The 110,763-nt window shown below is 66.9% G+C and carries 113 protein-coding genes and 1 tRNA gene (2 of these 114 running past the window's edge); 72 read left to right on the top strand and 42 right to left on the bottom strand.

Annotated elements, in window-relative coordinates:
- The 3 genes in view from OU682_RS02845 to OU682_RS02835 are tightly spaced (at most 59 nt apart) and all read right to left on the bottom strand, a layout consistent with a single transcriptional unit that may run on beyond the window.
- On the bottom strand, nucleotides 1-289 hold the 5' portion of the coding sequence (locus OU682_RS02845; protein WP_268940550.1) for an NUDIX hydrolase. The gene continues 194 nt to the left of window position 1, outside the view; only the first 289 of its 483 coding nucleotides appear in the window; its start codon is at nucleotides 287-289; its stop codon lies beyond the left edge, outside the window.
- Nucleotides 286-546 (bottom strand): NfeD family protein, encoded by a 261-nt coding sequence (locus OU682_RS02840; RefSeq protein WP_268940549.1) that lies wholly within the window; start codon nucleotides 544-546, stop codon nucleotides 286-288. The genes OU682_RS02845 and OU682_RS02840 overlap by 4 nt, the downstream gene beginning before the upstream one ends.
- 59 nt (nucleotides 547-605) lie before the next feature.
- Nucleotides 606-1,472: an N-formylglutamate amidohydrolase gene (locus OU682_RS02835; RefSeq protein ID WP_268940548.1), complete on the bottom strand. Its 867-nt coding sequence runs from the start codon at nucleotides 1,470-1,472 to the stop codon at nucleotides 606-608.
- A 155-nt stretch (nucleotides 1,473-1,627) separates the two neighbouring features.
- Between OU682_RS02835 and OU682_RS02830 the strand changes: the two genes are divergently transcribed.
- From OU682_RS02830 to OU682_RS02790, 9 genes are all read left to right on the top strand, one after another.
- Nucleotides 1,628-1,702, top strand: a tRNA-Val gene (locus OU682_RS02830).
- Nucleotides 1,703-1,781: 79 nt separating this feature from the next.
- Nucleotides 1,782-1,907, top strand: a complete 126-nt coding sequence (ykgO, locus tag OU682_RS02825; RefSeq protein WP_028725484.1) for a type B 50S ribosomal protein L36 — start codon at nucleotides 1,782-1,784, stop codon at nucleotides 1,905-1,907.
- 164 nt (nucleotides 1,908-2,071) lie between these two features.
- Nucleotides 2,072-2,989: a calcium-binding protein gene (locus tag OU682_RS02820; protein ID WP_268940547.1), complete on the top strand. Its 918-nt coding sequence runs from the start codon at nucleotides 2,072-2,074 to the stop codon at nucleotides 2,987-2,989.
- A gap of 134 nt (nucleotides 2,990-3,123) precedes the next feature.
- Nucleotides 3,124-3,393 (top strand): 30S ribosomal protein S15, encoded by a 270-nt coding sequence (rpsO, locus tag OU682_RS02815; protein WP_268940546.1) that lies wholly within the window; start codon nucleotides 3,124-3,126, stop codon nucleotides 3,391-3,393.
- Nucleotides 3,394-3,536: 143 nt separating this feature from the next.
- The gene (locus OU682_RS02810; RefSeq protein ID WP_268940545.1) at nucleotides 3,537-4,187 is read left to right on the top strand and encodes a hypothetical protein; all 651 of its coding nucleotides are present in this window, start codon (nucleotides 3,537-3,539) and stop codon (nucleotides 4,185-4,187) included.
- A gap of 287 nt (nucleotides 4,188-4,474) precedes the next feature.
- Nucleotides 4,475-6,619 (top strand): polyribonucleotide nucleotidyltransferase, encoded by a 2,145-nt coding sequence (gene pnp, locus OU682_RS02805; RefSeq protein WP_268940544.1) that lies wholly within the window; start codon nucleotides 4,475-4,477, stop codon nucleotides 6,617-6,619.
- Between the two features lie 87 nt (nucleotides 6,620-6,706).
- Nucleotides 6,707-7,858 (top strand): rhamnan synthesis F family protein, encoded by a 1,152-nt coding sequence (locus OU682_RS02800; protein WP_268940543.1) that lies wholly within the window; start codon nucleotides 6,707-6,709, stop codon nucleotides 7,856-7,858.
- A complete protein-coding gene (locus tag OU682_RS02795; protein WP_268940542.1) occupies nucleotides 7,855-8,634 on the top strand; it encodes a hypothetical protein in 780 nt (259 codons plus the stop codon). The genes OU682_RS02800 and OU682_RS02795 overlap by 4 nt, the downstream gene beginning before the upstream one ends.
- Complete coding sequence (locus OU682_RS02790) at nucleotides 8,631-9,452, top strand: glycosyltransferase family 2 protein (RefSeq protein WP_268940541.1); 822 nt, start codon at nucleotides 8,631-8,633, stop codon at nucleotides 9,450-9,452. The genes OU682_RS02795 and OU682_RS02790 overlap by 4 nt, the downstream gene beginning before the upstream one ends.
- A 36-nt stretch (nucleotides 9,453-9,488) precedes the next feature.
- Here the strand turns inward: OU682_RS02790 and OU682_RS02785 are convergent, their stop codons facing one another.
- Nucleotides 9,489-10,145, bottom strand: coding sequence for a peroxiredoxin (locus OU682_RS02785; protein ID WP_268940540.1), 657 nt, complete (start codon nucleotides 10,143-10,145; stop codon nucleotides 9,489-9,491).
- Nucleotides 10,146-10,299: 154 nt separating this feature from the next.
- On the opposite strand from OU682_RS02785, the gene OU682_RS02780 reads away from it, so the two are divergent.
- The 10 genes from OU682_RS02780 to rfbA all read left to right on the top strand — a co-directional run bounded on the left by OU682_RS02780 (nucleotide 10,300) and on the right by rfbA (nucleotide 20,966).
- Nucleotides 10,300-11,748 (top strand): aldehyde dehydrogenase family protein, encoded by a 1,449-nt coding sequence (locus OU682_RS02780; RefSeq protein ID WP_371832194.1) that lies wholly within the window; start codon nucleotides 10,300-10,302, stop codon nucleotides 11,746-11,748.
- A 102-nt stretch (nucleotides 11,749-11,850) separates the two neighbouring features.
- Nucleotides 11,851-12,588 carry a flagellar motor protein MotB gene (locus tag OU682_RS02775; protein WP_371832193.1) on the top strand — a complete coding sequence of 246 codons (738 nt, stop codon included), beginning with the start codon at nucleotides 11,851-11,853 and terminating at the stop codon, nucleotides 12,586-12,588.
- Nucleotides 12,589-12,658: 70 nt separating this feature from the next.
- A complete protein-coding gene (locus OU682_RS02770) occupies nucleotides 12,659-13,975 on the top strand; it encodes a flagellar hook protein FlgE (RefSeq protein WP_268940538.1) in 1,317 nt (438 codons plus the stop codon).
- 13 nt (nucleotides 13,976-13,988) lie between these two features.
- Nucleotides 13,989-15,443 carry a flagellar hook-associated protein FlgK gene (gene flgK / locus OU682_RS02765; protein WP_268940537.1) on the top strand — a complete coding sequence of 485 codons (1,455 nt, stop codon included), beginning with the start codon at nucleotides 13,989-13,991 and terminating at the stop codon, nucleotides 15,441-15,443.
- A 2-nt stretch (nucleotides 15,444-15,445) separates the two neighbouring features.
- Nucleotides 15,446-16,450: a flagellin family protein gene (locus OU682_RS02760; RefSeq protein WP_268940536.1), complete on the top strand. Its 1,005-nt coding sequence runs from the start codon at nucleotides 15,446-15,448 to the stop codon at nucleotides 16,448-16,450.
- 17 nt (nucleotides 16,451-16,467) lie between these two features.
- Complete coding sequence (locus OU682_RS02755; protein ID WP_268940665.1) at nucleotides 16,468-17,550, top strand: flagellar basal body P-ring protein FlgI; 1,083 nt, start codon at nucleotides 16,468-16,470, stop codon at nucleotides 17,548-17,550.
- 89 nt (nucleotides 17,551-17,639) lie between these two features.
- Nucleotides 17,640-18,200, top strand: a complete 561-nt coding sequence (gene rfbC / locus OU682_RS02750) for a dTDP-4-dehydrorhamnose 3,5-epimerase (protein ID WP_268940535.1) — start codon at nucleotides 17,640-17,642, stop codon at nucleotides 18,198-18,200.
- Nucleotides 18,197-19,237, top strand: coding sequence for a dTDP-glucose 4,6-dehydratase (gene rfbB, locus OU682_RS02745; RefSeq protein WP_268940534.1), 1,041 nt, complete (start codon nucleotides 18,197-18,199; stop codon nucleotides 19,235-19,237). The genes rfbC and rfbB overlap by 4 nt, the downstream gene beginning before the upstream one ends.
- Nucleotides 19,234-20,091 (top strand): dTDP-4-dehydrorhamnose reductase, encoded by an 858-nt coding sequence (gene rfbD / locus OU682_RS02740; protein ID WP_268940533.1) that lies wholly within the window; start codon nucleotides 19,234-19,236, stop codon nucleotides 20,089-20,091. The genes rfbB and rfbD overlap by 4 nt, the downstream gene beginning before the upstream one ends.
- Nucleotides 20,088-20,966 (top strand): glucose-1-phosphate thymidylyltransferase RfbA, encoded by an 879-nt coding sequence (gene rfbA, locus OU682_RS02735; protein WP_268940532.1) that lies wholly within the window; start codon nucleotides 20,088-20,090, stop codon nucleotides 20,964-20,966. Before rfbD ends, rfbA begins: the two co-directional genes overlap by 4 nt.
- On the opposite strand, the gene OU682_RS02730 is transcribed toward rfbA, so the two are convergent.
- Genes OU682_RS02730 through OU682_RS02685 form a run of 10 tightly spaced genes read right to left on the bottom strand, consistent with a single transcriptional unit; the run spans nucleotide 20,936 to nucleotide 26,559 of the window.
- The gene (locus OU682_RS02730) at nucleotides 20,936-21,910 is read right to left on the bottom strand and encodes a glycosyltransferase family 2 protein (protein ID WP_268940531.1); all 975 of its coding nucleotides are present in this window, start codon (nucleotides 21,908-21,910) and stop codon (nucleotides 20,936-20,938) included. The two genes, rfbA and OU682_RS02730, sit on opposite strands and share 31 nt — an antisense overlap.
- A 60-nt stretch (nucleotides 21,911-21,970) precedes the next feature.
- Complete coding sequence (locus OU682_RS02725) at nucleotides 21,971-22,537, bottom strand: hypothetical protein (protein ID WP_268940530.1); 567 nt, start codon at nucleotides 22,535-22,537, stop codon at nucleotides 21,971-21,973.
- Nucleotides 22,538-22,545: 8 nt separating this feature from the next.
- Nucleotides 22,546-23,271, bottom strand: a complete 726-nt coding sequence (gene flgH, locus OU682_RS02720) for a flagellar basal body L-ring protein FlgH (RefSeq protein WP_268940529.1) — start codon at nucleotides 23,269-23,271, stop codon at nucleotides 22,546-22,548.
- 15 nt (nucleotides 23,272-23,286) lie between these two features.
- Nucleotides 23,287-23,700, bottom strand: a complete 414-nt coding sequence (gene flgA, locus OU682_RS02715; RefSeq protein WP_268940528.1) for a flagellar basal body P-ring formation chaperone FlgA — start codon at nucleotides 23,698-23,700, stop codon at nucleotides 23,287-23,289.
- Entirely contained in the window at nucleotides 23,700-24,485 is a 786-nt protein-coding gene (flgG, locus tag OU682_RS02710; RefSeq protein ID WP_268940527.1) for a flagellar basal-body rod protein FlgG, read from the bottom strand. The genes flgA and flgG overlap by 1 nt, the downstream gene beginning before the upstream one ends.
- An 11-nt stretch (nucleotides 24,486-24,496) precedes the next feature.
- A complete protein-coding gene (locus OU682_RS02705; RefSeq protein WP_268940526.1) occupies nucleotides 24,497-25,213 on the bottom strand; it encodes a flagellar hook-basal body complex protein in 717 nt (238 codons plus the stop codon).
- A 4-nt stretch (nucleotides 25,214-25,217) separates the two neighbouring features.
- The gene (locus OU682_RS02700) at nucleotides 25,218-25,484 is read right to left on the bottom strand and encodes a flagellar biosynthetic protein FliQ (RefSeq protein WP_268940525.1); all 267 of its coding nucleotides are present in this window, start codon (nucleotides 25,482-25,484) and stop codon (nucleotides 25,218-25,220) included.
- 2 nt (nucleotides 25,485-25,486) lie between these two features.
- Nucleotides 25,487-25,771, bottom strand: coding sequence for a flagellar hook-basal body complex protein FliE (gene fliE / locus OU682_RS02695; protein WP_268940524.1), 285 nt, complete (start codon nucleotides 25,769-25,771; stop codon nucleotides 25,487-25,489).
- A 12-nt stretch (nucleotides 25,772-25,783) separates the two neighbouring features.
- Nucleotides 25,784-26,176 carry a flagellar basal body rod protein FlgC gene (gene flgC / locus OU682_RS02690; protein ID WP_268940523.1) on the bottom strand — a complete coding sequence of 131 codons (393 nt, stop codon included), beginning with the start codon at nucleotides 26,174-26,176 and terminating at the stop codon, nucleotides 25,784-25,786.
- The gene (locus OU682_RS02685) at nucleotides 26,176-26,559 is read right to left on the bottom strand and encodes a FlgB family protein (RefSeq protein ID WP_268940522.1); all 384 of its coding nucleotides are present in this window, start codon (nucleotides 26,557-26,559) and stop codon (nucleotides 26,176-26,178) included. Before OU682_RS02685 ends, flgC begins: the two co-directional genes overlap by 1 nt.
- An 85-nt stretch (nucleotides 26,560-26,644) precedes the next feature.
- Between OU682_RS02685 and OU682_RS02680 the strand changes: the two genes are divergently transcribed.
- Nucleotides 26,645-27,979 carry a FliI/YscN family ATPase gene (locus OU682_RS02680; RefSeq protein ID WP_268940521.1) on the top strand — a complete coding sequence of 445 codons (1,335 nt, stop codon included), beginning with the start codon at nucleotides 26,645-26,647 and terminating at the stop codon, nucleotides 27,977-27,979.
- Nucleotides 27,980-28,090: 111 nt separating this feature from the next.
- Nucleotides 28,091-28,822, top strand: coding sequence for a Crp/Fnr family transcriptional regulator (locus OU682_RS02675; RefSeq protein WP_268940520.1), 732 nt, complete (start codon nucleotides 28,091-28,093; stop codon nucleotides 28,820-28,822).
- A 12-nt stretch (nucleotides 28,823-28,834) separates the two neighbouring features.
- On the opposite strand, the gene OU682_RS02670 is transcribed toward OU682_RS02675, so the two are convergent.
- Both OU682_RS02670 and OU682_RS02665 read right to left on the bottom strand, forming a co-directional pair.
- Complete coding sequence (locus OU682_RS02670; RefSeq protein WP_268940519.1) at nucleotides 28,835-29,590, bottom strand: extensin-like domain-containing protein; 756 nt, start codon at nucleotides 29,588-29,590, stop codon at nucleotides 28,835-28,837.
- Entirely contained in the window at nucleotides 29,587-30,876 is a 1,290-nt protein-coding gene (locus OU682_RS02665) for a L,D-transpeptidase family protein (RefSeq protein ID WP_268940518.1), read from the bottom strand. Before OU682_RS02665 ends, OU682_RS02670 begins: the two co-directional genes overlap by 4 nt.
- 167 nt (nucleotides 30,877-31,043) lie before the next feature.
- Between OU682_RS02665 and OU682_RS02660 the strand changes: the two genes are divergently transcribed.
- Complete coding sequence (locus OU682_RS02660) at nucleotides 31,044-32,300, top strand: TRAP transporter large permease subunit (protein WP_268940517.1); 1,257 nt, start codon at nucleotides 31,044-31,046, stop codon at nucleotides 32,298-32,300.
- Here OU682_RS02660 and hutC read toward each other — a convergent pair.
- A complete protein-coding gene (gene hutC, locus OU682_RS02655) occupies nucleotides 32,297-32,983 on the bottom strand; it encodes a histidine utilization transcriptional repressor HutC (protein ID WP_268940516.1) in 687 nt (228 codons plus the stop codon). The genes OU682_RS02660 and hutC overlap by 4 nt on opposite strands.
- Before the next feature lie 258 nt (nucleotides 32,984-33,241).
- Between hutC and OU682_RS02650 the strand changes: the two genes are divergently transcribed.
- From OU682_RS02650 to OU682_RS02630, 5 genes are all read left to right on the top strand, one after another.
- Entirely contained in the window at nucleotides 33,242-34,444 is a 1,203-nt protein-coding gene (locus OU682_RS02650) for an MFS transporter (RefSeq protein ID WP_268940515.1), read from the top strand.
- Complete coding sequence (locus OU682_RS02645; protein ID WP_268940514.1) at nucleotides 34,441-36,147, top strand: glycosyl transferase family 90; 1,707 nt, start codon at nucleotides 34,441-34,443, stop codon at nucleotides 36,145-36,147. Before OU682_RS02650 ends, OU682_RS02645 begins: the two co-directional genes overlap by 4 nt.
- 20 nt (nucleotides 36,148-36,167) lie before the next feature.
- Nucleotides 36,168-36,647 carry an ureidoglycolate lyase gene (locus tag OU682_RS02640; RefSeq protein WP_268940513.1) on the top strand — a complete coding sequence of 160 codons (480 nt, stop codon included), beginning with the start codon at nucleotides 36,168-36,170 and terminating at the stop codon, nucleotides 36,645-36,647.
- Complete coding sequence (rnhB, locus tag OU682_RS02635) at nucleotides 36,644-37,276, top strand: ribonuclease HII (protein WP_268940512.1); 633 nt, start codon at nucleotides 36,644-36,646, stop codon at nucleotides 37,274-37,276. Before OU682_RS02640 ends, rnhB begins: the two co-directional genes overlap by 4 nt.
- Nucleotides 37,277-37,366: 90 nt before the next feature.
- The gene (locus OU682_RS02630; RefSeq protein ID WP_268940511.1) at nucleotides 37,367-38,497 is read left to right on the top strand and encodes a site-specific DNA-methyltransferase; all 1,131 of its coding nucleotides are present in this window, start codon (nucleotides 37,367-37,369) and stop codon (nucleotides 38,495-38,497) included.
- Nucleotides 38,498-38,582: 85 nt separating this feature from the next.
- Here OU682_RS02630 and OU682_RS02625 read toward each other — a convergent pair whose 3' ends face one another.
- The 4 genes from OU682_RS02625 to leuC all read right to left on the bottom strand — a co-directional run bounded on the left by OU682_RS02625 (nucleotide 38,583) and on the right by leuC (nucleotide 45,541).
- Nucleotides 38,583-41,867: an error-prone DNA polymerase gene (locus tag OU682_RS02625; protein WP_371832197.1), complete on the bottom strand. Its 3,285-nt coding sequence runs from the start codon at nucleotides 41,865-41,867 to the stop codon at nucleotides 38,583-38,585.
- 44 nt (nucleotides 41,868-41,911) lie between these two features.
- Complete coding sequence (locus tag OU682_RS02620) at nucleotides 41,912-43,360, bottom strand: Y-family DNA polymerase (RefSeq protein WP_268940509.1); 1,449 nt, start codon at nucleotides 43,358-43,360, stop codon at nucleotides 41,912-41,914.
- Nucleotides 43,361-43,486: 126 nt separating this feature from the next.
- Nucleotides 43,487-44,092, bottom strand: coding sequence for a 3-isopropylmalate dehydratase small subunit (leuD, locus tag OU682_RS02615; protein ID WP_268940508.1), 606 nt, complete (start codon nucleotides 44,090-44,092; stop codon nucleotides 43,487-43,489).
- 12 nt (nucleotides 44,093-44,104) lie between these two features.
- Nucleotides 44,105-45,541 carry a 3-isopropylmalate dehydratase large subunit gene (gene leuC / locus OU682_RS02610; protein WP_268940507.1) on the bottom strand — a complete coding sequence of 479 codons (1,437 nt, stop codon included), beginning with the start codon at nucleotides 45,539-45,541 and terminating at the stop codon, nucleotides 44,105-44,107.
- 178 nt (nucleotides 45,542-45,719) lie between these two features.
- Here leuC and OU682_RS02605 point away from each other — a divergent pair, with 178 nt between their 5' ends.
- From OU682_RS02605 to OU682_RS02575, 7 genes are all read left to right on the top strand, one after another.
- Complete coding sequence (locus OU682_RS02605) at nucleotides 45,720-47,141, top strand: mechanosensitive ion channel family protein (RefSeq protein WP_268940506.1); 1,422 nt, start codon at nucleotides 45,720-45,722, stop codon at nucleotides 47,139-47,141.
- Between the two features lie 101 nt (nucleotides 47,142-47,242).
- Nucleotides 47,243-47,641: a ribosome silencing factor gene (gene rsfS / locus OU682_RS02600; RefSeq protein ID WP_268940505.1), complete on the top strand. Its 399-nt coding sequence runs from the start codon at nucleotides 47,243-47,245 to the stop codon at nucleotides 47,639-47,641.
- A gap of 15 nt (nucleotides 47,642-47,656) precedes the next feature.
- A complete protein-coding gene (rlmH, locus tag OU682_RS02595; RefSeq protein ID WP_268940504.1) occupies nucleotides 47,657-48,124 on the top strand; it encodes a 23S rRNA (pseudouridine(1915)-N(3))-methyltransferase RlmH in 468 nt (155 codons plus the stop codon).
- A 105-nt stretch (nucleotides 48,125-48,229) separates the two neighbouring features.
- Nucleotides 48,230-49,747 (top strand): 2,3-bisphosphoglycerate-independent phosphoglycerate mutase, encoded by a 1,518-nt coding sequence (gene gpmI / locus OU682_RS02590; RefSeq protein ID WP_268940503.1) that lies wholly within the window; start codon nucleotides 48,230-48,232, stop codon nucleotides 49,745-49,747.
- A complete protein-coding gene (locus tag OU682_RS02585) occupies nucleotides 49,744-50,922 on the top strand; it encodes a murein hydrolase activator EnvC family protein (protein ID WP_268940502.1) in 1,179 nt (392 codons plus the stop codon). Before gpmI ends, OU682_RS02585 begins: the two co-directional genes overlap by 4 nt.
- Before the next feature lie 17 nt (nucleotides 50,923-50,939).
- Nucleotides 50,940-52,370 carry a S41 family peptidase gene (locus OU682_RS02580; RefSeq protein ID WP_268940501.1) on the top strand — a complete coding sequence of 477 codons (1,431 nt, stop codon included), beginning with the start codon at nucleotides 50,940-50,942 and terminating at the stop codon, nucleotides 52,368-52,370.
- Nucleotides 52,363-52,854, top strand: a complete 492-nt coding sequence (locus tag OU682_RS02575) for an RNA pyrophosphohydrolase (RefSeq protein WP_268940500.1) — start codon at nucleotides 52,363-52,365, stop codon at nucleotides 52,852-52,854. The genes OU682_RS02580 and OU682_RS02575 overlap by 8 nt, the downstream gene beginning before the upstream one ends.
- A 63-nt stretch (nucleotides 52,855-52,917) precedes the next feature.
- Here the strand turns inward: OU682_RS02575 and OU682_RS02570 are convergent, their stop codons facing one another.
- The 3 genes from OU682_RS02570 to OU682_RS02560 form a co-directional block, all read right to left on the bottom strand.
- A complete protein-coding gene (locus OU682_RS02570) occupies nucleotides 52,918-53,235 on the bottom strand; it encodes a DnaJ family domain-containing protein (protein ID WP_268940499.1) in 318 nt (105 codons plus the stop codon).
- 142 nt (nucleotides 53,236-53,377) lie between these two features.
- Nucleotides 53,378-54,634 carry a lytic murein transglycosylase gene (locus OU682_RS02565; protein ID WP_268940498.1) on the bottom strand — a complete coding sequence of 419 codons (1,257 nt, stop codon included), beginning with the start codon at nucleotides 54,632-54,634 and terminating at the stop codon, nucleotides 53,378-53,380.
- A gap of 85 nt (nucleotides 54,635-54,719) precedes the next feature.
- Entirely contained in the window at nucleotides 54,720-55,061 is a 342-nt protein-coding gene (locus OU682_RS02560) for a DUF8846 family protein (RefSeq protein ID WP_268940497.1), read from the bottom strand.
- A gap of 88 nt (nucleotides 55,062-55,149) precedes the next feature.
- Here OU682_RS02560 and OU682_RS02555 point away from each other — a divergent pair, with 88 nt between their 5' ends.
- Nucleotides 55,150-55,317: a YbaK/EbsC family protein gene (locus OU682_RS02555; RefSeq protein WP_371832192.1), complete on the top strand. Its 168-nt coding sequence runs from the start codon at nucleotides 55,150-55,152 to the stop codon at nucleotides 55,315-55,317.
- Here the strand turns inward: OU682_RS02555 and OU682_RS02550 are convergent.
- Nucleotides 55,307-56,098, bottom strand: coding sequence for a hormone-sensitive lipase (locus tag OU682_RS02550; RefSeq protein ID WP_268940496.1), 792 nt, complete (start codon nucleotides 56,096-56,098; stop codon nucleotides 55,307-55,309). The two genes, OU682_RS02555 and OU682_RS02550, sit on opposite strands and share 11 nt — an antisense overlap.
- A gap of 62 nt (nucleotides 56,099-56,160) precedes the next feature.
- Here OU682_RS02550 and kynU point away from each other — a divergent pair, with 62 nt between their 5' ends.
- The 4 genes from kynU (at nucleotide 56,161) to OU682_RS02530 (ending at nucleotide 62,657) form a co-directional block, all read left to right on the top strand.
- Nucleotides 56,161-57,348 (top strand): kynureninase, encoded by a 1,188-nt coding sequence (gene kynU, locus OU682_RS02545; protein ID WP_268940495.1) that lies wholly within the window; start codon nucleotides 56,161-56,163, stop codon nucleotides 57,346-57,348.
- A 64-nt stretch (nucleotides 57,349-57,412) separates the two neighbouring features.
- A complete protein-coding gene (locus tag OU682_RS02540; RefSeq protein ID WP_268940494.1) occupies nucleotides 57,413-58,477 on the top strand; it encodes an efflux RND transporter periplasmic adaptor subunit in 1,065 nt (354 codons plus the stop codon).
- Entirely contained in the window at nucleotides 58,474-59,571 is a 1,098-nt protein-coding gene (locus OU682_RS02535) for an efflux RND transporter periplasmic adaptor subunit (protein WP_268940493.1), read from the top strand. Before OU682_RS02540 ends, OU682_RS02535 begins: the two co-directional genes overlap by 4 nt.
- Nucleotides 59,568-62,657, top strand: a complete 3,090-nt coding sequence (locus OU682_RS02530; RefSeq protein WP_268940492.1) for an efflux RND transporter permease subunit — start codon at nucleotides 59,568-59,570, stop codon at nucleotides 62,655-62,657. Before OU682_RS02535 ends, OU682_RS02530 begins: the two co-directional genes overlap by 4 nt.
- Nucleotides 62,658-62,719: 62 nt before the next feature.
- On the opposite strand, the gene map is transcribed toward OU682_RS02530, so the two are convergent.
- Nucleotides 62,720-63,517 carry a type I methionyl aminopeptidase gene (gene map / locus OU682_RS02525; RefSeq protein WP_268940491.1) on the bottom strand — a complete coding sequence of 266 codons (798 nt, stop codon included), beginning with the start codon at nucleotides 63,515-63,517 and terminating at the stop codon, nucleotides 62,720-62,722.
- A gap of 106 nt (nucleotides 63,518-63,623) precedes the next feature.
- Between map and OU682_RS02520 the strand changes: the two genes are divergently transcribed.
- Nucleotides 63,624-64,364, top strand: a complete 741-nt coding sequence (locus tag OU682_RS02520) for a competence/damage-inducible protein A (protein WP_268940490.1) — start codon at nucleotides 63,624-63,626, stop codon at nucleotides 64,362-64,364.
- Entirely contained in the window at nucleotides 64,364-65,077 is a 714-nt protein-coding gene (locus OU682_RS02515; protein ID WP_268940489.1) for a GNAT family N-acetyltransferase, read from the top strand. Before OU682_RS02520 ends, OU682_RS02515 begins: the two co-directional genes overlap by 1 nt.
- Here OU682_RS02515 and OU682_RS02510 read toward each other — a convergent pair.
- Nucleotides 65,072-65,755, bottom strand: coding sequence for a CbiX/SirB N-terminal domain-containing protein (locus OU682_RS02510; RefSeq protein WP_268940488.1), 684 nt, complete (start codon nucleotides 65,753-65,755; stop codon nucleotides 65,072-65,074). The two genes, OU682_RS02515 and OU682_RS02510, sit on opposite strands and share 6 nt — an antisense overlap.
- An 8-nt stretch (nucleotides 65,756-65,763) precedes the next feature.
- A complete protein-coding gene (locus OU682_RS02505) occupies nucleotides 65,764-66,327 on the bottom strand; it encodes a DUF4202 domain-containing protein (protein ID WP_268940487.1) in 564 nt (187 codons plus the stop codon).
- 57 nt (nucleotides 66,328-66,384) lie between these two features.
- Between OU682_RS02505 and OU682_RS02500 the strand changes: the two genes are divergently transcribed.
- Nucleotides 66,385-66,915 (top strand): NnrU family protein, encoded by a 531-nt coding sequence (locus OU682_RS02500; RefSeq protein WP_329609768.1) that lies wholly within the window; start codon nucleotides 66,385-66,387, stop codon nucleotides 66,913-66,915.
- 67 nt (nucleotides 66,916-66,982) lie between these two features.
- On the opposite strand, the gene OU682_RS02495 is transcribed toward OU682_RS02500, so the two are convergent.
- Complete coding sequence (locus tag OU682_RS02495; protein WP_268940486.1) at nucleotides 66,983-68,038, bottom strand: NAD(P)/FAD-dependent oxidoreductase; 1,056 nt, start codon at nucleotides 68,036-68,038, stop codon at nucleotides 66,983-66,985.
- Between OU682_RS02495 and mnmC2 the strand changes: the two genes are divergently transcribed.
- Nucleotides 68,037-68,708 (top strand): tRNA (5-methylaminomethyl-2-thiouridine)(34)-methyltransferase MnmC2, encoded by a 672-nt coding sequence (gene mnmC2, locus OU682_RS02490; protein WP_268940485.1) that lies wholly within the window; start codon nucleotides 68,037-68,039, stop codon nucleotides 68,706-68,708. The two genes, OU682_RS02495 and mnmC2, sit on opposite strands and share 2 nt — an antisense overlap.
- On the opposite strand, the gene OU682_RS02485 is transcribed toward mnmC2, so the two are convergent.
- Nucleotides 68,705-69,430, bottom strand: coding sequence for a rhomboid family intramembrane serine protease (locus tag OU682_RS02485; RefSeq protein WP_268940484.1), 726 nt, complete (start codon nucleotides 69,428-69,430; stop codon nucleotides 68,705-68,707). The two genes, mnmC2 and OU682_RS02485, sit on opposite strands and share 4 nt — an antisense overlap.
- A gap of 4 nt (nucleotides 69,431-69,434) precedes the next feature.
- Nucleotides 69,435-69,854: an META domain-containing protein gene (locus tag OU682_RS02480; RefSeq protein ID WP_268940483.1), complete on the bottom strand. Its 420-nt coding sequence runs from the start codon at nucleotides 69,852-69,854 to the stop codon at nucleotides 69,435-69,437.
- 117 nt (nucleotides 69,855-69,971) lie between these two features.
- Here OU682_RS02480 and OU682_RS02475 point away from each other — a divergent pair, with 117 nt between their 5' ends.
- The 4 genes from OU682_RS02475 to OU682_RS02460 all read left to right on the top strand — a co-directional run bounded on the left by OU682_RS02475 (nucleotide 69,972) and on the right by OU682_RS02460 (nucleotide 73,699).
- Nucleotides 69,972-71,240 (top strand): 4-aminobutyrate--2-oxoglutarate transaminase, encoded by a 1,269-nt coding sequence (locus OU682_RS02475; RefSeq protein ID WP_268940482.1) that lies wholly within the window; start codon nucleotides 69,972-69,974, stop codon nucleotides 71,238-71,240.
- 156 nt (nucleotides 71,241-71,396) lie between these two features.
- The gene (locus OU682_RS02470; protein ID WP_268940481.1) at nucleotides 71,397-71,978 is read left to right on the top strand and encodes an NADPH-dependent FMN reductase; all 582 of its coding nucleotides are present in this window, start codon (nucleotides 71,397-71,399) and stop codon (nucleotides 71,976-71,978) included.
- A gap of 12 nt (nucleotides 71,979-71,990) precedes the next feature.
- Nucleotides 71,991-72,932: an ABC transporter ATP-binding protein gene (locus OU682_RS02465; RefSeq protein ID WP_268940480.1), complete on the top strand. Its 942-nt coding sequence runs from the start codon at nucleotides 71,991-71,993 to the stop codon at nucleotides 72,930-72,932.
- A 5-nt stretch (nucleotides 72,933-72,937) separates the two neighbouring features.
- On the top strand, nucleotides 72,938-73,699 hold the full coding sequence (locus OU682_RS02460) for an ABC transporter permease (RefSeq protein ID WP_371832196.1): 762 nt from the start codon (nucleotides 72,938-72,940) through the stop codon (nucleotides 73,697-73,699).
- Here OU682_RS02460 and OU682_RS02455 read toward each other — a convergent pair.
- Entirely contained in the window at nucleotides 73,589-74,158 is a 570-nt protein-coding gene (locus OU682_RS02455) for a hypothetical protein (protein WP_268940478.1), read from the bottom strand. The genes OU682_RS02460 and OU682_RS02455 overlap by 111 nt on opposite strands.
- A 105-nt stretch (nucleotides 74,159-74,263) precedes the next feature.
- Here OU682_RS02455 and rimO point away from each other — a divergent pair, with 105 nt between their 5' ends.
- From rimO to ettA, 4 genes are all read left to right on the top strand, one after another.
- The gene (rimO, locus tag OU682_RS02450; protein WP_268940663.1) at nucleotides 74,264-75,640 is read left to right on the top strand and encodes a 30S ribosomal protein S12 methylthiotransferase RimO; all 1,377 of its coding nucleotides are present in this window, start codon (nucleotides 74,264-74,266) and stop codon (nucleotides 75,638-75,640) included.
- Nucleotides 75,641-75,737: 97 nt separating this feature from the next.
- The gene (locus tag OU682_RS02445; RefSeq protein WP_268940477.1) at nucleotides 75,738-76,373 is read left to right on the top strand and encodes an MT-A70 family methyltransferase; all 636 of its coding nucleotides are present in this window, start codon (nucleotides 75,738-75,740) and stop codon (nucleotides 76,371-76,373) included.
- Nucleotides 76,370-77,236 carry a sulfotransferase family protein gene (locus OU682_RS02440; RefSeq protein ID WP_268940476.1) on the top strand — a complete coding sequence of 289 codons (867 nt, stop codon included), beginning with the start codon at nucleotides 76,370-76,372 and terminating at the stop codon, nucleotides 77,234-77,236. Before OU682_RS02445 ends, OU682_RS02440 begins: the two co-directional genes overlap by 4 nt.
- Before the next feature lie 58 nt (nucleotides 77,237-77,294).
- Complete coding sequence (gene ettA / locus OU682_RS02435; protein WP_268940475.1) at nucleotides 77,295-78,950, top strand: energy-dependent translational throttle protein EttA; 1,656 nt, start codon at nucleotides 77,295-77,297, stop codon at nucleotides 78,948-78,950.
- A gap of 75 nt (nucleotides 78,951-79,025) precedes the next feature.
- Here ettA and OU682_RS02430 read toward each other — a convergent pair whose 3' ends face one another.
- The 5 genes from OU682_RS02430 to lysM form a co-directional block, all read right to left on the bottom strand.
- Nucleotides 79,026-79,178, bottom strand: a complete 153-nt coding sequence (locus OU682_RS02430; RefSeq protein WP_268940474.1) for a hypothetical protein — start codon at nucleotides 79,176-79,178, stop codon at nucleotides 79,026-79,028.
- Nucleotides 79,179-79,350: 172 nt separating this feature from the next.
- Nucleotides 79,351-80,172 (bottom strand): glycosyltransferase, encoded by an 822-nt coding sequence (locus OU682_RS02425; protein ID WP_268940473.1) that lies wholly within the window; start codon nucleotides 80,170-80,172, stop codon nucleotides 79,351-79,353.
- Complete coding sequence (locus OU682_RS02420) at nucleotides 80,169-81,218, bottom strand: glycosyltransferase family 61 protein (protein ID WP_268940472.1); 1,050 nt, start codon at nucleotides 81,216-81,218, stop codon at nucleotides 80,169-80,171. Before OU682_RS02420 ends, OU682_RS02425 begins: the two co-directional genes overlap by 4 nt.
- A 134-nt stretch (nucleotides 81,219-81,352) precedes the next feature.
- Complete coding sequence (locus tag OU682_RS02415) at nucleotides 81,353-83,236, bottom strand: acyl-CoA synthetase (protein ID WP_268940471.1); 1,884 nt, start codon at nucleotides 83,234-83,236, stop codon at nucleotides 81,353-81,355.
- Between the two features lie 137 nt (nucleotides 83,237-83,373).
- The gene (gene lysM / locus OU682_RS02410) at nucleotides 83,374-83,883 is read right to left on the bottom strand and encodes a peptidoglycan-binding protein LysM (RefSeq protein WP_268940470.1); all 510 of its coding nucleotides are present in this window, start codon (nucleotides 83,881-83,883) and stop codon (nucleotides 83,374-83,376) included.
- Nucleotides 83,884-84,052: 169 nt separating this feature from the next.
- On the opposite strand from lysM, the gene OU682_RS02405 reads away from it, so the two are divergent.
- Entirely contained in the window at nucleotides 84,053-84,595 is a 543-nt protein-coding gene (locus OU682_RS02405; RefSeq protein ID WP_268940469.1) for a CAP domain-containing protein, read from the top strand.
- Between the two features lie 13 nt (nucleotides 84,596-84,608).
- Here OU682_RS02405 and OU682_RS02400 read toward each other — a convergent pair whose 3' ends face one another.
- Both OU682_RS02400 and OU682_RS02395 read right to left on the bottom strand, forming a co-directional pair.
- Nucleotides 84,609-86,405 (bottom strand): ABC transporter transmembrane domain-containing protein, encoded by a 1,797-nt coding sequence (locus tag OU682_RS02400; protein ID WP_268940468.1) that lies wholly within the window; start codon nucleotides 86,403-86,405, stop codon nucleotides 84,609-84,611.
- A gap of 50 nt (nucleotides 86,406-86,455) precedes the next feature.
- Nucleotides 86,456-87,106 carry a 5'-methylthioadenosine/S-adenosylhomocysteine nucleosidase gene (locus OU682_RS02395; protein ID WP_268940467.1) on the bottom strand — a complete coding sequence of 217 codons (651 nt, stop codon included), beginning with the start codon at nucleotides 87,104-87,106 and terminating at the stop codon, nucleotides 86,456-86,458.
- Nucleotides 87,107-87,206: 100 nt separating this feature from the next.
- Between OU682_RS02395 and zapE the strand changes: the two genes are divergently transcribed.
- Nucleotides 87,207-88,310: a cell division protein ZapE gene (gene zapE / locus OU682_RS02390; protein ID WP_268940662.1), complete on the top strand. Its 1,104-nt coding sequence runs from the start codon at nucleotides 87,207-87,209 to the stop codon at nucleotides 88,308-88,310.
- A gap of 93 nt (nucleotides 88,311-88,403) precedes the next feature.
- Here the strand turns inward: zapE and OU682_RS02385 are convergent, their stop codons facing one another.
- Both OU682_RS02385 and accD read right to left on the bottom strand, forming a co-directional pair.
- Nucleotides 88,404-89,675: a bifunctional folylpolyglutamate synthase/dihydrofolate synthase gene (locus OU682_RS02385; RefSeq protein WP_268940466.1), complete on the bottom strand. Its 1,272-nt coding sequence runs from the start codon at nucleotides 89,673-89,675 to the stop codon at nucleotides 88,404-88,406.
- A 58-nt stretch (nucleotides 89,676-89,733) separates the two neighbouring features.
- Complete coding sequence (accD, locus tag OU682_RS02380; protein WP_268940465.1) at nucleotides 89,734-90,654, bottom strand: acetyl-CoA carboxylase, carboxyltransferase subunit beta; 921 nt, start codon at nucleotides 90,652-90,654, stop codon at nucleotides 89,734-89,736.
- Between the two features lie 91 nt (nucleotides 90,655-90,745).
- Between accD and cls the strand changes: the two genes are divergently transcribed.
- The 8 genes from cls to OU682_RS02340 all read left to right on the top strand — a co-directional run bounded on the left by cls (nucleotide 90,746) and on the right by OU682_RS02340 (nucleotide 99,748).
- Entirely contained in the window at nucleotides 90,746-92,173 is a 1,428-nt protein-coding gene (gene cls, locus OU682_RS02375; protein ID WP_268940464.1) for a cardiolipin synthase, read from the top strand.
- Between the two features lie 14 nt (nucleotides 92,174-92,187).
- Complete coding sequence (locus OU682_RS02370) at nucleotides 92,188-92,466, top strand: 4a-hydroxytetrahydrobiopterin dehydratase (RefSeq protein WP_268940463.1); 279 nt, start codon at nucleotides 92,188-92,190, stop codon at nucleotides 92,464-92,466.
- Nucleotides 92,467-92,525: 59 nt separating this feature from the next.
- The gene (locus tag OU682_RS02365) at nucleotides 92,526-93,299 is read left to right on the top strand and encodes a DUF6478 family protein (protein ID WP_268940462.1); all 774 of its coding nucleotides are present in this window, start codon (nucleotides 92,526-92,528) and stop codon (nucleotides 93,297-93,299) included.
- Nucleotides 93,300-93,308: 9 nt separating this feature from the next.
- Nucleotides 93,309-93,674, top strand: coding sequence for a hypothetical protein (locus OU682_RS02360; RefSeq protein ID WP_268940461.1), 366 nt, complete (start codon nucleotides 93,309-93,311; stop codon nucleotides 93,672-93,674).
- Between the two features lie 91 nt (nucleotides 93,675-93,765).
- Complete coding sequence (nspC, locus tag OU682_RS02355; protein ID WP_268940460.1) at nucleotides 93,766-94,866, top strand: carboxynorspermidine decarboxylase; 1,101 nt, start codon at nucleotides 93,766-93,768, stop codon at nucleotides 94,864-94,866.
- 35 nt (nucleotides 94,867-94,901) lie between these two features.
- Entirely contained in the window at nucleotides 94,902-96,128 is a 1,227-nt protein-coding gene (locus tag OU682_RS02350; RefSeq protein WP_268940459.1) for a saccharopine dehydrogenase family protein, read from the top strand.
- Between the two features lie 97 nt (nucleotides 96,129-96,225).
- Entirely contained in the window at nucleotides 96,226-97,464 is a 1,239-nt protein-coding gene (locus tag OU682_RS02345; RefSeq protein WP_268940458.1) for an AI-2E family transporter, read from the top strand.
- A 121-nt stretch (nucleotides 97,465-97,585) separates the two neighbouring features.
- Nucleotides 97,586-99,748, top strand: coding sequence for a malate synthase G (locus tag OU682_RS02340; RefSeq protein WP_268940457.1), 2,163 nt, complete (start codon nucleotides 97,586-97,588; stop codon nucleotides 99,746-99,748).
- 67 nt (nucleotides 99,749-99,815) lie between these two features.
- Here the strand turns inward: OU682_RS02340 and OU682_RS02335 are convergent, their stop codons facing one another.
- Nucleotides 99,816-101,135, bottom strand: a complete 1,320-nt coding sequence (locus tag OU682_RS02335; RefSeq protein WP_268940456.1) for an MFS transporter — start codon at nucleotides 101,133-101,135, stop codon at nucleotides 99,816-99,818.
- A 225-nt stretch (nucleotides 101,136-101,360) separates the two neighbouring features.
- On the opposite strand from OU682_RS02335, the gene cyoA reads away from it, so the two are divergent.
- From cyoA to OU682_RS02280, 11 genes are all read left to right on the top strand, one after another.
- Entirely contained in the window at nucleotides 101,361-102,554 is a 1,194-nt protein-coding gene (gene cyoA, locus OU682_RS02330; protein WP_268940455.1) for a ubiquinol oxidase subunit II, read from the top strand.
- A gap of 12 nt (nucleotides 102,555-102,566) precedes the next feature.
- Entirely contained in the window at nucleotides 102,567-104,573 is a 2,007-nt protein-coding gene (gene cyoB / locus OU682_RS02325) for a cytochrome o ubiquinol oxidase subunit I (protein ID WP_268940454.1), read from the top strand.
- Nucleotides 104,574-104,576: 3 nt separating this feature from the next.
- A complete protein-coding gene (gene cyoC, locus OU682_RS02320; RefSeq protein WP_268940453.1) occupies nucleotides 104,577-105,194 on the top strand; it encodes a cytochrome o ubiquinol oxidase subunit III in 618 nt (205 codons plus the stop codon).
- On the top strand, nucleotides 105,194-105,610 hold the full coding sequence (locus tag OU682_RS02315; protein WP_268940452.1) for a cytochrome o ubiquinol oxidase subunit IV: 417 nt from the start codon (nucleotides 105,194-105,196) through the stop codon (nucleotides 105,608-105,610). Before cyoC ends, OU682_RS02315 begins: the two co-directional genes overlap by 1 nt.
- Nucleotides 105,607-106,290: an SURF1 family protein gene (locus OU682_RS02310; protein ID WP_268940451.1), complete on the top strand. Its 684-nt coding sequence runs from the start codon at nucleotides 105,607-105,609 to the stop codon at nucleotides 106,288-106,290. The genes OU682_RS02315 and OU682_RS02310 overlap by 4 nt, the downstream gene beginning before the upstream one ends.
- A gap of 123 nt (nucleotides 106,291-106,413) precedes the next feature.
- Complete coding sequence (locus OU682_RS02305) at nucleotides 106,414-107,373, top strand: AAA family ATPase (RefSeq protein WP_268940450.1); 960 nt, start codon at nucleotides 106,414-106,416, stop codon at nucleotides 107,371-107,373.
- Nucleotides 107,367-108,200 (top strand): DUF58 domain-containing protein, encoded by an 834-nt coding sequence (locus OU682_RS02300; protein ID WP_268940449.1) that lies wholly within the window; start codon nucleotides 107,367-107,369, stop codon nucleotides 108,198-108,200. The genes OU682_RS02305 and OU682_RS02300 overlap by 7 nt, the downstream gene beginning before the upstream one ends.
- Nucleotides 108,197-108,535: a hypothetical protein gene (locus OU682_RS02295; protein WP_268940448.1), complete on the top strand. Its 339-nt coding sequence runs from the start codon at nucleotides 108,197-108,199 to the stop codon at nucleotides 108,533-108,535. The genes OU682_RS02300 and OU682_RS02295 overlap by 4 nt, the downstream gene beginning before the upstream one ends.
- A complete protein-coding gene (locus OU682_RS02290; protein WP_268940447.1) occupies nucleotides 108,532-109,479 on the top strand; it encodes a VWA domain-containing protein in 948 nt (315 codons plus the stop codon). The genes OU682_RS02295 and OU682_RS02290 overlap by 4 nt, the downstream gene beginning before the upstream one ends.
- Nucleotides 109,467-110,366, top strand: coding sequence for a VWA domain-containing protein (locus tag OU682_RS02285; protein WP_268940446.1), 900 nt, complete (start codon nucleotides 109,467-109,469; stop codon nucleotides 110,364-110,366). Before OU682_RS02290 ends, OU682_RS02285 begins: the two co-directional genes overlap by 13 nt.
- Nucleotides 110,363-110,763 carry the 5' portion of a hypothetical protein gene (locus OU682_RS02280; RefSeq protein ID WP_268940445.1) on the top strand. The gene runs 214 nt beyond the window's last position, so the window shows 401 of its 615 coding nt (coding positions 1-401); its start codon is at nucleotides 110,363-110,365; its stop codon lies beyond the right edge, outside the window. Before OU682_RS02285 ends, OU682_RS02280 begins: the two co-directional genes overlap by 4 nt.

The raw sequence follows: 110,763 nt of genomic DNA, 5'->3' as shown, positions 1-110,763 counted from the left end.
GCCATGACCTCCAGCCCGGATACTGGCGCGAGGCAAAGGACCGCCCGGTCAGCCGGTCCGGCGGCAGCACCAGCGCGAACTCCTCGCGCAACTCGCGCAGGGCGCATTCCATGGGGGATTCGCCTCCCTCGCGCCCGCCGCCGGGCAGATCCCAATGCGCGGGAAAGGGCAGGCCGGGTTTGTCGTCGCGTAGATAGGTCAGCAGCCGTCCCCCATGGATCAGGACCAGCTTGGCGCCGTGAAACGCGGCATCTTCGTTGTCCGGCCAGCCATTTTCCGGCGCAGTCATTCGTCGATGTCCCGGTCCGACATGGGCTTCTCGTCCTGGCTGGTGGGCCACAGGCGGCGGAAGATCAGCCGGGCGACAGCGGACAGCAGCGCGGTGACCCCCAGCGTGACCGGCAGCCCCGCCGTCCACAGGCCCGTCAGCATCAGCACGCCCATCAGCCCCACCGAGGCCGCAAGCCCCATGAAGACCCATCCCGGCACCAGCAACTCCAACCCCGCCAGCACGAAGGCGGCGCTGAGCCACAACCAGCCGTTCATGATGACAGCTGCCGCGTCACTTCGGTCCCCCGGTCATGAACGACATCGGCAAGATCCCCTTACTGGGCGGCGATCCCGGCCTCGGTCGGGCCTTCGGCGTCCAGCCCGGCCAGCCTGCGAATCACCGCGCCAAACCGGAACGCGAAATCGTCGAAGCCCGCATGGGGGGCGATGGCCTTTTCGTCCATGTACAGCGACCTGTCGATTTCCAGTTGCACGACATGGACGTTCTGGCAGGGCTTGCCATAGGTGGAACAGATATAGGCCCCCGCAAAGGGCGAATTGCGCCGGATGCGCCAGCCCCCGGCCTCGACGGCGGCGACAATGGCGTCGGAAACACGGGCGGCGGCCGACAGCCCGTGGCGGTTGCCCAGCACCATGTCGGGGCGCGGCCCGTGCAGATGGGCCAGCGCGTCATGGGGCATGGAATGCATGTCGATCAGGATCGCCTGGCCGAATCGCGACCGCGCCTCGGCGATCAGGCCGGTCAGCGCCTGGTGATAGGGACGCCAATAGGCGTTGATGCGGCGCTCGGCCTCGGCCCGCTCGATCGGGCGTTCCAGGATGGCCCGGCCTTGCGAGACGACACGCGGGATCACCCCGAGACCGGCCAGGGTCCGCTGGTTCAGCGGATGGCGCGGGACGCCGCGCACGACCAGGGGGTCGATCTCGTCCGGGGCGCGGTTCAAATCCACGATGGCGCGCGGCACCTGCGCGCGAATCGTCACCGCGCCATGGCCGGGGGCGCCCGCGATCAGGCGGTCCACGAAGGCATCCTCGGACGACCGCAGCGTTTCGGATGGCAGCTTCGTGCCCTTCAGGAACCACTCGGGATAGGTGCAGCCCGAATGCGGTGATCCGAAAATGACGCCGCTGAGCCAGCGATCGGGCCTTTCGATCAGGACAGGAAGGTCGGATTCGGTCAAGTCAGACCCCGGCAGGCGGTTTCTTCGGGATCCATATAAGACTGAATTTTCCTGATGCGATAGGGCTTGAAACCCCCGAGGCCCCCCTATATAGACACCCCGACCAAAGGCGGTTCGGGACACATCGCAAGCTGTGGACGGGATCACCCGAGGAGGGGCGGTTAGCTCAGCGGTAGAGCACTACGTTGACATCGTAGTGGCCACTGGTTCGATCCCAGTACCGCCCACCATTCTATTCGCCGCCCCCGGCTAAGGCGTCGGGGGCATTTCGTTTTCCTGCGGCTGCGAGCCGCGTTTTGGAGAAGACCGATGAAGGTTCGCAACTCGCTCCGCTCGCTCAAGAGCCGGCACCGCGACTGCCAGATCGTGCGCCGCAAAGGCCGCATCTATGTGATCAACAAGACCAACCGCCGCTTCAAGGCCCGCCAGGGCTGATCGGCGCGATCACCGCGAAAAACGAAACGACCCGCCGGACCGGCGGGTTTTTTCATGACTGGCCCGGTGTGTTAACCTTATCTTAACAAAGCGATTGGTTAACAAATCCTTGCGGTTGTATCGTGCCGTCAGGCGGGTTTGCGAACCTTGTGCGGGGTCATGTCATGTTTGTGCTTGCAAGTCTGATGGCGCTTGCCGCGGCGGGGGCCGCGCTGGACCTGACCGGCGCTGCCGGCCGCGGCGACGAGGATGACGAGGATCCGGGCGATCTGCCCCCGGCCGTGGGCGAGGCCGACAGGGGCGAGGTCGGCGACATCAGCGCCGGCGACCAGGAGCAGGGCGAGTCCGGTCCCGTGACCGAACTGCCGGGATCCGGAGAGGTCACCGGCGACGAGGTGATCGCGGGCGGGACGGATGCCGACGATCTGTTCGGCGGCGCGGGCGATGACACCATCGACGCCGGCGCCGGCGACGATTGGGTGCAGGGTGACGGCAGCTATGACGCTGCCGGCGCGGACGAGATTCGCGGCGGCGACGGGGCGGATTCACTGGCGGGGCAGGGTGGCGACGACATCATCTGGGGGGATGACGACGACGACACGATCCAGGGCGGCGAAGGCCATGACACGCTGTTCGGCGGGACAGGCAATGACTGGCTCTCGGGCCATGACGGCGACGACCTGCTGGTGGCGGGCGGGGGCGGGGACGACCTGGACGGCGGGCGTGGCAACGATCACCTTGTCGGTGACGGCGATCCGCAGACGGTCTGGATGCATGGGGGCGAGGGGGATGACACCCTGGCGCCCGGGGCGGGCGATTTCGCCGAAGGCCAGGACGGCGCCGACGATTTCGTGCTGCAGCAGGCCCCCGGCGAGTTGCCGGTGATCGCCGATTTCGATGCGAAGGAAGATCACCTGGTGCTGCACCTGCCCGAGAGCCTTGCCCGGGATGCCAGGGTCGGCCTGGACGAGGACAAGGACGGCACCGTGCTGATCACCGTCAATGGCGAGGCCATCGGCCGGATGCTGCAATCGGGCGGGCTGGTGGCCCGGGACATCATGATCGTCCGGCTGCCGGGATAACGAGCCCTTTCCTTCCCGGCGCTTTTCCCTTATACGCGCGCATCCCTCCGCATCTGCGGCGGGGCACTCCACGGGCCAGTGCTGGACGACATCCCGGCCTGCGCCATAACCCTCTTTTTTGAAAGGAGATCCCGATGTCGATCACCGTTGAAGAAAAAGCCCGCGTCATCAAGGAATTCGGCACCAAGTCCGGCGACACCGGTTCGGCCGAGGTGCAGGTGGCGATCCTGTCCTCGCGCATCGCCACCCTGACCGAGCATTTCAAGACCCACAAGAAGGACAACCACTCGCGTCGTGGCCTTCTGAAGCTGGTCGCTCAGCGCCGCAAGCTGCTGGACTATCTGAAGAAGAAGGACGAAGCCCGCTATACCGACCTGATCGGCAAGCTGGGCCTGCGCCGCTGATCGCAGCCTCTTGATGCCTGGAACGCCCGTGGCCCCGCCGCGGGCGTTTTGCTGTGCGGATGGCTAAAATCTTCGGCACTGTTTTCTGGATCGTTAGGGGAAAATTAACGACTGTTTGCGTGTCACCACAAGGAGATGCGCGAATGCTGTTTGATACCCTCAACAACCTCTTGTCGGCCCCGCTGCGGGGCAAAAGCCTGCCGACCACGGCGGCAGCGCCGGCGCAGGCCAATGCTGCCGCCCGCGCCGCGCAGGAGGCTGAAGCGCAAGCCAGCCAGACGGCCCCCGCGGGGTCCAGTGCCAGCACCACACCGGGCGTGATCTTCGACCTGTCCGAGGCTGCATTGCAGGCGGTGGCGGGGTCTTCGGCCTCGAACGGCCAGGCCAGCACGATAGCAGCAACGGCGGCGGTGCCGCAGGTTCCGCCCTCTTTCCCGCCTGCTGGCGTGACCATCGCCGCTGAAATCGCTGCCGTGACCGCGCCCAGGGATGTATCCCCGCAAGCCGCCGCAGTTCCGACCTCGACCAGCCCGGCCTTGTCCACAGCCGGAACTGCGGCAAGCGCAGGAGTTCAGGAGGCCGGTACCGCCACCTCCTCGGACAAGGCCCGGGAAGCGGCCGACCCCGACGAGGAGGCGCGCGCCCGTGCCCATGCCATCCAGGCGCAGGAACGCAATCAGGTGCTGAGCCTTGTCGAGCAACTGTCCGAAGCCAAGGCCGAACCCCTGGCGGCGCTGACCGCCCCCGCCGAGGAGGCGGCGTCCGACAACACCTCGACGCACCAGGCCGCCTGAAGCCACAAGTCCTTGCATGGCCCGGCGGCGGAGCGTCGGTTCCGCCGCCGTGTCCTTGGCAGGCCCTGCGTCACCGCCGCGCGGCCCGGTCTTGCCGGGACAAGGAAACGCCCGCCCTGCCGCTTCGCCTTGCCGCTTCCCAAACCCCTTGTTTTCCTGTAATGGCCCGCCATCTGTGACGTGACGCCCAGGCCCCGGGGCACATGCAAAGGATTGGGGCGGCGGCAATGGGGCCGCCATAGGACACGGCTGCTGCCAGAGGGCTGGCGCGGCCCAGAGGAAACCAGATGTTTGACGAAGTGAAGAAATCCATCCAGTGGGGCCAGGAAACGCTCACGCTGGAAACGGGCAAGGTTGCCCGTCAGGCCGACGGCACGGTCATCGCCACCCTGGGCGAGACCAGCGTCATGGCCAACGTGACCTTCGCGAAAGAACCGAAGCCCGGGCAGGATTTCTTCCCGCTGACGGTTCACTATCAGGAAAAATACTATGCCGCCGGCAAGATCCCCGGCGGTTTCTTCAAGCGCGAGGCGCGCCCGACCGAGAAGGAGACGCTGACCGCGCGCCTGATCGACCGTCCCTGCCGCCCGCTGTTCGCCCCCGGTTTCAAGAACGAAACCCTGGTGATGTGCACCGTGCTGTCCCATGACCTGGTGAACGATCCCGACATCGTGGCGATGATCGCGGCATCCGCCGCGCTGACCATTTCGGGCGTCCCCTTCATGGGCCCGATCGGCGCGGCCCGCGTCGGCTTCTCGAACGGCCAGTATGTCCTGAACCCCGAGGTGGCGGACATGGACAACCTGCGCGGCAACCCCGAGCAGCGTCTGGACCTGGTCGTCGCCGGCACCAAGGACGCCGTGATGATGGTCGAATCGGAAGCCTATGAGCTGACCGAGGAAGAGATGCTGGGCGCCGTCAAGTTCGGCCACGAGCAGATGCAGCCGGTCATCGACCTGATCATCGACCTGGCCGAAGCCGCCGCGAAAGAGCCCTTCGACTTCCAGTCGCCGGACTACAGCGCGCTTTATGCCCGCGTGAAGGATCTGGGCGAGACCGAGATGCGCGCGGCCTACGCGATCATCGACAAGGCCGACCGCCGCGACGCCATCCAGGCCGTTCGCGAGAAGGTCGTGGCGAACCTGTCGGAGGAAGAGCTGGCCGATGCGAACCTGGGCTCGGCGCTGAAGAAGCTGGAATCGGGCATCCTGCGCGGTGACGTCATCAACGGCGGCGCCCGCATCGACGGCCGCGACACCCGCACCGTCCGGGCCATCGACAGCGAAGTGGGCATTCTGCCGCGCACGCACGGCTCGGCCCTGTTCACGCGGGGTGAGACGCAGGCGCTGGTCGTGACCACGCTGGGCACCGGCGACGACGAACAGATCATCGACGCGCTGCACGGCAACTTCCGCTCGAACTTCCTGCTGCACTACAACTTCCCGCCCTATTCGGTGGGCGAGGTTGGCCGCGTCGGCTCGCCCGGCCGTCGCGAGATCGGCCACGGCAAGCTGGCCTGGCGCGCGCTGCAGGCGGTGCTGCCCGCCCCGACCGACTTCCCCTATACCATCCGCGTCGTGTCCGAGATCACCGAATCGAACGGCTCGTCCTCGATGGCCTCGGTTTGCGGCGGTTCGCTGGCGATGATGGATGCGGGCGTTCCCCTGAAGGCGCCGGTTGCAGGCGTCGCCATGGGCCTGATCCTGGAAGACGACGGTAAGTATGCGGTCCTGACCGACATCCTGGGTGACGAGGATCACCTGGGCGACATGGACTTCAAGGTCGCTGGCACGTCCGAGGGCATCACGTCCCTGCAGATGGACATCAAGGTCCAGGGCATCACCCCCGAGATCATGGAGCAGGCCCTGGCGCAAGCCAAGGAAGGCCGCCTGCATATCCTGGGCGAGATGTCGAAGGCCCTGACCGAGGGGCGTCGCGAGTTCAGCGCCCATGCGCCGCGCATCGAGACGATGCAGATCCCGACCGACAAGATCCGCGAAGTGATCGGCTCGGGCGGCAAGGTCATCCGCGAGATCGTGGAAACCTCGGGCGCCAAGGTCGACATCAACGACGACGGCACCATCAAGATCGCCTCGGCCAATGCCGATTCGATCAAGAAGGCCTATGACATGATCTACTCGATCGTGGCCGAGCCGGAGGAAGGCAAGGTCTATACCGGCAAGGTCGTCAAGCTGGTTGATTTCGGCGCCTTCGTGAACTTCTTCGGCAAGCGCGACGGCCTGGTCCACGTGTCCCAGATCGCCAACAAGCGCCTGAACCATCCGAACGAGATCCTCAAGGAAGGCCAGGAGGTCAAGGTCAAGCTGCTGGGCTTCGACGACCGCGGCAAGGTCCGTCTGGGCATGAAGATGGTCGACCAGCAGACCGGTGCCGAGATCACCGAAACAAAAGAAGAAGCCGCAGAAGGCTGAGGCGGGCTGAAGGAGAAGGGCAGGCATCTGCCCTCTCCAACGTCTGTATAATCGGCCGCCTCGTCGTGCCCACTGCAAGGCCGTGTCATGATGCAAAAACCCCTCATGCCCCCGGAAAGGACGATCTTCGAAAAGCTTGTGCGCGAGACCAAGCGACTCGGTCGCCAGTTTGGCTCACTGGTTTTGCCCTACTGGGGGCATATAGTGCGTCTATCCTATGATTGTCGGCGCAAATCCCTGGTACGGGTGACTGCAGGCCAACAGAGCCTGCAAGACGAGTTGTCGATTCTATTAATCTACCAGCCTGGGGGCTTGCTGGACTCGACACTGTGGCAGATCCGTTGGATGGCTGCGCAGGGCGTGTCGACAGTGGTCGTCTCGAATGTCGAGTTGAGTGCTGCGGATCGCGGCCGGCTAGCCACGATCACGTATCTGGTCGTCGAGCGTCCCAACGTAGGCTACGATTTTGGCGGCTACCGTGAAGGGGTCCTGCAGGTTCTGGATCGGGGCATACGCCCGCGCGCACTATATCTGATGAACGACAGCGTGTGGTTTCCCCTTTCCGAGGATTCTGACGTATTGGAGCGCAGTCGCGCCGCGCCGGAAGATCTGTGGGGCCTATTTGTCGATCTGGATCAGAAGAAAAGAGCAACCGGGACCCGGATGGGCTCACATGTCCAGTCGTATTTCTTTCGCTTTTCGGAGCGGCTTGTCCGAGACCCTGCCTTTGCACAGTATTGGCAAAAGATGTCGCTAGTCAGTTCGCGAAGGGTCGTCATCCAATTGCGCGAGTTGAGGTTGACACGCCACTTCGCAAATTTTGGATATCAGGTTGGCAGTCTGCATTGCTGGAAGCAAGTGGTTGAATTCTTATTGTCTTTGGACAACGAAGACACGATGAACGAAATTCTTCTCCATCAATGTCAAGTCAGCCGTAAAGATGCTTTGTTGATTGAGCCACTGATGAGAGACGGTAGCAAAACTGCTCTGCAGGTGAGAGACGCCCTGCGCGATAAAATCGCAAGAGCTCACGTTCTCGGGCAATCGCTAGCCCTTCATCCGATAGTCATGGCTGCACTTGGCTTTCCATTCTTAAAAAAACAGCGAACCCCCATTATGGTCGGCACGCGCGCCAAGATGGTCAAATTGGGCCTGCATGCCGACTACCCCGAACCGATCCGGCGCGAGATTGAGACTTGGGACAACCATGAGGTTTGTCGCAAGCAGGCTCGCCGATGACTGATCCCGTCAACATCCTGACCATGAAATGGGGCACGCTCTACAGTGCCGAGGACGTGAACCGGTTGCACCGGCAAGTCCGCCGCCACCTGGCCCGTCCGCACCGCTTCATCTGCTTCACCGACGATGCAGAGGGGCTGGATCCGGGAATCGAGGCGATGCCCTTGCCTGAACTTGGCTTGCCCAAGGGCCATGGGGATACCCGCTGGCGCAAGCTGGCAGTCTTCCGGCGCGATCTGGCGGGTCTTTTGGGAACGGCGCTTTTCCTGGATATCGACCTGGTGGTGGTGGACGACCTGCAGCCCTTCTTCGACCTGCCGGGCGCCTTCTACATCATCCGCGACGACGACCTGTTCCGCTCCAAGCCCCTGCGCAAGGTGAACCCCGCCCGCGACCGCTTCCTGCACAGCGTCGGCAACTCCAGCGTCTTCCGGTTCGAGATCGGCCAGCACGCCTATATCCTGGACGCCTATCTCGCCGACCCGGCGGGGGCGACCGCCCGTTACGAGATAAGCCAGCAGTTCCAGTCGGCGCAACTGGCCGCCCACGGGAACCTGAACTATTGGCCCAAGGGCTGGTGCGTCAGCTTCAAGAACGACTGCGTGCCGCGTCATCTGTCCAGCTATCTGCGCGACCCCGCCTTGCCCCGGGGCGCGAAGATCGTCCTGTTTGCGGGCGCGCCGAAGATGGAGGATGTTTTCGCCGGGCGCGGCCACAAGTGGTATCGCCGCATCGGCAGGATCGACTGGTTGCGCCAGGCTTGGGACCGGCCGTGATCTCCGGCGCCTTCCGGGCCTTCAAGCATCGCCGCAGGCAGGCCCGCGCCAAGGCCGAGCTTGCCGCCCGGCCTGATGCGCCGGGCCGTCCGCATGGCTTGCCCGGGCTGCTTGTCGTGTCGCTGACCAGCTATCCGGCGCGTTTCGGCACGCTTGCCCTGACGCTGCAGGGGGTCCTGCGCCAGTCGGTTCAGCCCGACCGGGTGATCCTGTGGATTGCCAAAGGCGACGAAGCCGAACTGCCCCCGGATTGCCTGGGCTTGGCCGGGCTGGAGATCAGGTCATGCCCGGACTGGAGATCCTACAAGAAGATCGTGCCCACGCTGCTGGCGCATCCCGACGCCTTCGTGGTGACGGCCGACGACGATGTGTATTATCCCGTCGACTGGCTGGAGAAGCTGGTTGGCGCCGCCAAGGCGGGCGCGCGGGTGGCCTGCCACCGCGCGCACCGGATCGCGCTGCAGCCGGATGGCCGGCCAGCGCCCTATTCCGAATGGCGCCACAATGTCGATGCGCCCGAACGCTCGCCGCTGGTCTTCCTGACCGGGGTCAGCGGGGTGATCTATGCGCCCGGCGTCTTTCATCCCGATGTCACGCGCGATGACCTGTTCACCCGCCTGGCCCCGCGTTCGGACGATGTGTGGCTGTACTGGATGCACCGCCTGAACGGGGCCGAGGCGCAGAAGATCGGCAATCGCGCCCGTATCCTGGAATGGGAAGGCAGCCAGGCGCAAAGTCTGCGGGCCGCCAACCTGCATGGGACGGGCAATGACCAGGCCATTGCCGCGATGATCGGTCACTACGGCTGGCCCGGCTAGGCCGGCGCGCCCCGCAGGGGCAGGGCGCGCGCAGGATCAGGCCGGATCCTTGGCAAAGCGCAGATAGGGCAGCTTGATGTCTAGCGGGCCATAGCGTTCCTCGGCCGCCTTGTCGTCCAGCGCCAGGGCCACGATCACGTCCTGGCCAGGCACCCAGTTGGCGGGCGTGGCGATCGGCACGCCGTCGGTCTTGCGCACCGCATCCAGCGCGCGCAGGATTTCGGCGAAGTTGCGGCCGATGGACATCGGATAGGTCATGGTCAGCCGGACCTTCTTGTCCGGGCCGATGATGAAGACGCTGCGCACGGTCGCCGAATGGGCCGGGGTGCGCCCCTCGGCCGGCAGGTAATAGTCGGCGGGCAGCATGTCGTATGCCTTGGCGACGGTCAGGTCGCGGTCGTCGATCATCGCGAAATTGGCGGGGACGCCCGCCACCGTCTCGATGTCGCGCTTCCATTTGCCGTGATCCTCGACGGAATCGACCGATACGCCGAGCACCTTGGTGCCCCGCTTCTCGAATTCCGGGATCAGCTGCGCCACGGCGCCGAATTCGGTCGTGCAAACCGGCGTGAAGTCGCGCGGATGGCTGAAGATGATGGCATAGCTGTCGCCCAGCCAGTCGTGAAACCGGATCTCGCCCTCGGTCGAGGGGGCGGTGAAATCGGGGGCGATATCATTGATGCGCAGGGACATGGTCGTGTCCTTTCAAGTGGTTGCCGCGGCAGAATAGGCCAAACGACCGGGAATGCCAGAGGTTTATCTATATGGACGGTCGAGATTTAAGAAGGCTTGCGCCCGTGCCGCCGCCGCTTCACCTTGTGGGCAAATCTTCGATGGAGGGATCGCGATGACCGGGCTGTTGGACAAGCGCAAGTTCTATATCGACGGGGCATGGGTGGATCCCGCGCGGGCCAACGACCTCGAGGTGATCGACCCCTCCACCGAGGAAGCGGTGGCGGTCATCAGCCTGGGGGACCAGGCGGACACCGACCGCGCGGTGGCGGCGGCCAAGGCGGCCTTCCCGGCATGGTCGCGGACGGAACCGGCCGAGCGGCTGGCCCATGTGCAGAAGATCCTCGACATCTACCAGCGCCGGGCCGAGGAGATGGCCTGGGCGATCAGCCATGAAATGGGCGCGCCACAGGACATGTCGCTGGACGACCAGGTCGCGGCCGGCAGCTATCACATCCAGAACTTCATCACGGCCTTCAAGGATTTCCAGTTCATTCGCCCGCTTGGCTCCCATGCCCCGGCATCCATGATCGCCTGGGAACCCGTGGGCGTCGTGGGCCTGATCACGCCCTGGAACTGGCCGATGAACCAGGTGACGCTGAAGGTCATCCCCGCGCTTCTGGCCGGCGATACCTGCGTGCTGAAGCCTTCCGAGATCGCGCCCCTGTCCTCGATGCTCTTTGCCGAGATCCTGGACGAGGCCGGGCTGCCCAAGGGCGTCTTCAACCTGGTGAACGGCGACGGGCCGGGGGTGGGCACGCAGCTGTCCACCCATCGCGACGTGGACATGATCAGCTTCACAGGCTCGACCCGCGCGGGCATCGCGATCACCAAGGCCGCGGCGGACACGCTGAAGAAGGTGGTGCTGGAACTTGGCGGCAAGGGGGCCAACATCGTCTTCGCCGATGCCGACGACAAGGCGGTGGTGCGCGGGGCGCGGCATTGCTTCTATAACAGCGGGCAGTCCTGCAACGCGCCGACCCGGATGCTGGTCGAACGGTCGGTCTATGACCGCGCGGTCGAAACCGCCGCCAGGGTGGCCCAGGAAACACAGGTGGCCAGCGCACATCAGCCGGGCCGCCATATCGGCCCCGTGGTCAGCCGCCAGCAGTGGGAAAAGATCCAGGACCTGATCCAGCAGGGCATCGACGAAGGCGCCCGGCTGGTCGCGGGCGGCCCCGGCCTGCCGGAAGGTGTCAACCGCGGCTATTTCGTCCGCCCCACGGTCTTTGCCGATGTCAGCACCGACATGACCATCGCGCAGCAGGAAATCTTCGGACCCGTCCTGTCGATCATCCCCTTCGACACCGAGGAGCAGGCGATCGGTATTGCCAATGACACGCCTTATGGCCTGACCAACTATGTCCAGTCGCAGGACGGCGCGAAGCGTAACCGCGTGGCCCGCCGCCTGCGCTCCGGCATGGTGGAGATGAACGGCGCCCCGCGCGGCGCGGGCTCTGCCTTCGGCGGGGTTGGCATGTCGGGCCGCGCCCGCGAAGGCGGCGTGATGGGCCTGGAGGAGTTCATGGACTCCAAGGCCATCAGCGGCTGGGGCATCGACTGAACCCCTGCCATGATCCCGATAATGCCTTGCATTTGAGGGGTTAACTTGTTCTTTGCCGCTCTTGCCGCGACATTCCAGGCGAATGTTCACGGCGGTGCGGCGATGGCAAGGCAGAAGGGATCCACAGGATCCACGATCATGATCAAGCGGGTGATCGCCCCGGAAGGGGGCGGGCACCATGGCGGGGCATGGAAGGTTGCCTATGCGGATTTCGTGACCGCGATGATGGCGTTCTTCCTGCTGATGTGGCTGCTGAACGCCACGACCGAACAGCAGCGGCAGGGGCTGGCCGATTACTTCAACCCGACCATCGTGCGCACGCCCGGGGCCTCGGGCGAGGGGGTGGAAAAGCAGGGCAAGGACCCCTCGGACACCACGCTGGAGGAGGTGGCAGAGGAAATCGAGCGGCAGCTTCGCGCCAGCGGGGGCGAATCGCAGCAACTGACCAACCTTTTGCGCCATGTGGTCACCCGCATGACGGATGAAGGGCTGGTGATCGAACTGGGCGACCTGACCCAAGCGCCGCTGTTTGTCGAGGATACCGGCCAGCCCCAGCCCGTGCTGCGGGACCTGACCCGGATCATCGCCCGCGTCATCGCCAGGACCCGCAACCAGATCGCCATCGCGGGCCATGTCCGGGCCTATCCCGAAACGCTTGTGACCTCGCCCGTCTGGGCGCTGTCCGATGCCCGTGCCCATGCCGTGCGCAACCTGCTGGAGGAAGCCCGCCTGGACGGGCAGCGGATCCAGCGGGTGACCGGCTATGCCGACCGCAAGGGCAAGACGGGGAACCCGATGGATCCCGCCAACAACCGGATCGAGGTGATTTTACTCAGATGACCGGGCGCGGTTAGGCGAATCTTAAGCCCTGACAGGGATGATCCGGATCGAACCACAAGAAGGTGATGCCATGTCAATGTCTTCCGCAATGAGCGCCGGTGTCTCGGGGCTGGCGGCGAATTCCACCCGGCTTGCGACGATCTCCGACAACATCGCGAACTCGGGCACCTATGGCTACAAGCGGATGGAAACCGACTTCAACGCCTTCGTGCTGAACCAGCATCGCGTCGCGGGGATGTACTCGGCGGGGGGCGTCAGCGCCTCGACCTATCGCGTGATCGAGGATGACGGGGCGCTTTCGACCACGACGCATCCGCTGGACATCGCCATATCCGGGCGCGGAATGCTGCCGGTGACCTCGGCGGTGGATCTCGACAACGGCTTCACGGACCTCCCGTTCATGATGACCCGCACGGGATCGTTCCGGACCGATGCCGACGGGATCCTGAAGACCGGGTCGGGGCTGGTCCTGATGGGCTGGCCCGCGCAGGCGGACGGAACCGTCCCCCTGATGTCGCGCGACACGATGGGCGGGCTGGTGCCCGTTCAGATCAGCGCCAACCAGACGGCGGGCGATCCCACGACCCAGGTGTCGCTGGGCGTGAACCTGCCCGCGACCGAGACGATGCCTGGCGCATCCGGCGATCCGCTGGCGTTGAAGGTCGAATATTATGGCAACCTTGGCACGTCCGAATCGCTGAACATCACCTTTGTTCCCGACACGTCGGATGCGACCGGCATGTCCAACACCTGGGTGATGGAGGTTCGCGATTCTGCCTCGGACCCGGCGTCGAACCTGGTCGGATCATACCGGATCACCTTCGACGACAGCCAGGCGAACGGGGGCAGCATTGCCAGCGTGACGGCGATCAGCGGCGGCGCCTATGACCCCGATACCGGGACGATCGGGCTGAATGTCGCGGGTGGCCCGATGGATCTGGTCATCGGCACGCCGGGCGGCACGACCGGGCTGCGCCAGCTCTCGGCTAGCTTCTCGCCCACGAACATAACCAAGAACGGCTCTCCGGTCGGAAACCTGACCACGGTCGAGGTTGACGCCGACGGCTTCCTGAAGGCCAGCTACGACACCGGCTTCGTCAAGACGCTGTACCAGATCCCGCTGGTGGACGTGCCCAACCCGAACGGCCTGACCTCGGTGGATTCGCAGGCTTTCACGATCTCGCCCACCTCGGGGGGCTTCTTCCTGTGGGATGCGGGCGATGGGCCGACGGGCTCGGTCCAGGGCTATGCGCTGGAGGAATCGACCACCGACGTGGCCGAGGAACTGACCCACCTGATCCAGACGCAGCGGGCCTATTCGTCGAACGCGAAAATCATCCAGACGGTGGATGAGATGCTGCAGGAAACCACAAGCATCAAGCGCTGAAAGGACCGACGCCATGAGCATTGCGCGCGCCTTGGGAAATGCCTTGTCCGGCCTGACCGCCACCGCGCGGGGAACCGAAACCGTTGCGGCCAATATCGCGAACGCCTCGACCCCGGGCTATGCCCGGCGGGACCTGGCAGTCAGCGCCCAGACGGCGGGCGGCAATGCCGGGGGCGTGCGGGTCGACGGAGTGACGCGCGCGGTCAATGCAAGTGTCCTGTCCGAATCGCGCCTGGCCGAGGCCGCGCGCGCCAATGCCGCCACGCGCCTGGACTTCGCGACCCGGATCGAGGAGGCGGTCGGCATTGCCGGCAACACCGGCAGCCTGGGCTCGGCGCTCAGTGATTTCCGGACGGCCCTCTCCTCGGCGGCCAGCCGGCCTGACGACGACATCCGCTTGACGCAGGTGGTCGACAAGGCCACCGCGCTGGCCGACAGGCTGAACGCCGCCTCGGACGAGGTTCAGGCCGCGCGCAGCGCGGCCGACCAGGCCATCGCTTCGGATATCGCCACCCTGAACAAGTCGCTGGCCCAGGTGGCGGATTTGAATCGCAAGATCGCCGTGCTGGAAGCCGACGGTTCGGACCCGTCGTCGCTTTACGACCAGCGGCAAGGCATTATCGGCGAGATCGCCAAGATCGTCCCGGTGCAAGAGGTGACGCGGACGGCCGGCGCGGTCGCGCTGTTCACGGCAGAGGGCGCGGTCCTGCTGGACGGCACCATGCCAACCGAACTGTCCTTCACGGCGGCGGGGCAGGTGACGGCCGACAGGACCGCCGGGTCGGGGCTGTCCATGCTGGTCCAGAACGGGGCGGAGCTGACGCAGTCGCAGATGAAGCTCTATGCAGGGGGCTCGCTGGCCGCGAATTTCGCGATCCGTGACGAACTGGCTCCTGCGGCGCAAGACCTGCTGGACGACATTGCCCTTGATCTGCACGGCCGTCTGGCGAATCCGGCGGTCGATCCCACGCTGACGGCGAGTTCGGCGGGGCTTTTCACCGACGGCGACGCGCGGGCCAGCGCGGCAGACAAGACCGGGCTTGCGGGGCGGATCAGCGTCAACGATGCCGTCGTGGAAAGCGCGGGTGGCGAGGCATGGCGCATTCGCGCGGGCCTGGGGGCCGCGACCCCCGGGGCCGTGGGGGATGCCTCGCTGCTGGTCGCCATGTCGGATGCCTTGGACGCCGCGACGACTGCCACGGCGGGAACGGGTTTCAGCGGCAAGGCCTCGCTTGCCGACCGCCTCGGGGCGGTGGAATCCCGGATCGCGACCACGCGCGTGAACGCCCAATCCGAGGCGGCGGTCATCAACAGCCAGGCCGATACGATCACCAGTCGCCTGGCGGCGGATGGCGTGGACAGCGACGCCGAGATGCAGAAGCTGCTGCAATACGAACAGGCCTATGCCGCCAATGCGCGGGTCATTCAGGCCATCCAGACCATGATGGACCAGATACTGGAGATTTGACGATGACGGTGCAATCCATCGGGGACCAGGCGCGCGCCTTCGCCATGCAATCCGCGTCCAGCCGGATCAAGACCACGCTGGCGACCCTCACTGCCGAGCTTTCCAGCGGCGAGGTTTCCGACTTGGGCGCAAGGCTGGGTGGCAACACCCAGAACCTGGCCGGGATCGAGGCGCGGCTGGCCATTCTGTCGCAGTTCCAAAGCAATGCGGCCGAAGCAGCGGCCCACACCAAGGGCATGCAGGACGCCCTGAGCGCGATCCAATCGGCGACCGCGCAGCTGGGCCAGAATCTGTATGCCGCCCCTGCCGCGTCCACCGAAGGCCTGGCTGCCGCCCGGTCGGCCGAAGCGGCGTCGCTCTTGCAGACCGCGATCGGGCAGTTGAACGGCGCAGTCGGGCAGCGGTTCCTGTTCTCGGGGACCGCCAGCGATACGCTCCCGCTGGCCTCGGCCGAGGTGATCCTGTCGGAACTGACAACGCTGGTATCGGGCCTGACCACGGCCGAGGATGTCGCGCAGGCCGTGTCGGGCTGGTTCGACGCGCCTTCGGGCGGTTTCGCCGATGTCGCCTATCGCGGGGGCGCAGGGGGGCAATTGATGCCGATCGGCGAAGATACCACCCTCAGCCTGACAACGACCGCTTTGTCGCCCTCGATCCGCGACAGCCTGAAGGGCCTTGCGACCGCCGCGCTGCTCGATCGCGGTGCCTTGGCCGCCAACCTGCAGGAAGGGCAGGAACTGCTGGCAAGTGCTGGCAAGGCCCTGATGGACAACTCATCCGCCCTGATCGCCGAAATGTCGCGCGTCGGTTATGCCCAGCAGGTCATCGCCAGCGCCCGGACCCAGGGAGATGCGGCCACGGCCACGCTGCAAACCGCGCGCAACACCCTGCGCGAGGCGGATCCCTTCGCGACATCCACCGCGATCAGCGATGCCGAAACGAAGCTGCAGATGCTCTACTCCGTGATCGGGCGCCTGTCGCAGCTCAAGCTGGCGGATTACATCTGATGCGGCGCCTGTTTGCGATGATTGTCGTGGCGCTGCTGCCGGTCATTGCCGCGGCGGCGCCGGTCCGGGTCAAGGATCTGGCCGATTTCGATGGGGTGCGGGGCAACGATCTGGTCGGTTATGGCCTGGTGGTGGGCCTGGATGGTACCGGCGACGGCTTCCGCAACGCGCCTTTTACCGAGGAACTGCTGGCCGGTCTGCTGGAACGGCTTGGCGTCAACGTCACGGACGAGGCATTGCGGTCCCGCAACGTCGCCGCCGTCGTGGTTACCGCCACGCTGCCGCCCTTTGCACGGTCGGGCAGCCGCATCGACGTCGGTGTGTCAACCATCGGCGACGCGAAAAGCCTGTTGGGCGGGACGCTGGTGATGACGCCGCTGAAGGCCGCCGACGGCAACATCTATGCCGTGGCCCAAGGCTCGATCATTGCAAGCGGCGCAGCGGTCGAGGGGGAAGCCGCTCGCGTGGTCGAGGGGGTGCCGACCTCGGGCAAGATCCCGGTCGGGGCGCGGGTCGAGCGGGAGGTGGAGTTCGATTTCGCCGGCATCGAGAATATCCGCGTCGCCCTGCGCAATGCCGATTTCACCACCGCGACCCGGATCGAGGACGCCATCAACCGTGACTTCGATCGGCGCGTCGCCGTCACGCAGGACAGCGGCACGGTCCTGGTCGAGTTCCGCCAACTGGGCGATGTCAATCCCGCCCGCGTGCTTGGCCGGATCGAAAACCTGATGGTCGAGCCCGAGGACCGCGCCAAGGTGGTCATCGACCACAAGTCCGGCACCATTGTCATCGGCGAGCGTGTGCGCATCTCTCGGGTCGCCGTTTCGCAGGGCGCCCTGACCTTGCAGGTCAGCGAGGCGCCGATGGTGGCCCAGCCCAACCCCTTCGCGCGGGGCGAGACCGTCACCGTGCCGCGAACAGTGGCCGAACTGCGTAACGAGCCAGGCATCGGATTTGCCGAGGTCGCGGGGGAAACCTCGCTCAGCGATCTGGTCGAAGGGCTGAATGCGCTTGGGGTCCGCCCGAGAGAGATGATCGACATCCTGAAATCGATCCATGCGGCGGGGGCCTTGCATGCCGATCTGATCATCGAATGAGGCCGTCCGGAATTCTTGCATAAGGCGAGTGACAGTGCCGGCGCCATCGCATAGACGATACGCGGTGTTTCCAGCCCTGGATTGATCTCATGAAGATAGAAGCCACCGCCTTGCCGGATGTTCTTGTCATCACACCTGCGCGCTTTGGCGATGAGCGGGGCTTTTTCTCGGAAAGCTGGAACCGGAAGACCCTGTCCGAGGCTGGCGTGACCCTGCCGGATTTCGTCCAGGACAACCATTCGATGTCGCGCCGTGTGGGGACCGTTCGCGGGCTTCACTATCAGGCCCCGCCCTTTGCGCAGGGCAAGCTGGTGCGCTGCGGGCGCGGGGCATTGCTGGATATTGCGGTCGATGGACGCCGCGGCAGCCCGGCCTATGGCCAATGGGTGGGGGTCGAGCTGTCCTACGAGAATGGCCGGCAGCTATGGGTCCCGCCCGGCTTCCTGCATGGCTTCGTCACGCGCGAAGCAGATACCGAGATCGTCTACAAATGCACGGCCCATTACGACAAGGCCAGCGACGGGGCGGTCCGATGGGACAGTCTTGGCATCGACTGGGGGGTTGACGACCCCGTGCTTTCCGACAAGGACCGGGATGCCCCTGCTTTTGCCGACTGGCACTCTCCCTTCGAATACAAAGGTGCTGCATGAAGATTCTCGTTACCGGCGGCGCCGGGTTCATCGGATCGGCCGTGGTCCGGCTTGCGGTCCGGCGCGGGCACGAGGTCGTCAATGTCGATGCCCTGACCTATGCCGCCAATCCCGCGAATGTGGCCGAGTCGGCTGAAAGCCCCCTTTATCACTTCGAGCATGTCGACATCCGCGACCGGGCCGCGCTGGACCGGGTCTTTGCCGCGCACCAACCCGATGCCGTCATGCACCTGGCCGCCGAAAGCCATGTCGACCGGTCGATCGACGGCCCTGCCGCCTTTATCGAGACCAACGTGATCGGCACCTTCAACATGCTGGAGGCCGCGCGCACCTACTGGATCGAACGCGGCCGCCCCGAAGGCTTCCGCTTCCACCACATCTCGACCGACGAGGTCTTCGGCTCGCTTGGCGAAACCGGGCAGTTCACCGAAGCCACGCCCTACGACCCGCGCAGTCCCTATTCCGCCAGCAAGGCGGGCTCGGACCATCTGGTGCGTGCCTGGCACGAGACCTATGGCCTGCCGGTCGTGCTGACCAACTGTTCCAACAACTATGGCCCCTACCATTTCCCCGAAAAGCTGGTTCCGGTCGTCATCCTGAAGGCCCTCGCGGGCGAGCCGATCCCGGTCTATGGCGATGGTGGCAATGTGCGCGACTGGCTTTATGTCGAGGATCATGCCGATGCTCTGCTGCTGGTCGTCGAGAAGGGGCAACTTGGCCGCAGCTACAACATCGGCGGCGAGAACGAGGCCAAGAACATCGACCTGGTGCGCACCATCTGCGCCCATATGGACGAGATGCATCCCGAAGGCGCGCCCCATGCCGACCTGATCACCTTTGTCACCGACCGGCCCGGCCATGACCGCCGCTATGCCATCGACCCGGCCCGGATCCGCACGGAACTGGGCTGGCGCCCTTCGGTCACGGTCGAGGAGGGGCTGCGGCGGACCGTCGAATGGTATCTGCAGAACCGCGACTGGTGGCAGCCGCTTTTGGCCCGAGACGGGGTCGGCCAGCGTCTCGGGCAGACCCAATGAACGGCTTGCTTGTTCTGGGGAAATCCGGGCAGCTTGCACAGGCGCTGGTGCGGCAGGCGCCGGAAGCGACCTTCTGGGGTCGGGCCGATGCCGACCTGTCCGATCCTCAGTCCGTGGTGGCAAGGATCCGCGACCTGCGGCCGGCCACGATCATCAATGCCTCGGCCTATACGGCCGTCGACAAGGCGGAAACGGATGTCGCGGCAGCCCAGATGCTGAATGCGACCGCGCCTGGCGTGGTGGCTCAGGCCGCCGCCGACCTGGGCATTCCCTTCCTGCATGTCTCGACGGACTATGTCTTCGACGGCTCGGGCGACACGGCGCGGAACGAGGATGCCGCGACGGCGCCCTTGGGGGTCTATGGCCGGAGCAAGCTTGAGGGCGAGCGCCGGGTGGCGGAGGCAGGCGGGCAATGGGTCGTGCTCCGCACCTCCTGGGTGTTTTCCCCCGACGGGGCGAATTTCGTCAAGACGATGCTGCGCCTTGGGACCGAGCGGGATCAGCTCAATGTCGTGGCCGATCAGATCGGCGGCCCGACCGAGGCCGGCCGGATCGCGGCCGCCCTGCTGGAAATGACGCGCCAGATGCTGGCCGATCGGCAAAAGGGCGGGCTTTACCACTTTGCCGGGGCACCCGACATCAGTTGGGCCGGCTTCGCGCGCGAGATATTCGCGCGGGCGGGCCTTGCCTGCGAGGTGCGCGACATTCCGGCCAGCGACTATCCGACCCCGGCGCGGCGACCGGCCAATTCGCGTCTGGATTGCGCGCGCATCGCGCAGGATTTCGGCATCGATCGACCTGACTGGCGGGCCGATCTCGACACTGTTCTGAAGCACTTGGGATACATGACATGACCGCACGCAAGGGTATCATTCTGGCGGGAGGGTCCGGGACGCGCCTTTATCCGATCACGATGGGGGTCTCGAAGCAGCTTCTGCCGCTTTATGACAAGCCGATGATCTATTACCCGATCAGCGTGCTGATGCTGGCCGGCATCCGGGAGATCGCGATCATCACCACCACCGAGGATCAGGCGCAGTTCCAGCGGTTGCTGGGCGATGGCGGGCAATGGGGGCTGCGCTTCGAATGGATCGTCCAGCCTTCGCCCGACGGGCTGGCGCAGGCCTATCTGCTGGCCGAGGAGTTCCTGGCGGGGGCGCCATCCGCCATGGTGCTGGGCGACAACATCTTCTTCGGCCACGGCCTGCCCGAGCTTTTGCAGGCAGCCGACGGGCGCGACAGCGGCGGCACCGTCTTCGGCTATCGCGTGTCCGACCCCGAGCGCTACGGCGTCGTGGACTTCCAGTCGGACGGCCGTGTGCGGGCGATCATCGAAAAGCCGGAACTGCCGCCCTCGAACTTCGCCGTGACCGGACTTTATTTCCTGGACGGCACCGCGTCCGAGCGCGCCAGGCAGGTCAAGCCGTCCGAGCGGGGCGAGCTTGAAATCACCACGCTTCTGGAAAGCTATCTGCACGATGGCAGCCTGACGGTCGAAAAGATGGGCCGGGGCTTTGCCTGGCTGGATACCGGCACCCATGGCAGCCTGCTGGATGCGGGCAATTTCGTGCGCACGCTGGAAAAGCGCCAGGGCATGCAGACCGGCTGCCCCGAGGAGATCGCCTTCGAGGCCGGCTGGATCAACGAGGATGCCTTGCGCGTACAGGCGCAGAAGTTCTCGAAGAACGCCTACGGCCGCTATCTCATGAGCCTCCTGGGGCCGCACTGACGCAGGCGGCCCATCAGGGCCGCCCCATAGAACGCAGCCGTTCCGGCCCGCGTCTGGCGGTAAAGGCCGATGCGGGCCAGGGTCAGGGCTGCGACCGGCCCCGCCTGGTGCAGCGCCGCGCCGAAGCTGTCGAGGATGCGGCGATTTTCGGGCAGAAGCTCTGACCGGACCGCATCCAGCGCGGCGTGGTTGGCGGCCAGCCAGCCGCCATAGTTGCCCGCCAGCAGCATCGCGATCCGCTGCGACATGGCCCGAACCGTGTCGTTCCGGCCCATCTCGCTTCGGCCGTGCTGGCGATAGAACAGCGCGGGCCTTTTGTCGTGGAGCAGCACGGCCCCTGCGCCTGCAGTGACCTGATAGGCCCACCAGTCATGCGACTGGACGTCATGATCCTGCGCCGGCCCGACGCAGCACCGCAGGATCGCCGCGGCTTCCGCGTTGAAGACCGAGGTATTGCCCGCCATGATGGCCTGGACCAGCGCATTGCGAAAGCCCAAGGGCCGGGGAAAGTGGCGCGACTCGGCCACCGGGGTAAGGCCATCATCCGTGATGATCGTCCGGGCGGCGTAATGGACGGGGCCGTCATGGGGTGCCAGTGCGCGGCAGGCGCGGGCCAGCTTGTCGGGGAACCAGACATCGTCCTGGTCGCAGAAGGCAATTATCCCATCCGGCGCAACAGACAGCAGGTGCAGGAAGTTCTGGGTAGCGCCCCGTCGGGGTCCGTCGATCAACTGGACTTGCCCCGCGGGGCGCGAGGCCGCGAAGCCGGCAACGATGTCGCGCGTCCCGTCCTTCGATCCGTCATCCGACACGATCAGCCGCCAGTTCCCATGGGTCTGGTCGGCGATGCTTTGCAACTGTGCCCCGATAAAGGCCGCGCCTTGATGGCTGGCCAGCAGGATCGTCACGGTATCGTCGCGGGCTGAGGAGGTCGGGCGGTCCACCGGCAGGTCCTTGATGGGGCAGGGCCGGTTTCTGCCCTGCCGGCCGATCCGATGCAACCGTCAGCCTGCCTGGCGCGCGATATCCTCGATCAGCACCGCCTTGACGGTCAGATCCGTGCTGGCCTGGGCGGCTTTTTGCAGGCGCTCACGCAAGGGGGCCAGCCGTGCTTCCGACGTGAAGTTGCCGTCGAAGCCGCCGGTATTGGCATGGATCAGCAGTTCCCGCAGCAGGGCGTCGCGCAGGCGATGTTCCTGCTGCTTCATCGCGGGCAGGTCGGCGCCGCCCGTCTCGATCGACAGGGTCAGGATCATCACCGCCCCCATGTCGCCATTGCGCATCAGCGGGACGAAGAACTGGGTCGGGAAGGTGAACCATCCCTCGGCCGCCGCAGTCCCATGCCCTCCGCTGTCATGGCCGCCCCCCTGATCGCCGGAGCCTGCATGGCTGCCGCCATGGTCCGCGGCCGGCGGGGCCTCCGTGGTGTCGTGACCGTCGGCGTCCGCGCTGCCATGCGCCTCGGCAGAGGCATGCGTGGCGCCGTCGGCGCCCGGACGCAGCATCTCGCCCGCCGCAACGCCTCCGACAAGGGCCAGGACCGGGACCAGCAGGGTCAGGATCTTCTTCATGGGCGGCCTCAGTAGGGCAGGATCACGTCGGCAAGCTGCTGGCCGAAGCGGGGTTGCTGCACATCGTTGATCTGCCCGCGCCCGCCATAGGAGATGCGCGCCCCCGCGATGCGGTCATAGGCGATCTCGTTGCTGCGGTCGATATCTGCGGGGCGCACGAAGCCGCTGACGGTCAGCTCGCGCAGTTCATAGTTCACGCGCACTTCCTGCGTGCCCTCGATCTGCAGGGTGCCGTTGGGCAGCTGGTCGATCACGGTGGCGGCCACGCGCAGGGTCAGCTTGTCGCGACGCGTGATGTTGCCGCTGCCCTTGTAGGTCGAGGAGGCTTCGGCCTCGGCCAGATTGTCGAAGCTGGCGCCCTCGGGCAGCCTTTCGTTCAGCCGCTGCGGGATGCCGATCATCTGCGGAATGCTGACGCTTTCGCCCGACTGGCGGCTGCGCCCCGAGGTGTTGGTCATCTGCGCCTCGTCGTCGATTTCGATCACCACGGTCAGGATGTCGCCGCGATTGGCCGCGCGCCGGTCGCTGATCAGCGAGGACGTGGTCCCCGCCCAGAGCGAGGCCGCAGCCTCGGGCCGGCCGGAATCCACCGGGATCTCCAGCGGAGGGTTGGTCATGGCGATGAACTCCTCGCTGTTGCGCGGAGAGGTCAGGGTGGGCGGCCTGCCCATGTGGTCGGCGCGCGCGCAGGCGCTCACGGCAAGGGCCAGGCAGATCAGGACGGTCGGTTTCATCGGGGTGTCCTTGGGTTATTTTACGGCCATCAGGCTGCCGTCCGGCTGGACGGTGGCGCTGAGGGTGGCGCGCGATTCGAGGTTCATGACGCGGATCACATCGCCTGCGGCGCCGTCGGACAGGGTCCGCGCTTCGGTCACGATGCGGAGCGCGCCGCGCTGGAAGACCAGCCGGTGAATCTGGTTGCGAGAGATCAGCTTCGGCGCCTGCAGCAGGGATGCCTGCAGCGGGCGGCCTTCCTGGATGGTGATTCGGGTTTGCAGCCCGATCGCCTGGGAAGGGTCCGACAGGCCGGGCCGGTCGCCATCGACGGCGCGCAGGTCGGCCGCGGTGATGACCGTGCCCGCGGGCAGCGTGCGCGCGGCGGCCAGCACGGCGGCCTGGGCGGGCAGGGCCGACAGGGCCAGCAAAAGCACCAGCCAGCGCATCAGCGCACCTGCGTGGTGGCCGCCAGCATCTGGTCGGCGGCGGTGATGACCTTGGCGTTCAGCTCGTATCCGCGCTGCGCCTTGATCAGCTCGGTGATCTCGCGCACGGAATCGACCGAGCTGTCCTCCAGATAGCCTTGCCGCAGCGTGCCGAGCCCGTCCTGGCCCGGCGTCGTCACCTGGGGCGTGCCCGATGCGGCGGTTTCCAGGAACAGGTTCGAGCCGATGGCCTCCAAGCCCTTTTCGTTGGAAAAGCCCGCCAGCGTCAGCTGTCCCAGCATCTCGGGTTCGACCTGGTCGCTGAAATAGGCGTAAACCTCGCCCGCGGCATTGATCGAGATGGTGCCGGCGTCGTCCGGGATGGTGACGCCAGGCACGACCGGGTAGCCGTCCGAGGTCACGATCAGCCCGTCCGGGGACCGCTTCAGCCCGCCGTCGCGCGTATAGGCCGAAAGGCCCGAAGGCAGCGTCACCTCGATATAGCCGTCGCCGTCGATGGCGAGGTCCAGGTCGCCGCCCGTCTGGGTCAGCGCGCCCTGCTGCAGGTTGATGCTGACCGCCGTGGGGCGCACGCCAAGGCCCAGCTGCACGCCCGCCGGGATGACGGTGCCATCCGCCGCCGTCACCGTGCCGGGGCGGGTCGCCTGCTGGTAATGCAGGTCCGCGAATTCGGCGCGCCGGGCGTTGTAGCCGGTGGTGGACATGTTGGCGAGGTTGTTCGAGATGACCTCGACACGGGTCTGCTGCGCGCTCATGCCGGTCGCAGCGATCTGCAGGGCTCTCATCGGGGGTCCTTTCAGCGGGTCATGACCGTGATCGTGGTGCGGATGCGCTGATCTTCGCGGTCAAGGAAGGATTGGCCCAGCTCGTAGGCGCGCTGGACCTCGATCATGCGGGTGATCTCGAAGACGGAATCGACGTTGGATTCCTCGAGAAAGCCCTGGCGGATGCGGGGGTCCTCGACCGGCTCGGGCAGGTCGTCGGTCGTGAACGAGGTGCCGCCCTGATGGGTCAGTTGCGCATCCTCGGGCGCGGTGAAGACGCCGATCCTGCTGAAGGCGACGCCATTGGCGGACAGGGTTCCGTCCGCGCCGACCGCCACGCCGCTGGCGCCTGCTGGCACGATGATCGGCGCCATGCCTTCGTCCAGCAGGCGGAAGCCGTCCGCCGTCATCAGCTCGCCCTCGGCCGAAGGAAGGAAAGCCCCCGCGCGGGTCAGGCGGTTGCCGTCCGGCGTCTCGACCAGGAAAAAGCCCTCGCCCTCGATCGCCAGGTCGTAATTGCCGCCCGTCTGGGTCAGCACGCCTTGGCCCAGGTCCAGCGTCCGGCCGCGGGCATGGGCCATGGACAGCGTGTCGCCGCTGCGGTCCAGGGCCGAGAGATGCTCGGCGAAGATCACGCCCTCGCGCCGGAAGCCGGTGGTGTTGGCGTTGGCGATGTTGTTGGCCACCACGCGCATCTCGGCCATCAGGCCCGACTGACGGGTCAGCGTCGCATAGGTCGCGTTGTCCATGGCGTCAGCTTCCCGCGATCAGGGGGATGATCTGGCCGATGTAGAAATCGGACAGGGCAGTGGTCATGAAGCTCATCGAGACCCAGAAGACGCCCAGCATCAGCCCGACCTTGGGCACGAAGGTCAGCGTCATCTCCTGGACCGAGGTCAGGGCCTGGAAAAGCCCGATCACGACGCCCGCGATCAGGGCCACGGCCAGCATCGGAGCCGAAATCCGGACCGAGATCAGCAGCGCCTGGCGCAGCATGTCGAACAGCAGCGTCTCGTCCATGCCTACACCGGCATCCGCAGGATTTCCTGGTAGGCCTCGACCACCTTGTCGCGGATGGCGACCACGGTCTCCATCGCCATCTCGGCCTCGGCGATGGTCTGGACCAGGCGGTGGGTTTCCACCTGGCCGGTCATGGCCCCGGTCGCGACCTGGTCGACCTTGCCCATCTGGGCCGCGAAATCCTCGGCGGCGTTCGACAGCGCCTGCACGGCGGGGGCGGGCTGGCCCGGCGCCACGGCGGTGCGGGCGGCGGAATAGGCAGTGGCTGCATTCAGACTGGTGAACATGGGCGACCCTTTCTAGCGACGCAGAAGTTCCAGAAGCGACGCGCCCATCTGGCGCGTCTGCTCGAACATTTTCAGGTTGGCCTCGTAGCTGCGGCCTGCCTCGCGGGAATCCGCGATCTCGATCACCAGATCGACGTTCGAGCCGAGGTAGTAGCCATCCTCGTCCGCCAGCGGATGCGAGGGATCGTAGAGGCGCGGCAGCTCGCCCTGGTCCAGCCGCGGCTTCGATGCCTCGACCTCTCCGGTCGGGCGGCCGAAGCGCACCGCTTCCTCGAAGGTGACCAGCTTGCGGCGATAGCCGGGCGTGTCGGCATTGGCGATGTTCTCGGCCGTGTGGCGCATGCGTTCGCCCTGGGCGCGCATGCCCGATGCAGACAGGTGCAGGGCGGATACGGACCGGTCCATCACGCCCTCCGCCCGATGCTGGTGCGCATCAGATCCAAGGCCGAGCTGTAGATGCCAAGCGACAGGTCGTGGCTGCGCTTGACCTCGGCCCCCTTCAGCATCTCCTCCTCCAGCGAAACGGAGTTGCCGTTGGGCGACACGCCGGTTTCGGCCAGCGTGCGGCGGTCGGCGGGAGACCAGTCGGGGGCGGCCAGGTGGCGCGGATCGGTGGTGCGCAGCGGTTCGGACGCCGCGCGGTAGCTGTCGGTGAAGGAGGCCACGTCCTCGGCCTTGAAGCCGGGGGTGTCGGCATTGGCGATATTGCGGGCGACGGCGATCTGCCGCTGGCTCGCATGATGGCCCAGGGCACGGGCCATGCGCATCATTTCGATCTTTTCAAACATGAGGCTTCTCCTCATTGGCGATAACTCGGTCTTAACCGCGATTCGTTTAGAAACCGTTTGCGGCTTGAAAAAACGGAGGGCAGGGATGGACCAGTTGACCTCGATCGCGGCGCGGATCGCCGATCTGCGCATTGCCCGGCATTTCGGCCGGGTGCATTCGATGCAGGCCGGCCTGATCCGGGTCGAGGGGCTGAACAGCCATGCGTCGGTCGGTGACAGGGTGCTGATTTCCCTGCAGAAAGGAAAGGTGACGGGCGAAGTGGTGGGGCTTGCGCCGCGCCATGCCGATGTGCTGCCCGAGGGCGACACCGAAGGGCTGTCGGTCGGGGCCGAGGTCGAGCTGCTGTTCGCCCCGACCATCGCCCCCTGCAATGCCTGGGTCGGGCGAATCATCGACCCCCTGGGCCAGCCGCTGGACGGCCGCCCCCTGCCCATGGGCCGCGAGCCGCGCCCTTATCGCAGCGAGGCCCCGCCCGCAGTTTGCCGCAAAAGGTTGGGCGCGCGCCTTTCAACAAGCTTCGCCGTCTTCGACACGCTGCTGCCGCTGGTCACGGGCCAGCGGATCGGGCTGTTCGCCGGATCGGGCGTCGGCAAGTCAACGCTGCTGTCAGGCTTGGCCAGGGGCGTGCAGGCCGATGTCGTGGTCATTGCCATGATCGGCGAACGGGGACGCGAGCTGCGCGAATTCGTCGAAAAGACCCTGGGACCCGAGGGGATGGCGCGGGCGGTGATCGTGGCCGCGACCTCGGACCGTTCGCCCCTGATCCGGCGGCGCTGTGCCTGGGCCGCGATGGCGGTGGCCGAGCATTTCCGCGATCAGGGCCGCCACGTGCTGTTCCTGGCCGATTCGATCACCCGCTTTGCCGAGGCGCACCGCGAGATCGCCCTGGCCGCGGGGGAACCTCCCAGCTACCGGGGCTTTCCGCCCTCGGTCTCGAACCTGATCATGGCCCTGGCCGAGCGGTCGGGGCCGGGTGTCGAAGGGACGGGCGACATCACCGGCATCTTCAGCGTGCTGGTCGCGGGGTCGGATATGGAGGAGCCGGTGGCCGACATCCTGCGCGGCACCCTTGACGGCCACGTGGTGCTGGATCGCACGATTGCTGAGCGCGGACGCTTTCCGGCGATCGACGTGGTCAGATCCGTGTCACGGTCCCTGCCCGATGCCGCCACCGCCGACGAGAACAGGATGATCGGCAAGGCCAGGGCTGCCCTTGGCGCCTATGCCGAGTCCGAACTGATGATTCGGGCAGGCCTTTACGCGCCCGGCTCGGATCCCCGCCTGGACGAGGCCGTAAGGCTTTTTCCACAACTCGACGATTTCGTGACGCGGAAGGCGGCAGGGGTCCCGGAAAGTTTTGTGGAACTTGCCGCGGCATTGCGGGTTCAAGGCAATCTGCGTCAGCCCGCGCGAAGTTGAGCAGGGCGGCAAGCGGTTGAGTTCGCTTAATGAATGTTAGGTTGAAGAACCCGCCCATTGCGCCGTGCAACGCGATTTGCAACTGTCTTCTGCCAAAACAAGGGGACGGAATTGGCAATCACCGAATATTTTGTCCGTTATCTTCAGTTGCGTGACAATCTGTCCCCCCAGGATCTGGAACGCCTCCGGTCGATCAAGACGGAGCATGCCAGCTTTGCCGCGGGTGAGGTGATGGTTCCGGCCGGCAGCAGCCCGACCGGCTGCTGCATGATGCTGCGTGGAATATCCGCGCGGTCGAATCGACTGGTTGGCCGGCCCGACGACCGCGTGATCACGGCGCTGCACGTGCCGGGCGACTTTGTCGATCTTCATTCCTTCGTCCTGTCCAGGCTGGACCATTCCATCATTGCCGTCGGGCCTGTCGAGGCGGAATTCATCGACCATTCCGAACTGGCCGAGATTTCCAGGAATTTTCCCCATCTGACCCGGCTTCTGTGGATGGCGACGCTGATCGATGCGGCGATCCACCGGCAATGGCTGGTCGCCGCGGCATCGCTGCGGTCCAGCGCGCATCTGGCCCATCTTCTGTGCGAGGTTTACACGCGCCTGAACGCCGTGGGCGTTGCCGCGGACGGGCAGTTCCAACTGCCGCTGCTGCAGCGCGAACTGGCGGATATCCTTGGCTATTCGCCGATCCATGTGAACCGCGCGGTTCGCGACCTGCGGGATCGCGGCCTGATCCGCTGGTCGGGATCCGACATCACCATCGTGGACTGGAAAGGGCTGGTGCTGCTGGCGCGCTTCGATCCGTCCTATCTGGATCTGGAGCGGGTCAGCCGCTGACGCCGATACGCTTCATTGGCACAGCCGCCAGCCACCGCGCCGGGCAGCGACGTCCAGATGCAGGTGGTCGTCATGCGCCTCGTTCGAGCCGGGGCCAAGCACCGTGGTGAAGAACAGGCAGCCGGCTGCGCGGATGGTGCGCTGGAACGCCTCGGGCAGGTCGCCCGTATCGGCGCGCGGCTGGATCAGCAGCGGCTCGGCCCCGTCGAACTGGATGGCGGCGATGTCGATGGCGTTGCCAAGCGCGTGCTCGGACAGTTTCGGGCGTTCCTCTCCGGTGCCGATGCGCGGGCGGCAGTCATAGGTCGTGCCCAGTTGCAGTCCGGTGACGCGCGGCGCCCCCGGCAGCATGGCCGCCGCCGGGCGCAGGAAGTCGCGCGCCCAGAAGCCAAGCCCCCGGGCCGTGTCGCAGCGCATCACGGCGCCGCCTTCCAGAACCAGGTCGGGCAGGATCCGGTCCACCCTGATCGGCCGGGCGATGCCGCAGTCGGGGTCCTCGGGGTCGGTGATGGGCGGCTGGTCGGCATGGACCGCGCCCAGATAGGACAGCGCCAGCTTGCAGGCGGCAAGCTCCTGATCGGTTTCGCGCAGCATCCACCAGGCAGGGGGCGGGGGTGGGCCGAACATCTCAGCCGCCGGGGGTGTGGCTTCGGCCGCTGCCTCGGGCGGGGGCGCGGCCTCCTCGGGCCGTTCGGGCGGGCGGTCCTGCGCGGTGGCGGGGGACAGCGTCACGGCCAGCGCCAGCAGGATCGCGCCCGCCCGGATCATGGCTGTTCCGCGACGGGCGGAACGACAAAGCCGTCGGGCAGGGCGCCGGTCAGCGCCTCGGACAGCGGATCGGCCGGCAGGGCCTCTGCGTCCTCCTCGGTCGTGTTCTCGTAGACCGGCTCGGGCCGGGCGCGCTTGGCGGCCAGCGGATCCGGGTAATCAAGCTGCTCTTCCGGCGCGGCGGTCGCGGCGGGCTCTGCCGCGGTCGCGGCGGGTGTCACGACCTCGGGGGTTTCCAGCGGCTCGGCCGGCGGGGTCTCGGCCGCTGCGGCTCCGGTGGCGTCGGCGATGGTGACGCCTGCGGGCAGGAACTCGACCTTGGTGGTGTTGGCCTTGACCATATGCGCCAGTTCCTCGGCGTCCCAGTTGGTCAGCCGCACGCAACCCATGGACTGGTTGCGGAACAGTTGCGAGGGCGTGGGCGTGCCGTGGATGCCATAGGTCGGCTTGGACAGCCCGATCCAGACGGTGCCCACCGGCGCGTTCGGTCCCGGCGGCACCACCAGCACCTTGTCGTTGTCGCCCTGCTGGAAGTTCTTCTTCGGGTCATAGGTATAGTTCGGGTTCAGCGCGACCGTCGCCACATGGTGGTTGCCCGAGGGCGAAGGCGTGGCCGACGACCCGATCGTCGCCGGAAAGTCCACCAGCAGCCTGCCATTGGCGTCAAAGCCCGCCACCCGGCGCGTGTTCACGTCCACCAGGATGCGCGCAACGGTGCCGCGCATCCGGGATCCCGGATTGATGACCTTGATCGTGGCGCCCGGAACCAGGTCGATGCCGGGATTCAGGAGGGCGATGAACTTCTCGTCCATGTGGAAGCGCTCGCCCAGGCGTTCGGCGACGCTGGTATGGGCCATGGCAGGCATCTTCGCCTTTTCGGCATAATCGGTCGGAATCGACTCGGCCAGACCCTCGGCATCCTCGGCCGTGATCGTATAGTCCTGGGTGGCGGGCTGCGCGGCAAAGGATTGCAGCAGGTTCCAGACATGCGGATCCATCACCCCGTCGATGGGCAGGCCGGACCGCCGCTCGAAGGCCATGATCGCGCTCTGGCTCATGCCGCCCTTGAAGCCGTCGATCACGCCGGGCGAGATCCCGGACCTGTCCAGCAGCACCTGCACCTTGGTCGTCAGGGCCGAGCGGCCCGGGGGAAGATCGCCGCCGTTGTAGCTTGCGGCCTCCACATCGGCCGCCAGGAAGGGCTTGTCGGTCCGGGCTTGCACAGGCACGGCACAAAGCGACGCAAGCACCAGGGCAAGCGGGAATCGGGGCAAAAGGCGCGGCATGGGAGTCTCCGTCGGCATGGGCGCAGCATTGGGGGTCTTGCGCGAAATCGCCAGATAGACCGGCGGTCACATTTCGGTCAATTCCCGTTTGAGTTCGCCGCCCCCGCGGCATAGCCTGCCGCCAGCGAAGCATATCCGGGGACAGGGTGACGGGCGAGGGAATGGGGATGGCCGGCCTGGCCGCGATGGCGGCGGCGGTCCTGCTGACGGCCCTGCGCATGCCGGTCGCCCTGGCGCTGATGCTGGCGGCCGGCGCCGGGCTGGCCTGGTCGGGAAGCCTGGATCGGGCCTGGCCGCCGGTGGCGGCGCTGTTGTCGGCGCCCGACCTTTTGCTGGTCCCGCTGGTCCTGATGCTGGGAAACACCGCCTTTTACGCGGGCTTTGCCACGCGCGTGCATGACGCGGCAGCGGTGATCCTGCAAGAGCGGCGCGGCGGTCTTGCCCTGGCGGCGATCGGGGGCTGCGCGGGCTTTGCCGCGACATCGGGATCATCCCTGGGCTGCGCCGCCACCATGTCGCGCATCGCCATTCCCCCGATGCTGCGCGCGGGTCATGATCCGGGTCTGGCCGGGGCCTCGGTCGCCATGGGCAGCACGCTTGGCGCGCTGCTGCCACCGTCGATGCTGCTGATCGTCTGGGGGCTGCTGTCGGGCACGCCGGTGGGCGCGATGTTCCTGGCGGGGCTGCTGCCTGCGCTTCTGTCGTTAGCGGGGATGGTCGCGGTTGTCCTGTGGTGGGTTTGGCGCGATCCGCAAGCCGCGCCCCTGCCGCAGCCCCTGGCCATCACGCCGACCGCTGCGCTGCGCGCGGTCTGGCCGGCGCCGGTTCTTTTCGCGATCCTGGTCGGAGGTATCCATTACGGTTCGTTGACCCCGGTGGCCGCTGTGGCGATCTGCCTGGCCTTGACGCTGGCCTTTGGCCTGGTCCAGCACCGCCTGACGCCCGAGGCGCTGTGGCTGGCCCTGCGCGAGACCCTGGAGCAGACCGCCAGGATCGTGCTGCTGCTGATCGCCGCGCGGCTGTTCCTGTCCTTTCTGGATACCACCGGCATTCCCGCCTCGCTGGCGGACTGGGCGGCCGAAAGCCTGCCTCGCTTGGCGGTCCTTGCCCTGCTTGGCCTGACATGCATGGCCCTGGGGCTGGTGGCCGAGCCCGTGGCGATGCTGGTCCTGCTCATGCCCTTCGTGCTGGCGCTGGCGGAATCATGGGGCCTTGACGCCGTCTGGGCCGGGATCGTCCTGGTCAAGCTGGTGGAAATCGCGCTGATCCTGCCGCCCTACGGGCTGATCGTCACCGTTGTCGCCACGGCCATCAGGACCATCCCGTCCGGCACGATCCTTGCGGGGGTCGCGCGGTTCCTGTTCGCGGACCTTCTGGTCCTGGCCGCGCTGGCGCTGTTCCCGGCCTTGGCCAGCTGGCCCTAATCCTCGGACACCAGCCGGTGCTGCGGCGGATAGGACTGGCGGGCGAAGGACACGGGGGTCGTATCGCTCCAGTTCGTGCGCTCGATCGTCAGGACGGGGGTGCCTTCGTCGATCCCCAGATGGCGCGCGCAATCGCCGCTGGCCGCATCCGCCAGAATCGAGAACCGGCCATGGGTCAGCGCCACCTGGCTTGCCAGCCATTCATGGGCAGACTGGTGTTCCACGTCCTGTCGGGTCAGCGGCGGCAAGATCCGCGGATTGAGCCAGATCGCCTCGCAGCAATGGGGCTGGCCGTCGGCGGTATAGGTCGCCTTGACCCGCACCAGCTCCTCGCCCGGAGAAACCTGCAAGGCGTGCGCGGCAGCCTCGGTCGGCAGGCAGGTCGTGAAGCCGGACAGGCGATAGTCATAGACGGCGCCCATGGCCTCGATCTCGGTGCGGATCGCAGGCATGTCCAGCACCGTGCGCCGGGCCGAGGTCGCGGCCACGCGCGTGCCGACCTTGCGCCGCCGTTCGATGATGCCGCTGTCGGCCAATTCGCGCAGCGCCCGGTTCACGGTGGCGCGCGCGCAGCCTAGGCTGACCGCCAGTTGCTGTTCGGTGGGGATCAGTTCGCCGGGTGGCCATTCCCGGCTCCGGATCCGTTCCAGAACATCCGCGCGGACCGATTGCCACGTGTTCATGCGCCTGCCGCTGCCAGACGCGCCTGATGCGCGCAGCGACCGGACAAGGTTTCCGGGTATCTTTGCCATTTTTAAACTATGAAACTCGAAACATATAACCCGCCTAATGTCGTAAACAGTTGACGCAAAAGGAAGCTGTCCAAATCGACAGTGACGGGTTCAGGGATCGCGCATCGCTGTGGCGGCAGGCGACAGTCCGCTTGCACCCTGCGATGCGGCTGCTATTGCATGATCTGCAGGTTTATCGCAGGGGGAACGATGCGCGCCGACGCCACCACCGCCGATCCCGGGGCAGCCGCTGGCACAGCCTGGGGCATCCTGACCGCGATCAGCCTGTGCCACATGATCAACGACGTGATGCAGTCGATGCTGGCGGCCATCTATCCGCTGCTGCGGGTCGAATTCTCGCTGACCTATGCGCAGATCGGGGTGATGACCTTCGCCTTCCAGGTCACGGCATCGCTGCTGCAGCCGCTGATCGGCATGGCGACCGATCGGCATCCGCAGCCCCGCTCGCTGCCCTTCGGCATGGCCTCGACCTTCTGCGGGGTGCTGATGCTGGCCTTTGCGCATCATTACGCAATGCTGCTGGCGGGGGCGATGCTGATCGGGGTCGGGTCGGCGGTGTTTCATCCCGAAAGCTCGCGCGTGGCGCGTCTGGCGTCTGGCGGGCGGTTCGGGACGGCACAGTCGCTGTTCCAGATGGGCGGCAACTTCGGCCAGTCGCTGGGACCGCTGCTGGCGGCCTTCATCGTGGTGCCGCTGGGACGCCCGGCGGTGGCGTGGTTCGCCGTGGCCGCAGCCCTTGGCGGCGCGCTTCTGTGGCATGTGGGCCACTGGGCCGAGGGGCGCCGCCGCGCCGCCACCGCGCGCGCCGACACCACGCTGCGCTATCGGCGCGACATCGTGATCCGGTCCATCGCCGTGCTGGCGATCCTGACCTTCACGAAGAACATCTATACCGCCTCGATGAGCAGCTATTTCACCTTCTTCACCATCGAGAAGTTCGGGCTGGGCGCGCAGGGCGCGCAGATCATGCTGTTCCTGTTCCTGGGCGGCATGGCCGCGGGCGTGATCCTGGGCGGCATCATCGGCGACCGGATCGGGCCGCTGCGGGTGATCTGGTTCTCGATCCTGGGGGTGCTGCCCTTCACGCTGCTGCTGCCTCATGTCGGGCTGGTGGCGACGGGGGTGCTGGCCATCATCATCGGGCTGATCCTGGCATCGGCCTTTCCGGCCATCGTGGTCTTCGCGCAGGAACTGGTGCCGGGCCGGACCGGCACCATCGCCGGGCTGTTCTTCGGCTTTTCCTTCGGCATGGGCGGCATCGCGGCCGCCGCCTTGGGCGTGCTGGCCGACGCGCAGGGGATCGAGCGCGTGTTCCTTGTCTGCTCGTTCCTGCCGATCCTGGGGATCCTGACGATCTTCTTGCCGCGGCGGGGGCGTCTGATCGGCGGATGACGGCTGCGCCGCTGTTCTTCCACATCAGCCCTGATGGGTGCGGCGAGGCGCGGCTGGCCCGGCTGTTCCGCCGCAACGGCCATGCCGCGATCTGCCACGACAACGGGCGGCTGGCCGAGGATATCCTGTTCTCCAGGGCCGGCGGCGGCGATGCGCTGCGCCACTGGCCGGGAACCGTGCTGTTCTCGGGCCTTTACCGCCACGCCCCGCATTGGCGCCCGCCGCTGGAGGCGTGGCTGCATTTCCCCTGGCTGGCCGCCCGCTTTCCACAGGCCCGCTTCATCCTGGCCCTGCGGCGCCCCGAGGACTGGATCCTCGCCCGCCTGACCCGCGACGGCGGCGCCGTCGCGGGCTGCCATGCCCATCACCGCGGCTGCGACACGGCCGACCTGCCCGACCTGTGGGAGGCTGACTGGCACGCCCATCTGACCGCCGTCGATGCCTTCTTTGGCGGCGATCCCCGCCTGATCCGCGTCGATCTGGACCGCGAAACGCCCGCCGATCTGGCTGCACGGCTGGATCCGCTGCTGCCGATGCCAAATCCCGGCCTGCAGCAGGGCTGGTTCCCCGCCCCAAAGGGACCCCCCGCCGATCTTGTCGGGCTTCTGGCCAAGCCTGCCGCCGAACAGGTCGATCCCGCCTATGTCGAAGACGTGGCCGCCTTCTGCCTGCGCGGCCTTGAACCGGCTGCGGGCGAGGAGGGCGGACTGTCGGAATATTTTTCCACATGGGACGGGCGAGGCGTCGTAAGCAACCGCCACGGCGCCCCCCGCCGCATTGCGGTGCAGGACCGGCTTGCGGTCTCGGCCCCGGACCGGCCTTTCAAGATCATCCGGGCCGAAGGGGTCATCAACGACGCCCTGCGCCTTGGCCGCCCCATGGCCCTGCGCATCGACATGGAGGATTCGCGCTGGTTCGGCTCGCCCCAAGGCGATCCGCTGGCTGCCCCGGTCTTGTGCCACAACCGTCGCGCAGGCGCGCGGAATGCGGTGCTGTGGCCCTTGCCCGACCAGCACAGCATCGGCCTGCCGGGCTTCGATCCCAAAGCCGTGCCTGACCCGATCCCGTGGGAAGACAAGCTGGACCAGGTCGTCTGGCGGGGCATGATCTCGGGCAGCGAAATGACGGGGGGCGTCAGGCCCGGCCCGGCCTCGCATGCCATCCTGCGGGATCTGGCCGAGGCGGGGGATGATCCTGCCCGGCGGCAGGCGGCCTGGGGCCGCCTGTGCAACACCAACCGCCTGGCCTTCCTGCGGCGCTGGTGGGGGCACCCCGACTTCGACCTGGGCGTGGTGATGGCCTGGGGCTGGCGCGATTTCGCCCGCGACCCGCTGCTGGCGCCTTATTGCACACCACGCCAGGACCGGGCCTTCTTCCGGCGCTTTCGCTATCAGCTGTGCCTGACGGGCTATGACCACGGCTCGAACTTCATTGGCGCCATCGACGGCCAGTCGGTGCTGCTGGCCGAGGAGGACGGGTGGGAGGTCTTCTATTCAGGCCGCTTCCAGCCGTGGAAACACTATATCCCGCTGGAACGCTATTGCGTCGACATCGCCGAAAAGCTGGCCTGGGCGCGCGAAAATCCCGGTGAATGCAAGGCCATGGCTGCTGCCGCACGGGCCGAGGCCGCGTTGCTGCGCCGCCCCGCCACGCGCCGGGCGATCATGGCGCGCATCCTCGACGGGCTGGCGGCGGCGGGCTAGAACACGGGTCGGAGGACCCCATGACCACGATCCGCATCGAACCCGTCACGCCCGAGGCCTTCGCCCCCTTCGGCGAATTGCTGACCCCGCGGCCCACGCCCGACCGCATGATCAACGCCGGCCGCTGCGAACGCCACCACGCCCTTGCCACCGTGGAACGCGCAGGGGGCGAGGCGATCATCTCGATCTTCCGCAGCGAAGCCGTCAGCCTGCCCCATGACTGCACGCTGCTGGAACGCCATCCGCTGGGCAGCCAGGCCTTCATGCCGCTGGGGCAGGACCCCTGGATGTCGGTCGTGGCGCCGGACGATGGCGGCAAGCCCGGCCAGCCGCGCGCTTTCCTGGTGCCTGCGGGCATGGGCGTGAACCTGCGCGCTGGCGTCTGGCACGGCGTGCTGACCCCCCTGGACCGGCCCGCGGATTTCCTGGTCGTGGACCGGGAAGGCGAGGGCGTGAACCTTGAAGAGGTCACCATCGCCCCTGTAACCATCACCGCATGATTCTGCCCGATTTCAGCTTCGAACTGGCCGCCCTGGCCCGTGGCGCCCGCCGCATCGCGGGCGTGGACGAGGTCGGGCGCGGACCCCTTGCCGGACCCGTCACCGCCGCAGCCGTGGTGCTGGACCCCGACAACATCCCCGAGGGGCTGAACGATTCAAAGAAGCTGACGGCAAAACGGCGCGAAGCCCTGGCCGAATGGCTGGCCGCCAATTGCGACCATTGCATCATCCATGTCGGCGTCGAGGAGATCGACCGCCTGAACATCTATCACGCCGCGCATCTGGCGATGTGCATGGCGATCGCAGGGTTGCGGACACGGCCCTGCCATGTGCTGGTCGATGGCAACCGCGTGCCCCGCGACCTGTCCTGCCCGGGCGAGGCCATCGTGAAGGGCGATGCGCGCTGCGTGACCATCGCCGCGGCCTCCATTCTGGCCAAGGTGGCGCGCGACCGGCTGATGGTGGATTTGGCGCAACAACATCCCGGATACGGCTGGGAGGCCAATGCAGGTTACGCCACGCCCGCCCACAAGCAGGCGCTGCTAGATTTGGGCGTCACCCCCTATCATAGGCGTTCGTTCGAGCCGGTCCACAACATCTTGTGTAAAGCCCTAGAGGCAAGCTCTTGATTCAAAAAAGAAATTGACGCCGATTCGGGTCTGAATCATTTTAACGGGATACCAGACCGGCCCAAGCCGGCATTTTCCCCTGAGGCAAAGATGATCAAGACCAAGGATCAGCGCATGGCAGCCGCGCGACCGTTACCCCTGAACCAGATTCTGGCAGGCGATTGCATCGAGATGATGAACGCGCTTCCAGAAGCCAGCGTGGACCTGATCTTTGCCGATCCCCCCTATAACCTGCAATTGCGCGGCGACCTGCACCGGCCCGACAATTCCAAGGTCGATGCGGTCGATGACCATTGGGACCAGTTCTCGAACTTTGCCTCCTACGACGCCTTTACCCGCGACTGGCTGGCCGCCGCGCGACGCCTGCTGAAGCCCCACGGGGCGATCTGGGTCATCGGCAGCTATCACAACATCTTCCGCGTGGGGGCCGAGCTTCAGAACCAGGGCTTCTGGATCATGAACGACGTGATCTGGCGCAAGTCGAACCCGATGCCGAACTTCCGCGGCAAGCGGCTGACCAACGCCCATGAAACCCTGATCTGGGCCTCGAAATCCGAATCCTCGAAATACACCTTCAACTACGAGGCGCTGAAATCGCTGAACGAAGGCACGCAGATGCGGTCGGACTGGGTGATCCCGATCTGCAACGGCGGCGAAAGGCTGAAGGACGCGGCGGGCGACAAGGCCCATCCGACCCAGAAGCCCGAGGCGCTGCTGCACCGCGTCATCATCGGCACCACCAATCCGGGTGACGTGGTGCTGGACCCCTTCTTCGGCACCGGCACCACCGGCGCGGTGGCCAAGATGCTGGGCCGCGACTTCATCGGGATCGAGCGCGAGGAAGCCTATCGCACGGTTGCGGAAAAGCGCATCGGCCGCATCCGCCGCCTGGATGCCGAGGCCCTGGCCACCACCCGCGCCAAGCGGGCCGAGCCGCGCATCCCCTTCGGCCAGGTGATCGAGCGGGGCATGCTGCGCCCGGGCGAAGAGCTTTACTCCATGAACAACCGCCACAAGGCCAAGGTCCGCGCCGATGGCAGCCTGATCGGCAATGACGTCAAGGGCTCGATCCACCAGGTCGGCGCCGCGCTGGAAGGCGCGCCAAGCTGCAACGGCTGGACCTATTGGCATTACCGGCGCGAAGGCAAGATGATCCCGATCGACATCCTGCGCCAGCAGATCCGGGCCGAGATGGAAGGCGAGGTATCCCGCCCCAATTGAATTCACGGCGTTCGCCAAGTTCCCCCGGCTGCCGCCATAGGGGAACTGACTTGCCCCGCCATCCTGAATGGCGGGGTTTTTTCCGTCAGTGGAAGTCCCGGCTGGGGAAAAGCCGCCTGGCCTGGTCGCGCGGATGCTGCGCGCCCGCCGCGCCAGGGTCCAGGCGCGGCGCATCGTCGGCGGGGGCGTGCCTTGCTCCGATCATCCCGTCCAGCGGATGGCCCAGTTGGGCCAGCCTGTGGGACAGATCCTCGACCTGTTCGGCGATCAGGTGGACAACGAGGCCTTCGCGCTGCAGGGGCCCGGTGACGCGCAGAAGTCGGCCCCCCATGACGGCGCGGCGGAACTGCTGGAAGACCCGGTCCCAGACCACGACGTTGGACACGCCGGTTTCATCCTCCAGCGTCAGGAAGATGACGCCCGATGCCGTGCCGGGACACTGCCGGGTGATCACCAGCCCGCAAACCGTTGTCCGCCGCAGGGGCGCGCGGATCAGGTCGGCATGGGGGGTCAGGCCGGGGATCGCCGGGCGCAGCAGCTCCATCGGATGGGCGCGCAGCGTCATGCGGGTCGAGACGTAATCCTCGACCACCTCCTCGCCCAGATGCATGACGGGCAGGTCCACGGGCGTTTCGCGCAGGCCCTCGCCATCCAGCGGATCGGAAAACAGCGGCAGCGGCGCGGGCGCGCGGATCGCACGGATCGCCCACAGCGCGTCGCGCCGGGTCAGGCCCATGCCGGCAAAGGCATCCGCCTCGGCCAGGCGTTCCAGGGTGGCGGCGGCCAAGCCGGTGCGCAGCCACAGGTTCTCGGGGTCGGGATAGCCGTTGCCGCGGTCGCGCGCGATAGCCAGGGCATCCGACTGGCGCAGGCCCTTGATCTGGCGGAATCCAAGCCGCAGCGCCAGCACTCCGTCCGGGCGTCGTTCCAGCGTGTTGTCCCAGATGCTGCGGTTGACGCAGATGGGGCGCACCTCGATCCCGTGGTCGCGAAGGTCGCGGACGATTTGCGCTGGGGCATAGAACCCCATCGGCTGGCTGTTCAGGAGCGCACAGCCAAAGACCGCCGGGTGATGGCATTTGAGCCAGGACGACACATAGGTCAGCATCGCGAAGGCGGCGGCGTGGCTTTCGGGGAAGCCATATTCGGCGAAGCCCTCGATCTGGGAAAAGCATCGTTCGGCAACCTCGCGGCTGTAATTGTTGTTCATCATCCCGCCGATGAAGGTTTCGCGATGCTGGTCGATCGTGCCCATGCGGCGGAAGGACGCCAGCGACCGGCGCAGCTTGTCGGCCTCCTCGGCCGAATAGCCCGCGCCCATCTGGGCGATCTGCAGCGCCTGCTCCTGGAAAAGCGGCACGCCGAGGGTGCGGCTGGTGATGGCCTCCAGTTCGGGGCCGAAGGGTTCCGGTTTCTCCAATCCCATGCGGCGCCGGATATAGGGGCGGACCATGCCGCCCTGGATGGGGCCGGGGCGGACAATGGCGACCTCGATCACCAGGTCATAGAAAACGCGCGGCTTCATCCGGGGCAGGAAGTTCATCTGCGCGCGGCTTTCGACCTGAAAGACCCCGATGGCATCGGCGCGGCACAGCATGTCGAAGGTGGCGGGATCCTCCTCGGGGACGGTGGCCAGGGTGTAATCCTCGTCCTCGTGCTGACGCAGCAGGTCGAAGGCCTTGCGGATGCAGGTCAGCATCCCCAGGCTCAGCACATCGACCTTGAGGATCCGCAGCGCATCGATGTCGTCCTTGTCCCACTCGATGCAGGTCCGATCGGCCATCGCGGCATTCTCGATGGGACAAAGCTCGTCCAGCCGCCCCTGGGTGATGACGAAGCCGCCGACATGCTGGGACAGGTGGCGGGGAAAGCCGATGATTTCGCGGATCAGCGCAATGGTCCGGGCAAGCCGATCCTCATCAAGGTCAAGGCCCACCTGGCGCAGGTCCTCCTCCTTTATCCCCTTGCTGGAAATGCCCCAGACCATGCCCGACAATGTGGCGATCATGTCCTGCGACAGGCCCATGACCTTGCCGACCTCCCGGATCGCGTTGCGGGTGCGGAAGTGGATCACCGTGGCGCAAAGCCCCGCCCGGTCGCGGGTATATCTGTCGTAAATCCACTGGATCACCTCCTCGCGCCGTTCGTGTTCGAAATCCACGTCGATATCGGGCGGCTCGCCTCGGTGGCGGGAAATGAAGCGCTCGAACACCATGCCGATCCTGTCGGGATGGACATCGGTGATGCCAAGCGCCCAGCAGATGATCGAATTGGCGGCGGACCCGCGTCCCTGGCACAGGATGTTCCCGGACCGCGCCTCGGTCACGATGTCATGGACGGTCAGGAAATAGGGGGCGTAGCCAAGTTCGGCCACGACACCCAGTTCCTTTTCCAGAAGGTCGGAATGGCGCCGGGAAATGCTGCCCTTGTTGCGCCGCGCCAAACCCTCGCGCGTCAGCCGTTCCAGGCGTTGCTGAGGCGGCTCGCCATCCGCGATCTCGTGCGGATAGTCGAAGGACAGCTGCCCCAGGTCGAACCCGCAGCGGGCCGCGATCTCGACCGTCCGCCTGACCGCGGCGGGGTGGCGGTGGAACAGGCGGGCCATGTCGGCGGCGCCCTTCAGGCGGCGTTCGGCATTGGGCAGGGCGCGGGTGCCGATGGCGTCGATGGTGATCCCTTCGCGCAGGCAGGTCAGCACGTCGGCCAGCGGGCGGCGGGCGGCGCGGTGCATCAGCACGTCGCCCACGGCCACCATGGGGGCCGAAACGCGCTGCGCCAGCCCCGCGCAGGCGTCGAACCAGTCCTGGTCCGTGCCGTCATAGCGGGGCACCGCGCCCAGGAAGACATCGCCCGGAAAGCGCCGCCGCAGCGCCTGGACCGGCGCTAGGGCTTGGCCCAGATCGGCGGGGGGCAGGGCGATCAGGATCATGCCCCGGCAGCCATCGGCCAGATCGGCCAGGGACAGGTCGCATTTCCCCTTGGCCGCGCGGCGCTTGCCCAGCGTCAGCAGGCGCGACAGGCGCTGATACGCGGGCTTGTCGGTGGGCAGGGCCAGCCAGTCCACGGGGCAGTCCCGCAGCACCAGCCGCGCACCCACGATCAGCTTGGGAAGCCTTGGCATCGGCTGACAGGGCAGGTCCTGCGGCTGGCCGATTTCCTGCCGCGAACAGGGGTCGATCTGCGTGGTGGAGCGGATGCGCAGGCTTTTTTCCGCCTCGGCGGCCAGATCGCGCAGCGCCGACCAGGCCCGGACCACGCCGGCCAGGGAATTGCGGTCGGTGATGGCGATGGCCTCCAGCCCCAGTTCGGCGGCGCGCAGCACCAGTTCCTCGGGGTGCGAGGCGCCGGTCAGGAAGGTGAAGTTGGTCATCACCCCCAGTTCGGCATAGCGGGGCAGGGGGGCCACGGGGTCGGTCACGCGAATTCCCCCTGCACGAACCAGCCGGGGTTCTGCGGCGTGTGGAACATCCACAACCGGGGGCCTTGCCGGGTCTCGACGCGCCAGTAATCGCGGATGCCATGGGGTCCGTCCCGGTCCGGGCGCCACCATTCCGGGCAAATCCGCTCCGGCCCCGACACCTCGGCGCTGGTCAGGCGCATCCGCCGCCAGTTGAACTGCTGGGGCGGTTTTGGTCCGCGCGCGGTGACGGGTTCGGGCGGGAAAAGCCAGTGCGGGCGCAGGCGCGGGGAGGCCGGAGGCGTTTCGCCGCCATCGGGGGCAAGCGCCATGCTGAGTTCGGGGATATGGCTGTCGTTGGGCGACAGGCGGCGGATGTTGTCCAGCCCCACGCGCGTGCCAAGCCGGGTGATCAGGTCGGCCACGGCCTCGGACCCCGCGCCGCCGGTTGCGATCTGCTGCTGCGGCATGGGCGCGACCCGTGTCGCCTCGAGCCGCAACTGGTCGATGCCGAAGCCCGCATCCACGCCCTCGATGGCAGGGGCAAACAGGGGCAGGATGCGGGCCGGATCGCGCATGGTGGTGGCCAGGCGCAGATCCACCCGGCGGCTTTCCCCATCCGCCCGGCGCAGGGTCAGGCGCAGGGCCAGCGCGCCCGCCCCGTGCTGGTCCAGGGTGTTGCACAGCCGCCCCAGCAGCCGCGCGATGCCCGCCATCACGTCCGCCGTCAGGCCGATGGGTTCAGGCAGGGTCAGGCGCACGGCGTAATGCGGCGGGTCGGCAAGGGGAATGATGGATTCGGCGCGCAGGCCCATCACCTGGTCCAGCCGGTCCAGCAGCCCCTGCCCGAAGCGCCGGGCCAGAGGAGCGCGGGCGGTGGCCTTGACGTCGCCGATGGTGCGCAGGCCCAGCCGTTGCAAGGCGGTCACGGTATCGGGGTCGATGCGCAGCGCAGCGACCGGCAGGTCGGCAAGGTCGCTGCCCCCACCCCCGTGATGGGACAGCGCCCATGCCGCGCCGGGGGTATCGCCCAAGCCGATCCGCGCCGTCAGCCCGGCACGGGTCAGGCGGTGCCGCATGTCCCCGATCATCGCATCGGTGCCGCCGAACAGGTGGTCCACCCCGGCGATGTCCAGGGCCAGCCCGTCGCATCCGTCCAGCCCCACCAGCGGGGAATAGCGCCCGGCCCATCGGCGCAGCCCCTGCAGGAAGCGCATGTCCTGGACGGGGTCGGCGGGACGGCTTTGCAGATCCGGGCAGAAGGCGCGGGCCTGCGACAGGGTCATGCCGAGATGAAGGCCCGCGCCTTCCGCCGCCGGGTTCAGGCAATGGATGCGGTCGCTGTTCTGCGTCCGGAGCGACAGGGCGAAGGGCCCTTCCACCGGCTGCAGGCGCAGCGCCCGGTCGCTGGGCAACCGGGGAAACCAGACCGAGACGATGTGCCGCCGCCGCGTCGCACCGAACATGCTGAACCCCTTGATGTTTCCGTTTTGTTCTTGCTAACCCGAACAGCGCCGCATGTCGAGTTCGGGTTCCCGGAAATCAAGAAAGCCGGGCAGGTGCCCGGCTTTCATCATCTGTCCTGCCTTGGCTCAGACCCAGGGGCGGGCCTGCGCCATCCGTGTCTCGTAGCTTTCGATGACGGGGGCCTTTTCCATCGTCAGCCCGATGTCGTCCAGCCCGTTCAGCAGGCAATGCTTGCGGAAGGGATCGACCTCGAAGGCAAAGGACACCCCGTCCGATGAGGTGACCGTCTGGCTTTCCAGGTCCACCGTCATGCGGGCATTGGCGCCCTTGCGGGCATCCTCCATCAGCACATCGACCGCTTCCTGCGGCAGAACGACCGGCAGAATGCCGTTCTTGAAGCAGTTGTTGAAGAAGATGTCGGCAAAGCTGGTCGAGATGACGCAGCGGATGCCGAAATCCAGCAGCGCCCAGGGCGCATGTTCGCGCGAGGATCCGCAACCGAAATTGTCGCCGGCCACGATGATCTCGGCCTGCCTGTAGGCCGGCTGGTTCAGCACGAAATCCGGCAGCTCGTTCCCGTCGCGGTCATAGCGCAGCTCGTCGAACAGGTTGATCCCAAGGCCCGACCGCTGGATCGTCTTCAGGAACTGCTTGGGGATGATCATGTCGGTGTCGATATTGACCAGCGGCATGGGCGCCGCGATCCCGGTCAGGGTGGTGAACTTGTCCATGATCGGCTCTCCTCAGACCGTTTCCGCGGCGAATTCTCGCACATCGACCAGATGCCCGGCCACGCCCGCCGCCGCCGCCATGGCGGGCGACATCAGGTGGGTGCGGCCCTTGTAGCCCTGGCGACCTTCAAAGTTGCGGTTGCTGGTGGCGGCGCAGCGTTCGCCGGGGGCCAGCTGGTCGGGGTTCATTCCCAGGCACATGGAGCAGCCCGCCAGGCGCCATTCGAAGCCCGCGTCCTTGAAGACCTGGTCCAGCCCTTCCTCCTCGGCCTGGGCGCGCACAAGGCCCGATCCGGGCACGACCATGCCGCGCACGCCCGCGGCCAGCCTGCGGCCGCGCAGGATCTGGGCGGCGGCGCGCAGATCCTCGATCCGGCCATTGGTGCAGGAGCCGATGAAGACCGCGTCGATGGCGATGTCGGTCAGGGGGGTGCCGGGCGTCAGGCCCATGTAGTCCAAGCTGCGCCGCGCGGCCTCGACCTTGCCGCCGGTGAAATCCTCGGGGGCGGGGACAGCCGCGGTGATCGGCAGCGCATCCTCGGGCGAGGTGCCCCAGGTGATGGTGGGGGCGATATCCTCGCCGCGCAGGGTCACGACCTTGTCCCAATGGGCGTCGTCGTCGCTGAAAAGCGTCTTCCACCAGTTGACCGCCGCTTCCCATTGCGCCCCTTTCGGCGCATGGGGTCGGCCCTTCACATAGTCGAAGGTCGTCTGGTCCGGCGCGATCAGGCCCGCGCGGGCGCCGCCCTCGATCGCCATGTTGCAGATGGTCATGCGGCCTTCCATCGACAGGTTGCGGATCGCCTCGCCGCAATATTCGATGACATGGCCGGTGCCGCCGCCGGTGCCGGTCTTGCCGATGATCGCCAGCACCACGTCCTTGGCGGTGACGCCAGGGGCAAGGCGGCCGGTCACCTCGACCTTCATGTTCTTCGATTTCTTCTGGATCAGCGTCTGCGTGGCCAGCACATGCTCGACCTCGGACGTGCCGATGCCGTGGGCCAGCGCGCCAAACGCCCCGTGGGTCGAGGTGTGGCTGTCGCCGCAGACCACCGTCATGCCGGGCAGGGTCCAGCCCTGTTCGGGGCCGATGATATGAACGATGCCCTGGCGGATGTCGGTCACGGGGTAATAGACCACGCCGAATTCGCGGGCGTTTCGGTCAAGCGCCTCGACCTGGATGCGCGATTCCTCGTTGTCGATGCCCTGTTCGCGGTCCCAGGTGGTGGGCACGTTGTGGTCGGGCACGGCGATGGTGCGTTCGGGGGCGCGGACCTTGCGGCCGGTCATGCGCAGGCCTTCGAAAGCCTGGGGGCTGGTCACCTCGTGGACCAGGTGGCGGTCGATATACAGAAGGCAGGTGCCGTCTTCCTGGCGGTCCACCACATGGGCGTCCCAGATCTTGTCGTAAAGCGTCCGCGCCGCGGCGGATTGGGGTTCGGTTGTCATGGCTTTTGGCTTTCGGCTGTGATGCGTCGGATCATGGCGTGCGGTCATGGCTGCGGCCCCGGTCCCCGAAGGGACGGCCGCAGCCCGTCACAGTCGAGCCGTCACGCCGCGCGTTTCGCCGAAAAACCGCGAAGGCAGGCGCGCGCGGTCATGGATGTCGAAATAAATGAACCCGGACATGAGCGAAGCTTTTATTCGCCTTTTGGCGTTGACGCAATATTGGCGCGACGGGAAGAATGAAGGGATGGAAGGCGTTCACCCGGACATGATCGATGCGGCCCAGGGTCTGTGGTCCCGCATCTCTTTGTTCTTCGAACTCATGCTGGTGCCGACAAGGACCAATCAGCTTCTGGCGATCCTGGGCCTGCTGCTTCTGTCCTGGCTGATGGGCCGCCTTGCATCGCGCTGGCTGACGGGATGGCTGCATCGTCGCGACAGCTGGCCCAAATGGCGCCTGCGGCTGGGGCTGCTGGTGAACCGCAGGATCAGCCTGATCATCTTCGCGCTGCTGGCCTGGGCGGTGGTGCTTGTCATGCGAGAGGTGACCTGGCCTTCGCGCAGCGCGCTGATCGCGCTGGCGGCCTCCATCGCCACGGCCTGGATCGCGATCTTCTTTCTGGCACGGATCATCGCCAACCGCTTCCTGCGCCGGATGGCCAGCTGGGTCGCCTGGATCTGGGTCACGCTGTATCTGCTGGGCCTGACCGATCCCGTGGCCGATTTCCTGGACAGCATTGCCGTGACCCTCGGGCAGTTGCGGCTGTCGGCGCTGACCGTGCTGAAGGCGCTGGTGGTGACGGGGCTGCTGATCGGAGGCGCGCGGCTCTTGTCGCGGCTGATCTCGGGGCGGCTGGCGCGGAACGAGGACATCTCGCCCACGATGCGGGTGCTGACCACGAAGCTCTTGCAGATCGTGCTGTTCAGCCTGGCGCTGATCGTCGGCCTGAAGGCGGCGGGGTTCGACTTGACCGGCCTTGCGGTCTTTTCCGGCGCTGTCGGCGTGGGCCTGGGCTTCGGGCTGCAGAAGGTCGTCTCGAACCTGGTGTCCGGCGTCATCATCCTGCTGGACAAGTCGGTGAAGCCCGGCGACGTCATCAGCCTGGGCGACACCTTCGGCTGGATCGAGGAGCTGGGCGCCCGCTATGTCAGCGTGGTGACGCGCGACGGCAAGGAATACCTGATCCCGAACGAGGATCTGGTGACGGGCCAGGTCGTGAACTGGTCCCATACCAACAGCTTCGTACGGCTGGACCTGAAATTCCACAGCTCCTATGACGACGATCCCCACAAGGTCACCGCGGTCGCGATTGCCGCGGTCAAGACGGTCAAGCGCGTCCTGACCCACCGGCAGGCGGTCTGCTGGGTCACGGGCTTCGGCGACAGTTCGATCGATTATGTGCTGCGCTTCTGGATCGACGACGCGGCGGGCGGGCTGACCAACGTGCGCGGGCAGGTTTATCTGGCGCTGTGGGATGCCTTCAAGGAACACGGCATCACCATCCCCTTCCCGCAGCGCGAGGTGCGGGTTGTGAATGCCTCGCTGCCGATCCATATGGGCGATCCCCGGCCGGACAGCACGGAATCTGACCGGGAACATTGAGATGGTGCGAAAAGTTGCTATCTTTGATCTATCCCCTGCGCCGGGGGCGATCGGCGCGCTGACCGGAGGATTGAACCCTGTCACAAGACGTCTCGCCGGCCGTGGGGCCGGCTGCGACCCCCGCGGCGCATGATCTGACCAGCGACCAGATCCTTGCCCGCATCCTGTCCTCGCTTGACGACGACAAGGCCGAGGACATCGTCACGATCGACCTGCGCGGACGGTCGGCCATGGCGGATCACATGGTGATCGCATCGGGCCGCAGCGCGCGCCAGGTGGGCGCCATCGCCGAAAAGCTGGCCGAGCGGATGAAGCTGATCACCGGCCGCACCCCCCGCATCGAAGGCAAGGAAACCGGCGACTGGGTCCTGATCGACACGGATGATGTCATCGTCCATGTCTTCCGCCCCGAGGTGCGCGAGTTCTATCAGCTTGAAAAGATGTGGATGCCCGCCGACGCGCTGAGCCGCGTCCGCGACGGGACCCGCCCGGCGGTCTGAGGTCGGTCGGGCTTCATGCGGATCGACATCGCCGCGGTCGGGCGGCTGCGCAAGGGCCCCGAGGCGGCGATGGTATCGGACTACCTCGACCGCTTCGCCAAGGTCGGGCGCAGCCTTGGCCTGCCGCCCATCACCCTCTCCGAGGTCGAGGACAAGCGCGGCGGCGGCATGGCCGCCGAGGCCGAGCTGCTGGAACGCGCCATCCCGCCCGGCGCAGCCCTTGTGGTGATGGATGAGCGCGGCGACCAGCCAACCTCGCCCGAATTCGCAAGGCGGCTCGCGGACCATCGGGACCGGGCGCGCGATCTGTGCTTCGTGATCGGCGGCGCCAACGGGCTGGATCCGGGGCTGCGGGCGCGGGCCGACTGGCAGATAAGCCTGGGCCGCATGGTCTGGCCGCACATGCTGGTCCGCGTGATGCTGGCCGAACAGCTGTATCGCGCCGCGACGATCCTGGCAGGGTCCCCCTATCATCGCGACTGAACGCGTCCGCGCGGCGGCGGGTCCGGCAAGCGAAGCGCCCGCGGCTTCGCCGGTTGCCGCAACCGTTGCATAAGCGTAACAAGGCGCAAAACATCCGAGGGCGATATGACGAAACCTGTGGTCCTGTGCATTCTCGACGGCTGGGGCATCTCGGACCGCCCCGAGCAAAGCGCGCCGGATCAGGCGAAGACGCCGAACTTCGACCGGCTGATGCGCGACTGCCCCCATGCGACGCTGACGACCTTTGGTCCCGACGTGGGCCTGCCGCGCGGGCAGATGGGCAATTCCGAAGTCGGCCACACCAATATCGGCGCGGGCCGCGTGGTCGCGATGGATCTGGGCCAGATCGACCTTGCCATCGAGGATGGCAGCTTCCACGGCAACGAAGGGCTGGTCCGCTTCGTGGAACGGCTGCGGGCCACGGGCGGGACGGCGCATCTGATGGGCGTCGTGTCCGACGGGGGCGTGCACGGCCATGTCGTCCATGTCCAGGCGGCCATCCGCGCCATTGCCGGGGCGGGCGTTCCGGTCGTGCTGCACGCCATCACCGACGGGCGCGACGTGCCGCCGCAATCGGCCATGGGCTTTGTCACCGAAGTGCAGGGTAGCCTGCCCGAGGGCGCGCGGATCGGCACGGTGATCGGCCGCTATTACGCGATGGACCGCGACAACCGCTGGGAACGCGTCGAACGCGCCTATCGCGCCATCGTCGCGGGGCAGGGGGAACCCGCCCTGTCCGGCGACCTGGCCGTCACCACCGCCTATGCGCGCGGCGAGACCGACGAATTCATCCAGCCATTCATCATCGACGGCTATAACGGCGCGATGGACGGGGACGGGTTCTTCTGCCTCAACTTCCGGGCCGACCGGGCGCGGGAAATCCTGACAGCGCTGGCCGACCCGACCTTTACGCAGTTCGACACAAGCGACCGCCCCGAATGGGCGGCGCTGCTGGGGATGGTCGACTACAGCACCCGGCACGACGAATACATGACCACGGCCTATCCCAAGCGGCAGGTGCTCAACACGCTGGGGGCCTGGGTGGCGTCCAGGGGCCTGCGCCAGTTCCGCCTGGCCGAGACCGAGAAATACCCCCATGTCACCTTCTTCCTGAACGGCGGGAAAGAGGCGCCGGAACCGGGCGAGGACCGCTTCATGCCGTCCAGCCCCAAGGTCGCCACCTATGACCTTGCCCCCGAGATGGCCGCCGATGAGGTCGCGGCGAAGCTGGTCGAGGTGATCGGCGCGGGCTATGACCTGATCGTGGTGAACTTCGCCAATCCCGACATGGTGGGCCACACCGGCAGCCTGCCTGCCGCCGTTCTGGCCTGCGAGGCCGTGGATCGCGGCTTGGGCCGGATGCTGGAGGCCCTGGACGCTGCCGGCGGGGCCGCCGTCATCTGCGCCGACCACGGCAATTGCGAGACGATGATCGACCCGGAAACCGGCGGCCCGCATACCGCCCACACCACCAACCCGGTGCCGGTGATCGTCTATGGCGGGCCGGCGGGTGCGCGGCTGCGCAACGGCCGCCTGGCCGACCTGGCGCCGACCGTCCTGCAGCTGATGGGCCTCGACAAGCCCGCCGAGATGACGGGCGAAAGCCTGATCGTGACCGCATGAAGTTCCTTCTTCCCCTGGCGCTCTGCGCTCTGATCGCCGCCGCGCCTGCCGTCGCGCAGGATGCCGAACCCTCGGTCAGCGCCGCCGTGGACGAGGCGCAGGACGCCGCCGCCCAGTTGCGCGCGGCTGTCGCCAAGCTGGCCGATGCCGTATCCGCCGATGACCAGGTGGTGGCCCTGACCGAGGTGATCCGGGGCTATGAACAGGGCCTTGCCGCCCTGCGTGAGGGCCTGCGCCAAGCCAGCGCGCGCGAGGCGGAGCTGCGCGCCCGCTTCGAATCGCAGCGCGTGCAGCTGGCCTCGGTCCTGGGGGCGATGACGGCGCTGCAGCAGTCGCCCGAAACCACCATGCTGCTGCATCCCGCGGGCGCGCTGGCCAATGCGCGATCCGGCATGGTGCTGGCCGATGTCACCCCCGGCCTGCGATCCGAGGCCGAGCGGCTGCAGGACGACCTGCACGAGATCGCCACCGTGCGGGAATTGCAGGCGGGCGCCGCGCAGATGCTGGGGGCGGGGCTGGCTTCGGTGCAGGAAGCGCGCAGGCTTCTGGCCAGCGCCGTGACCGACCGGTCCAGCCTGCCCGTGCGCTATGCCGATGCGCCCGCGGAAATGCAGAAGCTGCGCGATGCGGCGCAAAGCCTGGACGAATTCGCGGCGGGCGTGGCCAAGGTGCAGATGGATGTCGGCCCTCCCATGGAGGATTTCGAGGGCGCCAGGGGCAGCCTGCCCCTGCCGGTGGTGGGCACCATCCTGCGCCTTTACGATCAGCCCGACGCGGCGGGCGTCAAGCGCCCCGGCTTTGTGATTGCCACGCCACCCGCCGCCCTGGTGACCACGCCCTGGCCCGCGACGATCCGCTATCGCGGTCCGCTTCTGGATTACGGCAATGTGATGATCATCGAGCCCGCGCGCGGTTATCTTCTGGTCTTCGCGGGCATGTCGCAGGTGTTTGGTGAGGTGGGCGATGTGCTGCAGGCGGGCAATCCGATCGGCCTGATGGGCGGGACCGAGGCGCCGGCGCAGGAATTCGGTGCGCAATTCGTGACCGACGCCGCCATCGGCGGAAATGCAGGGCAGACCGAATCCCTGTATCTTGAATTGCGCAAGGGACAGGAAACTCTGGACCCGGCGGAATGGTTCGTGCTGAATCCCGTCGTGGAGCCTGAACAGGATTGAAGGCAGGAAAGGCCGTCATGAAACATTATCTGATCGCAGGCGTGGGCGGAGTTCTTGCCGGTGCGCTGCTGACCACCCAGATCGCCGGGCCGCTGGTCGCGCAGGAAACCGGCAGCAACGCCTCGATCTACGAGCAGCTGGAACTGTTCGGCAACGTCTTCGAACGCGTCCGCGCCGACTATGTCGAGGCGCCCGACGACAAGGAGCTGATCGAGGCCGCGATCAACGGGATGCTGACCTCGCTCGACCCGCATTCCAGCTTCCTGTCGGCCAGCGACTACGAGGACATGCAGACCCAGACCCGCGGCAGCTTCGGCGGCCTGGGGATCGAGGTCAGCCAGGAGGAAGGCCTCGTCAAGGTCGTCTCGCCCATCGACGACACGCCCGCCGCCAAGGCCGGGGTGAAGTCGGGCGACTTCATCACCCATGTGAACGGCGAATCGCTGATGGGCCTGACGCTGGACCAGGCGGTGGACATGATGCGCGGCCCCATTGGGTCCGAGATCACCGTCACCATCCTGCGCGAGGGCGAGACCGAACCCTTCGACCTGACCATGACGCGCGACACGATCAAGCTGACCGTGGTCAAGACGCGGGTGGAAGGCCATTCGGTCGTCCTCCGCGTGTCCACCTTCAACGACGAAACCTATGACACGTTGAAGGCGGAACTGGAAAAGGCCGTGAAGGATGCGGGCGGGATCGAGAAGGTCACGGGCTTCGTCCTGGACCTGCGCAACAACCCCGGCGGGCTGCTGAACCAGGCGATCAGCGTCTCGGACGCCTTCCTGGAGGCGGGCGAGATCGTCAGCACCCGCGGCCGCAACCCCGAGGAAAGCGAACGCTGGAACGCGGAAGCAGGCGACCTGGCCCAGGGCAAGCCGATGGTCGTGCTGACCAATGGCGGCTCGGCCAGTGCCTCGGAAATCGTCGCGGGCGCGCTGCAGGATCACCGCCGCGCCATCGTCGTGGGCGAAAAGACCTTCGGCAAGGGATCGGTCCAGACGGTCATGCCGGTGACGGCCGAAAGCGCCATCCGGCTGACCACGGCGCGCTATTACACGCCGTCCGGTCGCTCGATCCAGTCGCTGGGCATCCAGCCCGACATCCTGGTGGCCCAGCCGACCCCGCCCGCCAGCCCGGAGGACGAGGAGGAGGGCCCCCGCACGCAGTCGAACTTCGGCCGCTCCGAGGCTGATCTGCGCGGCGCGCTGAACAACGATTCGGTCAGCGACGACGAGAAGAAGCAGATCGAGGACGAGGCCGCCGAGGTCGAGGCGACCGCCAAGCTGCGCGACGAGGATTACCAGCTGGCCTATGCCGTCGATATCCTGAAGGGCCTGGCGGCGGTCGACTTCCGCGCGGGCCAGGTGCCGTCCGCCGCCACCCCCGCCGTGACCGGCGAGGGATCGGGAACCGAAGGAACCGGGGCGGCCAAGACGAATGGCTGATGGGAAACGGACCGGGCCGGGGGGGCTTCCCTACCGGCCCTGCGCGGGCGTCGTGCTGATCAACGCGGAGGGGCTGGTCTTCGCAGGCCAGCGCATCGACATGCCCGGCGCCTGGCAGATGCCACAGGGCGGCATAGACAAGGGCGAGGATCCCCGCGGGGCCGCCCTGCGCGAACTGGTCGAGGAAACCGGCGTCTCGCCCGAGAAGGTCGAGGTCCTGGGGGAAACCCCAAGCTGGGTTTACTATGACTTGCCGCCCGAGCTTCTGGGCAAGGTCTGGAAGGGCAGGTATGGCGGGCAGCGCCAGAAATGGGTCCTGATGCGGTTCCTGGGGGACGACGCCGACATCCGCATCGACACCGACCACCCTGAATTCGAGGAATGGCGCTGGATGCCTGCGGCGGCGCTGCTGGAGAACATCGTGCCGTTCAAGCGCGCGGTTTACGAGGAGGTGCTGGCGGCGTTTCGGGACAGGTTGGCTTAGGTTATTGTCGCCGGAACTTCGGTAATCGGCCATGCGTCGCCTAGTGCGGCATGGTTCTGGCCTTCAGCCACCATGGAAGCGGCGGCGGGCTTCCTGTTCGATGTCCAACCGCAGTTGAAGCTCGGCCAGCTTTGCCCTTTCGCGGACAAGCACCCTTTCGTCCGTCGTCTGGCGCAGGATCAGGGTCTGTTTCTCGATCGCCTTGCGCAACTGGATCTCGTGCGGCAGTGCGCCTGCCTCGGCCATGATGCGGAAGCCGATGGCATCCGCGCTTCCGTCGCCCTCCCGGCTCAGTGGCTTGCCCGCGCCTTTCAGGTTGTCGAATTGACCTTCGGCCTGAGCCTTCAGGATCTGCCGCTCGGAAAGGTGGGAAAACTTCATGCGTTCCACCCTGCGTCATGCGGCCCCAGGATGGCCGCCACCATCATGGTTAGCAAGGTCGCCCAGAAAGAGCCAGCCTGCCAGGCTGGTCCCAAAAGAAAAGGGCGGCCGGTTGGCCGCCCTTCGGATCCGTTGGCCAGGTTCAGCGCCGCAACTGCCCCAGCAGGATCGAGGTCGGATAGCCGTCCGGGGTCACGCCGATCGACCGCTGGTAGGCCGCGACCGATTCCATCGTGGCCGAGCCGAACAGGCCGTCGATCTCTCCGTCATAGAAGCCCTTGGCGCGCAGGCGCTGCTGGATTTCCTGCCGCTCCGCAGTGGTGAGGGTCCGGTCGTTGCGCGGCCATGACCCCTGCACCCCCGCGCGGCCCGCGATGCGCTCGCCCAGGAAGGCCACGCCAAGCGCGTAGTTGTCCGAGTTGTTGTAGCGCAGGATCGAGCGGAAGTTGTCGAGGATCAGGAAGGCCGGGCCATTCGCGCCCGCCGGCATGATGATCGAGCCGTTGCCCGAGGGCAGGGCCCCGCCGCCGATGCGGCGCACGCCCTGCGCGGCCCAGTCCGACCGGCGGGTGCCCTTGCCGACCAGGCCCATATTGAAGCCCGACGGAAGCTGCACCTCGGCGCCCCAGGCCTGGCCGGGGACCCAGCCGTTGCGGCGCAGGTAGTTCGCGGTCGAGGCAAGCGAATCGGTCGGGTCGTCCGACCAGATGTCGCGCCGCCCGTCGCCGGTGAAATCGACCGCATAGTCCAGGTAGGACGTCGGCATGAACTGCGTGTGGCCCATGGCCCCGGCCCAGCTTCCCAGCATGTGTTCGGGATCGGTGTCGCCCGCCTGCAGGATGCGCAGCGAGGCGATCAGCTGGTTCTGGAACATCTCGCCCCGGCGGCCGTCATAGGCCAGCGTCGCCAGCGACGGGATGATCTGCATCTTGCCGCGGTTGGCGCCGAAATTCGATTCCATGCCCCAGACGGCCAGCACGATCTCGCGCGGGACGCCATAGCGCGCCTCGATCTGCGACAGGGCGCCCGACAGTTGCGCGGCCTTCTGGCGTCCGGTGGTGACGCGCACGTCCGACACCGCGCTGTCCAGATACAGCCAGACGGGGCGGCTGAACTCGGCCTGCTTGCGGTCCAGGCGGATCACCTCGGGGTTGTAGCGCGCGATCCGCATGGCGCGGTCATAGGTGGCGGGCGACACGCCCGAGGCGATGGCGCGCGGGCGGAAGGACTGGACGAAGTTCTGCAAGCCCGCCTCGTCCCCGGCCGAGGCCGCGGGAATCGGCGCGGGCGTGACCGGGCTGTTGCCGGACATCGCGCCGGGCGTGCGGTTCATCGGGCCCGCGCATGATGCCAGGGCACCCACCAGGGCGGTGGTCAGGAAGATGCGGGAAAGTATCATGGGATCGCCTGTCCGTGACTGCTGCTGTTCTTGTTGGCAGGCAGTCTAGCGAAGACACTTTCGGTTGAATAGGCCGCTTCGCCCCTCAGTGCAGCGTCGCGTCATCGTCCGACGCGCCCGCGCAGCCTTTGAAGAAGGGCTGCATCTGCGCGATGATGACCGAGTTCTCGTCCAGCGCACGCTGCATCAGGGCGCGTTCCTCGTCGTCGATCTCGTGCCCCTCGGCCAGGCGTTCGTCCAGGCTGCCGTATCCGGTCACGTCCAGCGGTGCGAGATCCGCCTGCTTCAGGATGGCCACTGTTTCCCGCACGGCCTCGGCCTCGTCCTTGCCGGCGGCATAGCAGATCAGCGCGGCGCCGGTGGCACCATCCGGAAGCCCGTCGTTCTTGGCCCGGCCCACCTCGACCAGAAGGGTATAGACGTTCATGGCAAGGCCTCCTTGGGTAGATCGTTCTTCTGCAACAGCACGACCGGGGCTGCGGTGCAAGGGAAACCGGCGCGGGGCTTTTCGCGGCGTGGCCCCGGTCGGCCACCTGAAACCCGTGACGGCGTTCTTCGACCCGCGCCTGCTGGATTTCGACCGGGTCTGGGCGGCGGCCGGAACGCCGCGCCATATCTTCACGATTGCGCCGCGGGTCCTGCTGGTTGTGGCGGGCGTGCGTCAGGCGGAATTCACGGTCTGAGCAGCCGTGCCAGCAGCGGGCTGTCGGGGCTTTTCAAGCGCTCGATCACGTCGAAATGGTGGCGTCCGGGATCGATCACGCAATCGGTCGCGGCGCCCAGCCCGGCCCAGATATTCGCCAGCAGGCGGGCCTGGCGGACGAATTCGGGCCGTTCCATTCCGCCGACCCAGGTTGTGACGGGAATGCCGGGGCGCGGGGCCAGAAGGGCGGGGCTTTCCGATGCTGCCTCGGCCGCGTCAAGCCGCAGGGTGTCGTTCATCTCGGTGCGCAGAAGCGGGCGCAGGTCCGCCAGCGGAGAGATCGGCACGCAAGCCGCCACGCGCGCGGCCACCGCGTCGGGCAGGGTGCAATCATCGCAGACCATCCGCGCCGCCAGATGCCCGCCCGCGGAATGGCCCGTCAGCGCGATTGGCCCGTCAAGGCGGCCCGCAGACTCGGTGATCGCGGCGGCGACCTCTGGCACCATCTGCGAAATGTGGGCCTTGGGCGCCAGGGTATAGGCGGGCATGGCGACCGCCCAGCCATGCGCCAGCGCCCCTGCCGCCAGATGCGACCAGGTGCCCGGGCCGAAGGCCATCCAGTAGCCGCCGTGGATGAAGACCATCAGGCCCTTGGCCGTCCGGGAGGGGCGGAACAGGTGTCCACGGCCCAGGGGCTCGGGCGGGTGCGCCTCGCGGAACCGGGCCGAGGCATCCTGCCAGAGGGGCACGAAGTCTTCGGCTTGCGGGATATGGGCGCCGTTGGCATAGGCGTCGTCCCAGTCGGTAACCTGATACAGCATCCTGTCCCTCTCTTTCCGGCAGAAAAGGCTGCTGATAGCCTGGGGTCAAGATGGAGACCGCAATGACCGACTTCGCCGCCACCCGCCGCGCCTTTCACCTTCCCAAGGGGGTGACCTATCTGGATGGAAATTCGCTGGGGCCGATGCCCGTTGCCGCCCGGGACCGCGTGGCGCGGATGATGGGGGACGAATGGTCCGAGATGCTGATCACCGGCTGGAACAAGGCGGGCTGGTATGTGCAGCCCCGCAAGGTCGGCGACCGCATCGCCCGGCTGATCGGCGCGGGCGCGGGCGAGGTCGTGATGGGCGACACGCTGTCGATCAAGGTGTTCCAGGCGCTCAGCGCCGCGCTGGCCCTGCGTCCCGGCCGCCGGGTGATCCTGTCGGACAGCGGCAATTTCCCGTCCGACCTGTATGTGGCGGAAGGGCTGGCCCGCGCCGTTGGTGCCGAACTGCGCGTGGTCGCCCCCGAGGAGGTCGAGGCCGCCATCGCCGACGATCTGGCCGTCCTGATGCTGACCGAGGTCGATTACCGCACCGGACGCCGCCACGACATGGCCGCTCTGACGGCGAAGGCGCATGGGGCAGGCGCGCTGGCGCTGTGGGATCTGGCCCATTCGGCGGGCGCGGTGGATGTCGATCTGACGGGGGCGGATGCCGATTTCGCGGTCGGCTGCACCTACAAGTATCTCAACGGCGGGCCCGGCGCGCCTGCCTTCATCTGGACCCATCCCCGCCATGCCGACGCCGCGCAACCGATCCTGCAGGGCTGGATGGGCCATGACGCGCCCTTTGCCTTCGACCTGGGCTATCGTCCCGCGGCGGGGGTGGAGCGGATGCGGGTCGGCACGCCCCCGGTGATCGCCCTGACCGCGCTGGATGCCGCGCTGGATGTCTGGGATGGCGTCAGCCTGTCCGACCTGCGCGCCCGGTCGATCGAATTGTCCGAGGCCTTCATCGCGGGGGTCGAGGCGCAGTGCCCGGATGTCGCGCTGAACTCTCCCCGTGATCCGGGGCGGCGGGGCTCGCAGGTCAGCTTCCGCCATCCGCAGGGCTATGCGGTGATGCAGGCGCTGATCGCGGCCGGCGTGATCGGCGATTTCCGTGCGCCGGACGTGTTGCGCTTCGGCTTTGCGCCGCTGTACAATGATCTTGGCGATGTGGACCGCGCGGTCGAGACGCTTGCCCGGATCCTGCGCGACGAAACCTGGAATGATGAGAAGTTTCATCAGAAGGCTGCTGTGACGTAAAGGTAGGGGGCTTCCCGAAAACCGGATTATGTCGCACAAATGCGACATATGATGGGACGTATTCATGCGCGCGCTTTGGTTTGCCTGGGTCATTGCTGCTGTTGATGCGTTCGCATCCCCTGCACTCGCGCAGGGCGAGCCGTTGCGTGTAGAACTGGTCGCGGCCCAGGAAAAGGCGATCCAGCTTGACCTGCAGCTTTCGGGCAGCATCACCGCCACCGACAGCGTCGAGATGAGCTTCCGGCAGGCCGGGCGCGTGACGGGCGTCCTGGTGGACGAAGGCGATCGCGTGAAGCAGGGGCAGGAACTGGCGCGGCTGGATTCGGTTCAGCAGGACCAGGCCCTGCGCGTGGCCGAGGCAGGCCTTGCCGCCGCTCGTGCCGCCCTGGCCCAGGCCCGCCAGGCCAGCGACCGGGCCGAAGGGCTGCTGGCGCGCGGCGTCGGTACCCGCGCGGCCCGCGACGAGGCCCTGCAGGCCCTGTCGGAAGCTCAGGGCAGCGCCAAGAGCGCCGAAAGCACGCTGGAGCAGGCCCGGCGCGCCGTCCAGGACACGGTTCTGCGCGCCCCCACCGATGCCGTCGTGACTGCCCGCGACATGGCGCCCGGCCAGATCGTCGGCGCGGCCCAGGTGGTTCTGACAATCGCCACGCTGGACGGGCTCGAGGCCGAGTTCAATGCCCCCGATCATCCGGGGCTGGACGGCGCCCTGGGTGCCTCGGTGCGGCTGGATACTATCGACATCGACCGGCCCGAGATGCGCGGCACGGTGACGGAGATATCGCCCCTGGTCGATCCCGGCACGGGGACCGTGACCATGCGTGTCAGCATCCACGATGTCGACGGGGATACCGGGCTGCTGGGCGCGGCCGTGCGCGGCCATGTGGACATTGCCGCCGATGGGGGCATCGTCGTGCCCTGGACGGCCCTGATGCGCGAAGGGGACCAGCCCGCCGTCTGGCGCGTCGGGGACGACAACCGGGTCAGCCTGGTGCCGGTGACCATCGACTATTTCGCCAATGACGTGGTCTATCTGTCGGACGGCATCAGCGCCGGCGATATCGTGGTCGGGGCGGGGTCCCAGCTTCTTTATCCGGGCCGGCAGGTGCAGATGGCCGAGGTGCTGCGATGAAGCCGGTGCTTGCGCTGCTGGCTGCCCTGGCCGTTGCAGCACCCGCCCGCGCCCTTGATCTGCCCGCCTGGCTGGACTTCAGTTCCCATGCCGAAGATGCCGTCCCCATCCGCCCCGTCGTGTCCGAGATCGTCGAGGACCGGGGCGAGGATGCGCGCTGGATCCCTGGCGTTGTCGCCTCGCGCACGCAGGTGACGATGGCCTTCCAGACCCTGGGGCGGATGACCTCGCGCAATGTCGATCTGGGCGACCGGGTCAGGCAGGGCGACGTGCTGGCCAATCTGGCGGCCGAGGATCTGGCGGCGACCACCCGCGCCGCCGAAGCGGCCCTGGCCGCGGCCGAGGTTCAGCGCGACACCGCCCGCCTGACGCTGGAGCGGACCGAGGCCCTGGCCGCGCGCAATGTCGCGACCGACGCGCAGCTGGAAGAAGCGCAGCGCGCCGCCGCCGCGGCCGAGGCCGGGGCGGAACAGGCGCGCTCGGCGCTGGTGCAGGCTCAGGATGCCCAGGGCTTTGCGCGCATGATCGCGCCGTTTTCAGGGGTGGTCAGCGCCGTTTACGAAGCCCCCGGCAGCGTGCTTGGCGCGGGAACGCCGGTCTTGCAGCTCTCGACCGAGGATCAGCGCGAGGCCGTGATCGACCTGCCCGAATCAGTCCTGGCCGGCCTGCCCGATGACGTGGTCTTCACGGTCTGGCAACGCACCGATCCCGACCGGCAGGTCCGCGCCGTTCTGGACCGGATCGACCCGATCGCCGATGCGGCGACCCGGACGCGGCGGCTGTATCTGACTCTGCCACCCGATTCCCCCTTTCGCCTCGGCGCGCTGATCCGCGCCCGGCTGGGCACGGCCAGCGAACCCGCGCTGACGCTCTCCAGCGCCGCGATCTTCCAGCGCGACGGCGCGCCCCATGCCTGGCGTGTCCTGCGCGAGGGTGAGACCGCGCATGTCCAGGCCGTGCGAATCACGCCGACCGCCGATTTCCAGGGCCGCGTGCTGATCCGCGAGGGGCTGGAGCCGGGGGACGAGGTGGTGATCCGCGGCGTCAATTCGCTGGCCGACGGCCAGCCCGTGGGGCCAAGGGTCCAGCCATGAAACGTTTCAACCTGTCGGACTGGGCGCTGAAGCACCGCAGCTTCGTGTGGTTCCTGCTGATCATCTCGCTGGTGGCGGGAACGCTCAGCTACAACAACCTAGGCCGCGAGGAGGACCCGAACTTCACCATCAAGACCATGGTGATCAGCGCATCGCTGCCCGGCGCGACCGTTGAGGAAACGCTGAACCAGGTCACCACCCGGATCGAGACGAAGCTCGAGGAACTGGACGAGCTTGATTTCACCCGCTCGGTCACCATGCCGGGCCAGGCGGTCGTCTATCTGGAACTGCTGCCCACGATCCGCGGTCCCAGCGTGCCCGAAATCTGGAAGCGCGTTCGCGAGATGATGTCGGACATCCGACCGGAGTTTCCGCAGGAATTCGCGGGCTTCCAGTTCAACGACGATTTCGGGGACGTGTTCGGCAATATCTATGCCTTCACCGCTGACGGATTCAGCCCGCGCGAATTGCGCGACCGGGTGGAACGCATCCGCAAGCAGGTGGCGGGCCTCGAGGCGGCGGGCAGGACCGAGCTTCTGGGCGAGCAGAAGGAACAGGTTTATCTGGAATTCTCGGCCGCGCGGCTGGCGGCGCTTGGGCTGAACCAGCAGCAGGTGATCGCGACCCTGGCCCAGCAGAACGCCATCTCGCCATCGGGGGTCATCCAGGCCGGGCCGGAACAGGTTCTGGTGCGCGTGGGCGGGCAGTTCGACGACGCCGAATCCATCGCCGCCGTCAACCTGCGCGTGGGCGAGCGGTTCTTCAACCTGGGCGATGTCGCCACCGTCACCCGCAGCTACGAGGACCCGCCGCAATCGCTGTTCCGCTACAACGGCAAGCCCGCCATCGGCCTGCAGATCGGGATGCGCGAGGGCGAGAACATCCTGGAATTCGGCAAGGAACTGGACGCGCTGATGGAACAGGTCCAGGCTGGCCTGCCCGTCGGCATCGAGATGGCCAAGGTCGCCGACCAGCCGCATGTGGTGGACCATGCCGTTGGCCATTTCGTCCGCGCCCTGGCCGAGGCCGTCATCATCGTGCTGGTCGTCAGCTTCATCAGCCTGGGTTTCCGGGCGGGCTTTGTGGTGACGCTGACCATCCCCCTGGTGCTGGCGATCACCTTCGTGATCCTGGACCTTTACGGCATCACCTTGCAGCGCATCTCGCTGGGCGCGCTGATCATCGCGCTTGGGCTGCTGGTGGACGACGCGATGATCGCCATCGAAACGATGATCTCGCGCCTGGAAATCGGCGAATCGCTGGATGCTGCCGCCAGCTATGCCTGGACCTCGATCGCCTTCCCGATGCTGACCGGCACCTTGGTGACGGTGGCGGGCTTCATTCCCATCGGGCTGAACAGTTCGGCTGCGGGCGAATTCACCTTCTCGCTGTTCGTGGTGATCGCGGTGTCGCTGGTCATCTCGTGGATCGTCGCCGTGCTGTTCGCGCCGCTTCTGGGCGTCACCTTCCTGCGCACCTATGCCGCGCATCACGAACACAAGCCCGGCTGGCTGCGGCGCCGCTTTCACGGGCTGCTGCTCTGGTCGATGCGCTTCAAGTGGATCGTGATCGCGGTCACGCTGGCGCTGTTTGCCCTGTCCGTCTGGGGAATGCGCTTCGTCGAGCAGCAGTTCTTCCCGACATCGGACCGGACCGAGGTGCTGGTCGATATCATCGAACGGCAGAACACATCCGTTGCCAGGACGCGGGCGGACATGGACCGGCTGGAACGGATCCTGGCCGGCAACGACGACGTGCTGTTCTGGACATCCTATGTCGGCAGCGGCGCGCCGCGTTTCGTGCTGGCCATGGATGTGCCGACGCCCGGCCCTTACATGGGCCAGATCGTCATCCAGACGCCCGATCTGGCCGCGCGCGACCGGCTGAAGGCACAGATCATGGAGACGGCGGCCCGCGAATTCCCGGGCGTCGACATCTATGTCAAGAACCTGGAAATCGGCCCGCCGGTCGGCAAGCCCGTGCAATACCGCGTCAGCGCCCCCGACGCCGACGCGGCCCGCGATGCCGCGCGCAACCTGGCGGCCGTGCTGGCGCGCGAGCCGAGACTGCGCGACATCTCGATGGACTGGAACGAGCCTGCGCGTGTGGTCCGGCTGGAAATCGACCAGGACCAGGCGCGCCGCCTGGGGGTGACCACGCAAGAGGTCGCGGATACCCTGTCGGCGCTGTTTTCCGGCGTGACGGTGACGCAGTTGCGCGACGACATCTTCCTGATCAACGTTGTCGGGCGCGGCGAGGCGGACGACCGCAGTTCCCTGGAATCAATTCGCAACCTGCAGTTGACGCTGGCCAGCGGTGAGGGCACGCCGCTGGCCTCCATCGTTTCGCTGGACTATGCGACCGAACAGCCGCTGATCGCGCAGCGCAACGGCTTGCCCACCGTCACCGTCAAGGCCGCCATCGCGACCAGGGATCAGCCCGCCACGCTGGTCAATGCCCTGGCCCCTGCCTTGGCCGAGTTCCAGAAGGGCCTGCCCCCGGAGGTCGCCATCACCGTGGGGGGCACGGTCGAAACCTCGGCCGACAGCCAGGAGCCGATCGCGGCCGTGGTGCCGGTCATGCTGCTGATCATGGCGCTGCTGGTCATGGCGCAGATGCAAAGCTTCCGCCTGTCGCTGATCGTCTTTGCCGCCGCGCCCCTGGGGCTGATCGGCGTGGTCGCGGTGCTGGTGCCCTTCGGCGTGCCGATGGGCTTTGTCGCGATCCTGGGAATTCTCGCGCTGATCGGCATCCTGATTCGTAACTCGGTCATCCTGGTGCACGAGATCCAGGAACTGCTTCACAAGGGCCGCAGCCAGTGGCAGGCCGTGTTCGAGGCCTCGGACAGCCGCGCCAGGCCGATCCTGCTGACGGCGGCCGCGGCATCCCTGGCGCTGATCCCGATCGCGCGGCAGGTGTTCTGGGGGCCGATGGCTTTCGCGATGATGGGCGGCATCATCGCCGGCACGCTGATCACGCTGGTCTTCGTGCCCGCGCTTTACTGCGCCGTGATGCGGGTCAGGCCGCCGGTGTCAGACGGGCCTGAATCCGAAACCGTCGCCCGGGCGGACATTGCCCGGCCTTGAGGCCCGGCGGTGCTGACCGACAGCGCATCACGCGGCAAGGGCGATGGCCCTTGCCAGCCGGATCAGCCGAGGTCCGGGAAGAACTTGTCCGATCCCGTGAAGATCTCGCAGCCGTTCGCCGTGACGCCGATGGAATGCTCGAACTGCGCCGACAGCGACTTGTCGCGGGTCACAGCGGTCCAGTCGTCGGCCAGCACCTTGGTCTCGGGGCGGCCCAGGTTGATCATCGGCTCGATGGTGAAGAACATGCCTTCCTCCAGCATCGGGCCCTTGCCGGCACGGCCGTAATGCAGAACGTTGGGCGGCGCATGGAAGACCCGGCCAAGCCCGTGGCCGCAGAAATCGCGCACCACCGACATGCCGTGGCCCTCGGCATAGGTCTGGATCGCCGCGCCGATATCGCCGAAGGTCGCGCCGGGGCGCACGGCATCGATCCCCTTCATCAGCGCGTCATGCGTCACCTGGATCAGCCGCCGCGCCTTGATGGATGCCTTGCCCGCCACATACATGCGGCTGGAATCGCCATACCAGCCATCGACGATCACGGTCACGTCGATGTTCAGGATGTCGCCATTGGCCAGCACCTTGTCGCCCGGAATGCCGTGGCAGACGACATGGTTCACGCTGATGCAGCTGGCATGTTCATAGCCGCGATAGCCGATGGTCGCCGAAGTGACGCCCAGCTCCGTCACGCGCCGGGTGATGAAATCATCCAGCGCGCCGGTGGTGACGCCCGGCTGCACAAGGGGCCCCACCTCATCCAGGATCTGGGCTGCCACGGCCCCCGCCTTGTGCATGCCCGCGAAATCCTCGCGCACATGGATGCGGATGCCTTCCTTGGTGATGTGGCTCTGGTCCATCGGTGATCCTTTCGTCTGGCTGCATAGATAGCCCCGGACGCCCCCTTGTTCCAGCCCCGCGCGTGGGCATAGAACCGGGAACGCAAAGGTTTCAGGGGGCAGGGCAATGCAATCCGACAATCCGACGGCAGCGATCCTGGTGATCGGGGACGAGATCCTGTCCGGCCGCACCCGCGAGGGCAACGCGCATCACCTGGCGCAGGTCCTGTCCGCAACCGGCTTCGACCTGCGCGAGATGCGCGTCGTGTCGGACGACCACGGCCAGATCGTGGCTGCGATCCGCGCCCTGGACCGCAGCCTGGGCGGCGCCTACGACCTCTTGTTCACCAGCGGTGGCATCGGGCCCACGCATGACGACATCACCGCCGATGCCGTGGCCGATGCCCATGGCACCACGGTCGAGATCCATCCCGAGGCGCGCGCCATCCTGCAGGCCCGCTGCGACCGCATGGGAACCGAGCTGACCGAGAACCGCCTGCGCATGGCCCGCGTCCCGGTGGGCGCGACGCTGATCCACAATGCGGTATCGGGCGCCCCCGGCTTTTCCATCGGCAACACCCATGTGATGGCGGGCGTCCCCGAGGTCTTCCGCGGCATGGTCGACTGGCTGATCCCGCATCTGCCGGGCGGCCGCCCCGTCCGGTCCGAAAGCGTCGAGGTGCGGCGCGGCGAAAGCGACGTGGCCGAGGGGTTGAAGGCCGTGGCGGGCGAATATCCCGACCTGTCGCTGGGGTCCTATCCCTTCCAGGACCCGACCGGCTGGGGCACGAACCTTGTGGTGCGCGGCCTTGATGCCGCCCGCGTGTCCGAGGCGATGGCGGTGCTGAAAGAACGGCTGTCGCTGTAATGGATGCCGCCCTGGCCCGCGCCTTCGAGGAAACCTGGCCTGCCGCCGAATACGCCGATGCCGGTGGTTTTCGCGTGGGCCGGGGGCTTGGCGCAGGCGGGCGGGTCAGTTCGGCCCGCCCGGTCGGGATCTGGACCGTGGCCGACATCGCGGCAGCCGAGGCGATTCACCGGGGCTGGGGCCAGCAGCCGATGTTTCGCGCGCCGGACGGCGATACCGCCCTGGTCCAGGCGCTGCTTGCAGCCGGTTACCGGCACGACACTCCCACCGCGATCATGGCGGCGCCGGTTTCCGCGCTGGCGGACCGGGACATCCCGCCCTTGACCACCTTCGCGATCTGGCCGCCGCTCGCGATACAGCGCGATCTTTGGGCTGCAGGCAACATCACTCCGGCCCGGCAGGCGGTGATGGAGCGGGTGACGGGCCCCAGGACCGCGATCCTGGGGCGCATCGATGACCGCGCGGCGGGGGCGGGCTTCGCCGCGTTGTGTGGCGACGTGGCCATGGTCCATGCCGTCGAGGTCCTGCCGCAGTTCCGCCGCCGCGGCCTGGCCGGCTGGATGATGCGGCAGGTCGCGGTCTGGGCGGCGGAACAGGGCGCCACGCGGATCGGCCTGGCGGTCAGCCGCGCCAATGCCGGCGCGCGGGCAACCTATGACCGGCTGGGCTTCGTCGAGGTCGCGGGCTACGCCTATTATGCCAAGGACCTATAGCGCCGCGCGGATGCTGGCGGCGATCAGCGCCGGCACCTCGGGCGCAAGGCCGATCGGGTCGAGGCGCGGTCCGGTGAAGCCTGCCTGATCCAGGGCCTCGGGCAGGTCGTCCAGGACATGCTCGGCCCGCAGCGCGAAGAAGGGCAGGCTGACCGCGCGGGTCAGCCCCTGCGCGGCGTCAGTGATGAAGGGTTCCTGTTCGACAAAGCCGGTGACGACACGGGCGAAATGCGGGGCGATACTTTCGGCAAGGGCCGTGGTGATCGTGAAGGAGGCCTGCGACCGCTGCGATCCATGCGCGCTCAGCAGCAGCGTGCTGTCCTGCGGGGCCCAGCCTTCCGCCGCCGCCGCGGCATGGGCCTGGGCGACGATCAGGCCGGGCAGGGCAGGATCGGTGCCGAAGGGGCGCAGCACCCTTGCCTTGCCCGCACCGGCCCCGGCCAGCCGCCGGGGCAGTTCGGTGCGGGTGAACCAGCCCTCGGCCATGAACATCGGATAGATCAGGCTGTCGTCATCCGCCACTGCGGCCAGCGCGCCCGGCATGGCCAGCGTCGCGCCCGCGACAGGGCAGCCGGGGCCTTCGGCGGCGACACGGGCGGCCAGAGCCTCGATCGCCTGCTGTTGCGGGCCCGGATCGCCGGGCTGGCCATGGGAAACGATGACGGCCCTGGAAACCATGGGGCGCATCAGCTGCGAAAGTGCTGTGCGAAGGCTTCGGGCATGGGAAACTCCTGCAATGCGCGCTCGCGACCTTCGGCAGACATCTTGCTGGCGGTCTTGTGGATGATGCGGTCCATCTTCTCATCGGGGATGGCCGCCATGAAATCGCCCAGATACCAGCGGATGAAGGTGAAGCAGATCACGTCCTCCAGCGCCTGCACCTCGGGGTCGCGCTTCAGGCCCTGCTTGGTCAGCATCTTGCGGGCCTGGGCGATGTCGTCCTCGGGATAGCCCGCGTCGGCCATGATGCCCGCGATGCGGTCGGCATGGCGGCGGCCCTGTTCTTGGCGCCATTGCAGATAGCCCGCCCGGTCCATCGGATAGGCGTCGCGCGGCAGGAGCCAGCGCTCGATATGCTGGCCGCGGCAGGCGATGCGCAGCGCGTCCGAGGCTTGGGGAAACAGGTGCTGCTGTTGTTCCGTCATCCTCTGCCCGTAGAGCAGGTTGGCGGGCTTGCCGTCATCGAGGTTCGGATCAAGGGCATTGGCGGCGTCGATGGCCTGGAAGGCGTGGTCTAGGCGGGTTGTCATGTCTGGTCCTCTTTGACGCAGTCTCACCCGCTGGCGCTGCCCTCTGCAAGCGGCTAGATGGGCGTCATGAGCGGATGGGGCGAATATGGGGCCGCTTGGGCCTGTTTTCTGGGCGCGCACATGATTCCGGCGCTGCCCGGCCCGCGTGGTTGGCTGATCGGGCGCCTGGGGCGGCGCGGTTACCTTGCCGCCTTCAGCCTGCTGTCGATCGGGCTCTTGTATTGGCTGATCCTGGCCGCTGGACGCGCGCCCCATGTGCCCTTGTGGGACCAGCCCGGCTGGAGCCGCTGGCTGGTGAATGTCGCCATGCCGGCGGCGGTCCTGGTCGCCGCGCTGGCACGCGGCATGTCGGGGCTGGTCGCGGCCTTCGCCCTGTGGGCGGGGGCGCATCTGGTCGCCAATGGCGATCTGTCCCATGCGATCCTGTTTGGCGGGATGCTGGCCTTTGCGCTGTCGGGCCTGCTGCGGTCCGGCCTGCCGAAGGCGTTCCGGGTGACATGGCGGCGGCTTGTCCTGGCGGTTCTGGCCTGGGCGGCGCTGTTGCACCTGCATCCGCTGGTGATCGGGGTATCGCCGCTGCCTGCCTGACGGCAGGCGGAAGCCGGGGGCGCTTCGCCCCCCGGACCCCCAGAGGATATTTGGAGTCCAAAGCAGATTACAGGCGGAAGCCGTCCGGGATGGCATCCTGGCCGTCGAGGATCAGGTCGGCGATCACCTGCGCGATCCCGGGCGCCATGCCGAAGCCGATCTTGAAGCCGCCATTGGCGACGTAATGGCCCGGGCGGCCGGGCCAGCGCCCCAGGATCGGGGCACGGGTCCGGGCGCGCGGGCGCTCGCCTGCCCAGCGGTCGATCACGGGCGCGTCGCGCAGTTGCGGGCAGATGGACCGTGCCCTGGCGATCAGGGCGTCGATCTGGTCGTCGGTATCCAGGTGGTCGTAGTCGTTTTCCGAGGTCGAGCCGATAGCGACCGTGCCATCCGCATGGGGCACGATGTGCAAGCCATCGGCAAAGACCTGCGGGGCATCGGGGGCGGCATGGCGCAGCAGGGCCGACTGGCCCTTGACACCCTTGCCGATGGGGCGGCCCAGGTCGCGCGACAGATCCGCCAGTCCCGCCGTGCCGGTGGCCCAGAGGATCGGGCCGGTGGGGGTGGCGGGCTGCTGTCCCTCGATGATCTCTCCGCCCCGGCTGCGGGTGGCGGTGGCCAGCGCGGCACCGGCAGCGCGGGGGTTCAGCCGGGCCGTCAGTCCGTCGAAAACCCACAAGCCCGAGCGGCTGTCGGGCACCAGCCCGCCCGCCGGGGCGCCGGTCAGGCGCATCGCGCAATCCCCGGGCCAGCGGTCGGCCGCGGCGGCGATGCGGTCCTGCAGGCGTTCGGCGGCGGCCGCATCGGCCACGGGTTGCAACCGGCCTGTGCGTGCGTAGCCGGTGGGCAGGCCGGACGCGGCCTCGACCCCTGCCCAGAAGGCAGGCGCCATCAGCAGGCTGTCCAGCTGGAACGCCTTTTTCGGATTCCAGTTCTCGGGCGCATGCGGGGCGAGCGCGCCGACGTGGCCGCCCGAGGAACCGGCGCCGATCCGTCGGGCCTCGAACAGGCGGACAGGGGCGCCGCGCCGGGTCATTTCCCACGCGCAGGCCAGGCCGAAGATGCCGCCGCCGATGATCGTGACGCTTGTCAAAGCCCGGGCCCTTCCTCTAGCTGCGGCCATGAGCGCGTTACCCGATCACGACCCCGCCCGCCACCCGCAGCTTGACTGGAGGGACGGCGGCGTGCCGGTATCCACGCGCTTCGACGATCCGTATTTCAGCCTTGCGGGTGGCCTGGCGGAAACGCGGCATGTCTTCCTGGATGGAAACGACCTGCCCTTGCGGTTGCGGCCGGGTTTCCATGTCGCGGAACTGGGGTTCGGCACCGGGCTGAACTGCCTGGCCCTGGCGCAGGTCGCGGCGGTGCCCGTCACCATGACCAGCTTCGAGGCCTGGCCGATGAGCCTGCCGCAGCTTGAGCAGGCCCATGCGGCTTTCCCGGAACTGGCGGCCTTGTCGGCGCAATTGCGGGCAGGCTGGGGCCGCGACGTGATCCAGGTCGGTCCTGTCGAGTTGCGCCTGGTGATCGGCGATGTGGCGCAGACCTTGCCCGCCTGGCAGGGCCGGGCCGATGCCTGGTTTCTGGACGGCTTTTCCCCCGCCAAGAACCCCGGGATGTGGGCCCCGGGGATCATGGCCCAGGTCGGTCGCCGCACCGCGCCGGGCGGCACCTTTGCCACCTATACGGCGGCAGGCGCAGTGCGGCGCGCCCTGGCCGATGCGGGCTTCCAGGTGGAACGCCGCCCCGGCTTTGGCCGCAAGCGGCACATGAGCGTCGGGATCAGGCCCTAGCGCCCCACCCGCGGAATGCGCGAGGGTGCATAGATCGCCTCGGGATGGGGCGGGTGGCCGTGGGTGCGCGCCCAGAAGTCCGGTCCGCCAAGCCGCAGGAAACGCGGCAGGGCCAGCACCACGCCGGCCAGGAAGCCGCCGGCATGGGCCCAGTAGGCGACGCCGCCCCCCTCGCCCGGCGTCATGTAGCCGCCAAGGAACTGGATCGCCAGCCAGACGCCCAGCACGATCCAGGCGGGCAGGGTGAAGATCTTGAAGAAGATGATGAAGATCGCGATGATATCGACCCGCGCGCGCGGAAACAGCAGCAGATAGCCGCCCATGACCCCGGCGATGGCACCGGACGCGCCGACCATGGGGATGGGCGAGAGCGGCTCGGTCGCGATCTGGGCGGCGGCGGCCACGAAACCGGCGGTCAGGTAGAAGGCCAGGAACCCCAGCCGGCCCAGCTGTTCCTCGAGGTTGTCGCCAAAGATCCACAGGAACAGCATGTTGCCGACAAGATGCATGATGCCGCCATGCAGGAACATGTGGGTCAGAAGGCCCCACATCAGTTCCCCATGCGTCACCGCCAGCGGATAAAGCGCCAGCCGCGTCCACAGCCATTCGCCGCCCTGCATGACCGGCAGGGTCAGCAGGAACATCGCCACGTTGAGGACGACCAGCGCATAGGTGACCCAAGGCCTTTGCTGCGACGGGTTGTGGTCGCGGATCGGGAACACCGGATCAGCTTTCGCCCGCCGGGACCAGGCCGATGCGCTCTTTTCCCTCGGGATCGACCAGCGCGATGCCGTCGCCGGTGCGGCGCGCGGCGGTGATGCTGCCCAGGGCATTGCCGAAGCGTGTCTCGGCCAGGTTGCGGTCCGCTTCCGCGCAGGCCATGCGGGTCATCACGGTGCCGCTGATCGCCATGGCGCCGCCGCTTTCGGTCAACTGGCCGCTGTAGCGGTTGCAGGGCGCGCGGCCGGTGACGCGGCCGCCCTCGCCCACCTCCAGCGTGACGCCGGCGGGGGCGGGGGCGCCGTCGATGCGGGCCACGGTGAAGTTGTCGCCCGGCCGCAGCATCGAGGCCGACCGCTTGCCCGCGTCCTGGCAGGCGGCAAGAGCGGCGACGATGGCAAGGGCAAGGCTGCGGCTGACGGGCATGGTATCCTCCTGCTACCGGGACAGCATCGCGCGGCGGGGCGGGCGGCGCAAGGGCGGGCCTGTTCGGCGCCCTGCGGCTGCGCTAGCATCCCGCAAAATCCATGGGGAGGGATTCCGATGACCAGCATGACCGACCGCAAGAACGCCGCCATTTCCCGGGGCGTCGGCATGGCGACGCAGATCTATGCCGACCGGGCCGAAAACGCCGAGATCTGGGACAAGGACGGCAACCGATACATCGACTTTGCGGCGGGCATCGCGGTCGTGAACACCGGCCATCGCCACCCGAAGGTCGTCGAGGCCGTCAAGGCGCAGCTGGACCGCTTCACCCATACCTGCCATCAGGTCGTGCCCTATGAAAACTATGTCGCCCTGGCCGAGCGTCTGAACCGTCTGGTGCCCGGCGATTTCGAGAAAAAGACGATCTTTGCCACGACGGGGGCCGAGGCGGTCGAGAATGCCGTCAAGATCGCCCGCCACTATACCGGCCGCCCCGGCATCGTCAGCTTTGCGGGCGGCTTTCACGGGCGGACCTTCATGGGCATGGCGCTGACCGGCAAGGTCGCGCCCTACAAGGCGGGCTTCGGGCCGATGATGCCCGATGTCTGGCATCTGCCCTTCCCGAATTCCCTGCATGGCGTTTCCAAGGAGGACGCGCTGAAGGCCCTGCAGCAGCTTTTCAAGGCCGACCTGGAACCCGCCCGCGTCGCCGCCATCATCGTGGAACCCGTGCAGGGCGAGGGTGGGTTCTACGAGGTGCCGCCCGGCTTCATGGCGGAACTGCGCGCGCTCTGCGACCACCACGGGATGCTCTTGATCGCGGACGAGGTGCAGACCGGCTTTGCCCGCACCGGCAAGCTGTTCGCGATGGAGCATCACGGCGTCGCTGCCGACTTGGTCACGATGGCCAAGGGGCTTGGCGGGGGGTTGCCGATCAGCGCGGTGACGGGCCGGGCCGAGGTGATGGACAGCCCCAACCCTGGCGGCCTTGGCGGCACCTATGCCGGCAATCCCCTGGGCATCGCCGCCGCCCATGCAGTGCTGGACGTGATCGAGGAGGAGGGGCTTTGCGACCGCGCCACCCGCCTGGGCCAGCGGCTGAAGCAGCGACTGGCCGCCGCGCGCGACCACATCCCGCAGATCGCCGACATCCGCGGCCCCGGCTTCATGAACGCGGTCGAATTCAACCTGCCCGGCAGCGACAGCCCCAATCCCGACTTCACCAACCGCGTCCGCGAGGAAGCGCTGAAGCGCGGCCTGATCCTGCTGACCTGCGGTGTCTATGGCAACGTGATCCGCTTCCTGGCCCCCCTGACCATCCCCGACGGCATCTTCGAGGAGGCGCTGGACATCCTGGACGAAAGCCTGCTGGCCGCGCGGGGATAGGGCCGGGATAGCGGGCCGGGGAACCCCGGCCCCCTGAATCGCCTTGTTGATCGGCAGCGTCAGGACAGCTATCGCGCTGTCTGACACTTATGCCTTGTCCTGCCGTCGGGATCGGGTTTGACGTTCACCCGAACAAGAAGTCGCAAGGAACAGGCAATGGCGGAACGCAAGTGCATCGGGGTGATCCTGGGATCGATCCGGGAAGGGCGGATCAACGACCGGGTGGCCTTCTGGGTGATCCGCCAGCTGGAATTTCACGGCTTTGCCACGCGTACCATCGACCCGGCCGACCCGGACCTGCTGCCGGTGCAGATCGGCGACGCGGCCGCGATCGCCCGGCTGCGCGAACGGATGGCGGATCTCGATGGCTTTGTCATCGTGACGCCTGAATACAACCATGCCGAGCCGGGCCATTTGAAGACGCTGATCGACTATGTCATCGCCGAATGGTGGGCCCGGCCGGTGGGGCTGATCGGCTATGGCGGCATCTCGGGCGGCCTGCGCGCGCTGGAGGCGTTGCGGATCATCCTGGCGGAGCTGCATACCGTCACGCTGCGCGATACGGTCAGCTTCGCCTCGCCCTGGCGGAAGTTCGACGAGAAGGGCCATATCACCGACCCCGGTGACGCGGCGGCGGCCGAGGCGGCGATGGCTGTCTTTGCGCACCGGCTGGAATGGTGGGTCAGTGCCCTGGCCGATGCGCGCCACGCCCGGCCCTATCACCCCGAGGACGAGTGAAAGGACGACACGATGACCGCGATCATCCAGATCGAGAACCTGTCCAAGCAATACGGCAGCGGCACCCGCGCGCTGAGCGATGTCAGCCTGTCCATCGAGGAAGGCGAGATCATCGCCCTGCTTGGCCCGAACGGCGCGGGCAAGACCACGCTGATCTCGATCATCTGCGGGCTGGTGGTGCCGACCGGGGGCACGGTCCGCGTCGGCGGCCATGACATCCGCACCGACTGGCGCGCGGCGCGCAAGCTGATCGGCCTTGTGCCGCAGGAAATCGCGCTGGAGCCCTTCGAGAAGGTCATCAACTGCGTCCGCTTCACCCGCGGCCTTTACGGCGAGGGCCACGACGACGCCTATATCGAGAAGGTCCTGCGCAGCCTGGCCCTGTGGGACAAGCGCGATGCCGCGACGCGCGAACTCTCGGGCGGGATGAAACGGCGCGTGCTGATCGCCAAGGCGCTGGCGCACCGGCCCAAGGTGCTGTTCCTGGACGAGCCGACCGCCGGCGTGGACGTGGCCCTGCGGCGCGAAATGTGGGAGGTCGTGGACCAGTTGCGCCGCGACGGCGTGACCATCATCCTGACCACCCATTACCTGGAGGAGGCCGAGGAGATGGCCGACCGCGTCGGCGTCATCAACAAGGGCCAGCTGCTGCTGGTCAAGCCCACCTCCGAGCTGATGGGCGAGTTCGGCAAGAAGACCCTGACCGTCGAACTGACCGCGCCCTTGTCGGCGATCCCCGACGACCTGCTGGGCCGCGGCCTGCGCCTGTCGCCGGATGGCCGGGCGCTGACCTATGAATACGACACGCGTGCGGAACGCACCGGCATCGCCCATCTGCTGGGCGATCTGGCGGGGCAGGGGATCAAGGTGCGGGACGTGTCCACCCGGCAGTCCAGCCTTGAGGAAGTGTTCATGACGCTGGTGTCCGAGCCGCGTCAGGAGGTGACGGCATGAGCGCGATCAACTGGCCCGGCATCTGGGCGATCTTTCATCACGAGATGACGCGGTTCTTCCGCACCGTCATGCAGTCGCTGCTTTCGCCGGTCATCTCGACGGTGCTTTACTTCGTGGTCTTCGGCGCGGCCATCGGCGGGCGCATCCAGTCGGTCGAGGGCGTGGAATACGGCGCCTTCATCGTGCCCGGCCTGATGATGCTGACGATTTTGCAGCAATCGGTCAGCAACGCCAGCTTCGGGATCTATTTCCCCAAGTTCAGCGGCACGATCTATGAATACCTTGTATCCCCCGTGGGCTGGATCGAGGTCACGCTGGGCTTTGTGGGCGCCGCCGCCATGAAGGCCGTGCTGATCGCCCTGGTGATCCTGCTGACCTCGTTCTTCTTCGTGGGCGTCCATATCCTGCATCCGTTCTGGATGCTGGCCTTCCTGATCCTGACGGCCACGGGCTTCAGCCTGCTGGGCTTCATCATCGGGTTATGGGCGAAGAGCTTCGAGCAGTTGCAGGTCGTGCCGATGATGGTCATCACGCCCTTGGTGTTTCTGGGCGGCGCGTTCTATTCGTCGGACATGCTGCCGCCATTCTGGGAAGGCGTCGCCAAGCTGAACCCGGTGCTCTACCTGGTGTCGGGCTTTCGCTGGTCGTTCTTCGGCCTAGCGGACGTGCCGGTCGGCGTGTCCCTGGTGGCGGTCAGCCTGATGATCGCGGCGTGCTGCGTGGCGATCCGCTGGATCTTCGCGACCGGCTGGCGGCTGCGCGAGTGAGCCAAGCTGCTTGCCCCTGCAGATCTTGGTCTGCGGGTCCAGCCGGACATATTGCTGGGCGGTGATGACCTGCATCTCCATCGAGCGGTTCCAGCCGCCGAACCAGCGGTCACGGATGCCGCCACGATAAAAGTTGCCCATGATCTGATCCACCAGCGGCGGGATGATCTGGGTGTTCGGGATACGGGGCGCATGAAAGCCGATGCGCGATTTTGCCCCCAGGCAGGCATTCGGCAGCGTTGTCAGGATGGTGCAGGCCGACCGGCAATAGCCGCGGATCCGCACCGTCTTGCCCGACCGCGCCAGCCTTTCGCGCAGTTGCACGGTTTCCAGCACATTGCCGCCCTTGTGATTGTCCACGTCGATGAAGCGGCCGCGCTCGACGATCTCGGCATGGCCTGTGGCGGGCAGGACGGCCAGGGACAGAAGAAGGGTCAGGATCAGGCGAATTTGGCTCATGCCGCCATCTTGCCGATCGGCGATCCGACGGGAAATCACGATCCGGCGAAGACTTGGCCGCGACTTCCCCTTTTCCGGCGCCGCCGAATCACCTATTTGCGGCGGATGCACATGAACCCGCCCGATCTGCGCCCCGACCTGGCGCGCGCCCGCATTCCCGCCGAACAGCCCGGCGAACGCCGCGAAGGCCAGCCGACCATCGGCATGGTCAGCCTTGGCTGCCCCAAGGCGCTTGTGGACAGCGAACGCATCCTGACCCGCCTGCGGGCCGAGGGCTATGCGATCAGCGCCGACTACAAGGGTGCGGACGCAGTGATCGTGAACACCTGCGGCTTCCTGGACAGCGCCAAGGCCGAGTCGCTGGATGCCATCGGCGAGGCGCTGCGCGAGAACGGCAAGGTCCTGGTCACGGGCTGCCTGGGGGCGGAGCCCGAATACATCACCGGCGCGCATCCCAAGGTTCTGGCCGTCACCGGCCCGCATCAATACGAGGCGGTGCTGGACGCCGTCCACGCCGCCGTGCCGCCGCAGCCTGATCCCTTCATCGACCTGCTGCCCGCATCCGGCGTCAGCCTGACGCCGCGCCATTACAGCTATCTGAAGATTTCGGAAGGCTGCAATCACAAGTGCAAGTTCTGCATCATCCCCGACATGCGCGGCAAGCTGGTCAGCCGCCCCGCCCATGCAGTGGTGCGAGAGGCCGAGAAGCTGGTGCAGGCAGGCGTCCGGGAATTGCTGGTCATCAGCCAGGATACCAGTGCCTATGGCCTTGACCGCAAGTTCGAGACCGAGCGCGGCCACCGTGCGCATATCACCGATCTGGCGCGCGACTTGGGCTCCCTGGGGGCATGGGTGCGGCTGCATTACGTTTACCCCTATCCCCATGTGCGCGACCTGATCCCGCTGATGGCGGAAGGACTGGTGCTGCCCTATCTGGACATCCCCTTCCAGCATGCCCATCCGGACGTTCTGCGCCGCATGGCCCGCCCGGCGGCGGCGGCGAAGACGCTGGACGAGATCGCGGCATGGCGCGCGATCTGCCCCGAGATCACCCTGCGGTCCACCTTCATCGTGGGCTACCCCGGCGAAACCGAGGCCGAGTTCCAGACCCTGCTGGACTGGCTGGACGAGGCGCAACTGGATCGCGTCGGCGCCTTCCAGTACGAGAACGTCAAGGGCGCGCGGGCCAATGACCTGCCCGACCACGTCCCCGCCGAAGTCAAGCAGGAGCGGTTCGACCGCTTCATGGAAAAAGCCCAGGCCATTTCCGAGGCCAAGCTGGCAGCCAAGGTCGGCACCCGGATCGAGGTCATCGTGGACAGCGTGGACGACGAGGGCGCGACCTGCCGCACCAAGGCCGACGCGCCGGAGATCGACGGCAACCTGTTCATCGACGAAGGCTTCGAGGCCCTGAAGCCCGGCGACATCGTCACCGTCACCGTCGATGAGGCGGGCGAATACGACCTTTGGGGGCGTTTGTAAGCCAACGGCGCAGGCTTCCCCCGGATTGAAGGTGGCGGCGGGGCGGGCTGTCCTTTAATGGTGTTCGGGATTGCGAAACCCATTACCGGAGAGCGGTTTGACAAGCGCGTCCGACGATCTTCTGGCCACCGCAGGCGCGGTCAGGTTCGGCACCATCCTGGCCGACCCGCCCTGGCAGTTCCAGAACCGCACCGGCAAGATGGCGCCTGAACACAAGCGCCTGTCGCGCTATCCGACGATGACGCTGGACGAGATCTGCGACCTGCCTGTCGCGACCATTGCCGACGCCCGCTCGCATCTCTACCTGTGGGTGCCGAACGCCCTTCTCCCCGAGGGGCTGAGGGTGATGGAACGCTGGGGCTTCAGCTACAAGTCGAACCTGATCTGGTACAAGACCCGCAAGGACGGCGGCCCCGACCGGCGTGGGGTGGGGTTCTATTTCCGCAACGTGACCGAGATCCTGCTGTTCGGTGTGCGCGGCAAGGACGTGCGCACGCTGGGCGCGGGCCGCAGCCAGGAAAACGTCATCGCCACCCGGAAACGCGAACACAGCCGCAAGCCGGACGAGCAATACCCCCTGATCGAGGCTTGTTCCTGGGGTCCCCGGCTGGAGATGTTCGCGCGCGGACCGCGCAAGGGCTGGACCGTCTGGGGCAACCAGGCCGAGGATTACCAGCCCGACTGGCCCACCTATTCCAACCATTCGCAAAGCAACGTGGTGACTCTGCGTTGAGCAGCCTGGGCGCGGTCATGGACCCTGCGGGTCAGCCCCGCAAGCCCGGCGCGCTGTGCATCGGCGCGCAGAAGGCGGGCACAAGCTGGCTGGCGCAGATGCTGGGCCAGCACCCGCAGATCTGGATCCCTCCGTTCAAGGAGGTGCAGTACTTCAACCACCTGTTCATTCCGGAACATCGAAAGTGGATCGGCTGGCACTATCGCCAGAAGCCGCAGGAAATCCGCGACCGCCATGCGAAGCGCGGCATCCCTGTCCCGCCGGAGCTGGAGACCTATCTGCAGGCGCTCACGCGCGGCAAGATGTTCCACAACCAATGGTACAAGCGCGTCTTCGCACCCGCGCCAGGCGTCGCCATGCCGATGGACTTCACGCCCGAATACTCGACCCTGCCGGACGAGGGCGTGGATTACGTTGCGAACTTCCTGCCCAGGGCCAAGGTCATCTACCTGATCCGCCATCCGGTCGATCGCGCCGTGTCGCAGCTGCGCATGAACCTGGCACGCGAAGGCCGCCGCCCCGCGACGCTGGCCGACTGGATGGCCGAGATCGAAAACCCCGTCCTGCATGACCGCGGCGACTATGCCAGCTATCTGCCGCGCTGGCAGGCGCGATACCCTGACATGCTGGTCCTGCCCTTCGGCCGCGTCAGTCGCGATCCGCAGGCGGTGATGGACGCGGTCGAGGCCTATCTGGGCATCGGCCCCTATCTTTACGCCCATATCACCGACAAGGTCTTTGCCAACCGCAACCCGGTGCAGCCCCCGGCCCAGGCTGTCGCCGCCCTGACGGACCGCATGGCCCCGCAACTGGCCTTCCTAGAAGCCCATCTCGGCGCCGATTTCCTGGCCGAGACGCGCTGACCTTTTCCCGGCCCGCGCTTTCGCCTACATAGCCGCAAAGCTATGGCAGGAGATTCCGATGGCGTCCTATCAGTTCGTCTACCACATGGACGGCGTGTCCAAGACCTATCCCGGCGGCAAGAAGGTCTTCGAAAACATCCGCCTGAACTTCCTGCCGGGCGTGAAGATCGGCGTGGTCGGCGTCAACGGCGCCGGTAAATCCACCCTGCTGCGCCTCATGGCCGGCTGGGACAAGGATTTCTCGGGCGAGGCCTGGGCCGCCAAGGGGGCGACCGTGGGCTATCTGCCGCAGGAACCGGAACTTGATCCGGCGCTGAACGTGCGCGGCAACGTCATGGAGGGCGTGAAGGCCAAGCAGGCCAAGCTGGAGCGCTACAACGAGCTGGCCATGAACTACTCGGACGAGACGGCCGAGGAGATGGCGAAGCTCCAGGACGAGATCGACGCCGAGAACCTCTGGGATCTGGACAGCCAGGTGGACGTCGCGATGGAGGCGCTGCGCTGCCCGCCCGACGATGCCGACGTGAACAACCTCTCGGGCGGGGAACGCCGGCGCGTGGCACTGTGCAAGCTGCTGCTTGAGGCGCCCGACATGCTGCTGCTGGACGAACCGACCAACCATCTGGACGCGGAAACCATCGCCTGGCTGCAAAAGCACCTGATCGAATACAAGGGCACGATCCTGATCGTGACCCACGACCGCTATTTCCTGGACGACATCACCAGCTGGATCCTGGAACTGGATCGCGGCCGCGGCATTCCCTACGAAGGCAACTATTCCGCCTGGCTGGAACAGAAGGCCAAGCGGCTGGAACAGGAATCGCGCGAGGACAAGTCCAAGCAGAAGACGCTGGAACGCGAGCTTGAATGGATCCGCGCCGGCGCCAAGGCCCGCCAGGCCAAGCAGAAGGCCCGGATCAACGCCTATAACGAATTGGCCAGCCAGTCCGAGCGCGAAAAGCTGTCGCGCGCCCAGATCATCATCCCGAACGGGGAACGCTTGGGCAACCGCGTGATCGAGGTGACGGGCCTGAAGAAGGCCATGGGCGACAAGCTTCTGATCGAGGATCTGGATTTCGCCCTGCCGCCCGGCGGCATCGTCGGCGTGATCGGCCCCAACGGCGCGGGCAAGTCCACCCTGTTCCGCATGCTGACCGGCCAGGAAAAACCCGACGCGGGCGAGATCGCCTATGGCGACACGGTGCATCTGTCCTACGTGGACCAGTCGCGCGATGCCCTGGACGCGCAGAAAACCGTCTGGGAGGAGATTTCGGGCGGCGCCGAGCAGATCGTCCTGGGCGACGCGCAGATGAACAGCCGCGCCTATTGCAGCGCCTTCAACTTCAAGGGCGGCGACCAGCAGAAGAAGGTGGGCCAGCTGTCAGGCGGCGAACGCAACCGCGTCCACATGGCCAAGCTGCTGAAGTCGGGCGGCAACGTGCTGCTGCTGGACGAACCGACCAACGACCTGGACGTGGAAACGCTGCAGGCGCTGGAAGCCGCGCTGGAGGATTTCGCCGGCTGCGCGGTGATCATCAGCCACGACCGCTTCTTCCTGGACCGGCTCTGCACGCATATCCTGGCCTTCGAGGGGGATGCGCATGTGGAGTGGTTCGAGGGGAACTTCGAGGCCTACGAGCAGGACAAGGTGCGCAGGCTTGGGCCTGACAGCATCGAGCCCAAGCGGGTGAAGTACAAGAAGTTTGCGCGGTAAGCCGGTCAAGGGGGGCTGGACGCCCCCCTATGTTCGCGGCCAGAACACGCAACGCCCAAAGGCGTTGCGCATCCTTCAGGCATTCACCGGCGGCTTGCCGGGGCAATTTGCCACGATCAGCGTGGAGGTCGGGCCTGCGGTCGTATCCGGCGCGGTCGGTCCTTGAGAGGCCAGGACCGGGGCGGCGAGCAGGCAGGCGGTGAGGGTGGCAAGGGAAAGTCGGGTCATGGGGGCTCCTGTCTCCTGTTGCGATGGTTCAGCGTGACCCGAATCAGGGGCATCGCCCAAGACACAGGCGCGTTACCTTGAATTGCCTGTTCGGATTGTGCAGGTACAGGTGCAGATCTGTCCTTGGTACATGATGTTGGGGTTTCCGGTCTGCAGATCGACAAGAGCGCTGCTATTCGACCAGCCCTGCCAAAGATCGCCCTTCGGCAGACAGGAAATCGAAGTTCTGGTTAATTAGCCTCTGCAATTCATCTAAAGATGACCTGACCATTCCACGCTTCCTCAGTATCTCCTTGCGATGCCTGGGGGTGTCGTTCATTCCATGATGGGTCACCAGGCTGCATATCGACGGATCGGTTAGACCAATGACAGCCTGTGGAATCTTGTAGTGCGCATAGCCATAAACTGAGCGTTTCGGATTGCGTACGGCAAGACCAATACCCAAGAATGGGTTGAACCAGCGGTAAAGGCCTTTCGTTTCTCCATCAATGACCGAATAGATCAAGTTGGGAAAGCTGATGGCAAAGACTGGGTATTGCTCCCATAAGGCTTGCCCATGCATTCGCAGCCGCTCTACAAAGCGCTTTGACAAGGCATCGTCATCGTCAAGTCTGAATTGCAGGCAGTCCTGTTGTCTCAAGCCAAGCTCGGCCAGAATGTCCTTTTGAGCATCCACGATATGCATTGGCGCGACAAAGCGCAGCAAGACATTAGGGTAGGCGGCGCACAGTTTTTCAAGCCGCGAGCGATAAATACTAGGCATCCGGCTGGAGGATACGACGACGAACAAGAAATCCTGATCAGTCTGGGCCTGTAGTGAGGCAAGCGTTAGCTTTTCGAATGTGCGAAAACGTGTCTCCATGCGGCTTTCGGTGAACAGCTCGCGTTCTTTTTCGATATAGATCTTTTCAAGATCTTGTGCCTCAAGATTCCGATATGCCTTCCAGTCGCCTTGGCCAATCATCGAAAATCGGCAGATCCCCACGATTTTCATGCAGGTTGCCATCCGCTCACCCTAGAGATGACAGGGGTATAAACGAGCGGTCTCTCGTCGCGGCGCTGCGCCTCGGCGGCCTCCTGGATCAGGAGATCAGGAGTAGGTTGATCCCAAGGGGCATCGGCTGCGATGAAACCGGTTTCGGCCAGCCGATCCCTAAGCTCGGCAAAGTCAACTACGCCCCAGCTTTGGTGGTTAGATTTCTTTCCTGTCACAAGATGTTCTGCCACTAGACTGTTGATGATGACAGGGGGCTTCCCAATGAAGCTTTCCAACTGCCTGCGCATGCAGTCCCATTCAAAATTGTTGCGCCTAACCACAACCGCAATATCGATGCCTGGATTACCCGCAAGGCCTACCATGTGCAGGGCGGAACTATCCAAGCTGACGATTTTTTTGGCGGAACGATAAATGGCAATCTGTTCCAACCAACCAAGCTTTTCCGCATAAATTGGATGATAGCCGGATTTCAGAAGATTTTGCTCCAGAACAGACTCCGCCAGAACGCCGCCTTGGGCAAAGTACTTTGTTCGCGAAATATAGATCTTCTCTGGCCCATTGGCAGGCAAGCGGCCAATAGTGTCGCGGATCAGTTTCTTAAATTCGGGCGTGCCTTCAGATATCGATCCCAGACCGAAACCTTGCCCTGGAACGGTTAGCTTTTCCACCATGGTAGGCTGTGCAACCAGCAGGGGCACTCTCTCGACACCAAGGATTTTCAAAAGCTCTCGCTGCCATCGCTTGAACTTGATTAGGTTAGCATGCTTTGGCGTCATTAAGATGCCATCATAGCTGTTGTCGTTTGCCCACAGCCGTCCGATCGCTTCAGTAATGAAATGCCCAAAATGCTTGTAGAACATTCCCCCGAATAGATAACGGCCTTTTAGCGTGTCCACCGGCTCGGGTTTTTCGGTAAGCGCAAGGGACATCCGGTCGTCATGACGCCACATTGCCGCCTCGGCGATATCACCGTTGCACCAGACGCCGCTGGGGGTTCGTGGTCGTGACACCATCGGCGGAGCGACGATGGCGTTTTCGAGCATGACCAGTTCTCTCGACCAGCCTTTGTCAGGCATCGGGGCAGTAGGTTTTGTCATGCTTCTCGCGGGTGGGCTGCTGATATTAGGGCTTTGATAGCCCCTCGGCAGAGGGCGCACAACCACAGGTGTTGTAATGTCTATCCCCACTCCCACGGCCGCGTGAACTCGCCCAGCTTGGCTGCCACCGCCGCTTCATCCATCTTGGCGCCGCGCGCGAGTCGCGCCACCAGTCCGCGCTTCTTGTCCTCGACGACCTCGGCCACGCTGGCGCCGGTGCCCTGCAGCGCCGCGTCATAGACGCGCTTGATGGCCAGGCGGCGCAGGTCGGGCTTGAAGATCTTGCCCACGGCGGTCTTGGGCAGCTCGGGCAGGACCTCGATATGCTTGGGGATGGCGGCGCGTTCGCGGATATGGGCCTTGGCATGGGCCCGAAGCTCGGCCTCGGTCACCGAGGCGCCGGAGACCAGTTCGACATAGACGCAGGGCAATTCGCCCGCGAAGCTGTCCGGCTGGCCGATGGCGCCGGCAAACGCCACGGCAGGATGGGACAGCATCGCCTCTTCGATCTCGGCGGGGTCGATGTTGTGGCCGCCGCGGATGATCAGGTCCTTGGCGCGGCCGGTGATCCACAGGTAGCCGTCGGGATCCAGCCGCCCCAGGTCGCCCGTGCGGAGATAGATGCCCTCGGCGAACAGCCTTTGGTTCTTGTCGGCCTCGGTATAGGTCGAGCCCGGGAAGACGCCGGGGCTGGCCACGCAGATCTCGCCCACCTCGTCCACGCCGCATTCGCGCACGTTGCCCGCATCGTCCCAAGCCAGGATCCGCACCTGGGTATAGGGCAGGGGGATGCCCACGGATCCGACCTTCTTCATCCCGCTGACGGGGTTGCAACTGACCAGGCAGGTCGCCTCGGTCAGGCCATAGCCTTCGGCGATCTCGACCCCGGTGGCGGACTTGAAGCGGTTGTAAAGCTCGATCGGCAGGGGGGCCGAACCCGAGATCGCGGTCTTGAGTGAGCTGACATCGGCATTGACCGGCCTCTGCATCAGGGCCGAGATCGCCGTCGGCACGGTGATCAGGAAGGTCGCCTGCCAGCGTTCGACCAGCTTCCAGAAGTTGTCGAAGACTCCCTCGCCCCGGTATCCGGCGGGGGTCGGCATGACGACATGGGCGCCCGATCCGATGCAGGACATCAGCACCGGATAGGCGGCGAAGACGTGGAACATCGGCAGCGGGCACATCAGCACGTCGTCTTCCTGGAACAGCAGCGTGCCCCCAAGCCAGCCGTTGTAGATCATGCCGGAATAGCGGTGCTGCGCCACCTTGGGCGTGCCGGTGGTGCCGCCGGTGTGGAAATAGGCGGCGACCCGGTCCTGCTGCACATCCTCGAAGTCCAGGCGGGTGTGCTTTTCCGCGCTTGTCGCGGCCTCGAAGTTCAGGACCCTGGCCTTGTGGCGGCGTTTCACGCGCGGGCGGATCAGCGGCACGAGATAGCGCTTGAGCCCGCGCAGGTGCCGGTTCAGGTCCACCTCGACCACATGGGTCACGTCGGGAGCATCCGCCACGGCCTCGGCTGCCTTCTGGGCCACGTCGGTCTTCGGAAAGGCGCGCAGCGTCACCAGCACCTTGGCGCGGGTTTCGCGCAGGATGCCCGCGATCTGCTGGGCGTCCAGCAGCGGATTGATCGGGTTGACGATTCCCGCCGTGGCGCCGGCCAGCAGGACGACCGGCGTTTCGATGCTGTTGGGCAGCAGATAGGCCACGGTGTCGGTCGGCCCCACGCCCAGCTTGCGGAACAGGTTCGCGGTTTCGGTGACGCGTTCCAGCAGATCCTGCCAGGTCAGGGTCGTCGCGTGGGTGCCGGGGCCGGACAGAAGCTGGAAGCTGACCGCGGGCCGGTCGGGAAACTTCCCGGCGGTGCGGGCCAGAAAGCCGTAAAGCGTCACCGGAAGATCGCGCGCCTCATAGGGCATCTCCGCTTCCAGCGCATTGCGGTCATCATAGCTGATGAAACGAGTCATCCATCCTCCCTCAGGGACCACCCTCCCGATCCCGTTTGGAAGACAATGGGCTATCGGCGGGAAAGGGGGCAAGGGCCTTGGTGGAACAGGGCCGGCAGGACGCGGCGTCAGGTCGGGCCGGACGCCGCGTCAGGGGGTCATTCCTGCGGAATGCGCAGGGTCTGGCCGGGATAGATCTTGTCGGGATCCATCAGCATCGGGCGGTTCGCCTCGAAGATGGCGTTGTATTTGTTGGCATTGCCCAGATAGGCCTTGGCGATCGCTGACAGCGTCTCGCCCTTCTTGACGGTGTGGAAGACCGGGGCTTTCCCGGCCTCGGGTCCATCTTCGGGCAGGTCAGCCTCGACCTTGGCGATGCCTTCGATATTGCCCACGGCAAGGATCAGCTTTTCCAGCGTCTCGCGATCGGCGCCCTTGCTTTCGACCTTCACGGTATCGCCGCGCAGCGTCAGGTGGACATCGTCCTTGTCCAGGTTCAGCGCCTTCAGTTCGGCCTTCAGCGCCGCGACCTTGCGGGTGGTTTCGGCGTCCTGGGCGGGCTTTGCCGCCGACGCGGCAGGAGCCTGCTTCGGGGCGGCAGGCTCGGCGGCCTCGGCCTTGCCGAAGACCGATTTTCCGGCGTCCTTTACAAAATCCCAGATGGCCATGCATGGGTCCTTTCGGCTGCGTTTCCAGATGATTTGACGAAAAACGCGGGGTCGGGGCAAGCGTTCCATCTGGTGATCGCAGGGCCAGCTCACTACATTGCAACCGTGCATTGTTAATTAATTAATGCTTTCATTCGTAGGATGCACCTGTTTGAAAGGTGAGAACCCTATGACTCAAACCCTAGGACTTTCTGCCGCCGCGCTGCTTTCTGCCCTTCTGGCGGGCTGCGCCCAAACGACACCGGATGTCAGGGTCGGCGGCGATGACCCGCATGACATGCAACTGATGCCAGCGGGCACGGCCACCTGTCTGGCCACCAGCTCCAGCCAGAACAGCCACGGCGCGGCGGCAACGAATGCCATGCGCCGCAATGCCGGCCTGCCGCTCGTGCAGCCCGATCCGGTGCTGGCGCAGGTCGCGGCGCAGCACGCCTGCGACATGGCCAAGCGCGGGCGGATGACGCATCGGGGCAGTTCCACCTCGGGGCCCGGTCCTCGCGTCAAGGCGGCCGGCTATGCGCCGATGGTCACGGCCGAGAATATCGCGGCAGGACCCTTCTCGCAGGAGCGCGTGCTGGCTGAATGGAACGCGTCAAGTGGGCATCTGGCGAACATGCTGATCCCGCAGGTCCGTGATTACGGCATCGGGCAGGCCATCGGGCCGGATGGCAAGACGCGGTTCTGGGCAGCGATCTATGCCGCCCCCCGGTGACCCGTCGTCCTGATCAGGCGGGTTCCGTCAGCACCGGCATGTCGGTGAACTGCATCCGCGCCAGCCGGGCGTAAAGGCCGCCCTCGGCCACCAGGGCGTCGTGCGTGCCCTGAGCCACGATGCGGCCCTTGTCGAAAACGACGATGCGGTCGGCCTTTTTCACCGTGGCCAGGCGGTGGGCGACGACAACGGTGGTGCGGCCTTCGGAAAGGCGGTTCACGGCCGCCTGCACCAGGGATTCGGATTCGGCGTCGAGCGCGCTGGTCGCCTCGTCCAGCAGCAGGACGGGTGCGTCGCGCAGGATGGCGCGGGCAATGGCGATGCGCTGGCGCTGGCCGCCCGACAGCATCACCCCGCGTTCCCCAAGGGGCGTATCATAGCCCTGCGGCAGGGCGGCGATGAAGTCATGTGCATGGGCCGCGCGGGCGGCGGCCTCGACCTCGGCGAGGCTCGCCTCGGGGCGGCCAAGGCGGATGTTGTCCAAGGCTGTTGCGGCAAAGATCACCGGATCCTGCGGGACCAGGGCGATGGCCTGGCGGAAATCGGCGCGCGCCATGTCGCGCAGGTCGATGCCGTCCAGCGTCACCCGTCCCGTGGCCGGATCCCAGAAGCGCTGGATCAGCTGGATCACCGTGGTCTTGCCCGCCCCCGAGGGGCCGACCAGGGCCACCGTCTCGCCCGGCCGGATGGTCAGGCTGACCCCTTCCAGCGCCGACACGTCGGGCCGTGTGGGATAGTGGAACGTCACGTCCTGCAGTTCGATCTGGCCGCGCACGGGCCGGGGCAGGGGCAGGGGCTTGGCAGGATCGGTCAGCACGTCCTCGGCCGCCAGCAATTCGCCCAGGCGTTCGGTGGCCCCCGCCGCGCGCTGCAATTCGCCCCAGATTTCCGAAAGCGCGCCGGTCGAACCCGCGACAAGGATCGCATAGATCACGAACTGCACCAGCTGGCCCGCCGTCATCACGCCCGTGCGAACGTCACGCGCGCCGATCCACAAGACGCCGATCACGCCGGCAAAGATCAGGAAGATCACGATGGCCGTCATCAGCGCCCGGGTGCGGATGCGCGACAGCGCCACGCCGAAGGATCGTTCCGTCACCTCGTCGAAGCGGGCGATGCTGCGCCCTTCATGCGTGTAGGCCTGCACCGTCTGCGCGGCCAGCAGCGTTTCCGACGCCGCGCCGGAAGACGCCGCGATCCAGTCCTGGTTGGCGCGGGACAACCCGCGCAAGCGGCGGCCCAGCACGATGATCGGCACCAGGATCGCGGGCACGATCAGCAGGACCAGCCCCATCAGCTTCAGCGAGGTGAAGGCCAGCATCGCCATGCCCCCCGCCAGGATCAGCATGTTGCGCAGCGCGATAGACAGCGAGGACCCGATCACCGACTGGATCAGCGTGGTGTCGGTGGTGATGCGGGACAGGATTTCCCCGGTCATCACGCGCTCGAAGAAGGCGGGCGACAGGGTGACGACGCGGGCGAAGACTGCCTTGCGGATGTCAGCCACCACGCGTTCGCCCAGCCGGGTGACGAAGAAATACCGCGCAGCGGTGCCAAGGGCCAGCAGGGCCACGATGATCAGGGCCGCGCCGAAATATTCGTCCAGCAGCCCCGCGCCGTCGTCGAAGTTGTCCACCACGCGGCGCGCGGCCAGCGGCAGGATCAGGCTGATGGCGCTGGTCCCGGCCAGGGCCAGCAGCGCCAGCGCGACCTGCACCCGATAGGGCCGGACAAAGGGCCACAACGCGCGAAGGGCGCCCACGCGCCTGCTGGTGGGCCGGTCGGGAAGGATCGTCGTGCCGCGTGCCATGTCTGCCTGTCCGGTAAATGTGCCGCGCCGGGTTTAGGGGCTGACGACCCTCAGGACAAGCGCGCGGGCGCAAGGATCAGACTTCCGTCCGCAAGCTGGTCCGCGATCCGGTCGACGGCCAGTGCCAGCTTCTCGTCGATGATGTGCAGGTATTGCGTCCAGTCCGACAGGTGCTGCAATTCCGCCGCGCCGTCCGAGATGCCGCGCAATCCGATCAGCGGAACCCCGAAATGCTGGGCCGCGCGCAGATGGGCGAAGGTTTCCATGTCCACCATGTCCTCGGCGATCGCGTCATAGCCCGCGCCGCTGACGATGTTTGCGCCGGTGGACAGCGTGGCGGCCGCGATCCCCTCGACCCTGTGGGGCAGGTCGACGCGGACGGGCAGATCCAGCAGGGGGGTGCGCCCCTTCTCGAACCCCAGCGGGGATGCGTCCATGTCGCGATAGGCGACCGCCGTGACCTGATAAACCTCGGCCTGGGTGAGCCGCGCCGAGCCGGCGGACCCCAGCGAGACGATCAGGCGCGGCAGCCGCTCCATCGCCGCCAGCGCGGCGGTCAACTGGACCGCGCCCTCGACCGGGCCGATGCCGGTGATCAGCGGGTCGATCCGGGCGCGCAGGGCGGGGCCGTATTCGGCCTCGGCCGCCATGACGAACAGGACGGGAATGTCGGCGATCAGGCTGGGGATCTTGGGGGGCATGGCTTCGCTTTCGGTTGCCCCGCAGGGGTGGCACGGGGGGCCGCGTGCGGTCAAGCATTGGCCCTTGCGGGCCGCGCGGCATCCGTGGCAGTTGCGGGCCATGGGCAAGGTCAGCGAACTTTATCGGCAGCGCGTGGCGGAAGGGCGGATCCGGCCCGACGCCGCCCAGCAATCGGTCCTTCCGCATCTGGACCGGGTCCTGGAGGACGTCGCCGCAGCCCCGGTTCCCGAAAAGCGGTCGGCCTGGCGGGCCTTCCTGGGGGTCGGCAGCCCGCCGCCGGCCGCGCCTGTGGCCAAGGGGCTTTACCTGTGGGGGGGCGTCGGGCGCGGCAAGTCGATGCTGATGGACCTGCTGGCCGAGGCCGCGACCGTGCCCGTGCGGCGCGTGCATTTCCACGAATTCATGCAGGAGATCCAGGCCGGCCTGAACCGCGCGCGCCAGCGCGGCGACCAGGACACCGTGCGTCCCGTGGCATTGGAGGTCGCGGCCAAGGTCCGGCTGCTGTGCTTCGACGAGATGCAGATCACCGACATCGCCGACGCGATGATCGTGGGGCGGCTGTTCCAGGTCCTGCTGGAGCAGGGGGTGGTGATCGTCACCACCTCGAACCGGGTGCCCGAGGATCTCTACAAGCACGGCCTGAACCGGCAGCTGTTCCTGCCCTTCATCGCCCTGATCCGGCAGCGGCTGGAGGTCCTGTGCCTGGACAGCCGGACCGACCACCGCCAGGGGCGGGTGACGGGCGGCCCCGTCTGGTTCTGCCCCGCGGATGCGCAGGCCAGGGCCGCGATGGACGCGATCTGGTCCGAACTGACCGGCGACGCGCCGGGCAGCCCGCAGCGGATCGAGGTCGGCGGGCGCAGCTTCGATCTGCCTTTGTCTGCGAACGGCGTCGGGCGGTCGGGCTTCTGGGATCTGTGCGGCAAGCCGCTGGGGCCTGCCGATTACCTGGCCTTGTCGCGGGCGGTCGAGGTGCTGATGATCGACGGCATCCCGCGGCTGTCGGCCTCGAACTACAACGAGGCCAAGCGCTTCGTCACCCTGATCGACGCGCTTTACGAGGCCAGGGTGCGCCTGATCGCCAGCGGCGCCGACCAGCCCGAGCAGCTTTACAACGAGGGCGAGGGCAGCTTCGAATTCGAGCGCACCGCCAGCCGGTTGCGGGAAATGCAGGATGCGCAATGGGGGCGGGATCCGGACTGATCCGGCAAGCCAGCCCGTTCAGGCGCGGCGGGATTGCAGAGGTTCGGTTCAGGGGCGCGCGCATTGCTCTTGCGACCTGCGCCTGCGGCCCGGTTACCCGTTCTCGCGCAAGATCCGCCCCGCCAGATACAGCGACCCGCAGATCAGGATCCGTGCCTTGGGATCGCGGCTGACGATCCCCCCGATGGCTGCTGCCGCGTCGGTTGCGGTGGTCGCGGTCATGCCGACGCTGCTGGCCACCCCTGCCGTCGTCTCGGCAGGCAGGGTGTTCGGCTCTCCGGGGATGTCGATGGCGGTCAGCCAGCAGGCATGAGCGGCCAGGGGCCGCAGGTAGCCTGCTATGTCCTTGGTGTTCAGCATCCCGCAGACCAGGTGCGTGGGCCGCGGCGGCAGGGCGGACAGGGTCGCGGCCAAGGCCTCGCCACCAGCAGGATTGTGGCCGCCATCCAGCCATAGTTCCGCCTGCGGGCCCGCCAGATCGACAAGGGGGCCATGCTTCAGGCGCTGCATCCGGGCGGGCCATTCGGCCTGCGTCACCGCCGCCTGGGCCTGGACATCCGTGGCGCCCAGATGGCGCAGCGCGGCAAGGGCGGTCCCCGCGTTCTGGATCTGGTGCGGGCCGATCAGGTTCGGCAGCGGCAGATCCCACAGCCCATGGTCGTCCTGATAGACCATGCCGTCGCGATCGCGCGCGATCATCCAGTGCTGGCCATGGGCGAAGACCGGGGCCGTCAGGCCCGAGGCGCGGGCCTCGATCACGCGCAGCGCCTCGTCCTGTTGCGGGCCGACGATCACCGGCACGCCGCGCTTGATGATGCCGGCCTTTTCGCCGGCGATCAGCGGCAGCGTCTCGCCCAGGTATTGCGTGTGGTCGATGCTGACCGGGGTGATAACGGTCAGGCAGGGGGCGTCGATCACGTTGGTCGCATCCAGCCTGCCGCCAAGGCCGACCTCCAGCAGCGTGTAGTCGGCCGGCGTGCGGGAGAAGGCCAGGAAGGCCGCCGCCGTCGTGATCTCGAAGAAGGTGATCGGCTGGCCGTCATTCGCGGCCTCGCATTCCTCCAGCGCGGCGGCAAGGTCGGCTTCCGCGATCAGCTCGCCCGCCAGCCGGATGCGTTCGTGGAAGCGCGCCAGATGGGGCGAGGTATAGGCATGGACGCGCGCGCCCCCGGCCTGCAGCCCGGCCCGGATCATTGCCTGGGTGCTGCCCTTGCCGTTGGTGCCCGCGATGTGGATCACCGGCGGGACGCGGCGTTCGGGGTGCCCGAGCGCCGCCAGCAGGCGGTGCATCCGGTCCAGCGACAGGTCGATGACCTTGGGGTGCAGGGACATCAGGCGGTCAAGGATGGCGTCGGATTGGCTCATTGCGGCACAAGCCGGGGGCCAGCCCCCGGACCCCGGGATATTTGCGTGAAGAAGAAGCCTATTCGGCCGGTGCGGGTTCGGGCTGGACCGGCTCGGCGACGGGCGCGGGCAGGTCGGCCCGGGTGGGGGCGGGCAGGCCGCCCAGCAGGCGCAGGATCGAGATCAGTTCGTCCCGCATCTGCCTGCGATGCGTCACCCGGTCCAGCATCCCGTGTTCCAGCAGGTATTCGGCGCGCTGGAAGCCTTCGGGCAGCTTTTCACGGATCGTCTGTTCGATTACGCGGGGACCGGCAAAGCAGATCAGGGCGTTCGGCTCGGCGATCTGGATGTCGCCCAGCATGGCATAGCTGGCGGTGACGCCGCCCGTGGTCGGATGGGTCAGCACGACGATATAGGGCAGGCCCGCCTCGCGCAGCATCTCGACCGCGACGGTGGTGCGGGGCATCTGCATCAGCGACAGGATGCCTTCCTGCATCCGTGCCCCGCCGGCGGCGGAAAACAGCACCAGGGGCCGCCTGGTCTTCACCGCCCGCTCGGCGGCGGCGACGATGGCGTTGCCGACATACATGCCCATGGACCCGCCCATGAAGCTGAAATCCTGGGCCGCGGCGACGATGGGGGTGCGGCCGATCTCTCCCTCGGCGACCAGCATCGCCTCTTTCTCTCCGGTGGCCTTTTGCGCGGCCTTCATCCGGTCGGGATATTTCTTCTGGTCGCGGAACTGCAGCGGGTCGGCGATCGGCTCGGGGACCTTCACCTCGACAAAGGCGCCGCCGTCGAACAGCGACTTGAAGCGGTCGCGCGGGCTGATCGCCAGGTGGTGGTCGCAATTCGTGCAGACGTTCAGGTTGTCCGACAGCTCGCGGTGAAACAGCATCGTTCCGCATTCGGGGCATTTGGTCCACAGGTTCTCGGGCACCTCGCGGCGCGAGAACAGCGAATTGATGCGCGGGCGGACGTAGTTGGTGATCCAGTTCATTCGCGGGCGACCCATGCTGTTATCAAGCCCCCGAAATAGGCCGCGACGGGGGGAATTGCAATTGCCGCGCCGGGCGGGAATGATGCGCGGCATGTGGGCCTCTTTCTTCGTCATGCTTCATACGACGGTCACGCTGGCCCTGATCGCGCGCGTCCTGATCCGGCCGCGGCTGGACCCCTCGGTCCGACTGGCCTGGATCATGGTGATCGAGGCGCTGCCCCTGGTCGGCATCCTGGCCTATTTTCTGTTCGGAGAGGTCCGCATGAACCAGGCCGAGGTCCAGCGCATGGCCGATGTGCGCGACCGCCTGACCGGACTGCGCATCCCGAACCCCGCCGTGATCGCGGAACCGCCGAATTACGCGCAGCCCGTGGTCGCGGCCAATGCGGCCGTTGGCGGCATGTCGGCCGTGTCGGGCAACCGCATCCGCCTGCTTGAGGAAAGCGACGAGGCCATGGACCGCCTGATCGACGCCATCGACCGGGCCGTCGATCACGTCCATATCCTGTTCTACATCTGGTTGCCCGATCATTCCGGCCAGAAGGTGGCCGATGCCGTGGCCCGCGCGGCGCAGCGCGGCGTCGAATGCCGGGTCATCGTCGATGCCCTGGGATCGCGCGGGCTGGTGCGGTCGGCGCTGTGGACCCTGATGCAGGAGGCGGGGGCCGAATGCGTCACGGCCTTTCCCTGGGGCCTGCCCTTCATCAGCGTGCTGTTCCGGCGGCTGGATCTGCGCAATCACCGCAAGATCCTGGTGGTGGACAACCGCATCGCCTTTTCGGGCAGCCGCAACTGCGCCGACATGGCCTTCGCCATCAAGCCGCGCTTCGCCCCCTGGGTCGATATCGTGATGTCGGCCGAGGGCCCGATCGTGCGGCAGTTCCAGTCGGTCTTCCTGGGCGACTGGATGAGCTATACTGGCAAGGACCTGGGCGACATGCTGCAGCCCGTGGGCCCCGTGGCCGATCCGGGCGAGGTCGCGCAGGTCATTCCCAGCGGGCCGGACCGGCGGCAGGGCTCGATTTCCGACTGCCTGGCGGGGATGCTGCACGCGGCGCGCGACCGGGTGGTGATCACCACGCCCTATTACGTGCCCGACGTGGCGCTGGACGGCGCCGTCTGCGCCGCCGCCCGCCGGGGGGTCGAGGTGACGATGATCCTGCCCGCCCGCAACGATTCCATTGTCGTCAGCGCGACCAGCCAGGGGTTCTATTACGGCCTGCTGTCGGCGGGCGCGCGGATCCTGCTGTTCGAGGGCGGCTTGCTGCACTCCAAGATCATGACGGTGGACGGGCGCATGGGCATGGTTGGCAGCGCCAACCTTGACCGCCGCAGCTTCGAGCTGAACTACGAGGTCAACATGGCCGTCTTCGACCGCGAATTCGTGGCCGAACTGGACGCGCGGCAGGAAAGCTATGCCGAGCGCGCACGAGAGATCACCCTGCATGAGGTCCGGGCCTGGGGTGTCCTGCGCAGGCTGCGCAACAACCTGCTGGCGCTGGCCTCGCCGCTGTTGTGAGGAAGGGAGCCGACATGGAGGAAAGGGAGATTGCGGCGCGGCTTGCGGAACTGGACGGCTGGCAGTTGTCGCCGGACGGCAAGGCCATCGCGCGGCGGTTCGAATTCAAGGGATTTGCCAAGGCGGTCGAGATGGCGAATCTGGCGGCCTGGCTGGGGAACAAGCGGAACCACCATCCCGATGTGCGGTTCGGATGGGGTTACTGCGAGGTGGCCTTCACCACCCATGACGCGGGCGGGCTGACCGAGGCAGATTTCGTCTCGGCCGCCCGGTTGAACGAATTGGTTGCGTGATGCTTGCTCGCCTCAGGGTTGTGGTCTATCCCGGATAGGGGAAGGGCAAGGGGTCCTGAATGGTCAAGCAGTTGCTGCACATCCTGGGGCTGGGTCGGGATCATGTGGACTGGGCGCTTCTGGCGGACAGGCAGGACCGCAGGCCCCGTCCCGTCGATCCCGAACTGCGGGACCGGGCGCGGGTCCTGCATCGCCAACTGTCGCGGTTCCTGCAGGCTTCGGACCCGTGGATGCTGCGCAAGGACGGGCTGTCCGACGATGACCTTCCCCCCGGCACGGACTGGCATTGGCGCCCGCGCCTGCTGCGGGGCGGGATCAGCCCGCAGGCCGTCGTCGCGCCAGACAGCGGCCAACGCCTGGGCGAGGACGCGGCCCTGTGGCACGATTGCCGGCACGCCGCGCTGATCCTGCGCCAGCTGGCCCGTCCGAAGCCGGGGCAGGGCGCAAGCTATGCGATGCAGATCGAGGTTCTGGGCTTTTCCGGCAGCTTCCTGTCCCTTGCGCTGGACCTGCCGCAGGATGCGCTGGAAGGCCTGGGTGCCGACCGGATCCTGCAGCTTGACACGGTGATGGATGCGGAATGCCCGATCACCATCTATGCGCGCCTCAACCTGGTGCAGGGGCCGAATACCGAAACCATGCTGCGCCAGCTTGGCCATCCGGTCGAAGGGCAGGGCGCGGTGCGGCGGGCCGAATTCGACCTGGCCTATGCCGGCCTGGCCAACCGCTCCATCGAGAAGGCCTGGCTGGACCTGATCTTCGAGCAGCCGCAGATGAACGCGGTCAGCATCAACGACGCGGTGGTGTCGCACCGTCCGCGCGCCCAGACCTGAGGAGGGGCGATGAAGTTCGAAAGCCACGGTGTTTCGGCCGGCTGCTGGCACGGCGCCTTGCAGGCGGACAGCCCGCCCGCCCGCCTGTCCGTGGTCCATCGCGGCCAGGTCGTGGCCGAGGCCGCCTTGCGCGATGCAGGTCCCGGCATCTGGTCGGTCGCGGCCGATCTTCCGGCCATGGTCATCGACGGCGGGGTGCACAGCCTGCTGCTGGTGGCGGGCGACCCCGAAAGCCCCGCTTCGCAGGTCCTGGGCAACCTGGTCCTGATTGCGGGCGCGGTCGCAAGCGGCGACCTGCTGGCCGAGGTCGCGCAGCTTCGCGCCGAACTGGATCTGCTGAAACGCGAATTCCGCCGCTTCGCCTCGGGTATCTGACCCGCTGTCATCCGCCTGTCGCGCTTTCTTGCGAAAAGCCTTGCCCGTGGCTATATCGGCGCTTTCGCTTCAAGCCCCCCAAAGGTTTCGCATGGCCGGACTGCAGACGCCCTTCTACCTGATCGACAAAGCCGCCCTGCGCCGCAACATGGAAAAGGTGGCGCAACTGCGCGAGGCATCGGGCGCCAAGGCCCTGCTGGCGCTGAAATGCTTTGCCACCTGGTCGGTCTTCGACTTCATGCGCGACTACATGGACGGCACCACCTCGTCCTCGCTGTTCGAGCTGCGGCTGGGGCACGAGGAATTCGGCAAGGAAACCCACGCCTATTCCGTTGCCTGGGCCGATCACGAGATCGACGAGGCGGTGTCCTATGCCGACAAGATCATCTTCAACAGCCTGTCGCAGCTGGACCGCTTTGCCGACAAGGCCCGTGGCGTCACCACCGGATTGCGGCTGAACCCGCGCTTTTCGACCAGCGGCTTCGACCTGGCCGACCCGGCCCGCCCCTTCAGCCGCCTGGGCGAATGGGACCTGTCGCGCCTCGAGGCGGCGATGGACCGGATCAGCGGGGTGATGATCCACTACAATTGCGAAAACCGCGACTTCGACCTGTTCGACCAGCAACTGACCCGCATCGAGGCCGAGTTCGGCGAGGTCCTGAAGCGTCTGGACTGGGTCAGCCTGGGCGGCGGCATCCATTTCACGGGCGAGGGCTATCCGCTGGACCGGCTGGCCGACCGGCTGAAGTCCTTCCAGGACCGTTTCGGCGTCCAGGCCTATCTGGAACCGGGCGAGGCCAGCATCACCCGCACCACCTCGCTGGAGGTGAGCGTGCTGGACATCATCGACAACGGCAAGAAGGTCGCCATCGTGGACAGCAGCATCGAGGCCCATATGCTGGACCTGCTGATCTATCGCGAAACGGCCAAGCTGCCGCAGGACGGCGACCACGAATACCAGATCGCGGGCAAGACCTGCCTTGCGGGCGACATCTTCGGCGACGGGCGCTTCCCCCGGCCCCTGCAGGTCGGCGACCGGGTCAGCATCGCGGATGCCGCGGGCTATACCATGGTCAAGAAGAACTGGTTCAACGGCGTCGCCATGCCCGCCATCGCCATCCGGGAAGACGACGGGACCATTCGCACCGTCCGCGACTTCCCTTATGAAGACTACAAGTCCAGCCTTTCGTAAGGCACCCTCTCTGCAACCCCGGAAAGGATCCGTAATTGGCCAAGAAGAATGTCCTCATCATCGGCGCGGGTGGCGTCGCGCAGGTCGTGGCGCACAAGGTGGCGCAACAGGCTGCGGAATTCGGCGATTTGCACATCGCCAACCGCACCCAGGCACGGGCTGACGCGATCATCCAGACCCTGCGCGACAAGGGCCACCAGATGCCCTTCACCAGCCATGCGCTGGACGCGATGGATGCGGGCGCGGTCGAAGCGCTGATCCGCCAAGTGGACGCGGGCATCGTGATCAACGTGGGCACGGCCTTCATCAACATGACCGTGCTGGAAGGCTGCATCCGCGCGGGCGCCGCCTATATCGACACGGCCATCCACGAGGATCCGACCAAGATCTGCGAAACGCCGCCCTGGTACGGCAACTACGAATGGAAGCGGCGCGAGGATGTGGCGGCCGCGGGGATCACCGCGATCCTGGGCGCGGGCTTCGATCCGGGCGTGGTCAACGCCTATGCCCGCTTGGCCGAGGACGAGTACTTCGACAAGATCGACAGCATCGACATCGTGGACATCAATGCCGGTTCCCACGGCCGCTGGTTCGCCACGAACTTCGACCCCGAGATCAACTTCCGCGAATTCACCGGCGTGGTCTATTCCTGGCAGGGCGGCGAGTGGCGGACCAACAAGATGTTCGAGGTGGGCCGCGAATGGGACCTGCCCGTCGTCGGCAAGCGCAAGGCGTATCTGTCGGGCCATGACGAGGTCCACAGCCTGTCCGCCCGCTACAAGGACGCCGACGTGCGCTTCTGGATGGGCTTCGGCGACCACTACATCAACGTCTTCACGGTGCTGAAGAACCTGGGCCTGCTGTCCGAACAGCCGGTCAGGACCGCCGAGGGGCAGGAGGTCGTGCCCTTGAAGGTGGTCAAGGCGGTGCTGCCCGACCCGGCCAGCCTTGCGCCCGATTACGAGGGCAAGACCTGCATCGGCGACCTGGTCAAGGGCAGCTTGAACGGCAAGCCCGGCGAGGTCTTCATCTACAACGTCGCCGACCACAAGGAAGCCTTCAACGAAGTCGGCAGCCAGGGCATCAGCTACACGGCGGGCGTGCCTCCGGTCGCGGCGGCGATCCTGGTCGCGCGCGGGGTTTGGGACGTGAAGAAGATGGTCAATGTCGAGGAGCTTCCCGCCCGTCCCTTCCTGGAACTGCTGGGCGATCTGGGCCTGCCGACCCGCGTGATCGACGCGACGGGCGACCACCCGATCTGATCCGGCCCTGCCGGATGGCATCTGGCGGCGATCCGGAACGTCCGGGTCGCCGTTTGCGTTCGGGCCGTGGCATTGACGCAAGAGGGGCGCAAGGGCCGTGGCCGCCAAGCAGTTCAGCTTTCCACGTTTCAGATCCGAAGGCAGCGGTGCCAGCGGGCGGGCCGCCAACTGGGCCGTCATCGGCATCTTCCTGATCCTGGCCTTTGCGGCCATCGCCGCCGGGCGCGATTTCCTGATGCCGGTGACGCTGGCGGGACTGCTGTTCTTTGTCTTCACGCCGCTGCGCCGCCTGGCCCGGCGAAGCGGCATTCCCGACGCCCTGACCGCCGCGATCGTGACCCTGGGCCTGGTGGTTGCCGTTGCCCTGATCGCCTTTGCCGCCAGCGGTCCGATCCACCAGGCGGCCAACAACCTGCCCACCATCAGCGTGAAGCTTGAACAGAAGCTCCACGAGGTGCGCCAGTCGATCCAGCAGTTCCAGGAGGCCGCCGAAAAGATCGAGGAGGTGCAGGAGGGCGGTCCCGACGGCGCCGCGGCGCCCCCCATCAAGGTCGAGGAAGCAGGTGACAGCCCCCTGGAATCGCTGATCAGGTTCACGCCCGCCATTGCCGGGCAGGTGATCTTCACGCTGTTCCTGTTGTTCTTCATGCTGGCCTCGGGCGATCTTCTGTATCTCAAGATCGTGCAAAGCTTCGATTTGCTCAGCGACAAGCGAAGCGCCTATCTGGCCCTGCGCCAGATCGAGGATTCGCTGGGCAATTACCTGGGCGCGATCACCATCATCAACGCGGGACTTGGCCTGGCCATCGGGCTGGCGATGTTCGCCTGGGGGATGCCGGGTGCGCTGCTGTTCGGCCTGGGCGCCTTTGTGCTGAACTACATCCCCTATCTGGGCGCGATCACCGGGATCATCCTGTCCGGGGTGGTGGCCCTGGTCATCATGCCGGGCCTGTTCTGGCCGATGATGGTCGCGGGCACCTATATGCTGCTGACCGCCCTGGAGGGGCAGGTCATCACCCCCTATTTCGTGTCGCGCCGATTGCAGATGAACACCGTTGTCGTGTTCCTGGCCGTCGCGCTCTGGGCCTGGCTGTGGTCGGTGATCGGCATGATCATCGCCGTGCCGGTGCTGGTCGTGCTGCGGGTGCTGGCCGATTATGTGCCCGGCTGGGAAAAGTTCGGCAACTTCCTGGCCGGAGAGGACCCCCCCGCCATCGAGGACGAGGACGAGGAGGAAGCCCGCGAGATCGTCGAGGCCGGGGACGAGGCCCAGGACGAAGGGGCTGCCCGACAGGCGACGGCGACGGTGGGGACTTCGGAAAAGGTCAAGACATGACACCTTTTCCAGAAGGCAGAAAAATTTTTCACGTCTCCTTGGAAAGACGCGGCCCGTGACGTAAGGGTGGCGAAAGTGCGCAACGGTATACCGTTGCCTGGTCAGCACAAGGAGCAGCACGATGACCCAGACCCGTTACACCCAGAGGCATGGCCTTGACGTGGCCGAGGAACTGGCGGCCTTCGTTGAAGGCAGCGTCCTGCCCGGCACCGGGGTCGATGCGGACCGCTTCTGGTCGGGCTACGCCGAACTGCTGGCCGAATTCGCGACCGAGAACCGCGCCCTGCTGGAACGGCGGGCCGAATTGCAGGCCCGGATCGACGCCTGGCACAAGGCGCGCGGCAACCAGCCCTGGGACGTGGCCGCCTATCGCGCCTTCTTGTCCGAGATCGGCTATCTTGTCCCCGAACCCGCGCCCTTTGCCATCGATAACGGCCGGATCGACCCTGAAATTGCCCGGATTGCCGGGCCTCAGCTGGTCGTGCCGGTCAGCAACGCCCGCTTTGCGCTGAATGCCGCGAATGCCCGCTGGGGGTCGCTTTACGACGCGCTCTATGGATCCGACGTGATGGGGCCGCCCCCTTCCGGCGGCGGCATCGACCCGGCGCGCCGCGACGCCGTGGTGGCGCGCGCCGCGCAGTTCCTGGATGAAACCTTCCCCCTAACCGCCGGCAGCCATGCCGATGTCTCGGGCTATCGCGCCGATGCCGAGGGGCTGACGGCCACCATCGAAGGGTCCGAGGTGACGCTGCGCGATCCCTCCGCCTTTGTCGGCCGCCGCGTCGAGGGCGGGGATACGGCCCTGGTCCTGCGCCACAACGGGCTGCATGTCGAACTGGTCATCAACCCCGACCACCCGATCGGCGCGGCCTCGCCGTCGGGCCTGCGCGACGTGGTCCTGGAGGCCGCGCTGACGGCCATCCAGGATTGCGAGGACAGCGTCGCGGCCGTGGATGCCGAGGACAAGGTCGGCGTTTATGCCAACTGGCTGGGCCTGATGAAGGGCGATCTGGCGGACACCTTCGAGAAGAACGGCAGGGCCATGACCCGCCGCCTGGCCGCCGACCGGAACATCACGAGCCCCGAGGGCAGCACCATCACCCTGCCGGGCCGCGCGCTGCTGCTGGTGCGCAACGTCGGCCTGCTGATGACCACCGATGCCGTCCGCCTGAACGGGCAGGACACGCCCGAGGGGCTGATGGACGCGATGGTTACGGTTGCCTGCGCGATCCACGACCTGAAGAAGACCGAAGGCCCCCGCAACAGCCGCGTGGGCGCGATCTATGTCGTGAAGCCCAAGATGCATGGTCCCGACGAAGCCGCCTTCGCCGACCGGACCTTCGCCCGCGTCGAACAGATCCTGGGCCTGCCCGCCAACACCGTCAAGCTGGGCCTGATGGACGAGGAACGCCGCACCAGCGCCAACCTTGCCGCGACCATCCATGCGCTGCGCAACCGGGTGTTCTTCATCAATACCGGCTTCCTGGATCGCACCGGGGACGAGATCCACACCTCCATGCAGGCGGGCGCCTTTGCCGGGCGCGATGCGACGCGCAAGTCCGGCTGGCTGAAGGCCTACGAGGACCGCAACGTGCTGATCGGCCTGGCCGCGGGGCTGCGCGGCAAGGCGCAGATCGGCAAGGGCATGTGGGCCAAGCCCGATGCGCTGGCGGAAATGCTGCAGGCCAAGATCGCGCACCCGCAATCCGGCGCGAATACCGCATGGGTGCCCAGCCCCACGGCGGCGACGCTCCACGCGCTGCATTACCACATGGTCGATGTCGCCGCGCGCCAGGACGAACTGGAAGGCAAGCCGGTCCCCGACCTGGACGGGCTGCTGACCCCGGCGCTGATGGGCGCCACGCCCTTGCCGCAGGACGAGATCCTGCGAGAGGTGGACAACAGCGCGCAGGGGATCCTGGGCTATGTGGTCCGCTGGGTGGACCAGGGGGTCGGCTGCTCCAAGGTGCCCGACATCGACGACGTGCCGATGATGGAGGATCGCGCCACCTGCCGCATCAGCGCGCAACTGCTGGCGAACTGGCTGGATCGGCGCCTGATCACCCGCGACCAGGTCGAGGACGCCCTGCGCCGCATGGCGCTGAAGGTGGACGAACAGAACGCGGGCGATCCGAACTACACCCCGATGGCCCCGGGCTTCGATGGCCCGGCCTTCGAGGCTGCCCGCGATCTGGTCCTGACCGGCACCACGCAGCCCTCGGGCTATACCGAACCCGTGCTGCACGCCCGGCGCAGAGAGGCCAAGGCGCTGCGGCGCGCGTGAGGCAAGGCAAAGGAAAAAGCCGCCGGTGCCTTCGCACCGGCGGCTTTTTCGTGTTGGCGGGGTGTTTTTATCCCTGCTTCTGGAACTCGAACTGCCGCACGAACCACAGCGCGATCGCCGTCGCAACCGCCCCCGACAGCAGATACAGCCCGGCCGCGAACAGGCCCAGCGTCGTGGACAGGAACAGCGCGGTCAGCGGGGCCAGCCCCGCGCCGAACAGCCAGCCAAGGGCCGAGGCGAAGGCCGAATCGGTGTACCGGTTACGGCTGTTGAACATGGACGCGACCGCGCCCGACGACAGGCCGAAGCTGATGCCCAGGATCAGGAAGCCCACGATCATGTAGGTGGACACGCCGGTCTTGCCGCCCTGCAGCAGCAGGGGCGCCAGAAGGCTGAAGGCGCCGATGGCAAGCGCCCCCCACAGCAGCACGCGCCGCCGTCCGAACCAGTCCGACAGGTATCCGGACAGCAGGACCGAACCCAGCCCGAAAGCCGCGCTGACCGCCGTCAGGTTCAGGAAGAAGGTCAGGGTTTCATCGGTATAGAGATAAACCCACGACAGCGGGAACACCGTCACCATGTGGAACATCGCGAAGCTGGCCAGCGGCACGAACGAGGCAAGCCAGATGGCGCGCCAGTCGGAGCGGAAGGCTGCCCGGATGCGGGTGGGCTGCAGCTCGCGCGACTTGAACGCTTCCTCGAACTCGGGCGAGGCGACGATGCGCAGGCGGGCGAACAGCGCCACCACGTTGACCGAGAAGGCGACAAAGAACGGATAGCGCCAGCCCCAGTCCAGGAAGTCCTGTTCGGACAGGTTCGACACCAGATAGGAAAACAGCATGGCCGCGACGATCAGCCCGATGGGCGCGCCAAGCTGCGGCACCATCGCATAGAAGCCGCGCTTTTCCTTGGGCGCGCTCAGCGCCAGCAAGGATGCAAGCCCGTCCCAGCTGCCGCCGATGGCCAGACCCTGGCCGATGCGCAGGGCCGCCATGATGATGATCGCCCATTCGCCCAGCACGGCATAAGAAGGCACCAAGCCCATGGCCACGGTCGAGGTTCCCAGCAGGAACAGCGCCAGCGTCAGCTTGGCCACGCGGCCATGCTTGCGGTCGATGCGCATGAAGATCGCGGTGCCTACGGGACGCGCGACAAAGGCCAGCAGCACCAGCAGGAAGGACAGAAGCGTGCCCTGCAGCGGGTCCACGAAGGGAAACAAGCGCGCCGGGAAGACGATGACCGAGGCGATGGCAAAGACGAAGAAGTCGAAGAATTCCGACGTGCGCCCGATCACCACGCCGACTGCGATGTCCGAAGGCGAGACATGGATATCGTCGGCATCCTTGCCGGGGCTGCGACGGACTGGGGTTTCGGCAGATGTCACCATTGCGTGAACCACTCCGGTTAGGGCAGAAGATAGGAAGGGCAGAAAGGCGACCCCTTGGGGATTCGCGTGTTTCCGGCAGGAATGGACCATTCCACGCCGAATGGACACGCGACAAATTGTCGTCTGTCGGGGCGCGGCCGAGAGGGCTATCTGCGCCACATTCTCAACGGCGCTGTCGTCTGAACTTCTGGGCGTTCCGTCCTGCCAGCGGGGTTATCACCGGACATGACATATCTTCGCAAACGTCTTTTGTGGCTTCTGCCATTCCTGGCCCTGCCGGGGTGCAAACCCGTCGTGCTGTCGCCGTCGGGCGACATCGCCGCGCGGCAGGCGGACCTGCTGGTGCAATCGACGCTGCTGATGCTGATCATCATCATCCCGGTCATGGCCCTGACCGTATGGTTCGCCTGGCGCTACCGCGCGAACAACAGCAAGGCCAGCTATGACCCCGACTGGGATCACTCGACCAAGCTGGAACTGGTGATCTGGGCGATCCCGCTTCTGATCATCGTCTCGCTTGGCGCGCTGACCTGGGTCGGCACGCATCTGTTGGATCCCTATCGGCCCCTGGACCGCATCAGCGCCGAGAAACCGATCGAGGCCGCCGAGCCCCTGCAGGTGCAGGTGGTGGCGATGGACTGGAAATGGCTGTTCATCTATCCCGAACAGGGTGTGGCGACCGTGAACCAGATGGCCGTGCCGGTGGACCGCCCGGTCGAATTCACGCTGACCTCCACCTCGGTGATGAACGCGTTCTACATCCCGGCGATGGCGGGCATGATCTATGCCATGCCGGGGATGCAGACCACGCTGCACGGCGTCTTCAACCATCCCGGCGAATACCAGGGGCTTGCCTCGCATTACTCGGGGGCCGGCTTCTCGGGGATGCGCTTCAAGGCGGTGGCGCTTGACGATGCCGGTTTCGACGACTGGATCGCGCAGGCCGCGGCCGGCGGCGAGACGCTGGACCGTGGCCGCTACCTGGAACTGGAAAAGCCCAGCGAGAACGTCGCGCCCATGACCTTCGCCGAGGTCGATCCCCAGTTGTTCAGCCGGGTCGTGAACATGTGCGTCGAGGAAAACCGCATGTGCATGGCCGAGATGATGGCCTATGACGCGCAGGGCGGGCTTGGCCTGCCGGGCATCGCCAACGTGGCGGCCCTGGCCGATGACGACGCCCCCGGCACCGCGCGCCCGGTCCTGGGCCTGCCGCCCTTCCAGGTCAGCGGCATCTGCAGCGTCGAGGAACTGAACCAGATGCTTGCCGCTTCCGCGCCCTCGGGGGTGGAAGAACCCCGCGACCTGTCGCCCATGCGCGGTCGGGGCCTTGCAGCGCCGCAGGGCTTCTTCAGCCCGCACCTGAACCCCAACCGCCTGACCCAATCCCTGCCGCAGGACGGCGCGGAACAGAATTTGTAAGCGGATCCGACGATGGCTATTCCCTCCGAAATTCCGACCACCTTCCTGCTGGGCCGCCTGGACTGGCATGCAATCCCCCAGGACCCGATCGTCTGGGCCACCGGCGTTGTCGTCGCCATCGGCGGCGCCGGCCTGTTGTGGATACTGCACAAGTACCGGCTGTGGTCCTACCTGTGGAACGAATGGTTCACCTCGGTCGATCACAAGAAGATCGGCATCATGTATATCGTGCTGGCACTGATCATGTTCGTGCGCGGCTTTGCCGATGCCATCATGATGCGGCTTCAGCAGGCCATCGCCTTCAACGGGTCCGAGGGCTATCTGAACGCCCACCACTACGACCAGATCTTCTCGGCCCACGGGGTCATCATGATCTTCTTCGTGGCGATGCCCTTCGTCACGGGCCTGATGAACTATGTCGTGCCCTTGCAGATCGGCGCGCGGGACGTGTCCTTCCCGTTCCTGAACAACTTCAGCTTCTGGATGACGGTCGGCGGCGCCGTGCTGACCATGATGTCGCTGTTCGTGGGCGAGTTCGCGCAGACCGGCTGGCTGGCCTTCCCGCCGCTGTCGGGCCTGGGCTACAGCCCCTATGTGGGCGTGGATTACTACATCTGGGGCCTTCAGGTCGCGGGGGTGGGGACCACGCTGTCGGGCATCAACCTTCTGGTGACGATCATCAAGATGCGCGCGCCCGGCATGACCATGATGCGGATGCCGATCTTCACCTGGACCTCGCTGTGCACGAACATCCTGATCGTGGCCTCGTTCCCGGTCCTGACCGCGACCCTGGTCCTGCTGACGCTTGACCGCTATGTCGGCACCAACTTCTTCACCAACGATCTTGGCGGCAACGCCATGATGTATGTGAACCTGATCTGGATCTGGGGCCACCCCGAGGTCTACATCCTGATCCTGCCGCTGTTCGGCGTCTATTCCGAGGTCGTGGCGACCTTCACCGGCAAGCGGCTGTTCGGCTATACCTCGATGGTCTATGCGACCGTCTGCATCACCATCCTGTCCTATCTGGTCTGGCTGCACCACTTCTTCACGATGGGCTCGGGCGCCTCGGTGAACTCGTTCTTCGGGATCACCACCATGATCATCTCGGTGCCCACGGGCGCCAAGATCTTCAACTGGCTGTTCACCATGTATCGCAGCCGCATCCGGTTCGAACTGCCGATGATGTGGACGGTGGCCTTCATGCTGACCTTCGTGATCGGCGGCATGACGGGCGTGCTGCTGGCCGTGCCGCCCGCCGACTTCGTGCTGCACAACTCGCTGTTCCTGATCGCGCATTTCCACAACGTCATCATCGGCGGCGTGCTGTTCGGCCTGTTCGCGGCGGTCTATTACTGGTGGCCCAAGGCCTTCGGCTTCCGGCTGGACCCGTGGTGGGGCAAGGTCAGCTTCTGGTTCTGGGTCGTCGGCTTCTGGGTCGCCTTCGCGCCGCTCTATGTGCTGGGCCTGATGGGCGTGACGCGGCGGATGCGGGTCTTCGACGATCCCAGCCTGCAGATCTGGTTCATCATCGCGGCCTTCGGCGCCGTCCTGATCGCCATCGGCATCGCCGCGATGTTCATCCAGTTCGGCGTGTCGATCATGCGCCGCGACCAGTTGCGCGACGAGACCGGCGATCCCTGGAACGGTCGCACGCTGGAATGGGCGACCTCCTCGCCGCCCCCGGCCTACAACTTCGCCTTCACGCCGGTGAGCCACGGCCTGGATACCTGGTGGGACATGAAGCGCTTTGGCCAGACCCGGCCGCGCGCGGCCTATGTGCCGATCCACATGCCGAAGAACACCGGGGCAGGGGTGATCATCGCCGGTTTCGCGACGGTCTGCGGCTTTGCGCTGGTCTGGTACATCTGGTGGCTGGCCGCCCTGTCCTTCGCGGGTGTGGTGATCGCCTCGATTCTCCATACCTTCAACTATGCCCGCGACTACCACATCCCGGCCGCCGAGGTCCGCGCGACCGAGGAGGCCCGCGACCGCCAGCTGGCAAGCGCAGGAGCCTGATCCATGAGCACCGTCACCCAACAGGCCCCCGGCGATTTCTGGGAAGTCGAGCCGCACCACCATCACGAGGGCGCCTCGACCAGCATCGGCTTCTGGGTCTACCTGATGAGCGACTGCCTGATGTTCGCGATCCTTTTCGCGACCTTCGGGGTGCTGGGCGCCAGCTATGCCGCCGGGCCGGGGCCGAAGGATCTGTTCGACCTTGAACTGGTCGCGCTGAACACGGCCTTCCTGCTGCTGTCCTCGATCACCTACGGCTTTGCCATGCTGGCCATGGTCAAGAACAACAAGAACGGCACGCTGGGCTGGCTGGCCGTCACGCTGGTCTTCGGCCTGGCCTTCCTGGGGGTCGAGCTTTACGAGTTCAACCACCTGATCCACCTGGGCGCCGGGCCGCAGCGGTCGGCCTTCCTGTCCTCGTTCTTCGCGCTTGTGGGCACCCACGGGCTGCACGTGGCCTTTGGCTGCCTGTGGCTGGTCACGCTGATGATCCAGGTCAGCCAGCGGGGGCTGATCCCCGCGAACCGCCGCCGCCTGTCCTGCCTGTCGATGTTCTGGCACTTTCTGGACGTGATCTGGATCGGCGTCTTCACCTTTGTCTATCTGCTGGGGATGATCTGATGACTTCGATTGAAGCCCAGGGCGACAAGCACCATGCCCAACGCCGCGCCGAGGCGCATGGCGACCACCATGACGACGGCCACGACCACGGCAGCTTCCGGTCCTACATGACCGGCTTCATCCTGTCGGTCATCCTGACCGCGATCCCCTTCGCCATCGTCATGGGAGGAGGCTTCGAAAGCCGCTTCCTGACCGCCGCGGTGGTGGTGGGCATGGCAATCGTGCAGATCCTGGTCCACATGGTCTATTTCCTGCACATGAACACCCGCAGCGACGAGGGCTGGACCATGATGGCCCTGATCTTCACGGTCGTCATCCTGGTCATCGTGCTGGCCGGGTCGCTGTGGGTCATGTACCACATGAACACCAACATGATGCCTCAGATGAACCACGAGGCTCTGGGCCTCGGCTCTTGACACCTCGCCGCCGCCCCATTGCCATGCTGGTGGCGGCCGGAATCGTCTTTCTGGTCCTGATGGGGCTTGGCGTCTGGCAGATGCAGCGGCTGGCCTGGAAGAACGACCTGATCGCCCGCGTCGATGCCCGCGTGGCAGCCGAACCCGTGCCCGCGCCGCCGCCCGCCGAATGGGCGGGGCTGACAAGGGATGTAGCCGAATACCGCCGCGTTACGGTTTCGGGCCGCTATGCGCCGGACAGCGACGTTCTGGTGCAGGCGGTGACGGAACGCGGGTCGGGCTTCTGGGTGATGACGCCCCTTGAAACCGATGGCGGCTGGACCGTGCTGGTCAACCGCGGCTTTGTGGCGGCGGACCGCCGCGAGGACCGACCCTTGCCCGCGGGGGACCAGTCCGTGACGGGTCTGCTGCGCATGACCCAGCCGGACGGCGCCTTCCTGCGCGCCAACGATCCTGCCGCGGGCCGCTGGTATTCGCGCGATACGCAGGCCATCGCGGCAACGCTGGGCCTGTCCGGCGCCGCGCCCTATTTCATCGATGCCGACCGGGCGGGCGAGGAACAACCGGTCGGGGGCCTGACCGTGATCTCGTTCCGCAACCACCACCTGTCCTACGCCCTGACCTGGTTTGCCATGGCGGCCGGGCTGGTGCTCCTGACGGGCTACGCGCTGCGCCGCTGAACCCTTGTCGCCCGGTGGAGGGGGACGTTCAGACCAAAGTGGCAGGAAATATTCCCTATTCGCGCTGGATTCCCGCCCCCTGCGGCAGCAGACTGCACACGTTCAACGCGAGGGGAGGAAGCGATGGACGATCACAGCGACAAGGCCCATGCCGTCAGGCGCTTGGGAACGGAAATCGGCGCCACGCTGATCGGCCATGACCTGCTGGTCGAACGGCTGCTGATCGCCCTGCTGGCGGGCGGCCACGTCCTGATCGAAGGCCCGCCCGGCATTGCCAAGACCCGCGCCGTCAAGGCGCTTGCGGCGCATCTGCCGGGCAGCCATGCCCGCATCCAGTGCACGCCGGACCTGCTGCCCTCGGACCTGACCGGCACGCAGGTGTTCCGCCCCGAAACCGGCGGCTTCGACTTCATCCCCGGCCCGATCTTCCACAGCCTTGTGCTGGTGGACGAGATCAACCGCGCGCCTCCCAAGGTGCAGTCCGCGCTGCTGGAGGCCATGGCCGAGGGGCAGGTGACCTCGGGCGGGACCACGCGTCCCTTGCCGGATCCCTTCATGGTGGTGGCGACCCAGAACCCTATCGAACACGAAGGCACCTTCCCGCTGCCCGAGGCGCAGCTTGACCGCTTCCTTCTGCACCTGCGCCTGGACCTGCCGGGGGCCGAGGCCGAACGCGCGATCCTTGACCTGGTCGAGGCCGAAACGGTGGCGCCCGCGCCCCTGCGCGGCACGGTGGTTTCCGCAGCCGACCTGGCCCGCGCCCGGGCCGAGGTGGCGCGCGTCCATCTGGCCCCCGCGCTCAAGGACTTCATCGTCCGGCTGGTCATGGCGACACGGCCCGGCGGCGCGGTGGCGGAATGGGTGGAACATCCCGTGTCCCCTCGCGGCACGCTGGCCCTGGCGGCGGGCGTCCGGGCGCGGTCCTGGCTGCATGGCCGCGACCACGGCCTGCCCGAGGATGCCGAGGCGCTGGCCGCCGACGCCCTGTCCCACCGTCTGATCCCCGCCTGGTCGGCCAGCGGCGAGGGCCGCACCGGCCGCAGCCTTGTGGCCGATATCCTGCGGCAGGTGCGCCCGTGGTAGCCTGGCCCGCCGGCCTGCCCGACGCGCCCGGCATCCGCCTGGGTGCCGCCGAACTTCTGGCCCTGCGCGAGGGGGCAGGCGGAAAGGTCCGGCACCGGCCGCTGACCCGGCGCGCGGGGGCGGTTCCCGCGCGGACGCAGGGCGCGGGCATGGACCTGCGGGAAATCCGCGCCTATGTCGCGGGCGACGACCCGCGACGGCTGGACCCGGCGGCGACGGCGCGCACCGGCCATCCCCATATCCGCAGCCTGCACGAGGATCGCGACGACACGATCCTGCTGGTTGCCGATTTCCGCGCGCCGATGCTGTGGGGGACGGGCGTTGCCCTGCGGTCGGTCCGGGCCGCGCGGCATCTGGCGCAGGCCGGCTGGCGCGTGGCGGGACGCGGCGGTTCGGTCGCCCTGCTGATGGCGGACGGTCCCCGGCTGGCCGAGCTTGCGGGCGGCAGCGGCGACGGGCAAATGGCCGCTGTCTGCAACGCCATGGCCCGCCAGCACGATCACGCCCTGCAGGCGCCCGGCCATGCGCCCCTGGCCGAGGCGCTGGTGCGGGCCATGCGGCTTTCGCCCGGGGGCGGTCGGGTGCTGGTCGCGACCTGTCTGGACGGTCTGCACGGGTCCGAGGCCGCGCTGGCCACCCTGGCCCGGCGCCGGTCGGTCACGCTGGCCTTGATGCTGGACGACGCGGAACTGCAGCCCCCGCGCGGGCCGCTGGCGGTCAGCGACGGGCAGCACAGCCGCCTCGTCCGGCTGTCGGCCCCCGACACCGGCGCCGATCTGGCCCGGCTTCGCGCGCTTGGCGCCACCGTGACCGAGGTGCGGCCGTGACGCGGGACGAGCTTCTGGCGCAACTCTCCCCGCCCCGCCTGCCGCTGGAGATCGCCACCCTCGGCTGGCGCGAAATCCTGGCCCTGGCGGCCATCGGCCTGCTGGCGGGGCTGCTGGCCGCGCTGGTCCTGCGCCCGCTGATGAGCCGCAGGCCCTCGCGCCGCGCGCTGGTCCGGGCCACGCGCGGGCTTCCGCCCGAGATGCGCATCCTGGCCATCGCGCGCATCCTCGGCCGCCTTCCGGAACCGCTGCGGCCCGCCGCCTATGGCGCCGCGCCCGCCCCCGACGATGCGACGCTGGAACGCATCGCCCTGCGCAGGGGCCGCCGGGGATGAGCCTCGCCTGGCCCTGGATTCTGCTGCTTCTGCCCCTTCCGCTTCTGCTGCGGCGCCTGCTGCCGCACCTGGCGGTGCCCCGACCCGCGCTGATCCTGCCCGCGCATCTGCTGCGCGGGGCCAGCCCGGCCAGCGGCGCGCGCCTGCGCGGGCCGTGGCTGGCCGCCCTGGCCTGGACCGCGCTGGTCGTGGCGCTGGCCGGGCCGCGGGTCGAGGTTGCAAGCGACGTGATCCCCGCCTCGGGGCGCGACATCGTGCTGGTGATGGACCTGTCGGGCAGCATGCTGAAGGAGGATTTCTACCTGGACGACCAGCCCGTCACGCGGCTGGATGCGGTGAAGCGGACGGCCTCGGCCTTTGTCGCGGCGCGGCGGGGCGACCGGATCGGACTGGTGATCTTTGGCGAGCGCGCCTATTTCGCGGCCCCCCTGACCTTCGACGTGGACGCCGTCGCCCGCGCCATAGACGAGGCGCAGATCGGCATCTCCGGGCGCGGCACCGCCATCTCGGACGGGCTGGGCCTTGCGGCCAAGCGCCTGTCGCGCAGCGATGCGCCCACGCGGGTGATCGTGCTGATGTCGGACGGCGTCGATACCTCGGGCACCGTGCCTGCGGTCGATGCCGCGCGTCTGGCCCATGACCACGGCATCCGCGTCCACTCCATCGCCCTTGGTCCCGAGGATCTGGAAAACCAGCCCCGGTCCCGCGACGCGGTGGATGTGGCGACCCTGCGCGCAGTGGCGCAGGCGGCGGAGGGCGAAAGCTTCCGCGTCCGCGATACCGCGGATCTGCAGGCGGTGGCGCAAAGCCTTGATACGCTGGAGCCGAACCCTTCGGAGCGTCCGCCCATGCGGCTGTGGCAGCCCTTGTGGATCTGGCCTGCAGGGCTGGCCATGCTGTGCCTGTTCGGGATCACGGCCCGGAGGCGCGGATGGACGGGCTGACCCTGCTGCGCCCCTGGTGGCTGCTGGCGCTGCTGCCGTTGGCGGCGCTGGTCCTGCTGCGCCTGAGGCGCCTGCCTGATGCCGGGGGCTGGGAACGGGTGATGGGGCGCGACATGCTGCGCGCGATGCAGGCGCTTGGGGCCTTGGGCGGGCGGCAGCCCCTGTGGATGCGGCTGCTGGCGCCTGCCGCGCTGGCGCTGCTGGTCTGCGGCATGGCGGGGCCGGCGCTGCCCCGCACGGACGCGCCGGTGCTGGCGCAGGCCGATGCGGTGGTGCTGGCGGTGGATCTCTCGCCTTCGGTCGCGAAGGGGGCGGGTCTGGATCAGGCCAAGCTTGCGGCGGCGGGGCTGGCGCAGGCGCTGTCGGGGCGCCCGGTCGGGCTGATCCTGTATGGAGGCGAGGCCTTCACCGCATCCGCGCCGACGCTGGACGTGGGAACGTTGCAGACGCAGATCGGCGTCCTGGACGGCGAGACGATGCCGGGCAAGGGCTCGCGCCCCGCCGCGGCCATCGGCATGGCGGGGCAGATGCTGGCCGGGCTGCCACGGGCCGATCTTGTGCTGATCTCGGACGGGGGCGGGGTGGACCGGCAGGCCCTGGCCGAGGCGGACCGGCTGGCGGGGCAGGGCGTGCGGCTCTGGGCGCTGCGGCTGGACGGGCGGGCCCCCGGTGCCCCGGCCGCGGACGACGATGCGCTGGACCGGCTGGCGCGCGGCGGAACGGTGATGGGGTGGGACGACACGGATGCGCTGGCCTCCCGGCTGGCGCGCAGCGGGGGATCGGTCCGCGATCCCGTGCTGCAGGCGCTGCACTATCGCGACCTTGGTCCCTGGCTGGCGATGCTGGCCCTGCCGCCGCTGTTGGTCATGCTGCGGAGGCAGGAATGAAGCCCGCGCTGCTTGCCCTGGCCGGTGTGGCGGCGCTGGCCGCGGCGGGTCCCGAGGCGCTTGGCCGCCTGGCCCTGCGCGCCGGGCTGGACCGCCCCGCCGCCGCCCTGCTGGACGATCCGGCGGCGCGGGGCGTGGCGTTCTATCGCCTGGGCGACTATCCGGCGGCCGACGCGGCCTTTGCCAAGGCGGGTCGGTCGCAGACCTACAACCGCGGCCTGTCGCTGGCCGCGACGGGGGATTATCCGCTGTCGGTCGCCTATTTCGACGCCATGCTGTTCGCCAATCCCGCGGACGAGCAGGCGCGGCGCAACCGCGATCTGGTCGTCGCGATGTATCCGCCCGAACGCGGGGTTTCCACCGTGCCCGGCCGGATCAGCGGGGCAGGGGGCCTGCC

This window comes from Paracoccus benzoatiresistens, assembly GCF_026913015.1.
Taxonomy (GTDB): domain Bacteria; phylum Pseudomonadota; class Alphaproteobacteria; order Rhodobacterales; family Rhodobacteraceae; genus Paracoccus; species Paracoccus benzoatiresistens.
The sequence above is the reverse complement of the archived record's forward strand: the minus strand, read 5'-3'. Positions and strand labels throughout refer to the sequence as shown.

Excerpts from the sequence above, each read along its gene's own strand:
- OU682_RS02305 (WP_268940450.1), top strand. The coding sequence starts at position 106,414 with ATGGACGATCACAGCGACAAGGCCCATGCCGTCAGGCGCTTGGGAACG.
- OU682_RS02370 (WP_268940463.1), top strand. The coding sequence starts at position 92,188 with ATGGAGGAAAGGGAGATTGCGGCGCGGCTTGCGGAACTGGACGGCTGG.
- OU682_RS02340 (WP_268940457.1), top strand. The coding sequence starts at position 97,586 with ATGACCCAGACCCGTTACACCCAGAGGCATGGCCTTGACGTGGCCGAG.
- OU682_RS02795 (WP_268940542.1), top strand. The coding sequence starts at position 7,855 with ATGACTGATCCCGTCAACATCCTGACCATGAAATGGGGCACGCTCTAC.
- OU682_RS02335 (WP_268940456.1), bottom strand. The coding sequence starts at position 101,135 with ATGGTGACATCTGCCGAAACCCCAGTCCGTCGCAGCCCCGGCAAGGAT.
- ettA (WP_268940475.1), top strand. The coding sequence starts at position 77,295 with ATGGCGTCCTATCAGTTCGTCTACCACATGGACGGCGTGTCCAAGACC.
- OU682_RS02680 (WP_268940521.1), top strand. The coding sequence starts at position 26,645 with ATGGACCAGTTGACCTCGATCGCGGCGCGGATCGCCGATCTGCGCATT.
- flgK (WP_268940537.1), top strand. The coding sequence starts at position 13,989 with ATGAGCATTGCGCGCGCCTTGGGAAATGCCTTGTCCGGCCTGACCGCC.
- OU682_RS02500 (WP_329609768.1), top strand. The coding sequence starts at position 66,385 with ATGGGCGTCATGAGCGGATGGGGCGAATATGGGGCCGCTTGGGCCTGT.
- nspC (WP_268940460.1), top strand. The coding sequence starts at position 93,766 with ATGGCCGGACTGCAGACGCCCTTCTACCTGATCGACAAAGCCGCCCTG.
- OU682_RS02475 (WP_268940482.1), top strand. The coding sequence starts at position 69,972 with ATGACCAGCATGACCGACCGCAAGAACGCCGCCATTTCCCGGGGCGTC.
- OU682_RS02840 (WP_268940549.1), bottom strand. The coding sequence starts at position 546 with ATGAACGGCTGGTTGTGGCTCAGCGCCGCCTTCGTGCTGGCGGGGTTG.
- OU682_RS02565 (WP_268940498.1), bottom strand. The coding sequence starts at position 54,634 with ATGATACTTTCCCGCATCTTCCTGACCACCGCCCTGGTGGGTGCCCTG.
- cyoA (WP_268940455.1), top strand. The coding sequence starts at position 101,361 with ATGACATATCTTCGCAAACGTCTTTTGTGGCTTCTGCCATTCCTGGCC.
- OU682_RS02360 (WP_268940461.1), top strand. The coding sequence starts at position 93,309 with ATGAAGTTCGAAAGCCACGGTGTTTCGGCCGGCTGCTGGCACGGCGCC.
- OU682_RS02510 (WP_268940488.1), bottom strand. The coding sequence starts at position 65,755 with ATGGTTTCCAGGGCCGTCATCGTTTCCCATGGCCAGCCCGGCGATCCG.
- OU682_RS02495 (WP_268940486.1), bottom strand. The coding sequence starts at position 68,038 with ATGGCCGCAGCTAGAGGAAGGGCCCGGGCTTTGACAAGCGTCACGATC.
- OU682_RS02430 (WP_268940474.1), bottom strand. The coding sequence starts at position 79,178 with ATGACCCGACTTTCCCTTGCCACCCTCACCGCCTGCCTGCTCGCCGCC.
- mnmC2 (WP_268940485.1), top strand. The coding sequence starts at position 68,037 with ATGAGCGCGTTACCCGATCACGACCCCGCCCGCCACCCGCAGCTTGAC.
- OU682_RS02755 (WP_268940665.1), top strand. The coding sequence starts at position 16,468 with ATGATTGTCGTGGCGCTGCTGCCGGTCATTGCCGCGGCGGCGCCGGTC.
- flgA (WP_268940528.1), bottom strand. The coding sequence starts at position 23,700 with ATGCGCTGGCTGGTGCTTTTGCTGGCCCTGTCGGCCCTGCCCGCCCAG.
- accD (WP_268940465.1), bottom strand. The coding sequence starts at position 90,654 with ATGAACTGGATCACCAACTACGTCCGCCCGCGCATCAATTCGCTGTTC.
- OU682_RS02540 (WP_268940494.1), top strand. The coding sequence starts at position 57,413 with ATGCGCGCGCTTTGGTTTGCCTGGGTCATTGCTGCTGTTGATGCGTTC.
- zapE (WP_268940662.1), top strand. The coding sequence starts at position 87,207 with ATGGGCAAGGTCAGCGAACTTTATCGGCAGCGCGTGGCGGAAGGGCGG.
- flgH (WP_268940529.1), bottom strand. The coding sequence starts at position 23,271 with ATGAAACCGACCGTCCTGATCTGCCTGGCCCTTGCCGTGAGCGCCTGC.
- OU682_RS02770 (WP_268940538.1), top strand. The coding sequence starts at position 12,659 with ATGTCAATGTCTTCCGCAATGAGCGCCGGTGTCTCGGGGCTGGCGGCG.
- OU682_RS02585 (WP_268940502.1), top strand. The coding sequence starts at position 49,744 with ATGAAGTTCCTTCTTCCCCTGGCGCTCTGCGCTCTGATCGCCGCCGCG.
- OU682_RS02480 (WP_268940483.1), bottom strand. The coding sequence starts at position 69,854 with ATGCCCGTCAGCCGCAGCCTTGCCCTTGCCATCGTCGCCGCTCTTGCC.
- OU682_RS02685 (WP_268940522.1), bottom strand. The coding sequence starts at position 26,559 with ATGTTTGAAAAGATCGAAATGATGCGCATGGCCCGTGCCCTGGGCCAT.
- OU682_RS02660 (WP_268940517.1), top strand. The coding sequence starts at position 31,044 with ATGGCCGGCCTGGCCGCGATGGCGGCGGCGGTCCTGCTGACGGCCCTG.
- OU682_RS02420 (WP_268940472.1), bottom strand. The coding sequence starts at position 81,218 with ATGCTCGAAAACGCCATCGTCGCTCCGCCGATGGTGTCACGACCACGA.
- OU682_RS02315 (WP_268940452.1), top strand. The coding sequence starts at position 105,194 with ATGACTTCGATTGAAGCCCAGGGCGACAAGCACCATGCCCAACGCCGC.
- leuD (WP_268940508.1), bottom strand. The coding sequence starts at position 44,092 with ATGGACAAGTTCACCACCCTGACCGGGATCGCGGCGCCCATGCCGCTG.
- fliE (WP_268940524.1), bottom strand. The coding sequence starts at position 25,771 with ATGTTCACCAGTCTGAATGCAGCCACTGCCTATTCCGCCGCCCGCACC.
- OU682_RS02640 (WP_268940513.1), top strand. The coding sequence starts at position 36,168 with ATGACCACGATCCGCATCGAACCCGTCACGCCCGAGGCCTTCGCCCCC.
- map (WP_268940491.1), bottom strand. The coding sequence starts at position 63,517 with ATGGACCAGAGCCACATCACCAAGGAAGGCATCCGCATCCATGTGCGC.
- rfbA (WP_268940532.1), top strand. The coding sequence starts at position 20,088 with ATGACCGCACGCAAGGGTATCATTCTGGCGGGAGGGTCCGGGACGCGC.
- rpsO (WP_268940546.1), top strand. The coding sequence starts at position 3,124 with ATGTCGATCACCGTTGAAGAAAAAGCCCGCGTCATCAAGGAATTCGGC.
- OU682_RS02415 (WP_268940471.1), bottom strand. The coding sequence starts at position 83,236 with ATGACTCGTTTCATCAGCTATGATGACCGCAATGCGCTGGAAGCGGAG.
- rnhB (WP_268940512.1), top strand. The coding sequence starts at position 36,644 with ATGATTCTGCCCGATTTCAGCTTCGAACTGGCCGCCCTGGCCCGTGGC.
- OU682_RS02575 (WP_268940500.1), top strand. The coding sequence starts at position 52,363 with ATGGCTGATGGGAAACGGACCGGGCCGGGGGGGCTTCCCTACCGGCCC.
- OU682_RS02560 (WP_268940497.1), bottom strand. The coding sequence starts at position 55,061 with ATGAACGTCTATACCCTTCTGGTCGAGGTGGGCCGGGCCAAGAACGAC.
- OU682_RS02705 (WP_268940526.1), bottom strand. The coding sequence starts at position 25,213 with ATGGACAACGCGACCTATGCGACGCTGACCCGTCAGTCGGGCCTGATG.
- OU682_RS02700 (WP_268940525.1), bottom strand. The coding sequence starts at position 25,484 with ATGGACGAGACGCTGCTGTTCGACATGCTGCGCCAGGCGCTGCTGATC.
- rimO (WP_268940663.1), top strand. The coding sequence starts at position 74,264 with ATGCACATGAACCCGCCCGATCTGCGCCCCGACCTGGCGCGCGCCCGC.
- OU682_RS02520 (WP_268940490.1), top strand. The coding sequence starts at position 63,624 with ATGCAATCCGACAATCCGACGGCAGCGATCCTGGTGATCGGGGACGAG.
- OU682_RS02800 (WP_268940543.1), top strand. The coding sequence starts at position 6,707 with ATGATGCAAAAACCCCTCATGCCCCCGGAAAGGACGATCTTCGAAAAG.
- OU682_RS02405 (WP_268940469.1), top strand. The coding sequence starts at position 84,053 with ATGACTCAAACCCTAGGACTTTCTGCCGCCGCGCTGCTTTCTGCCCTT.
- pnp (WP_268940544.1), top strand. The coding sequence starts at position 4,475 with ATGTTTGACGAAGTGAAGAAATCCATCCAGTGGGGCCAGGAAACGCTC.
- OU682_RS02670 (WP_268940519.1), bottom strand. The coding sequence starts at position 29,590 with ATGATCCGGGCGGGCGCGATCCTGCTGGCGCTGGCCGTGACGCTGTCC.
- cyoC (WP_268940453.1), top strand. The coding sequence starts at position 104,577 with ATGAGCACCGTCACCCAACAGGCCCCCGGCGATTTCTGGGAAGTCGAG.
- OU682_RS02470 (WP_268940481.1), top strand. The coding sequence starts at position 71,397 with ATGGCGGAACGCAAGTGCATCGGGGTGATCCTGGGATCGATCCGGGAA.
- OU682_RS02630 (WP_268940511.1), top strand. The coding sequence starts at position 37,367 with ATGATCAAGACCAAGGATCAGCGCATGGCAGCCGCGCGACCGTTACCC.
- OU682_RS02780 (WP_371832194.1), top strand. The coding sequence starts at position 10,300 with ATGACCGGGCTGTTGGACAAGCGCAAGTTCTATATCGACGGGGCATGG.
- OU682_RS02455 (WP_268940478.1), bottom strand. The coding sequence starts at position 74,158 with ATGAGCCAAATTCGCCTGATCCTGACCCTTCTTCTGTCCCTGGCCGTC.
- OU682_RS02820 (WP_268940547.1), top strand. The coding sequence starts at position 2,072 with ATGTTTGTGCTTGCAAGTCTGATGGCGCTTGCCGCGGCGGGGGCCGCG.
- OU682_RS02515 (WP_268940489.1), top strand. The coding sequence starts at position 64,364 with ATGGATGCCGCCCTGGCCCGCGCCTTCGAGGAAACCTGGCCTGCCGCC.
- OU682_RS02760 (WP_268940536.1), top strand. The coding sequence starts at position 15,446 with ATGACGGTGCAATCCATCGGGGACCAGGCGCGCGCCTTCGCCATGCAA.
- OU682_RS02385 (WP_268940466.1), bottom strand. The coding sequence starts at position 89,675 with ATGAGCCAATCCGACGCCATCCTTGACCGCCTGATGTCCCTGCACCCC.
- OU682_RS02365 (WP_268940462.1), top strand. The coding sequence starts at position 92,526 with ATGGTCAAGCAGTTGCTGCACATCCTGGGGCTGGGTCGGGATCATGTG.
- OU682_RS02785 (WP_268940540.1), bottom strand. The coding sequence starts at position 10,145 with ATGTCCCTGCGCATCAATGATATCGCCCCCGATTTCACCGCCCCCTCG.
- cyoB (WP_268940454.1), top strand. The coding sequence starts at position 102,567 with ATGGCTATTCCCTCCGAAATTCCGACCACCTTCCTGCTGGGCCGCCTG.
- OU682_RS02505 (WP_268940487.1), bottom strand. The coding sequence starts at position 66,327 with ATGACAACCCGCCTAGACCACGCCTTCCAGGCCATCGACGCCGCCAAT.
- OU682_RS02550 (WP_268940496.1), bottom strand. The coding sequence starts at position 56,098 with ATGCTGTATCAGGTTACCGACTGGGACGACGCCTATGCCAACGGCGCC.
- rlmH (WP_268940504.1), top strand. The coding sequence starts at position 47,657 with ATGCGGATCGACATCGCCGCGGTCGGGCGGCTGCGCAAGGGCCCCGAG.
- flgG (WP_268940527.1), bottom strand. The coding sequence starts at position 24,485 with ATGAGAGCCCTGCAGATCGCTGCGACCGGCATGAGCGCGCAGCAGACC.
- rfbB (WP_268940534.1), top strand. The coding sequence starts at position 18,197 with ATGAAGATTCTCGTTACCGGCGGCGCCGGGTTCATCGGATCGGCCGTG.
- OU682_RS02775 (WP_371832193.1), top strand. The coding sequence starts at position 11,851 with ATGGCAAGGCAGAAGGGATCCACAGGATCCACGATCATGATCAAGCGG.
- hutC (WP_268940516.1), bottom strand. The coding sequence starts at position 32,983 with ATGAACACGTGGCAATCGGTCCGCGCGGATGTTCTGGAACGGATCCGG.
- OU682_RS02650 (WP_268940515.1), top strand. The coding sequence starts at position 33,242 with ATGCGCGCCGACGCCACCACCGCCGATCCCGGGGCAGCCGCTGGCACA.
- OU682_RS02645 (WP_268940514.1), top strand. The coding sequence starts at position 34,441 with ATGACGGCTGCGCCGCTGTTCTTCCACATCAGCCCTGATGGGTGCGGC.
- OU682_RS02665 (WP_268940518.1), bottom strand. The coding sequence starts at position 30,876 with ATGCCGCGCCTTTTGCCCCGATTCCCGCTTGCCCTGGTGCTTGCGTCG.
- OU682_RS02400 (WP_268940468.1), bottom strand. The coding sequence starts at position 86,405 with ATGGCACGCGGCACGACGATCCTTCCCGACCGGCCCACCAGCAGGCGC.
- cls (WP_268940464.1), top strand. The coding sequence starts at position 90,746 with ATGTGGGCCTCTTTCTTCGTCATGCTTCATACGACGGTCACGCTGGCC.
- OU682_RS02605 (WP_268940506.1), top strand. The coding sequence starts at position 45,720 with ATGAGCGAAGCTTTTATTCGCCTTTTGGCGTTGACGCAATATTGGCGC.
- OU682_RS02285 (WP_268940446.1), top strand. The coding sequence starts at position 109,467 with ATGGACGGGCTGACCCTGCTGCGCCCCTGGTGGCTGCTGGCGCTGCTG.
- OU682_RS02465 (WP_268940480.1), top strand. The coding sequence starts at position 71,991 with ATGACCGCGATCATCCAGATCGAGAACCTGTCCAAGCAATACGGCAGC.
- OU682_RS02810 (WP_268940545.1), top strand. The coding sequence starts at position 3,537 with ATGCTGTTTGATACCCTCAACAACCTCTTGTCGGCCCCGCTGCGGGGC.
- OU682_RS02395 (WP_268940467.1), bottom strand. The coding sequence starts at position 87,106 with ATGCCCCCCAAGATCCCCAGCCTGATCGCCGACATTCCCGTCCTGTTC.
- OU682_RS02535 (WP_268940493.1), top strand. The coding sequence starts at position 58,474 with ATGAAGCCGGTGCTTGCGCTGCTGGCTGCCCTGGCCGTTGCAGCACCC.
- OU682_RS02570 (WP_268940499.1), bottom strand. The coding sequence starts at position 53,235 with ATGAAGTTTTCCCACCTTTCCGAGCGGCAGATCCTGAAGGCTCAGGCC.
- OU682_RS02725 (WP_268940530.1), bottom strand. The coding sequence starts at position 22,537 with ATGAAGAAGATCCTGACCCTGCTGGTCCCGGTCCTGGCCCTTGTCGGA.
- rfbD (WP_268940533.1), top strand. The coding sequence starts at position 19,234 with ATGAACGGCTTGCTTGTTCTGGGGAAATCCGGGCAGCTTGCACAGGCG.
- OU682_RS02530 (WP_268940492.1), top strand. The coding sequence starts at position 59,568 with ATGAAACGTTTCAACCTGTCGGACTGGGCGCTGAAGCACCGCAGCTTC.
- gpmI (WP_268940503.1), top strand. The coding sequence starts at position 48,230 with ATGACGAAACCTGTGGTCCTGTGCATTCTCGACGGCTGGGGCATCTCG.
- OU682_RS02580 (WP_268940501.1), top strand. The coding sequence starts at position 50,940 with ATGAAACATTATCTGATCGCAGGCGTGGGCGGAGTTCTTGCCGGTGCG.
- OU682_RS02625 (WP_371832197.1), bottom strand. The coding sequence starts at position 41,867 with ATGACCAACTTCACCTTCCTGACCGGCGCCTCGCACCCCGAGGAACTG.
- lysM (WP_268940470.1), bottom strand. The coding sequence starts at position 83,883 with ATGGCCATCTGGGATTTTGTAAAGGACGCCGGAAAATCGGTCTTCGGC.
- rfbC (WP_268940535.1), top strand. The coding sequence starts at position 17,640 with ATGAAGATAGAAGCCACCGCCTTGCCGGATGTTCTTGTCATCACACCT.
- OU682_RS02620 (WP_268940509.1), bottom strand. The coding sequence starts at position 43,360 with ATGTTCGGTGCGACGCGGCGGCGGCACATCGTCTCGGTCTGGTTTCCC.
- leuC (WP_268940507.1), bottom strand. The coding sequence starts at position 45,541 with ATGACAACCGAACCCCAATCCGCCGCGGCGCGGACGCTTTACGACAAG.
- OU682_RS02290 (WP_268940447.1), top strand. The coding sequence starts at position 108,532 with ATGAGCCTCGCCTGGCCCTGGATTCTGCTGCTTCTGCCCCTTCCGCTT.
- OU682_RS02425 (WP_268940473.1), bottom strand. The coding sequence starts at position 80,172 with ATGAAAATCGTGGGGATCTGCCGATTTTCGATGATTGGCCAAGGCGAC.
- ykgO (WP_028725484.1), top strand. The coding sequence starts at position 1,782 with ATGAAGGTTCGCAACTCGCTCCGCTCGCTCAAGAGCCGGCACCGCGAC.
- flgC (WP_268940523.1), bottom strand. The coding sequence starts at position 26,176 with ATGGACCGGTCCGTATCCGCCCTGCACCTGTCTGCATCGGGCATGCGC.
- kynU (WP_268940495.1), top strand. The coding sequence starts at position 56,161 with ATGACCGACTTCGCCGCCACCCGCCGCGCCTTTCACCTTCCCAAGGGG.